Below are 114,009 nucleotides of genomic sequence, written 5' to 3' on the forward strand. Positions count from 1 at the left end.
GAAGTTGATGCGGTTTGTCTCGTAGTCGTTGGTCGACGTGCCGACATAGTTCAGCACGTCGGTTTCCTTGCCCGCGGGGTTGTAGTCCAGCTCCGAGGTTTCGCCGCCAGTCGCGACATTGAAGTTGATCTGGTCCGTCTCGTAGTTGTTGGTTGCTGTCCCCGAGAAGTACTGAATGTCGGACTTGTGGCCCGTGGCATCAAACTGAATATTCGACGTTTCTATTCCGGTATAGTTAAATAACTCGTCATTGGCTTCTAATCCACCCGAGTTATAAAATACCTCATCAGTCTTTACGCCATTCGTATAGTTCAGCGCATCGACTTCCTTGCCCGTCGAAACGTTAAACTGCTCGTCCTGTGTAATCTGCCCGTTCGACGCCAGAAGGTCGTAGTCAGTCTCCTGCCCCACCGTGTTGAACTTCTCGTCGTACGTTTCGACGCCCGCTGAACTAAATCCAAGATAATCTGTTTCGACACCAGCACCAAACAATTCATCGGCAGTCTTTATGCCCGCCTGTGTAAAGAATAGTTCTGAGCCTGACGTCATCGATATGCTGTCGGTTTGCGTACCATACACGGATATCGTATCGTTCAGACCACCATGTACCGTGTAGCCAGAGCCGCCAGAAAGAGTAAGGGTGTCGCCGCTTCCCGAAAGCTGAACGGTGTCGTTGCCGCCCGTGACTGTAGCACCAAGCCCGCTATTGACCGTAATCGTATCGCCAGATGCGGTGACACTATCGCCGGCGGCAAAGATGCCGATCACATTGCCGCTCCCGTTCACCGCTGTCGAGGAATTCGCGGTGTAGAGATCGAGCAGCGAACCGGTGTTGGGAACGAAGTTGACGATGTCGCCAGTACCATAGACTCCCGTGGTGTCGTTTGCAGTGGCGTTCACAGTGACTCCGTTGCCGTTAATTTCAGCACGGGAGTTGGCACTGAGATTGACCGTGCCGCTCACGCCGCTGGCGAAATTCACATGGTCGTCGTTGGCCGTGGTTGCGTTCTGGCCGTTGCCACCGATTGAAATCATGCTGCCAGAGCCGTTGACGTTCACCGTATCGGCACTACCGTCAATGGTTGCGCTTGCGTTTGCATTGAGGCCAATCTGGAAACCCGAGACATCGGATACGACACCTCGACCACTGATCGTCTCCGTATCTGTAGTCCCGTTCATCGCAAGCACTACGCTGCTTACCTGCGAACCGCTACTGTTTGTCTCAACATACTGGAAGGCATTCCCGCTTAATGGTGTTTCAGTCAGCGAATCACCACTTTGTCCAGGCATGATAATTTCCCAATTGCCACTGGAGTCGTTCAAGTTCAGCAGCATATCCTCATCTAACTGTTGCGGCGTATTCCCGATCCACTTATTGAATCCCGGCAGAAATGTGCTGTTGAACCAGTTTCCCATATCGACCGCTGTACCAACTGCCCCTACAGCCAAAGCGAAATCATTAGCATGCTCCGCGACTTCGCCCATCAAATCGGCGAGGCCGGCATTCTGCAATTGTGTGGCCCACGCACCGACGGTGGTAGCCGCAGTCCCAGCAATGCTGGCAGCGTCACCCGCGATTGAGGAAAGTGCTGCTGTTTGATCGTTGATCCGTCCTTGTTGGGCCGCGTTTTGGTACGCGCTCATCTGATTACGTATGTCGGCCACTCCTGCGATCCCGCTTATGGCAACGGCAAAATTTGGATTATTCCCAAGCGCACCAATCGCACCCGCTAGCGCCCCTGCACTCGCAATCAGCCCTTGCTTCGCAGCAGAATCGTTAGGATTCGCATTGTATTGCTGCGCAGAGTTAACATACGTCACCCACGAATTAAAGAAACCCGCAATGTCCTTTCCGGTTTGCACAACTTCAATTCCAGACATAAATTAATCTCCTTGGTTAGTGCTGAATGCTTCTGGCAATACGAAAACCAAAATTACTCACGCGAGCATCGGCGGGCATCCCACTCCGGCTCGCGGATCGGGCGCTAACAGGAATTCCAGACCAGCTTGTTCCTCTCAAAGTCCTCGACTTACAGGTAGCCTGGTTTATGGAAGTATTGGGAGGAAGGTAATATCCAAAGCTCACGCAATCCCCAACCCATTGCTCTGCATTGCCTAGCATGTCGAACAATCCCCATGGATTCGGCTTGAACGAACCAACCGGCGCGGTATAGATATACCCATCGGTGCAAAGCGCATGATCTATGGTCGGATCAAGAAACCTTGCCGACTCATCACGAGCATTTTCGTATTCACATTGATCTTGCGGGTTGTTGCCCCAGTACGCCGCCGTATCCGTGCCCGCCCTCGCTGCGTATTCCCATTCGGCCTCGGTAGGTAGCCTGTAGGCTATTCCCTTATTCTTTGTCAGCTGGGAATTGAGCCATGCAATATATTTCTGCACGTCATTCCACGACACGCAAACAACAGGATCATTATCTGTCTGCTTGAACCCGGGATTCTGCCAGTCCGCATTCGCATCAGTGATCCAGGTCTTTCCATCGAAAATCTCGCAACCTTTACCCCGAAATCCGGTCTCCCTTGCAAAAATAGCGAACTGCCTCCTGGTCACGTCAAATTCGGCGATAGCAAACGAATTTACGTACTCTTCGTGCCGTGGTATCTCGTCGTTATACATGAAAGAATATTTCTCCTGTCCCACGAATTCATCCTTGGTTGCGCCCATCATGTATTTTCCGGCGGGAAGCACAACCATCTCGGAGCAAACATCGCAGTCCCGGAAATGGCCGAGCCGCACAACTTGATCCGTGCGTCCATCAGCCATCGCGGTAATCGATACCCATGCAAGCGCAGTGAGTGCCAGCTGTTTTCGCATCGACACAACGAAAATACCTATGACTCGAATAAATGAATCTATGGGAGGAATATCACGAAATAGCCTCGCAACATATTTGCGCACACATGACCTCACAATTTTTATATTTGGCAGTTCGCCTCAAATTATCAAATTGCGCCAATATTTATTCTCTTCTTTTTCTCACATTAGCTCGCGCTTCGAATATAGGCGCCCGCCTCCCGAATTAGATGAAATTCCTCTCACCGAACCGTCAATATCATTCAAGCACCACCCCGAATCTATCGCATCGTAGAATTCGGAAGTACTTGCCCGAGATCAAGTAATAAATGGTAATGAAAGGTGCGTGAACATCGCGCCGACGGCGTCCACTGTCGTTTTGCCTTCTATTTTCTTTCGAATTTCAGCAGCAGGGCGCCGCTGTATATTGCCGGGCAGCGCAACATGTAGCCTTGCCCATGTTTCGCGAATCACATAGCCGGGACCATCAGGCCGTTTGTTCTTGCTGAGTTGCGACCCAGTTCTTTTCGAGAGTCATGGGACCAACCGTAGTTCGATGTCGAGTACGGCCACCGGTCGTTCTAGATCCCTGACCTGTCGACGACTTCGTACATTGCCGCACCCCGTGCCGCAAAAAATCGGTCATGCAGTCTTGCGACCTTCGGTGAACCCCGCAGGCTTTCAATCGGCGCGTTGATTCCAACAATCACTGCGACGGATCATCGACGATGCATATGCCGTACGCATTGACCTTGCCCTGAAAAAACCCATTGGGTACTGGCTTCTTCGGTCTCGATTCTCGCAGCGCTTCCTTCGGTCGTGATGTGCTTCGCACTGCAGAGGCACATCGCGGCCGGGCTAACGTTGGGCGCGACGAAAGGCTTAGGAGCGCGAATCAGATGCGTTGTGCGAGCGTCTCTAGAACCGACTGCATCGGTTCGAATGCGGGCGCGCATGCGGCCAGCGCTTCGCGCGGACACCACGGGTACGGAAGCGTTGAAACCCAATCGAGAATTTCCGCACTCCATTGCGCCGGCACCGTGTGCATCGCCTCGATCACGATATGCAGCGCAGCGACGCGCCCCGTATCGCCCACCGCGCGCCATTCGTAACGGCCAAAGCCCACGCGCGCCGCACCGCTGCCTTTCTCCGTCATGCACACGAGCCAGTCGCAGTCGAACGTGGAGCCCTGCTCAGGCGCTGCGCCCAGGCACAGCGTGTAGACATTCTCATAACGCTGCGCGAACTCGCTCACGAGCACGCGCGCGATGGCGTCCGCGCCCTCTGCCTGCGAAGGAAACGCAATTTCGCTGGTTTGAAGCGTCATGACGAGCGTAGCGTCGAGCGTGAAGGCGTCGGCGATCAAGTGCGGACGGTTGCCGTCCTTGGCGCGGATGTATGTTTCGATCGAGCGGGCAAGCGTGGCCATGCAAGGGTCCGTGGGCGGCGTAATGGGTGGGACGGCAGTGGAGACCAAAGGGCAGGACGCCCAGCGATATCCCTACGGGGAGCGTGTACTACCTCGCCGCAATCGTCACCGCCGCCCCCGCCATGGCGATCGCGCTGCTGCGATTCGCGGCACGCACCATGCGGCGGCTCGTGAGCAAGCGCCGCGCGCGCGTGGCGAACAGTGCCCAGACGAGATCGGTGGCGATGAGCACCGCGAGCATCGTGAGCACGAGCTCCGACCAGGCGAGCACGCCTACGCGCGAGAGATCGACCATCGTCGGCAGCAGGGCCATATAGAAAATCATGATCTTCGGGTTTCCAAGCGCGACGGAGAGCCCGGCGATAAACATGCGCACTGGCGAGCGCTTGCCCGGCAGACTGTCCGCCTGCAGCTCGGCGGGCGCAAACCACATCTTCCACGCGAGAAACATCAGATACGCGACGCCCAGAAACTTGAGCACGAGAAACCCAAGCGCAAAGGTATGCGCAAGCGCCGCGAGCCCCGCAACGGCGCAGGTCAGCCAGACCGCCTCGCCAATCCACATGGCAGCGAGGAATGGCAGCACATCGCGAAAGCCGCTGGTCAGCACGCGGGCCACCAGGGCCGCGACACTCGGGCCAGGCATGCCGGCCATCACAAGGAGTGCCAGCGCGAATGCGCTCAGACTGGAAAACGCCATGGAAATCTCCTCTTGCGCGAGCGGCAGCGCCCACACGGGAGAAACAGTTTAACCCGCGCCAATGATTCAGTCTGACGATTACCCGGCACGGCGGCCCGCCCCAATGGACCCGAAAAATCCTGAATCGCCCGCCCAGCCGCCCACGCACTGGCGCCTTCAGCGCAGATAAACCGCCGCCCGAGACGCAAAACCGCAAGCCACCCCGCGCCGCCGTGTAAACTGCTGCCTTTTTGACCTCTTGTGGTATGGTCCATCCCCCGCAACGCACGTCCCTAAGCGGTCCGGCCCTCGTTCGCTTGCTCGCACGCCTCGGCGAGACCGAGGTGCAGGCCTCGCCGCAGCCGCTCGCGGACCGGCTGAGCCAGTGGCTCGGCTGGACCGACGCGATCGCGCTATCGACGGTACTCGCCGCGCCGGCGCCCACCGTGGCGGGCGGCGCGCGCGCGAACGGCGACGACGAGGCGCAACGGTGCCTGAGCCTGCGCTCCGCGCTTTCGAAAGCGATCGCGCTGGACGGCGTGCTCGCGCCGGCGAAAGCACGCCGCGTCGGCGGCGGCTACGGTCACGCGCGCCCGTCGCAACAGCCAGCGCCGGTTCCGGAAGCGCCCGAAGCGGACACCGACTACGCGGTCTTTCGTCAGTGCTACATCGCGCTGCAGCAGAAGATGGAGACCGATATCGTCGACTTGCGCGGCCGTCTGCGCAGCCGGCTCGCGGCGGTGTCGCCCGCCATGGCGAAGCTCGCGACGCTAGACGCCGCCATGGAGCGCTCGCTGGCCGCGCGCGAGCGCAGTCTGCTCGGCACGGTCCCCGGCTTGCTGGGCGCGCATTTCGAGCGTCTGCGCAAGGCGGCCCGTGAAGCTGCGGCCCGCGAAGCGCAGGCTGCAGCCGATAGCGCGCCAGGCGCCGAAAGCGCCGGGCACGCCCAACAGGCCGATGACGCCGCAGCATCGGCCGCCGCGGTATCAGCTGCCGCGGTTGCCGCAACACCGGCCGCTGCGGCAATCGCCACCGTGGTGGCAGCGACCATCGCGCCAAAGGCACCGGCCAGCCTTACCAGCACGGCCGCGCCCGGCGCCTGGCTCGACATGTTCCGCAAAGATGTACAGAGCGTTTTGCTCGCCGAACTGGATGTTCGGTTTCAACCGGTAGAAGGGCTGCTCGCAGCGCTTCGTGCCCGCTAGCGCCTGCTAACCCAAACGCTATGTCCAGACTTCGTATCGATCTCGTTGTTTTCCTCGCCGGTCTTGCAGCAGTGTGCTGGATCGCCGCCGGCTATGCCGGCTCGAATCCGCTCGCGCTGGCCGTCACTGTGCTGATCGGCGCCTGCTATGTGGCCGGCGCGTTCGAGCTGTATCGCTACAACCAGGCCACCGCCACGCTCACGCGTGCCGTGGGCGCGACGCCCCGGCCCGCCGCTTCGCTCGGGGCCTGGCTCGACCCACTGCATCCGAGCCTGCGCAGCGCCGTGCGGGCGCGCGTCGAAGGCGAGCGCGTCGCGCTGCCCGGCCCGTCGCTCACACCGTATCTGGTCGGCCTGCTCGTGCTGCTCGGCATGCTGGGCACGCTGCTCGGCATGGTGACGACGCTGCGCGGCACCGGCGTGGCGCTCGACGGCGCCACCGATCTCGACGGCATCCGCGCCGCGCTCGCTGGTCCGATCCGCGGGCTCGGCTTCGCGTTCGGCACCTCGATCGCGGGCGTGGCCAGCTCGGCCATGCTCGGTTTGCTATCCGCGCTGTGCCGCCGCGAGCGCATCGAGGCCGCCCAGCGCCTCGACGCGCAGATCGGCACCACGCTGCGCCCGTTCTCACACGCACATCAGCGCGAGACGAGCTTCGCGCTGATGCAGCGTCAGGCCGAGGCGATGCCCCAACTGGTCGAGCGCCTCGGGGCGATGATGACGGCCATCGAGCGCCAGGGCGCCGCGCTCGGCGAGCGTCAGCTCGCGAGCCAGCAGGCCTTCCTCGACAGCGCCGAGGCGGCTTATGCTCGCCTCGCGTCGTCGGTGGGCGAATCGCTCAAAGCGAGCGCCGCCGAAAGCGCGCGCGCTGCCGGCGCGGCCTTCGCGCCCGTCGTGGAAGCGACGATGGCGGGCCTCGCGCGCGAAAGCGCGGCCCTGCACGGCACCCTCACGCAAGCCGTGGAGCGCCAGCTCGACGGCCTCGCCTCGGGCTTCGAGGCCAATACCACGCGCGTGGCCGGCATCTGGAACGAGGCCCTTGCGGACCAGCGCCGCTCGGGCGAAGCGCTAGCGCGCGACCTGCAAGGCGCGCTCGAGCGTTTCACCGCGACCTTCGAGGCACGCTCGGCCAATCTGGTCCAGGACGTCGACGCGCGTCTCGCGGCATCGGCTTCCGGTGTCTCGCAGGCGTGGCAGGAAGCGCTCGCGCGCCAGGAGCGCGCCGGCGAAAAGCTCGCGAGCGACAACCAGCAAGCGCTCTCCTCGGCCGCCGCGACTTTCGAGCAGCACTCGGCGGCGCTCCTGCGCGCCGTGAGCGATGCGCAGGCGAATCTGCAGACGCAACTCGTCGCGCGCGACGAGGCGCGCCTCGCGACGTGGAGCGAAACGCTCGGCGCGATGGGCACCACGCTGCGCGACGAATGGCGCACGACCAGCGCGCAGGCGGCGGAGCATCAGCAGGCGGTTTGCGCGACGCTCGCCCAAACCGCAGAAGCCATCGCCGCCCAGACCGAAACGCACGCGAACGGCATGCTCGCCGAAATCTCGCGCGCAGCCGTTTCGGCAACGGCTGCGTGGCAGACGGCAAGCACGCAGGCGGCAGAGCGTCAGCAGGCCGTGTGCGAGACGCTGGCCAAAACCGCGAGCGATATCGCCGCGCACGCCGGCACGCACACGAACAGCACGATCGCCGAAATCACACGCGTGGCCGAGGCCTCGTCGGCGGCATGGCAGGCGGCGAGCACACAGGCTGCCGAACGCCAGCAGATCATCTGCGATGCGCTTTCGAAGACGGCGAACGACATCGGCACGCAGACCGCGGCGCATGCGAGCGGCACCATTGCGGAAATTTCGCGTGCGGCAGAAGTCAATGCAGCGGCATGGCAGGCGGCGAGCACACAGGCTGCCGAACGCCAGCAGACGATCTGCGATGCGCTTGCGAAGACGGCGAACGACATCTCTGCGCAAACCGAGGCGCACGCGAGCGGCACCATCGCCGAAATCGCGCGCGCGGCGCAAGCCAATGCGTCGGCATGGCAAGCGGCAAGTGCACAAGCGGCTGAGCGCCAGCAGGCAATCTGCGATGCGCTCGCGAAGACGGCAAACGACATCGCTGCACAAACCGAAGCCCATGCGAGCGGCACGATCACCGAAATCGCGCGCGCGGCAGAAGCCAACGCAACGGCGTGGCAAGCGGCAAGCGCACAGGCGGCCGAACGTCAGCAGATCATTTGCGACGCGCTAGCGAAAACCGCGAACGACATCGCCACGCAAACCGAAGCGCATGCGAGTGGCACGATTGCTGAAATCGCGCGTGCGGCAGAGGCGAATGCAACGGCATGGCAAGCCGCAAGCACGCAGGCCGCCGAACGCCACCAGGCAACCTGCGACGCGCTCGAAAAAACTGCAAACATCATCGCCACGCAGACCGAAGCCCACGCCAACGGCACCATCGCCGAAATCGCGCGCCTCGTCGATGCCGCATCGGAAGCGCCGCGCGTGGCCGCGGAAGTCGTCGCCGAGCTGCGCCAGAAGCTCTCCGAGAGCATGGTCCAGGATACCGCGATGCTCGAGGAGCGCAGCCGTCTGCTCTCCACCGTCACCACGCTGCTCGACGCCGTGAATCACGCGAGCACGGAGCAGCGCACCGCCATCGACGCGCTCGTGCAGACCTCGGCGGGCCTCATGGAGCGCGTGGGCGCGCGCTTCGACAGCCAGGTCGAGGCCGGCGCGCACACGCTCGAAGGCGCGGCGGCCCAGGTCACGGGCAGCGCCGTCGAAATGGCGAGCCTGGGCGATGCGTTCGGCGCGGCCGTCCAGCACTTCGGCGAATCGAACGACAAGCTCCTGACGCAGCTGCAGCGCATCGAAACCGCGCTCGACAAGTCGCTTTCGCGCAGCGACGACCAGCTCGCCTACTACGTCGCCCAGGCCAAGGAAGTGATCGACCTGAGCCTGCTTTCGCAGAAGCAGATCGTCGAGAACCTGCAGCGTTTCAGCGCTCAAGCGGGAGCTGAGGCCGCATGAACGACGAAATCGACGGCGGCGTAGAGCCCACCGCGCCGGTCTGGGCCGCATTCGGCGACCTGATGGCGGCGCTCTTGGGCGCGTTCGTGCTGATCCTCGTCGGCGTGATCGGCATGCAGCTCGAAGCGTCCACGCGCCTCGCCAACGAGGTCAAGCAGCGGCAAATCGAAACGCAGCGGCGCAAGACGCTCGAGCAGGCGCTGGCCGGGCCGCTCGCGGCCGGCCGCGTGACGCTCGTGAACGGGCGCATCGGCATCAGCGGCAATGTGCTGTTCGCGCTGAACTCCGACCAGCTCCAGCCGCAGGGGCGCGAACTGCTCAAGAGCCTCGCGGGGCCGCTCAGCGCGTATCTGCGCGACCGCGACCAGATCCTGATGGTGAGCGGCTTCGCCGACGACCAGCAGGTCCACGCAGGCAACCGCCGTTTCGCCGACAACTGGGAGCTTTCCGCCGAGCGCGCGCTCACCGTGACGCGCGCGTTCATCGATGCGGGCGTGCCGGCGCAGTCGGTGTTCGCGGCGGCGTTCGGCTCGGAGCAGCCCGTGAGCTCGAACGCCGACGAGACCGGCCGCGCGAAGAATCGCCGCGTGGAAATCGCGGCGGTGCCGCGGCCCGCGAGCAGCGCGCGGGCGCAAACCGGGGCGCACGACGGCCATGAGTGACGGCGCAAGCAACGCGGCTGTGGAAGTGGCCAGTATCGACGACGCGGATGCCGTGCAAAGCGGCGTAGTCTGCGAGGCCGGGAATGCGCACGAGGATCGGCATGAAAGCGAGAACGGCAGCGACAGCGGCAGCGGGAACGACAACGGGAACCACAACGCGAGCGACGTCGGGAGCGACATCGGGAGCGACAGCGATCCCATCAGCGTGACCGTGAGCATGCGCGAGCACGAAGTCACGCGCGCCCGCGCCACGCTCGACGCCTGGCGCGCACAAGGCGCCGACCGGCTCGATCCCGTGCGCTTCGCGCTGATCGACGCATTGGACAAGCGCGCCGGCGCGCATGCCGGCGCGGCGCGGCGTGTGCTCGACGCGCGCATCGATGCGTTGCTCGCGGCCTATGCCAGCGGAGTCGAACGCGCCACGTCGAATGTGCAAACGCAGGCCGAAAGCGCGTCACAGCAAAACGCAAGCGCGCACGGCAGTCTCGCCGCGCAGATCGGCAACGCGGACCATCTCGCCCGCCGCGGACCGCCTGAGGAGCTGCTCGATTATTTCCGCGAAGTCTGGTCGAAGCTGAGCGCGGACCAGCAGGTGCAACAGTCGCTCGATCAAGTGCCGAAGAATGCGGGGCCGCTCAATTCGAGCAGTCTCGTGCACCGCGCGCTCCTGCTCATGCGCGAACTCTCGCCGGGTTATCTGCGCCAGTTCCTCGCGTATGCCGACGCGTTGTCGTGGCTGGAAGACCTGAACGCCGTCACTGCGCCGGCGCCAAAGGAAACGCCGCGCGCGGGCGCGGCGAAGGAAGGCGCGAAGAAGGCAACGCGCAAGCGCTCGCGCTAGAAGCGCCGCACACCCCAATCACGAGGCAGCGCGGGACCGCTTCACACCGCCCGCGCGCCGCGCACGATTTCAGCGATGCGCCTGGGCAAGCGACTCACGCCCGCCACCACCACCGGCCTTGCGCCCCAGCACCAGCGTCACCACGGCGGACACCGCGAGCGTCCCCGCCACCACATACAGGCCCGCGCCATAGCCCCCGGTCGTGTGCTTGAGCCAGCCGATCGCCGAAGGCCCGACGAAGCCGCCCAGGTTGCCGAGCGAGTTGATCATCGCGATCCCCGCGGCGGCGCCCGCGCCCGAGAGGAACGCACTGGGCATCGCCCACAGCGGCGCCTTGGCCGCGCTGATGCCCACATTGGCCAGCACGAGCGCCCCCACGATCGCGGCCGTGCCATTCGCGCCGGCCGCCAGCACGAACCCTGCGCAAGCCAGCAGGCACGGCACCACCACGTGCCACGTACGCTCCTGCGTACGGTCCGAATGGCGCGCCCACACCACCATCGCCACCACCGCCGCCACGCTCGGAATGCCCGTGAGCAGACCCGTCTGGAGCGGGCTGTAGCCGTACTGCCTGACGATCAGCGGCGCCCAGATGCCGAGCGTATAGAGACCCGCCGAGGTGCCGAAGTAGATCAGCGCCAGCGCAAGCACGCGCGGATTGCACAGTGCCGCGAGCACCGCGCCCGTATGGCCGTGCTGTGCACTGCGTGCGCTCGCCTCTTCGTCGAGCTTGGCCGTGAGCCAGGCCTTTTCGTCGTCGGCGAGCCATTTCGCCTTGGCCGGCGCATCGGTCAGAAAGCGCAGCACCGCGAAGCCCAGCACGACAGCCGGAATCGCTTCGAGCACGTAGAGCATCTGCCAGTCGGCGAGACCGAACATCGGCTTCATCTGCATGATCGCGCCCGAGAGCGGCGAGCCGATGGCCGTCGAGATGGGCGCCGCGGCCATGAACCACGCGGCGGCCACGGCGCGCTGGCGCGTGGGGAACCACTGGCTCAAATACAGGATGATGCCGGGAAAGAAGCCCGCTTCCGCCACGCCCAGCAAGAAGCGCAGCGCATAGAAACTCGCAGGACCGCTAACGAATGCCGAAGCCGCGCTCACGATGCCCCACGTGACCATCACGCGCGCGATCCAGACGCGCGCGCCCACGCGATGCAAGATTAAATTAGATGGCACTTCGAACAAAAAGTAGCCGATAAAGAACAGTCCGCCGCCAAGGCCAAACGCCGCCGACGAAAGACCGATGGCCTTGTTCATCGACATCGCGGCAAAGCCGACGTTGACGCGGTCGAGAAAGCTCACGAAATACAGCAGCATCACGAACGGGATGATGCGCCACATGAGTTGCTTCGATACCCGGGTTTCGAGTTCGGAATGCATGTGTCTCCTCCTTGGAGACCGTGCCGTGCGCATGGCGCGGGCCACGGTTTCAAAGCGGCGCGTGCGTGTGTCGTAGTGAATTCGTCTGTATATACACACGCGCCATCTGGTAGCAAATCAAGCAGCAAATCCAGCAGCAATGGCCGATGGCTCAGGCCGCCACGGCCACCTTTTCGATCAGCGCGCACACGGCATCGGTCACCTGCGCCGTGGTGGCCTTGCCGCCCAGGTCGCCCGTGTGCAGCGCCGGGTCGGCCGTCACGCGCTCGATGGCGGCCATCACCTGCTGCGCAGCGGCCTGCTCGCCCAGATGCTCGAGCATCATCACCACCGACCAGAACGTGCCCACGGGATTCGCGAGGCCCTTGCCCATGATGTCGAACGCCGAGCCGTGGATCGGCTCGAACATCGACGGATAGCGGCGCTCGGGGTCGATGTTGCCGGTGGGCGCGATGCCGAGGCTGCCCGCGAGCGCGGCGGCGAGATCGCTCAGGATGTCGGCGTGCAGGTTGGTCGCGACGATGGTGTCGAGCGTGGCGGGCCGGTTCACCATGCGCGCGGTCGCGGCATCCACAAGCTCCTTGTCCCATTTCACGTCCGGGAATTCGGCGGCGATCTGGTTGGCGATCTCGTCCCACATCACCATGGCGTGACGCTGCGCGTTGCTCTTCGTGATGACGGTGAGCAGCTTGCGCGGACGCGACTGCGCAAGACGAAACGCGAAGCGCATGATGCGCTCGACGCCGGCGCGCGTGAGGATCGAGACATCCGTGGCCGCCTCGATCGGGTGGCCCTGGTGCACGCGCCCGCCCACGCCCGCGTATTCGCCCTCGGAGTTTTCGCGCACGATCACCCAGTTCAGGTCGTCCGGGCCGCAGCGCTTGAGCGGCGCGTCGATGCCGGGCAGGATGCGCGTCGGGCGCACGTTCGCGTACTGGTCGAACCCCTGGCAGATCTTCAGGCGCAGGCCCCAAAGCGTGATGTGATCGGGCACGTCGGGGTCGCCCGCCGAGCCGAACAAAATCGCATCCTTGTCGCGGATCTGCGCGAGGCCGTCGGCGGGCATCATCACGCCGTTGGCGCGGTAGTAGTCGGCGCCCCAGTCGAAGTTCTCGAACTCGAAGGCGAACGAGCGGTTCGTGCGCGCGAGCGCCTCCAGCACGGCCTTGCCTGCCGGCACGACCTCCTTGCCGATGCCGTCGCCGGGAATGGTTGCGATGCGATACGTCTTCATGGTGTCCGTCTCCACGTCCTTCGATTGAGTGTGGGACCGACTTTACCGAACCTGAAGTGCCGTAACCGGTGCTAGACTCAAAGCATTCTTAACTTCAATTCACAAGTGCGGATCATGACGGACGCCGTGCATCCGGCCGATCTCTCGTTCTTCTCCACGCTTTCGGCGGCGGGCAGCCTGAGCGCGGCGGCGCGCGAGCTGGGCCTGAGCGCCGCCGCCGTGAGCAAGCGGCTCACGCAAATGGAGCAGCGCGCGGGCGTGCCGCTCGTGAACCGCACCACGCGGCGCATGATGCTCACGCCCGAGGGCGAGCTGTACCTCGAGCGCGCGCGGCGCATTCTCGACGAGATCGAGGAGCTGGCCGAGCTGCTCGGCAGTGCGAAGAAGAGCCCCAAGGGCCTATTGCGCGTGAACGCGACGCTAGGCTTCGGGCGCAGCCACGTGGGCCCGGCCATCTCGCGCTTCGTGGCCAGGTATCCGCAGGTCACCGTGCAATTGCAGCTCTCGGTGGCGCCGCCGCCCCTCACCGACGACAGCTTCGACGTCTGCATCCGCTTCGGCGAGCCGCCCGACACGCGCGTGGTGGCGCGCCGCCTCGCGGCCAACCGGCGCCTGCTGTGCGCGGCGCCCGCGTATCTCGCGCGGCACGGCCAGCCCGCGACGGCGCAGGAGCTTGCGCGGCACAACTGCATCGGCATACGGCAGGGCGACGAAGCCTATGGCGTCTGGCGCCTCACCTCGGGGCGCGGCGCCGCGCGCAAGACCGAGGCGGTGCGCATCAACGGCAATCTCACCACCAACGACGGCGAGATCGCCGTGCGCTGGGCGCTGGAGGGGCACGGCATCCTGATGCGCGCCGAGTGGGACATCGCCGACTATCTGGCCGACGGCCGGCTCGTGCAGGTGCTGCCCGAGTACGAGACGCCCAACGCGGATATCTACGCGGTGTATCTGCAGCGTCATCAGATGTCCACCCGCATTCGCGCGTTCGTCGATTTCCTCGCGCTCGAGCTCAAGGCGCGCAAGGCCTGAGCGGCCCGCCGCGCAGCCGGGCGCCTTTCTTCTGCCGCGCGCCCCGCATGCGCCAGCACTCGCCGGCGAGGCCCCCGCTTTCCGGCGCTGCCCGCCGCCGCGCCTGCCATGCCCATTACGCTCATCCCGCCCGCGGTGCCCGGGCGCGAAACCGCGCAAGCGTCACGCTCACGCGCCATACGGTGCACCCGGGGCGTAGGGCGCGTCGTGCGGATCGCGCATGCTGCGCGCGTACTGCTTGGGCGCCATGCCCGACCAGCGCCGGAACGCGCGAATGAACGCTTTCTCCGACGCATAGCCCACGCTCGTCGCAATCTCGATCAGCCGCCGCCGCGAATCGCGCAGCGCGCCGCTCGCGACATACATGCGGTACGCGGTGAGATGCCCGATCGGCGTTTCTTCGACGAGCTCGACGAAACGCGCGCTAAAGCGCGAGCGCGACATGCCCGCCGTGGCCGCCAGCGATTCGACGGTCCAGTCGCGCTCCGGGTGGCGGTGCAATTGCGCGATCGCACGGCCGATCTGCGGGTCCATCAGGCCGCGCAGCCAGCCCGTGTGGCTGATCGCCGAGGCGAGATGCGCGCGCAGCAACTGCACGAACAGCACGTCGGCAAGGCGCGCCGCCGCGACCGCCCAGCCCGGCTGGCATGCCATCGATTCGCGGATGAAGGCCATCAGCGTATCGGCGAGCCAGGGCCCGACCGCGGGATCGTTGGCGCGCACATGAATGAGCGGCGGCAGCACCGAGAACAGCGGATTGCGCACCGCCTCGCGGTAAAACACGATGCCCGTATAAAGGTCGCAGACCTCGCCGCCGCCGCCCGCCGTGAGCCGCAAGGGCGTGTCGAAGCTCGGGCGGATGCCCTCGCGCGCGACGAGATCGTCGAAGGGCACCGGCGCGACGCCGGGCGCCGAGGCGAGCACGTGCTCGTGCCCGTGCGGCAGCAGCACGAAGTCGCCCGCCTCGACGCGCAGCGGCTCCATGCCTTCCACCACGATGGTGTAAGGGCCGCCGAAAGCGGTCCTGAACGCCGCGCCCTCGACCGCCGGCTTCACGAACGCCCACGGCGCCGCGAGCGAGAAGTGCCCGGTCACCACGGCGTCGGCGCGCAGATCCGCCAGCGCGGCGCTCAACAGGTCTGTCGCCATCTGCTCCTCTCCGTTCCCCTTCGGGTGTTTCTATCCGCACGCGGCGTGCGGTGCTCAGCGCGCCCAGCGTCAGAAACGCTGCTGGATGCCCATCATCGCGCCAAACTGGTTCGCGCCGGGTGTGACCGTGCCGGCGGCGGCCACGGCATTCGCCGCGAGCGCGCTGTTCATCATGTAACCGAGCGAAGCATAAAGCGTCGTGCGCTTCGAGATGAAATAGTTTGCGCGCCCGACCAGCAGCGTCGAATTCGAATGATCGCGCAAGATGTAGCGCAACGCTTGCGCGTCGAGCGCGAACATGGGCGTCACGTAGTACTCCGCGCCGAGGAAGAAGATGTCCGACTGGGCGTGTTCCGCCGCCGCGGTGTTGCGGCGAATCCAGCCGCCGCCCACTTTGGCCGCGCCGAATTTCACATAGGCGTCGACGATCGCGCGCTTGTCGGTGTCGGCGCTGCTCACGAGCGGCGCCGAGGCGCCCGGCCCGCCATACATCACGTCGTACGAGGCCGCCGCGCCGCCCCATGCGTTGTCGTAGGCGAGCATCATCGTGTACTGGCGGCAGGCTACGGCGTCGCCGGGAAGCTGCCCGGCGCAGTTGGTTGCCGAAGGCCCGGCCGGGCCCGCCGCATCGCGCCCGAAGCTATAGGTGCCGCCAACCGTCACGCCGTGGAATTTGCCGAGGTAGCCCACGGCGTTGTCGCTGCGCGCGTTCGGCAGATAGCTGTCGAAGCTCGCCATCGAATGAATCGACGGGCCGATCACGTCCGCGTTGAACAGCACGTACATCGACATGTTCATCTGGCGGCCGAGCGTGAGCGTGCCGTAGTCGCTCGTCACGCCCATGTTCGCCTGGCGCCCGAACAGGCGGCCGCCGTAATTGAGCGCGCCGCTATTGGGCGCGAAGCCGTTTTCCAGCACGAAGAAGGCCTTGTAGCCGCCGCCCAGATCCTCCTGGCCACGCAGGCCGAAGCGCGACGGCACCTCGCCCGTGAGCGAGGGCATGCCCACGAACGAGCCGCCCTTCGCCGCGTTGTTGTAGTACTCGATGCCCGTGTCGACGATGCCATAGAGCGCGACGCTGCTTTGTCCCCAGGCGAGCGCCGACGTGCCGGCGAGCAATACTGCTGCAATCCTCTTTTTCATGACGTGTCTCCTATATTTATCAGTAATGCTTATTGGTATGTGTGCGTGCCTGGCCACTTGCGCGGCCCGGCTTCAGCGGCGCGCGGCCGCTCCCGTCATTCGGTCCTGGTGCCCGCAAGAATCCATTGCACGACGGCTTGCGCGTCGCCCGGGCTGATTGCGTTGGGCGGCATCGGCACGGCGCCCCACGTGCCCGAGCTGCCGTTCTGGATATGCGCAACAAGCGTGGCCGCGGCACCCGGCTGGCCCGCGTAGCGCGCGGCCACGTCGCGCCAGGCCGGGCCCACGAGTTTCTTGTCCACCGCGTGACAACCGAAGCACGCGTGCTGCGTGGCGATCTGGCGGGCGCGGGCCGCATCGACTGGCGGCTCCGCGCGTGCACTGGCGGCAAGCAACGCACTCGCGAGTGAGATGATTAAATAAGGAATCCGTATCATGATGGAAGGTGTTTTGTGATGAAAATTCAGTTCGATGCTCAAGCCAGCGCTTGTTCGAGCGGCATGGTCCGCAGACGCGTGCCGCTCGCCTCGAACAACGCGGCGGCCACGGCGGGCGCCACGGGCGGCAGCACCACCTCGCCGCAGCCTTGCGGCGTGCGGTCGCTCTCGACGATCTCGACTTCGATCTTCGGCATCTGCGAGAGGTACAGAAGCGGGTAGTCGGAGAAGTTCTCCTGCACCACCGCGCCGTCCTTGAAGGTGATTTCGCTCTTGAAGGTATTGGTGAGGGCAAAGCCAATGCCGCCCTCCACCATCTCGCGGACCAGCATGGGGTTGATCGCCTGGCCGCAGTCGATGCCGCACACCACACGTTCGAGCTTCGCCTTGCCGCCCACCATGCGCAGCTCGGCCACGATCGCGACATAAGTCGTGAATGCGCCGCCGCGGCCCGTGTAGAGACTGTATGCGAGCCCGCGATACACACCCGGCGCGGGCCTGCGCGCCCAGTTCGCCCTGGCCGCCGTGCGCTCGAGCACGCGCAGCGCGAGCGGGTCGTCGCGCAGCAGCGTGCGCCGATACTCGAGCGGATCGATACGCGCGGCGTGCGCGAGCTCGTTCACGAAGCTCTCGAGGAAGAAAATGCTGGACGTGCTCCCCACACTGCGCATGAAGCTCACGGGAATATGCTGGTCGACGCTCACCGAATCGACGAGCAAATTCGGCACCGCATAGCCAAGGTCGTACAGACCGTCGAGCATGGTCTCGTCCCAGCCGCCCGCCTTTTCGAAGTAGTCGCGCTTGATCGACCAGTACAACGACTGCCCCACCACGCGCAAATGCATCGCGCTCGGGTAGCCGTCGGCGCCGAGCACGGCGCGCATGCGCGCGGAAGCGCCGGGACGGTAGAAGCCGTGGCGGATATCGTCCTCGCGCGAGCGGATCACCTTCACCGGGCGGCCCACGGCCTTCGAGGCAACGGCCGCGTGAATCACGAAATCGGGCACGTACTTGCGTCCGAAGCTGCCTCCCAGAAAGGTTGTATTCACAATCACTTTCTCTGGCGGCAGTTTGAAGATGGCGCCGAGCGTCCAGCGCACCTTGTCCTGGCCTTGAATCGGGCCCCACACCTCGATCTCGTGTTCGCGCACGTGCACGGTCGCGTTCACGGGCTCCATCGTCGCGTGGACAATGTACGGCGTGTGGTAGTCGGCTTCGATCACCTTTGCGCCGGTGGGCGCGTCGTGCGTGCGCTGCGAGCCCGGCCCGCTACCGTCGGCGGCTTCGAACTGCGCCGGCGCGTCGCCGATGCGCGTGGCCGCCACCGCATGTACCGCCATCAGCGCGGCCTTGCGTTGCGCGAGAATCGCTGCGCTGTCCGCCGGGGGGCCGCTGTCTTCCCATTGCACGTCGAGCGCGTCGCACGCCTGCTTCGCCTGCCACCAGGTGTTCGCCACCACGATCACGGCGTCTTTTGCCGGCACCACCTCGACCACGCCCGGCAATGCACGCACCGTGTCGCGGTTGCGCACGGCCACGGGCTTGCCGTTGAGCGTGGGCGCCATTTTCACGGCGCCCGCGAGCATGCCGGGCACCTTCACGTCGATGCCGAACACGGCGCTGCCATTCACCTTCGCGGGCGCGTCGAGCTTGTGCAGCGGCTGGCCGATGAGCGTGCGCGCCGACTGCGCCTTCAGGCGCGGCTGCGGATCGAGCGGCAATTGCGCCGCGTCCGCGAGCAGTTCGCCATATCCCAGCGAGCGCCCCGTTTGCAGATGGATCACGCGGCCGCTCTTTGTCGCGCACTGTGTGGGCCGCACGCCCAGGCGCCGCGCGCCGGCCGCGAGAAACGCCTCGCGCGCCTGCGCGCCCGCAATGCGCAGGCGCTGCTGGAACATGGTGACCGACATCGAAGCGCCGACGAATTGCTGCGGATGCTCGTTCGCCGCCGCAATGCGATAGGCGTCGCGCCCCGTGACGAATTCCACGCTCACGCGGCGCCAGTCGGCGTCCATCTCGTCGGCCAGCAATTGCGGCAGGCCGGTGTAGACGCCCTGACCGACTTCGGCCTGCGAAAGACCGATGATCGTGCGGCCATCGGGATCGACGCGGACCCAGTCGTTGATCTCGCGAAAGCGCGTGCCGTCCTCGGCGGCCTCCACGTAGTCGCTGAACGCGAGCGGCAGCACGAGGCTGCCCGCGATCGCGAGACCGGTCTTGAGGAAGGCGCGGCGGCTCTCGCGTTGCGGTGCGCGCGCGTTTGCACCACGCGCACCTTGCACACCATATGCGCCATCGGCGTGGCGCATGCGCTCAGGCGTTCGCTGCGACATGGATGGCCTCGCGAATACGGTGATAGGTCGCGCAGCGGCACAGGTTCGTTACGCCCTGGTCGATTTGCGCGTCGGTGGGGTGCGGGTGCTGCTTGAGCAGCGCGGCCACGGCCATCACCATGCCCGACTGGCAATAGCCGCATTGCGGCACGTCCTGCCGGATCCACGCCTGCTGCACCGGATGCGATGCATCGGGCGCGAGCCCTTCGATGGTGGTGATGGTGCGCCCCGCGACCGCCGAGACCGGCAGCACGCACGAGCGCGTGGCCTCGCCTTCGAGGTGCACGGTACAGGCGCCGCACGCGCCGATGCCGCAGCCGTACTTGGTGCCGCTCAGTCCCGCGGCTTCGCGGATCACCCACAGCAGCGGCGTGTCCGGATCGCCGTCGAACTCGAATGGCTGGCCGTTCAGTGTGAATTGCATGCGCTTGTCTCCCCAGAAGTCGCCGTTTGCTGCCGCCTGTAAAGCGGTTGGCGATGAGTGAGATTCTTGGGGCGGACAAAATGTCCGGCAATGGCGCGACGGCCCAATAAAGTTGCCGATCGTCTCTTTCGATCAGCTTCGAGCGCGATGCCCGAAAATTACAGGTTTCCCCCAATGTCCTTGAATATCGGGCCATTTCACCTTTTTATGTGGATGAATCGCCGCGCCACAGGATTCAAATGCGAGTTGGCGTTTCATCCATGGAATATCGGCGGGATATTCGGCGACTTTCAATGGCAGCCACTGCTCGCGTTATCTGCGGTCACTGCTAGCGGAAACCGCGACCGTCAACAACCGCTCCACCAGAAAGTCGACGAAAGCGCGCACGCGCGACGTCAGATAGCGCGCATGCGGGTAGAGCAGGATGAACGGCCGCGTGCGGCGCCCCGCATCTTGCAACACCTCAACGAGCCTGCCTTCGCGCAGGTCGCCCTCCACCACGAAGCGATACGTCTGAAAAAGGCCCGCGCCGGCTCGCGCGAGCGTGACGCCGGCCAGCGCGTCGCCGGATGTCCCGTAACTGCCGTTCGTCAGCACGTCGCCATTTTCTGGCGAGCCCTCGAAGGTCCATGCGAGATTGCGCCCACTGCTCGGCAGTTCGAACTGTATGCATTCGTGGGCCTGCAGGTCCGCCACGGTCTTGGGCACGCCCGCTCGCTTGAGGTAGCCAGGCGTCGCCACGACCACCAGCTCCGCATCTTCGAGCTTGCGCGCTACCAGACTGGAGTCGGCCGGCGCTCGCCCGCGTATCGCGAGATCGAAACCTTCGTCGGCAAAGTCGATGTTGCGGTTGCTCAGATGCGCCTCGACCTGGACCTGCGCATAGCGCTCGCGAAACGCGGGCAGCAGCGGCAGCACGCGATAGTGTCCATACGGAGTCGGCATGCTGATACGCAGCACGCCGGCGGGCGTGCTCTGCTCGCCCGTCACTTCGCGTTCGGCATCCACGAGCTGCGACAGGGCCTGGCGGCATTGCTCGAAGTAGCGCCGCCCGGGATCGGTGAGCCGAATCTGGCGCGTCGTGCGCACGAAGAGCCGTACGCCGAGCCGCTCTTCGAGCCGCGCCACGGAACGGCTCACCGCGGCGGGCGTCACACTCGCCGCGTTGGCCGCCAGCGTGAAGCTGCCCAGCTCCGCTGCGAGGCAGAACAGTTCAATGCTGCCTAGCAACAGATCGTCGAATTTGCGTTGCATGCTCGTTTGCCCGCGTTTTCCAGTCCCGCGCTTCTAACCTGCCAGCCACGGTTTCGCGAGGTGATGAAACATCGGCCTGCGCCTGAGCCGCGCGGGCCGATGTTCATGTGCCCGCTCAGCCCCAGACGGATTGCAAGGACTGCAAGCGTTCGATGCTCTCACGCGTCTCGCGCTCCAGTTGCGCCATCAGTTCTGCGGCAGGCAGCGACCGCGCGAGCGGCGCAGCCTGGCCCGCCCATTGTGCGCCGTAGCCGAACTCGCCCGCGGCCTTCGCGGCCGCATTGAGCGCCTTGCCCGCGTCGTAGGTGATTGGATAGGACGGCGTGCGCGGTGCCTGCGGGTCCTCGCCGAGCGTGGTGAAGCGATTGACGATGCTGCGTGCGGGGCGCCCCGAAATGGCCGAGGTGAACGTCGTATGGCGCGCCGCATCGCTGAGCAACGCGCGGCGATAGCCCTCGTCGATCGAAGTTTCGGGGCAGGCGACGAACGCTGTGCCCAGTTGCGCCGCCTGTGCGCCGAGCGCGAGCGCCGCCGCAATGCCCGCGCCATCCATGATGCCGCCAGCCGCGATCACGGGCACGTCGAATTCGCTCACCAGCACTCGCGTGAGGGCGAACGTGCCCAGGCGCTCGTCGCGCGCTGCCGTGTCGAACACGCCGCGATGGCCGCCCGCCTCGACGCCCTGAGCGACGATGGCATCCACACCCGCCTTGACGGCCGCAGCCGCTTCCTCGCGATTCGTTGCGCTCGCAACCAAACGGATGCCCGCGTGCTTGAGGCCGGCGATCACCGCGTCGGGAGGCAAGCCGAAATGGAAGCTGACCACGGCGGGCTTCTCTTCCAGCAGCATGGCCTGCATTGCCTTGTCCACGACGAAGCTCGTGTAAATCTCCGAGAGCGACTGCGGCGGCGTCGCGCCGTATTGCCGGAAGACCGGCTCGAGCCAGTCGAGCCACGCGCGCTCGACGGCCGCGTCGGACGTGGCCGGGCGGTGGCAGAACACATTGACGTTGAACGGCCTCGCCGTGAGCTCGCGCGTCTGGTGGATCGCCTTGCGTGCGTTCTCCGCGTTCATCGCCGCAATACCAAGCGAACCGAGCCCGCCCGCGTTCGAAACGGCGGCGGCCAGCGCCGGCGTCGTGACGCCCGCCATGGGCGCCTGAATGATCGGTTTCTGTATGCCGAGCGCGCGCAGCAACGTCCGCTCGCCTGCTTGAGTGCTCATGGTGCTTTACCTCCAGATGCGTTCCAGTTTCCGTGTGCCGCCCAGCGTATCAGGCCTGAGCGCGGCCGCGCGCCCAGTGCGCGAGCCCCCCGCAGACGATCAGCAGCGCGCCGGTCACGAAGAACACCGCATGCAGGCCGAAGTGCACGCCGATCACGCCGCCGATCACCGGCCCCACCACCTGGCCGCTGAATTGCGCCGATTGCAGATAGCCGAGCATGCTGCCCGTGCTGCTTTCCTCTACCGATTGCCGCGCGAGCTTGCCGATGGAGGGCAAGAGGCCCGCGAGCGTCATGCCCATCACCACGCGCAGCGCCGCGAGCTGCCACCAGTGCGCGACGAACGCTTGCGGCACCATCGCCAGCCCCGTGAGCACGAGACAGGCCACGATCACGCGCCAACCGCCGAAGCGGTCGGCCAGTGCGCCCAGGCGCGCCGCCGTGAGCGTGCTGCCGAGCGCCGAGCATGCCATGACCACGCCCGCCACACGTGTGAGGTGAGCCGCGCTCACGCCAAGGCCGCCAATATAGACCGTGATGATGGGCTCGATCGACATGTTGGCGAGCAGTACCATCATCGCGGTCACGAGCAACGCCGCCAGCACCGCGTAGTCGGGGCGGCGCACGCTCGCGGCGGGCGCACCACGTGCGCGGGCACGTGCGTCGCTCGCCGGATGAAACTCCTCCTTGACCACGACGATCGTCAAGAGTGCCGCCACCGCAATCATCGCGCCGCCCGCGAAGAACGTGCCACGTATGCCGATCCAGTCGGGCAGCACCCCGCCCACGAGCGGCCCGACGAGATTGCCGGCCAGTGCGCCCGTGGAAAGCATGCCAAGCGCCCAGCCCGCGCGCTCGCGCGGCGCCTGGGTGCCGACCATCACCGTAGATGCCGAGGCGTAGCCGCCCACGAGCCCGGCGATCAGTCGTAACGCGACGAGTTCGTACACATTGTGCGCGACGCCGATCAACGACATCACCACGGCCATGCCAATCGCCGCGCGCACGAGCATGGGCTTGCGGCCAAAGCGGTCGGCAAGGCGCCCCCAGAGCGGCGCGGTGAGCGCCGTGCCGAGGAACGTCGCGCCAAACGCAACGCCCGACCACTGGATCACGGCCGACTGCGAGGTCACGCCGAGCTGCCGCACATAGAGCGGCAGGAACGGCAGCAGCATGCTGAGACTGACGAGCGTCGTAAACGAGCCGAACACGCAGACGACGAGATTGCGCCGCCAGTACCGGACGTTACGCTCGGCGTAGCCGCGCGGTTGCGGCTCCGCGAAGGCGCACGGCGAAGAGGAAACCGTAGCGTTCATTTAACCCTCAGCGCGGAGAAAAGATCGAGGAAAAATGCGAGCACCTCGCTCCCACGACCGAGTGTTGCAGACGGCCGGCGCGACCGGACTCGAAACCGCTTGTTGCATGACTGTCTCCCGCAACCGGTGCTTTGAAGCACCCAATGAACATGGAGGCCAGTCTAGATCAGGTCATGCTGCGAGAGAATCGCCACCACGCGGAAGTCATTCTTCCGTGTGGCGGTCGAGTGAAGGCTCAATCCGCATCGGTGATCCGCCGCGCCTGCTCAAAGTACTCGCGCAGCCGCGGCGCGGCGAAGTCGACGAAGCTGCGCACCTTGGGCACCGAAAGCCGCCCGCGCGGCATCACGAGATTCGCGGGCAGCGGCGCGTGCTCGTTGTCGCGCAAGACGATCTTGAGCGCACCGGCCCTCACCTGCTCCGCCACGTGATAGGAAAAGAGCCGCGTGACGCCGTGCCCCGCCACCGCGGAGGCCAGCGCCGCGCGGACCGTATTCACGGTGAAGCGCGGCGAGAACTGCACGACCTGTGGCAGCGCCGTCTGCCGCGCCGCCGGAAAGCTCCACGAGTCGAGCCCGAAATGCGTCATCGAAATGATCGTGTGGCTGGCGAGATCGGCGGGCGCCTCGACAGGCGGATGCGCCGCAAGATACTCAGGCGAGGCGACCACCACGCGCCGCACCTGGCCCGCCGGTATGGCGACCAGCGTCGAGTCCTGTAGATGCGCGATGCGCAGCGCCACATCGATACCTTCGTCGATCAGGTTCACGGGCCGGTCGAGCAGGTGCAGGCGGATCGACACCTCGGGGTTGCGTTCGAGAAACGTGTCGATCAACTGGCGCAGCACGTCTTCGCCTACGGCTACCGCCGCCGTCACGCCGAGCAGGCCGCGCGGCATGGAACGCTCATCGGCGGCGAGCAGGTCCGCCTCCTCGAGATCGGCGAGAATGCGCCGGCACGCCAGCGCATAGCGCTCGCCCGCCTCGCTCAGCCGGATCGTGCGCGTGGTGCGGTACAGCAGCGGCGTGCCGGTGTGCTCCTCCAGAAACGCGATGGCCCGGCTCACCGCGGCGGGCGAGCGGCCAAGCCGGCGGCCTGCGCCCGCCAGACTCCCCTCGTCCAGCGTGGCGACGAATACCTTCATGGCGTCGATACGGTCCATTGCGCGTGTGGCGGTGCAGTCGCCTCAGTCTGTGAATTCCGCGTCGATCTTAGCGGAATTCACAGACGGGGACGGCGCACGTGCAGACCACGGCCGGGTGTTCTTCATCGCTTTGCCACCTCGTACTTCGGCCGCCATTTGTTCTTGCGACGCAAGTCTCTTTGTCCATGGCGTGTGTTCGAATTCGAGACGGATGCGCCTACAGTCCTCCTCCATCGGATCCGTCGATTCGAACGGCCAGCAGGCCGGGTCATCCATACTTTGAGACACACAAATGAGCACTTCCAAGGTCGTCATCGTCACCGGCGCATCGCAAGGCATCGGTGCTGAAACCGTCAAAGCCTTCCGCGCGCAGGGCTATCGCGTCGTTGCCACCGCGCGTTCCATCACACCGGCCGCCGAGGCCGACTATGTTGCCGTGGCCGGCGACATCGGCGACGCCGCAACCGCGCGCCGGGTGGTCGACGCCGCCATCGAGCACTTCGGACGCGTCGATACGCTCGTCAACAACGCGGGCATTTTCATCGCCAAGCCCTTCACCCAGTACACGGCGCACGAGTATGCAGCCATCCTGAACGTCAACCTGAACGGCTTTTTCCACATTACGCAGTACGCGATCGAAGCGATGCAGAAGCATGGCAGTGGACATGTGGTCAGCATCACCACCACGCTCGCCGAACAGGCGAACAGCAACGTCCCCTCGGTGCTCGCTTCGCTCACCAAGGGCGGCCTGAACGCGGCGACGAAATCGCTCGCCATCGAGTATGCGCGCGCTGGCATCCGCGCCAACGCCGTTTCGCCGGGGGTGATCAAGTCACCGATGCATCCCGCCGAAACACATGCGACGCTTGCGGCGCTGCATCCTGTCGGGCGCATGGGCGAAATGAGCGACATCGTCAATGCGATTCTCTATCTGGACTCGGCATCGTTCGTGACGGGCGAGATCCTGCATGTGGACGGTGGCCAGAGCGCCGGTCATTGAAGCAACGCGGGGCGCCGGTCGCCGGCGCTCCTTCCAGTCACCATTACCGAGGATAAGCAACATGCCGATCGTCACAATTCAGGTCACACGCGAAGGTACACGGCCCGGAGCGGATTGCGTCACGCCGGAAGAAAAGGCCCAGCTCATCAAGGGTGTGAGCCAACTATTGCTCGACGTACTGAACAAACCGTTGGAAGCGACCTTCGTGGTCATCGAAGAGGTGCCAACGGAAAACTGGGGATGGGGTGGCTTGCCTACCGACGTCTATCGGAAACAGAAGGGACTCAAGTAAGCAGCTATTGCGAGAGACCGGACTCGGATGCCTGCGCCTGGGACAGCCAGCCACTGGGCCATCCGGAGGCGAGGCGCAGCGTGGCCTGGCTCGCAATCCCGGGTGTGCAGTCACGCCCTCACTCGAGACGGGCTCCGCGCGTTGGCCCTGTTTCGCGCAGATCGCGCCGAAACGCGCCCGGGCTCGCGCCAGTCCATTTGCGAAAGGCGCGATGAAACGCGCTCGGCTCCGTGAAGCCCAGTTCGATGGCAATCCCGGCCACGCTGAGGTCGCTTTCGCGCAGCAACGACTGGGCTTGCGCGCTTCGCATCTCGTCCTTGATGGAGGCAAAGCTCTGTCCCTCGCTGCGCAGGCGGCGCCGCAACGTCGCTGGCGTCGTGCAGAGCTGCCGGGCCAGTGTGTCGAAGTCCGGCCAGCTCGCGGCAGGCACGGTCTTCAACTGGGCGCGGATTTTCGTCACCCATCCGGCGTCGTGACGATAGCGCACGAGCAAATTGCCGGGCGTCCCGCGCAGAAAGACCTTCAGTGCCTGTTCAGAGCGAATCGTGGGCAGATCTAGCCAGGCGGCATCGAACGCGATGCGGCACTGCGGCTGGTCGAAATGGACCGGCACGCCAAAGAACTGCTGGTAATCGGCGCGCTGGTCGGGGCACGGGCAGGCGAAATCGACGCGTTGCAGCGGGATGCGCCGGCCGGTCAACCAGCAGGCCAAGCCCAGCACAATCAGCCAGTAGGTCCGGTACGCGAAGGCCGGGTAAAAAGCGGACGCGCCGGCGAGCACGATCTGCGCCTGGCCGTCGGCGACGATCAGTTCGCCATGCGGCTCGTCCAGCACCACGCGCAGGAATTGCAATGCGCGCCGCAACGCCTTGGCGAGCGTGCCCGCATGCAGCACTGCGTGACACAGCAGCGCGAAACTGCCGTGCCGCATCGGGTGCGCGGACAAGCCGAAGAATTCGTCGTCGGTCGCTTGGGCGATCGCAAGCCAGAGTCGACCGTACTCCTGCGCGGTCACGCTCTCGCCCACCGCGGCGGGCAGCCCTGACGCCCGCAATACCGGCTCCGGCGCGAACCCTTGCCGGCGCAGGCAGGCCAGCGCGTCCTCGACAAAACCCGGCGAAATTGTCTGCCGCTCCACGTGAGCGCCTCCACATATGGCAAAACCAATCAAAATTCTAGATTCCCTTTGTCATTGATTGCAATGTTTGAGCTGCCTACCATCGAGGACAAATCCGCCGCGCCCATTCGAATGCAGGCGGACATGCCAACGAGGAGACAGCCATGCCAGCCGGAGCCATCACCCGGTCGATACCGGCTTACGAAGAGGCCATCGCCCGGTTCCGCATCGAAACGGAAGCCGCCCATTTGCACGGCGATCTCGAGCGCGGGCTGAACGCGTGCGTCGAATGCTGCGACCGCCATGCCGCCGACGGCGCCACGGCGCTCGACTGGATCGACGTCAACGGCCAGCATCACCGCTTCAGCTTCGCGCAGATGCAAGCGCTTTCGGCGCGCGTCGCCAACCTGCTGGTCGCGCAAGGGGTCAAGCCCGGCGACGTGGTGGCCGGCCTGCTGCCGCGCACGCCCGAGCTCGTCGCGACGATTCTCGGCACCTGGCGCGCGGGAGCGGTCTATCAACCGCTGTTCACCGCATTCGGCCCCAAGGCGATCGAGCATCGGCTGCGCATGAGCGAGGCGAAGCTCGTCGTTACCAACAGCGCCAACCGCGGCAAGCTCGACGAGGTCGCCGGCTGCCCGCCGGTCGCAACGGTGCGCGGGCCCGGCGAGCCGCTGCCCGACGGCGACATCGACTGGCACGCCGCGCTCGACGCGCAGCCCGATGCGTTCGAGCCGGTCATGCGCCAGGGCACGGACCTGTTCATGATGATGTCCACCTCGGGCACGACGGGGCTGCCCAAGGGCGTGCCGGTGCCGCTGCGGGCCTTGCTGGCGTTCGGCGCCTACATGCGCGACGCCGTCGATCTGCGCCCCGAAGACCGCTTCTGGAACATCGCCGATCCGGGCTGGGCCTATGGGCTCTACTACGCGATCACCGGGCCGCTGCTGCTCGGCCACGCCACCACGCTCTACGAAGGCAGCTTCAGCGTCGAAAGCACCTACGACTTGATCGAGCGCTTCGGCATCACCAGCCTCGCCGGCTCGCCCACCGCGTACCGGCTGCTGATGGCGGCCGGCACGGACACCGCCGCGCGCATCAAGGGCAAGCTGCGCGTCGTCAGCAGCGCGGGCGAGCCGCTGAATCCCGAGGTCGTCCGCTGGTTCGACGCCGCGCTCGCCGCGCCGATCCGCGACCAGTACGGCCAGACCGAGCTCGGCATGGTGGTGAACAACCATCACGGCCTCGCGCATCCGGTCCAGCCCGGTTCGGCGGGCTTTGCCCTGCCCGGCTACCGCGTCGCGGTGCTCGACGAGGCTGACCACGAGCTCGCCGCGAACCAGCCCGGCCAGCTCGCGATCGACATCGCCCGCTCGCCGCTGCTCTGGTTCACCGGCTATTGGCGTCAGGACACACCGGCCATCGCGGGCGGCTACTACCGCACGGGCGACAACGTCGAGCTGGAGCCGGACGGCAGCATCAGCTTCATCGGCCGCGCGGACGACGTCATCACCTCATCGGGCTACCGCATCGGCCCGTTCGACGTGGAAAGCGCGCTGATCGAGCATCCGGCCGTTTGCGAGGCGGCGGTCGTGGGCGTGCCCGACCCCGAGCGCACCGAGATCGTCAAGGCTTTCGTGGTGCTCTCGCAAGCCAGCGAAGGCAGCCCCGCGCTGGCCGAGGAACTGTGCCAGCACGTCAAGCGGCGGCTCTCCGCGCACGCTTATCCGCGCGCGATCGAGTTCGTCGATGCATTGCCGAAGACGCCGAGCGGCAAGATCCAGCGCTTCATGCTGCGCAAGATGGAAGCCGAAAAGGCGTCGCATACGTCGCATATGTCGAATACGTCGAATACGTCGAATACTTAACCGGGTACAGCGAATGAATATCACCAATCGAGTCTTTGTCATCACTGGCGCCGGTTCGGGCCTCGGCGCCGCCGTGGCGCGCATGGTCGTGGCGCAGCAAGGCAAGGCTGTGCTGCTCGACGTCAACGCCGAAGCGGGCGCGGCGCTGGCGCACGAGCTGGGCGCCTCGGCCCGCTTCCAGGCCGCCGACGTCACCAGCGAAACCGATGGCCAAGCCGCCATCGCCGCCGCGCTCGACGCGTTCGGGCGCATCGACGGCCTCGTCAACTGCGCGGGCGTCGCACCGGGCGAGAAAGTGATCGGCCGCGAAGGACCACATCGTCTGGCGAGCTTCGCGCGCGCGGTCTCGATCAACCTGGTCGGCACCTTCAACATGATCCGGCTCGCGGCCGAAGCCATGTCGAAGCAGGACGCCGATGCCGAGGGCGAGCGCGGCGTGATCGTCAACACCGCGTCTGTCGCGGCGTTCGATGGGCAGATCGGCCAGGCCGCGTACGCGGCTTCGAAGAGCGGCGTGGTCGGGCTCACGCTGCCGGTGGCGCGCGAGCTTGCGCGCTTTGGCATCCGGGTGGTGACCATCGCGCCGGGCATCTTCGCCACGCCGATGATGTCGGCGATGCCGCAGGACGTGCAGGATTCGCTCGGCAAGAGCGTGCCGTTTCCCTCGCGTCTCGGGCGGCCCGAGGAATTCGCGGCGCTGGTGCGCCATATCGCCGAGAACACGATGCTGAACGGCGAAGTGATTCGTCTCGATGGCGCGTTGCGCATGGCGCCGCGTTGAGCGCGCCTGCTCAGCGGAAACCGCAGAAACAGGAGGAACAGGAACCATGACGACATACGATCCGATAGTCATCGTTGGGGCGGCGCGCACGCCGATGGGCGGCTTTCAGGGCGACCTGGCCGCGGTGAGCGCGAGCGAGCTCGGCGCCGTCTCGATTCGCGCCGCACTCGAGCGTGCCGGCGTAGCGGCCGAGCAGATCGACGAGATCATTTTCGGCTGCGTGCTGCCGGCGGGCCAGGGTCAGGCGCCGGCGCGGCAAGCGGCGCTGAAGGCGGGGCTGCCGTTCTCGGCGGGCGCCACGACGATCAACAAGATGTGCGGCTCGGGCATGAAGGCCGCGATGCTGGCGCACGATCTGCTGCTCGCGGGCGCGGCGAACGTGATGGTCGCAGGCGGCATGGAGAGCATGACGCAGGCCCCGTATCTGCTGCCCAAGGCGCGCGGCGGCTACCGGATGGGCCACGGACAGGTGCTCGACCACATGTTCCTCGACGGGCTCGAGGATGCGTACGACAAAGGCCGGCTGATGGGCACCTTCGCCGAGGATTGCGCGCAGGCTTTCCAGTTCTCGCGCGAGGCCCAGGACGCGTTCGCGATCGCTTCGCTCACGCGCGCGCAACACGCGATTGCGAGCGGCGGCTTCAAGGAGGAGATCGCGCCTGTCACCGTGCGCGCGGGCAAGAGCGAAACGCTGGCCGCGGTCGACGAACAGCCTGGCAAAGCCAGGCTCGACAAGATCGCGACGCTCAAGCCGGCGTTCCGCGAGGGCGGCACGGTCACGGCGGCGAATTCGTCGTCGATTTCGGACGGTGCAGCGGCGCTCGTGCTGATGCGCCGTTCGGAGGCCGAGCGGCGCGGCCTGAAGCCGATGGCCGTGATCGTCGGGCACGCGACCCATGCCGACAAGCCGGGCCTCTTTCCCACGGCCCCGATCGGCGCGATGCGCAAGCTCGCGGAGAAGACCGGCTGGGCCCTGCGCGACGTCGACCTGTTCGAGATCAACGAAGCGTTCGCGGTGGTCGCGATGGCGGCCATGCGCGAGCTCGACCTGCCGCACGACAAGGTCAACGTGAATGGCGGCGCATGCGCGCTCGGCCACCCGATCGGCGCATCGGGCGCGCGCATCGTCGTGACGCTGATTCACGCATTGCACGCGCGCGGGCTCAAACGCGGCATGGCGAGTCTGTGTATCGGCGGTGGTGAAGCGACTGCGCTCGCAATCGAAGCGGTCTGAACAGGGCCATCTCGTGAAGCCGGGCACGCCCTGAACTCCGTTGCGCGGACCGGCTTGCTCTCGCTGTCGGCACGCGGCGGCGAGCCGCCGATCGTGCCGCCCATGGCTTGATCAATGGCGCGGCCGGTCGTTCATGGCGCAGAGATGCGGCAATTCACCACATGTTCGATTCGACATTCCGACCGAACAAGGGGTAGACACGCGTCTTACACTATGTGCTTGACGCTTGCCGCCCGGAACACCGCCGTGCCCATCCACTATCTCCGCAGCTTCACTTCGATCGAACGCACCGAGAGAGCCAACCTCCGGCTCGGGCGCGCGCTGACGCTCATCGCCGGAGCCGCAAATGCGGGGGGCTTCCTCGCAGTCGGTCAATATACGTCGCACATGTCGGGCGTCGTCTCGTCGTTCGCCGACAACGTCGCGCTTGGCGAATCCAGTCTCGCGCTTGGCGCAGTCAGCTCGGTCCTTGCCTTTGCCAGTGGCGCCGCGACTTCGGCCATCCTGATCAACTGGGGACGCCGCCGCTCGGCGCACAGCGTCTACGCCTTGCCGCTGTTGCTCGAAGCGACCCTGCTCCTGTGCTTCGCCTCGCTCGGCGGGAATCTCGAGCACCATCACGTGTTGGCCGTGCCCGTGACGGTCGCGCTGCTCTGCTACGTCATGGGTGTGCAAAACGCCATGATCACGAAGATCTCGCGAGCCGAAATACGCACGACGCACATGACCGGCATCGTGACCGATCTGGGCATCGAACTCGGCAAGGCGCTGTACTGGAACCGGGGTGTGCCGCCCGATGCCTCGCGGCACGTAGCGGCGGACAAGCAGCGGGTTCGCGTGCTGGCCTCGTTGCTCGGGATGTTCTTGCTTGGCGGAACGCTGGGCGCGATAGCCTTCCGCCATTTTGGTTTTGCGTCGGCGGTGGCGTTGTCGCTGCTGCTCGTCATGCTTGCCGCCGTCCCGCTCACGGACGACCTGCGTGGCCGCCCTGGGCGAGACCTCGTTTGAGCAGGCGAGCAGTCTGCGCCCACAGGGTCTGGACAAGCTCGACCACGATTCCCCTGAAATTTCGTCTTCCTCTGGGTCGCGTAGAGACTCGACCCAGAGGAAGGAAAAACAATCGCGACAAACACCGGCATCAGCGCATGAGCTTGACCAGTTCCAGCGCGATACCCGGCACGAGAATCACGATGACGAGCGCGACGATATTCGCGCAGAGAAACGGCAGCGTGCCCCGAAAAATAGTGCGAATCGACAAATCGGGCAGCATGGTCTTCACCATGAACACGTTCATGCCCACGGGCGGATGAATCATGCCGATCTCCATCATCATCGCCACGTAGATGCCGAACCAGATCATGTCCGCGCCAAGCGGCTGCACGACCGCGGCGAACACGGGAATGGTGAGCAGCATCATCGCGAGCGCTTCCATGAGCGAGCCGAGCACGATATAGATGCAGGTGATGACGGCGATGACCCCGAGCAGCGGCAAATGCAGCGCGTGTATCCAGGCGACCAGTGTGGCGGTGAGGCCCGAGAGCGTGATGAAATTTGCGAAGACCATGCCGCCGAAGGCGATGGCGAAGATCATCGCGGTGGTCTTGCCCGCTTCCACGAGCGACTCGAACAGCAGCGCCCAGCTCAGCTTGCGGCGCAGCCCCGCGAACACGAGCGCGCCGGTCGCGCCGACGCTCGACGCCTCCGTGGCCGTAAAAATGCCGCCGTACAGGCCGCCCACCACGATCAGGAACAGCGCGAGCACCCCCCAGATCTTGCCGAGCTTGACGAAGCGCGTGGGCCAGTCCACACGCTCGCCTCGCGGGCCTTTGGCCGGATCGCGGCGCACGGTCCACCAGATCGAGAGCAGGAACAGCGCGCCCAGCAGGAGGCCTGGACCAATGCCCGCGATGAAGAGCTTGCCGATATCCTGATCGGTCAGGACACCGTAGATGAGCAGCGGAAAGCTCGGCGGAATCAGCGCGCCCAGCGTGCCGCCCGAACTCACACAGCCGGCGGCGAGACTGTCCGCATAGCGATGTCGGCGCATGGGCGGCATCGCGACCTTGGTCATGGTGGCGGCCGTGGCGATCGAGCTGCCCGACATGGACGCGAAGCCCGCGCAGGCCAGCACCGTGGCGTGCGCGAGTCCGCCCTTGAAGTGGCCGATCCACGCATTGGCCGCGTCGTAGAGCTCTTCGGCAAGATCCGCTTTGTAGATGAACGTGCCCATCAGGATGAACATGGGCAGCACCGAGAGGTTCTCGTTGGCCGCGAGGTCGGCGATCGTCATGCCAGCCATGGCGAGCGCGGGCTCCCAGCCGCGGATCAGCGCGAAGCTGCCCACGCCGATGCTGAGCATCGCAAAGCCGAGCGGCACGCCCACGAACGCGAACAGCAAGACAGCGGCAAAGCCGGAAAGGGCGAGTGTCATGGCGATTCCTTGCGGCCGAGCGCGGCGAGATGGTCGAACGTGAGCGCGAGCAGCACGAGCAGCGTGACGCCGGAGAGTGCGCTCATGCAGTAGCTGAGCGGCGCGAGCGGCCATTCGAGCACGGTCGTGGTGATGCGGTTGCGCGCGAGGTCGGCGCCGTCGCTGGCGAGCTGCCAGGTCATGATGCCGACCGCCGCGAGGCTCACGAGCAGCACGAACAGGTGTTGCAGCCAGCTGCCCAGGCGCCCGAAGCGCCCTTGCAGCAGATTCACCGTGATGTGCTGCTGGCCCTGCGTGACGAGCGGAAACGCCGAGAAAATGAGAATCGCCATGCCGAAGCGCACGATCTCGGATGCGCCGCGTATCGGCGCGGCGAACCAGTAGCGCATGAACACGTCGCAGAACGTGAGGCCCATGATCGCGAGCAGCACGAGCGCCACGACCGCACCGAGCGCGCGCCGCAGCCAGCGTGAGGCAAGGCGCTCGCGGCGGCCGCTCGCGACATCGGCGAGCAACCCAGGCGGATGCAATGCCGCGGAAGGATTCGCGTGGCTCATCTTGCCTCCTGCTTTGCTTCGTCACGGTAGTAAGCGAGGGCTGCCGCGCCGTCCACGTGCAACTGGTCCGCCTGGGCGATCCATTGCGCGTCCATCGGTTGCGCCAGCGTACGCAGCTGAGCGACAAACGCGGGCGGCGGATCGATCAGCTTGAGCCCGTTCGCCACGGCTTGTTTTCGCGCCTGCTGGTTCGCCGCGTCGATCACGGCCATCCGGTGCGCGAACGCTTCGCCCGAGAGCACCGTGATGGCCGCACGGTCGGCTGGCGCAATCGACTCCCACACCTGCTTGTTCACGAAGAGCGAGAAGCTCGGCGCGGTGATGCCGCCGGGTACGCTCGTCTCGAAGCGCGCATAGCGGACCACGTTGAAGCGCGCGGCGTCCATCTCCGGAATGCCGGCGAAGCCGTCCACGGTGCCTCCCGCCACCAGCTCGCTCATCTTCGCGGCGGGCGTCGCGACCACGCCCGCGCCGCCACGATCCATCAGCGTCGAAGCAACGCCTGGCAGTGCCCAATACTTCACGCCGCGTATCGCCTGGAGCGACGTGACGGGCGCTTTGAGGCTGTAGATCTCGCCCGCCGGAAACACGACGAGCGCGAGCAGATGGACGTCGCGATACTGCCCGGCCTTGGCGAAGTACTTCTCGTTGGTGCGCCACAGCGCGACCGACATGCCCTCGGAGGAAGAGGAGCCAAGCGGGAGATGCGCGAGCTGCACGAGGCTCGCCTTGTTCTGGATGAGGCCGTTGAAGATATATGCGCCGTCCACGATGCGCTTGCGCACGACGTCCCACTGCTGCTGCGGCGAGCCTATGCTGGTGGGCGGAAAGACGATCTTGACGCGCCCTTGCGTGACGCGCTCGACGTCCTCGGCCCACGGCTTCATGACCTCGACGTTGAAGATGTGCTGCGGCGGCAGAAAGGCGTTGACGACCAGCGTCGTGGCGGCGTGCGCCAAGGCCGGTAACGCCATCGCCAGCGCCACGAGAGGGGCTGCGATGAGGCGGTACATGGTGTCTCCTGCTTATAAGAATTGATTTGCCGGCCTGAGCGCTGCGGGGGCCGGCGCCCCTTCGTGCCGCTTTGCGCCGCTACCAGTCGCCGAGCACAATGCCGCCCTTCTCCGAGACTTCGGTCCAGCGCTCGACGAAGCGCGCGGGCGCCGTCTGCCGCAAGGTACGGTGGCGCAGCCAGTCGAACAGGCGCTCGTGCAGTGCGTCGCGCACGCTCGCGTGTTGTGCGTCGCGGCCCAGGTCGTTCAGCTCGTCGGGGTCGGCCACGAGATCGAACAGTTGCGGCGCGAAGCCATCGTAGTGAATGTATTTCCAGCGGCCGTCGAACACCATGAAGCAACGGCAACCGTCCAGACCGCGGCCAAGCAGCGTGCGCGTGCGCGAACGGAACGAATAATCGAACTCGCTGAAGACGGCATCGCGCCACGGCACGTCACGCGCGCCATGCAGCAACGGCTGCAGCGAGCGCCCTTCCACGATATGGCCGGGGACCTCTACACCAGCCGCTTCGAGAAACGTGGGCAGCAGGTCGATCGCCTCGACCAGCCGCCGCTCGACCGTTCCGCGCGTGGCGTCGGCTTCAGGGCGCGGGTCGAAGACGATGAGCGGCACGCGCGACGATGCATCGTGAAAGAGCTCCTTCTCGCCGAGCCAGTGGTCGCCCAGGTAGTCGCCGTGGTCGCTCGTGAACACGATCATCGTGTCCTGCTCGCGGCCGGTTTCGCGCAGGAACGCGAACAGGCGGCCGAGATGATCGTCGATCTGCTTCACGAGCCCCATGTAGGTGGGAATGACCGTCTCGCGCACTTCGTCGCGCGTGAAGCTCACGCTTTCGTCGTGCTTCATGAACGCGCCGAAGACCGGATGCGGGCGCTCGCGCTCGTCGAGCGTACGCACGGCGGGCTTGACGTCCTGGGGACCGTACATGTCGTTGTAGGGTGCCGGCGCCATGTACGGCCAGTGTGGCTTGATCAGACTCAGGTGCAGGCACCAGGGCACGTCGCCCTGCTCGCGGATGAACGCCATCGCGCGGTCGATCATGTACGGCGTTTCCGAATGCTCCTCGCTGATGCGCGCGGGCTTTGCCGCATGGCGCATCTTCCAGCCGCTCAGGATCTCCCCGTTCTCGCCTTCGGCTGAATTTGCGTAGTCATGCCAGGGATTGTCGCCCTCGTAGCCCTTGCTGCGCAGGTAGTCGCAATACGGCGTCTCCACGCGCGCGCCGAAGAGGCCCGGATGGATGCCGTCGTCGCGATCGAACGGCTCGAAGCCGCACTCCTCCACCAGCACCGCGCCCGGCGACTCCGGGTTCATGCCGAGGCGCTGCATGCCCGCCTTGTCGGCGACCATGTGCGTCTTGCCCGCCAGCGCGACGCGCATGCCGCGCGTGCGCAGGTAGTCGCCGAGCGTCAGTTCGCCAACGGGCAGCGGCACGAAGTTCCAGTACGCACGGTGGCTCGCCACGTAGCGGCCCGTGTAGTACGACATGCGCGACGGCCCGCAAACGGGGCTTTGCACGTACGCGCGCTCAAAGCGCACACCGCGCCGCGCGAGTGCATCGATATGAGGCGTTTGCAACGTCGGGTGGCCGTAGCAGGACAGATAGTCCCAACGCAACTGGTCGCACATGACGAACAAGATATTCTTGACTGTCTCCATCGCTCATCTCCTTTTGATGAAGGCAAGCGTAGAACAGCCCAGGTGCGCGACCCAGCGATTTCTGAGAAGATTTCACTCAGTGAAACGCAACGGATTCGGCTATGTGGTCCCCCAAAGTCAAGACCATCGACGCCCTCGAACGGGGCCTCGTCACGCTCAAGACCCTGCAGGAGCTTCAGGCGGCGAGCCTGCACGACCTGCATATGCACACAGGCATTCCGAAGGCCAGCTTGCTGCGCATTCTTCTGACGTTAGAGCGCCAGGGGCTGATCTGGCAGCGCCTGGCCGATGGGCTGTTTCGCCCGAGCTACACGCTGCAGGCGCGCGCGCGGCGCCTCGATCGAGTGGACCATCTGATCGAATGCGCGGCCACGGAGCTCGACCAGTTGCAGGGCCGCATTCTCTGGCCATCGGACCTCGCCGTGCGTCGCGGCACGACGATGGCGCTGTGCGAGTCGAACCGCACGCGCTCGTACTTTGTCGTCAACCGCGACAAGCTCGGCTATGAGATCAACATGCTGCGCTCGGCTGTCGGGCGCGCGTATCTCTCGTTCTGCCCCGACGAGGAACGCGAGTCCTTGCTCGAAGCCCTGCGTCTGGGCCAGCGTCCCGGCGACGAGCGTGCGCACGATCGGCGCTACGTGCGGCAATTGCTCAATGAAACGCGCCGCCTCGGCTACGGTTCGCGCGAACGCAACTTTGGCGGCTCGTACGACCAGTCACGCACGCAGTACAACGACGGCTTGTCCGCGCTCGCCGTGCCCATTGCGGCGCCCGATGGCTCCGTTGCCGGGTGCGTGAACATCGTATGGTTCGAGCGGCTCTTCAAGGTGGAAGAGATGGCCGCGCGCCATCTGGAGGATCTTCGCGCCGCCGCTGCCCGGATCGGGGCGCGCTTGAGCATCGATTGAGCACAGCGCTCGCGCCGTTCGCCCGAGTACGTGTGCACGTCAATCGCGTGCAGGCACAAACGAACCGCTCAGCACGCGCGAACGCTCACGCAGCCGGCGCGCGGCGCACAAACACACGCCGCGTCAGATCGAATGCGACGAGGTTGCCGCAGAGCACCAGCAACAGGCCCACCACAGTCAGCCATGACCAGCGGTAGCCCTCGAAGACCGTCGATACCGCGAGCGCCACGATCGGGAACAGGACTGTGCAATAGGCGGCCCGCTCGGGACCGATGCGCCCAACCAGCATCAAATACGCCGTGAAGCCCACCACCGATCCCGCCACCGCGAGCCAGGCCAGCGCCCCGAGGTAGCGCGCATCCATCTCGATCCTGAACGGCAAGCCGGCTAGCGCGCTGCCGGCCAGCAGCACCACGGTGCCGATCAGCATGGCCCAGCCATTCGTGACCAATGGGTGCAGCCCCATCGATTGCATGCGGCTCGACAGCAGATTGCCGACCGAGAAACACTGCGTGCCGAGAAACGCCACGGCAAGCCCGAGCCAGACGGTCTGGTCGCCGATATGGCCGGCCATCTGCTGGAGGAACAGGCAAACGATGCCAATGAGGCCCAGCACGGCCCCGCCCACCGCCGTGCCCTGCAACGGCCGGCCCATGAAGAGACGCCCGTTGATCGCGTTGAGCAGCGGCGCGGTCGAGAACACCACGGCAACGAGCCCGCTCGGCACGATGTTCTCGGCGTAGTAGAAGCACAGGAAATTGAGGCAGAAAAGCGCCAGCCCCTGGGCCACGAGGTAGCGCCATGCCGCGCGCGGCGGCCAGAGGGGCCGGCGCATGACGCTCAGCAGCGCGAACATCAGGAGCGCCGCGATCCCGAAGCGCCAGGCGATGGAAACCGGCGCGGGCACGACGCCGAGCTGCCACTCGATAGCAATCCAGGTGGTGCCCCAGATCAGCACGGTGAGCGCGTAAAGAAAGAGATTCATGGCTGGAGATGGCCGATATTCGATGCTCCCACTATGGCGCGCGGCGGCGGCACGCACTTGTCCAGGATTGCGCATTTCTTGCCGGCGGACGCGCGAGCCGGGGTCACAGCGTATACTGTGATCGCCCCGCTTCCACTACCCATCACCGCCCCACTGCCCGCTCTGCGAACCATGGACGCCCTGGAGTCTCCCGCCGCGCTCGACCTTGCCAATACGCCGTTCGGGCTGCATTCGGTGTGCCGCACGCTGAGCGCCGCCAACGCGACGCTGGAACGGTTTGCCTGGCTCGGCGATCAACTCGCGGCGGCCGTCTGGACGCGCGAAACGCGCGAGGCCGAGACCATCTACGAGCAGCCCGGTCATCACACGCTGTCGTGCTATATCGACGGCGGCTACCGAACGGAGCGGCAGAAGCTGCCGGGAATTTACGGCGCGCCAAGCCGGCTCTGCGCGCTGCCCGGCGATCATGAATCGCGCTGGTGGGTGCGCGGGCACATGCATTTCATGCACCTCTATTTCCTGCCCGGCCACTTCACGCAACGCGCCGTGCGCGAGCTCGACCAGGAACCGCGCGGGCTCACGCTGGCCGACCGCACGTATTTCGAGGACGAGCGCATCGCCGCGCTTTGCCAGACGCTCGCCAACGAGGACTGGGCCAATCCTGAAGGCCTGCTGCGCAGCAACGAGACCGCCCACGAAGTGCTGAGCCTGCTGCTGCGCAGCCAGGGCGTGCGCCGTCCCGGCGCGGCCCTCAAGGGCGGCCTATCGGTGGCCACGCGACGGCGCCTGCGCGACTACATCGACGCCCATCTTGGCGAGCCATTGACGCTGGGTGCGCTGGCCGAGGTCGCCTGCCTCTCCGAGTACCACCTCGCGCGCATGTTCCGCACGTCGTTCGGACAGCCGCCGCACGCCTGGATTGCCGCCCAGCGGCTCGACCGCGCGCGCATGCTGTTGCGCACCAGCGCCCTGCCGCTCGCGCACATTGCGGCGGCGTGCGGCTATGCGAATGCAAGCCACTTCAGCCATCGCTTTCGCGATGCGTTCGGCGCCGCGCCCAATACGTATCGGCAAGCGCTCCAGAACCGGGGCATGGCCGTTCAAGCCTGAGGCCGCCCCCACATCTAGCGCAATTGCGGCCCGATCGCGCTTCTCCATATCGTAAAGGGTCCTAAGCTCTCACCCCACGTGTGCACGACCCGATCAATGCACGATGCGCGCAATGCCCGCTTGCGCGCCGTTACGGCGCTATCTCACTCAATTTGCGCGGCAGCCCGAGCCGCTCGAAACGCTCGACCAGAAAGTCGGTGAACGCGCGGATCTTCGCCGGCTGATGGCGGCGGCACTGGTACGCGATATTGATCGTGAGCGCCGGCAGCAGCCACTCGGACAGAACGGGGACAAGCCTGCCCGCCACGATGTCGTCATGAATGATGTAGAGCGGCTGGATCAGGATGCCGAGGCCGCCGAGCGCCGCCGCGCGAATCACTTGCCCCTCGTTCGCGTCGAGCAGGCTTTTGATGGCGACTGATTGCGTCTTTTCCCCGCGCCGGAAATGGAGCATGTACGGATCGTTGGCGAGGTTGTACACGAGCAGATCGTGCTCGCAGAGCGCCTCCGGCGTCGCGGGCGTGCCGCGCCTGGCCAGGTAGCCCGGCGAGGCCGCCAGCACCCGCCGCGTCTCGGCGAGCTTGCGCACCGTGATGCTGGAATCCGCCTCGTACTCGCGGGTGCGGATCGCCACGTCGATGCCGGCCTCGATGAAATCGGGGTAGCGGTTCGCCGCCACGATCTGCACCGTGAGGTTCGGATAGCGCTTGTGAAATTCGGGCAGTGCGGGGGCAATGTAAATCGACGCGAACGACACCGAGGCCGTCACCCTCAACGTGCCGGTCGGATTGACTGACGCTTCATTGACGGCGGCGTCCGCCTCGGCCATCTCGCCCATGATGGCGACGCAACGCCGGTGATATTCGTGGCCGGCGTCGGTCAGCCACAGGCGCCGCGTGGTGCGCTCCACGAGCCGGGCGCACAGGCGGTCCTCCAGGGCATTGAGGCAGCGGCTAGCCGCAGCGCTGGACATGCCGAGGCGCTCAGCGGCTTTCGAGAGGCTGCCGAGCTCGGCCACCTGAATGAAAAACTCGATCTGGGTCCACTTGTCCATAAACTCGATTTCTCCGCTCAGCGGAGAACAAAACTCCAGAAACGCGTCTTTTTTCCGACGGAAGACGGAATTAATCTTACCGCAACCACCCACGAAACAACACCCGGAGACAACCGATATGCGTAACCTCAACGAGGACACCATCACCCAGGCGGTGATCGCGTCGCTGGGCGGATGTGGCGACACACGGCTGCGGACCGTGATGACGAGCCTCGTGCAGCACCTCCATTCGTTCGCCCGCGAGACCAGGCTGACCGAAGCCGAATGGCAGGCAGCGATCGCGTTTCTGACCGCTGTGGGCCACATCACCGACGACAAGCGCCAGGAGTTCATCCTGCTCTCGGACGTGCTGGGCCTGTCCACGCTGGTCACCGCGCAGAACCACGCGAAGCCGGCGGGCTGCACCGAAGCGACGGTATTCGGCCCTTTCTATGTAGAAGGCAGCCCGGAGTACGCCCAGTTCGACGACATCGCGAACGGTGCGAGCGGCGAGCCTTGTTTTGTCGGCGGATACGTGCGCGCGCTCGATGGCCAGGCCATCGCCAACGCCCAGCTCGAAGTCTGGCAAGCCGATGAAGACGGCCACTACGACGTGCAGTTGGCGCCCGAAGACGACGGCACCCACGCGCATCGCGCACGCGGCAAGCTGCGCACCGACGCCAACGGACGCTTCGCGTTCCGCTCGATACTTGCCGAGCCGTATCCGATTCCGCACGACGGCCCAGTCGGCGCGCTGCTGGACGCGCTCGGCCGGCATCCGTGGCGGCCCGCGCATCTGCATTTCATGATCGAGGCGCCGGGCTACGAAACGCTGATCACCCACGTGTTCCGCGACGGCGACCGCTATCTCGACTCCGATGCGGTATTCGGCGTACGTTCGACGCTGGTGGCGCAGTGGGTCCAGCATCCCCCGGGCACGGCACCCGATGGCTCGCAGATGGACGTGCCGTTTTACACGCTCGATTACGACTTCGTGCTGAACCCGAAGGGGCCGGGGCGATGATCCGCCACATCGTCATGCGGAAGGTATCGGGCAAGAAAGTCGTGGCGTAAGGGAGAAGTGATGCAAGCCAGTCTGGAATTCGTTTACAAGGCGCGCCCCGCACGCGTGATCTTCGGAGCGGGCAGCCTGCGCCATCTCGAGCGCGAAGTCCTCGAGCTCGGCGCACAGCGTGCGCTGGTGCTCAGCACACCGGAACAACGCGCACTCGCGCAAACCATCGCCGAGCGTCTCGGGGCCCGCGCCGCCGCGATCTACGATCGTGCCACGATGCACGTGCCGGTCGAGGTGGCGCGCGACGCGCTCGAGTTCGCGAAAAGCTGCGGCGCCGATTGCGCGATTGCCGTGGGCGGCGGTTCCACGGTCGGGCTCGGCAAGGCCATCGCGCTCGAAAGCAGCCTGCCCATTCTTGCGATCCCCACTACCTATGCCGGCAGCGAAATGACGCCGATCTACGGCATCACCGAAGCGGGCCTCAAGCGCACGGGCGCCGACGCGCGCGTATTGCCGAAGACGGTGATCTACGATCCCGAGCTGACGCTCACGCTGCCCGTCGATTTGTCGGTGACGAGCGGCATCAATGCCATCGCCCACGCGGCCGAGGGGCTCTACGCGAACGACGCCAACCCGGTGATGAGCCTGATTGCCGAAGAAGGCATACGCGCGCTTGCACAGGGCTTGCCGGGCGTGCGCCGCGACCGGGCGGATCTCGCCGCGCGCAGCGACGCCTTGTATGGCGCCTGGCTGTGCGGCATGGTCCTCGGCAACGTCGGCATGGCGCTGCATCACAAGCTGTGCCACACGCTCGGCGGAAGCTTCAACCTTCCGCACGCGCAAACGCACACCGTCGTGCTGCCGCACGCGCTCGCCTACAACGCCGCCCACGCACCCGATGCGATGCAGCGCATCGCCCGCGCAATCGGCGCGGATGACGCCGCGCGCGGCCTCTATGAGCTCGCGCGCGAGAACGGTGCCCCGCTCGCGCTGAAGACACTCGGCATGAGCGAAACCGACCTCGACCGCGCCGCCGACCTCGCCGCCGCGAATCCGTACTGGAATCCGAGGCCGATCGAGCGGCAGGCACTGCGCGCGCTGCTGCAGGACGCGTTCGACGGCGTGCCGCCTTCCACGCGCTGAAAATACGTTGAACTGAGCATCCGGCGCGCGGGCTCGCCTTTCTCGAGCAGCTCGGCTGCCGTTTCGCGGTACTCTCGGACGACGCGGCCGCCCGCGACGCCATCGTCGAACGTGACATGCGCGAAGCGCACGGACGCGAAACGCCACCGGTGACGCCGCTACAATAGCGTTCGTGCGATGCGCTTGCCGACCGGTCCGGTTGCGCTCGCACGGAGCGCCCGCCGCGGTGCCCCGCTTCGCGGCGGCGGCTGACACCGCGCCCGCGCTGCAGCGCAGAGCCGACCCAATCGCCAGACCGGACATACCCGTCGAGCCGGGGTGACCGGCACTGGAGGGATCTATGCTCGACAAGGCGCTGCGTTTCGAGGGCGGGCCGGACTGGCATCACTTCCACGTCTACACCGACAGCACGCTGGTTGCGGTTCTGCTCGTCGCCGCCCTCCTGCTCGCGTTACTGTTGGCGAGCACGATCTGCTACTTCGCCACGCGCGCGATCATGCTGACGATCGTCGGCCGTCTCGCGCGCCACGAGCAACGCAAGTGGCTGCGCGCCGCCGAGCGCCACAGGGTGTTCCACCGGCTCGCGCCGCTCGTGCCCGCGATCATCGTCTACGCGGCCGCCCCGCTGCTGACCGGCCTCACGTTTCCGCTGATTTCGGCGCTCGGCCATCCGCTGGCCCTGCTCGCGGCCTGCTACATGGTGTACACGCTCCTGCGCGCCGCGCTCGCGCTCCTCGACAGCGTCGGCGAGCGCTACAGCCACTTCCCCTCCGCCAGCGAGCGGCCGATCAAGAGCTTCCTGCAGATCGCCACCATCGTGCTCTATGTGATCGCGCTGATTGCGGTGATCTCCGTGCTGCTGGAACGCTCGCCCGCCTACTTCCTCACCGGCCTCAGTGCGATGACGGCGCTGCTGATCATCATCTTCCGCGACTCTCTGCTCGGCTTCGTCGCCAGCATTCAGCTCACCGTCTACGACATGGTGCGGGTAGGCGACTGGATCGAAGTGCCAGGCTTCATCGCCGACGGCACCGTGATCGACATTGCGCTGAACACGATCAAGGTGCAGAACTTCGACAACTCGATCATCATGCTGCCCACCTACGTTCTGCTAACGAATAGCGTGAAGAACTGGCGCGGCATGACCGAGTCGGGCAGCCGGCGCGTCAAGCACGCGATTCATTTCGACGCCGACACCGTGCGCTTTCCCGACGAAGCACTGCTCGTGCGGCTGCGCAACGAAATGCACCGGCCGCTCGAGGCATTTGCACCCGAGGACACGCAGCGGCGCACGAACCTCGGCCTCTACCGCCTCTATCTGACTGCGCATTTGCGCGACCATCCAGCGGTCCGCCGCGACATGCCGCTCGTGATCCGCCAAGTGCAGTCGCGCCAACCCGTAATTGCGCTGGAGATCTTTCTCTACCTGGATGAAACGCGCTGGGAGCCCTACGAAAAGCTTCAATCGGACATGCTCGATCATGCGTATGGCATCGCTCCGCTGTTCGGCTTGCGCTGTTGGCAGGAGCGCTGGCCGGGATTCCGTCACTGAGGACTGAGGACCATAAACGTCGCGCTGGGCACATACTGGCGCTTCGAGACCTGATTCACCCTCATCCTATTTCTTTGCGTAGCTCACTTCCATGCCGGCCCGAACGTCCTGCTGGATCCCGTACTGCGCAAACGGATACCGAAGGCCGTTCTTCGCCAGCGCCTCCATGCCCGCGATGGCTTGTGCCAGCGTCGCGGGGGGAAGTGCCATCAGCATCTCGTCGTCGAGCACGCCGCCATATCGGCGCTCCGCAAAGCAGGGAATCGACAGGCTCGGCTGACCGGTCTTCAGCGCCCTGCCCCACGAATCCGCACAGGACGACTCTCCCACCACGCTCCAGTCGAAACGCTTGTATCCTGACCATTGCAAGCCGTTGATGAAGTACATCATGGCGCCAGGCGTGGCGTAGAACAGCGCGATGGTCGGGTCGATGCGGCCGGCCGCAAGCGGCGACACCACCAGCGCCTCGTACTTTCCGTCGGGCACGCAGTCCATGGCCGCTTGATGGGCGCGGGAATCTTCGAGCGTGGCGTACCAGACGCCCGCCATTTGCTGGCCCGAGCGCCATTCGGCATCCTTGGCGTTGCCGAGACCCACGACCGACCGGCATTGCGATCCGACCAGATCTTCGGCCGTTACGCCGATCGTGAAACCGAGGCGGGCAGCTTGCCCGACGATCTGGTCGAGCGTATGGATCGCCTTCGGGCGGCGAATGCGATGAATCGCCTCCATGTCCTCGCGCCGTTCGCACAGCATCATCCCGAACGGCAGGCTGCGCAGCTTGAGCAGGCGTTCGAGGTCCGCTGCCAATTTTCCAAGATCGTCTTTCATCGAGGTCGCCTCCAAGAATCTATTCGGGATCCTGCATAAATAATTTTATCCTGATGCTTCGTCTCTTTGCGCTCTTGCGCCATTCCCGCGCGATAAATCTGGGGCGCCACTCCATGCCACCGCTTGAACGCCTGCGAGAAACTCGACAAGTCGCTGTAGCCCAGCCGGTCCGCAATCTCCGTGAGCGTCAACTGCGCGCCGCTCAATAGCGTTTCGGCCATCGCGATACACGATTCGTCGAGCAAGGCCCGGAACGTCGCGCCCTCGTCCTGCAGCCTGCGCTTGAGCGTGCGGGCGCTCGAATGTGAGGCAATTCGAACGCGCCCCGTAAGCCGGCTCGACACCGAGCAGATGCTGAACGTCGATGTCGGTTTGGCCCAAATACTAAAACAATCGCCCCGTCCCAGCATTGGTGTTTTCCCATGCAGCACGCACTATCCGTGTCAATCAGTCGTCGTTCGAACGACTCCATCGAAAGCACGGAGGAGACCTATGCAAGTGAGCCCCAACGCGTCGGCTGAACCCCGATTTTCCTGAGGCAATGCCATGAGCGAAGTTATTGACTACATCGTGGTGGGTGGCGGCTCGGGCGACTGCGTGATCGCGGGGCGCATGAGTGAAGACCCGAACCTCGCCGTCTGCGTGCTCGAGGCCGGCGGGCGCGGGACACTACCCGTTGGAGCAGCCCGGGCTAAACAGATGGCGACGGCCATCCATGACTTTAGCGTCGACGTGGCGCTCGAAGGCGCTACGCCGAGCCACAGCAAGACCAGCGCCAACCTTGGTATATGATCGCGTTTTAATCTGCTGGAATTGCTTTCATGCAAGTGCTGGTCGACGCCGACGCGTGTCCTGTCGTCATCAAGGACATCTTGTTTCGGGCCGCCAAGCGCGCCGAAATCACGGTGACGCTGGTGGCCAATCAATATTTGCGCACGCCGCCGTCACCCTTTATCAAGTCGATCCAGGTGCCGGCCGGCTTCGACGCGGCCGATGCCCGCGTCGTCGAGCTCGTCGCGTCAGGCGATCTGGTGATTACCGCGGACATACCGCTCGCCGCCGCGGTACTGGAGCGGGGCGCTCATGCGCTCGATCCGCGTGGAAACTGGTTCACGCGCGAAAATATCCAGGAGCGCCTGACGATGCGCGACGTCATGGATCAACTGCGCAATGCCGGCATTGATACCGGTGGCCCTGCGCCTTTCAGCGCGCGCGACAGCAAGGCGTTTGCGGGCCAACTCGACCGGTTCCTCGCACGGCACAAAACGCCGCCTCGCGGGACCGATTGAGCCTGGGGTCCCGGCAGCTCAACGGCGGCGCATAGCCGGTCGCGGCTGCCCAGTAGGCGCACGCTCGTCTTTGTGGCGGAAGTTGATCCGCCCTTTCGTCAAATCGTAGACCGACAATTCCAGCGTGACCCGGTCACCGGCAAGAATGCGAATGTGATTCTTGCGCATGCGGCCCGATGCATAGGCGTTCACGATCACACCATTTTCGAGCGTGACGCGGTATTTGCTGTCCGGCAGCACTTCGTCGACGACTCCGTCTAGTTCCAGCAGTTCTTCTTTTGCCAAATCGATGCCTCCAGAGAGCGTGGTGTCGCGTCAAATGCAAAACGTCGGCGAGCGTCGCCGATTACTGCATCGCTTACGCGTGTGTTTGTGTTGAGAGTTGTCCGGCGCATTTCGCACCCACGCCGGAGAAGGATCTGTGCGAACCTGGACCAGCCAAGCAACGGCGCTCAGGGCGTCGAAACCTGACGATCTGCCAGGTCTCCAGACTTCCCGAAGATTGCGCTTGAGCGACGCTGTCGATGAGGACATTGGATTCGCAGCCGGTTGGCGGGAACCTGATATCGAGCAGCAAGCGCGAAGACTGGGCGAGCTATAGACACCACACCTTCAAGCTACAGGCGCGGCGGGAACAGGAATGCAAGAAAAGATCGCTGGCATGCGTGGCAAACGAGCGCCACGCAAGGCGAGAGAATCGCGCCAACCCAAACGGGCGGGCGCGATCCGATAGCGTTACTGCGGCGTGATGTTCGAAGCCTGCAGACCCTTCGGGCCGCGCTTCGTTTCGTAGCTGACCTTCTGGCCTTCAGCAAGCGTCTTGAAGCCCGTGCCACGCACTTCCGAGAAGTGTGCGAACAGGTCGTCACCACCCTTGTCCGGGGTAATGAAGCCAAAGCCCTTGGTATCGTTGAACCACTTGACAGTACCGGTTTCCACTAGTAATTCCTTAAACAGACGAATAAAGTTGCACGCCCTCATGAAAAGGGCGAACTAAAAGATCAAAAAGAGGAGAGGTCAACGAGAGCCGCGGATAGCGGCAAAGGATGAGCAATCGAGCATTTTGGAGACTTTGGTGCACGAAGGTACGCGGTAGTCGGCGCTTCGTCAAGCGGTTTCTTGCACAAAGGGGGCAGACTTGCCGCCATAAGACGGCGCGACAAGGCTTCATTTGAGTTCGGTGAGTGCATTTCGCCCACGCGATTGTATGGGCCAGGGCCAGCCCGGGGGCGGCTGGACCAGAGGCGCAACGTCGGCTAATGCGGGACCGATCTGTTACGCGAAGCCGATCCGTTACCTGGCGTTCAGATCTTTCCAGCGCTGATAAACCTTGATTGCGCCTTCGTCCTTTTGCTGAATCATGGGCAGACGGCGCTCACCGATCGGCTTGGCGAATTCGGCATAGAAGGTGTCCAGCTCGAAGTACTTGCGGTCGTCCTTGTAAAACGGCGCATAGTCTTCGCGCGTCGTGATGTAGATGACCCGCCTCGGGCTGCAGTAGTAGAGCGAACCGAGACACATCGGGCGGGGGCTGGCCAGAATATAGATGTCGCAATCGGTCAGATGCTCGGTGCCGAGTTTCTTGCAGGCCTCGCGCACAGCGAGGATTTCCGCGTGCGCGGTCGGATCGCTCGTTTGTGCAACCCTGTTCGGGCTTTCCGCAATGATCTCGCCGTCGCGAGCAATGACAGTGGCAAAGGGACGGCCCCCTTCTTCCACATTCTTCATGGCGAGTTCAATCGTGCGCTTCACAAAATCCATGGGAATACCTCATTGATACGGTTTGAGCCAAGGCGTGGCAGACCGGCAAGTCGAGGTTACCTCCGGCCTGAAATAAGGTAAAAGACTCATTTCTGATGCGGCGCATAAGCTGGGCTTATCCGCGAACGCCACAACCGGACGCCCAGCGCCGCGCACGCCGTGGCCGTTGCAAGCGCGGTGACGGCAGGCCAGCCCCACTGGGAGAAGAGCAGGCCGCCGAGCCCGGCGCCCGCTGCCATGCCGATGAACATGCCGACAAACAACACGGCGTTCAGGCGGCTTCGCGCGGCCGGATCCAGGCCATAAACGATGGTTTGATGCGCGACCAGGGTGACCTGCACGCCAAGATCGAATCCCATTGCGCAGAGCGCCAGCGCGCGTGCCCGAACATGCGGCCGAGCTCGCCACCCTCCCCCTGGCTCGCCTTGCGCACTTACTACCGCAATGAAGTGAGGTTGATGCACGACGTCACCGGGGAAAAAGTGCGTTTCCCGATCCGCCCGCGCCTGAGCACCGACAATCTGTACGCACTGAGCAGCGCGGCGTCGCTCGGGGTCGGCGCCTGCATAGGTTCGACGTGGCTCCTCTCGGAAAGCCTTGCAAGCGGGCGTCTGTTGAGGCTCGCACCGCATTGGCATGCGTCGCCGCTGCCCATTTACCTGATCTATCCCCACGCACAGTTTTACCCAACGAGACTGACGCGCTTTGTCGAGATGATGCGCGAAGTCGTGCCGGCCATTATCGGGAACCAGGCGTAGCAACACGCCGAGCGCCGCATGCCTGTTCGGGTTCGAGCCGGCAAGGTTACGCACGCACAGATATAAGCCGAAGGCATTGCTTGTGATATTTTCCATAGGCGAATCTTATGGAGAACCCCATGCTTTTGCGGCACATCACCTACTTCCTGGCCGTGGCCGAGCACAGCAGCTTCACGCGCGCCGCCGTTGCCTTGCATGTCTCTCAACCCGCGTTGTCACAGCAGATCAAGCAGCTCGAGGAAACGCTCGGCACGCAACTGTTCGATCGCACCGGCCGCACGACGCGATTGACGGATACGGGCGAGGTGTATTTCCAATATGCCAGGCGCGCCCTGCAGGACCTGGAGGAAGGCAAGCGCGCGATCCACGATGTCAGCGACCTGAGCCGCGGGTCGTTCCGCGTGGCCGTCACGCCAACCTTCACGAACTATCTCGTCGGGCCGCTGGTCGAGGCCTACCACGCGCTGCACCCCAACGTCACGCTGACGCTTCGGGAAATGACGCAGGAACGCATGGAAGAGCTTCTCGTCGATGGAGAGCTCGACGTCGGCATTGCGTTCGAGGACGTGCGATCGCCGGACATCGAATCGCAGCGGCTGTTGGTGGAAACGCTGGCACTCGTAGTCGGTGCCGGCCATCCGCTCGCCAGGCGGCGAAAGATCGGCCTGCGAGCGCTGAACGACGAATCCCTGATTCTGCTCACGTCCGAGTTCGCAACCCGCGATCAGATCGACCTCTATTGCCGCCAGCACGAAATTCGCCCCCGGGTGCTGATGGAGGCGAATTCGCTGAGCACCGTCGTTGAAATCATTCGACGAACCCCGCTCTCCACGCTGCTGCCCGCGAAGATTGCGAGCGCCCAGCAGGGTCTCGTCGCGATCGCGTTGGACCCCATGCTGTTACAGCGCACCGCGGTCATCATGCAACGAAAAGGCGCATATCAGACGGCGGCCGCCCGCGCTTTCATCGCGCAGGCATTGCAGCAAGGCGCATCCAGATCCGTGTGATCAGGCAATCGAGGGAATCGCGCTATCTCGAATGGCGAATTGATTATCGCCGGGCTGATCTGGAAGCGCGCTTCGCGCCAGTGATTGATTAGCGATCCTCAATGCCAGGGGAAGCCACCGGCTGGACCGGTTGAACGGCCCTGGCACCTGTTGAACGTGCACCCTTGCGCGAAGCCTTCGACTCGCTTCCCAGACTCACACCCGTCGCTCAACTGTCAGGTGGGCGCGCCGGCACCTTCTGCCAGCCGCCGGGGCAAGACCGGACGTAGGGATAGTAGCCCTGCGGCCTCGCGCAGTAGTACCAGAAGGCGAGTTGCGGTGCGCCGCCGCCCTGGTCTTCCATATCGGCATCACCCGCCTGTCCCTGAGCCTGCCCCTGAGCCTGTCCCTGCTCGACGTATTCGCTGGGTTGCAACAGGTCGCCGGAGACGTACGGGTAGTAGACGCTGCCGTAGTACGGCGGGTAGTAGTACGGATAGAACGGATAGCCGTAGACGAAGCCCGGACCGAAGTAGAAGCCGATGCTCACGGACCCGCAACAGCCGTACCAGCCGTGGTAGTAGCCCCCGTGGTAATAGCCCCCGTGGTAATAGCCCCCGTGGTAATAGCCCCCATGGTAATAGCTGCCGTGATACCAGCCGCTACCGTGATATCCGCCGTTCCAGTTACCGCCGTTCGAACCCCCACCGCTCCAGCTGCTGCCATGGTTCACGCCACCGTAGCCCCCACCGCTCCAGCTGCTGCCGTGGTTCACGCCTCCGTAGCCACCACCGCTCCAGCTGCTGCCGTGGCTCACGCCTCCGTAGCCACCACCAGAGCCGCCGCCGCGATACCAGCCGCCGCCTCTACCGGCGCTAGCCGCGGCGCTCATGGACAGCGCCACCAGTACGAACAGCAGCCGGCACAATCCGTGCCTTGTCATGATGTTCACCTCGATCGCTCGCGCAGGGTCCGGCACGACACCGTGTTCGCATCCGCCGGCTCCGGATGGACCACCGCCCCAGCAGCGTCAGTCCCATAGATCAGTTTAGGCGGCAGGACGGCATTTTTCCTGCATGACGATGGATCACGCGCATGCCGTCGAGGCGTCGATCAAACGCCGATTGAAAATGCGGCGCCTGACTGTTAGTTGCAACACCCTTCGACCAGGCCGCGCGAGGCACGGGCTTCCGCCCAAGCCCGTGCCAGAGCGCACGGATGCGGACTTATCCCGTCGCCGCCGCGCTCCCGCCGAGATACGCGGCACGCACGCGGCTGTCCTGCGCCAGCTCCTGGGACGCGCCCGCGAGCGCCACGTTGCCGCTCTCCAGCACGTAGGCCCGATGCGCGATGCGCAGCGCCTGCCGCACATTCTGCTCGACGAGGAGCACCGCCGTGCCTTCGGTGCAGATGGCCGCGATCATGCCGAAGATCGCGCGCACGAGTTTCGGCGCGAGCCCCATCGACGGTTCGTCGAGCAGCACGAGCCGCGGCTTGAGCATCAGCGCGCGCGCGATGGCCAGCATCTGCTGCTCGCCGCCGCTGAGCGTTCCGGCCAGTTGTGCGCGGCGCTCGCCAAGGCGTGGGAAGGTCTCATAGAGGGCTGCGATCCGGCGCTCGAGCGCGGCGGCGTCGCGCCGCATCAGATAGCCACCGAGCCGCAGGTTCTCCTCGACCGTCAGCACACCGAACATTCTGCGCCCCTCGGGCACGTGCCCAATGCCGAGCGCGACGATCCGATGGGCCGGCAGCCCGGTCAGCGCTTGTCCGTCGAGCGCGATATGGCCGCCGCGCGGGCGCAGCAGGCCCGAGATGGTCCTGAGCGTGGTGGTCTTGCCCGCGCCGTTGGCGCCGAGCAACGCAACGATCTCGCCCGGCCCGACGTCGAGCGAAATACCGTGCAGCACTTCAATGTTGCCGTAACTCACGCGCAGATCGCGGACCTCTAGGAGCCCCACAGCGATTCCTCCCCGTCGGCGGCATTGCTGGCGTCGTCGTCTTCGTCGGCCGTGCCCAGATAAGCGTCGATCACACGCACATCGCTCTGGATCTGCGCGGGCGGCCCTTCGGCGATCATGACGCCATGATCCATCACGATGATCCGGTCCGATACGCCCATCACCAGCGTCATATCGTGCTCGATCAGCAGCACCGTGACGCCCAGCGCACGAATGCGCCGGATCAGCTCCATCAGCGCCTGCTTCTCGGTCGGATTCATCCCGGCGGCCGGCTCGTCCAGCAGGATGAGGCGCGGGTTGCTGGCGAGCGCGCGGGCGATCTCCAGCCGGCGCTGGTCGCCGTACGGCAGATCGGCCGCATACTCGCTCGCCCGCCCGCCCAGTCCGACCATGTCGAGCCAGCGCATGCCTTGCGCTTCATGCTCGGCCGCTTCGGCGCGCGCGGAGGGCGTGCCCGCCAGCTCGGCGAGCAGCGGTGTATGCAGGCGGTGGTCCATGCCCGTCAACACGTTCTCGAATGCGCTCATATGCCCGAAGAGGCGAATGCCCTGAAACGTGCGGGCGATGCCTCGATGCACGTTGCGGTGCGGCGCGCCGCCACTCAGTGGAGTGCCGCACCAGAGCATGCGCCCCCCGCTCGCGCGGGTCACACCCGTGAGGCAGTTGAACACCGTGGTCTTGCCCGCGCCGTTCGGGCCGATCAGCGCAAGAATCTCGCCGCTGCGCACCTCGAAGCTGATGCCGCCGATCGCCATCACGCCGCCGAAGCGGCGCATGAGGTCGCGCACCTCGAGCAGCGTCTCGCCCGCGGCGGCGGCACCAGGCGGCGCTGGCGCAGCGGCAGCAACCGGCGGCACGGCGGAGAGATCCGCCCGCGGCATGGCGCGCCTCGCGCGCACCGGCCACAAGCCTTGCGGGCGCAGCAGCATCAGCACCACGAGCGCCACGGCGAATCCGAAGATGCGCCAAAGGTTCAGAAAGCGCAGCATCTCCGGCACGCCAGCAACGATGATCGCGCCCAGAATCACGCCGGGAATGCTGCCGCGCCCGCCGAGCACGACCACGATGAGGATCGTTACGGACTGCAGATAAGTAAATCCGGTGGGATCGATGGTGCCGAAACGCGCGGCAAAGAGGCTCCCTGCGATCCCGCCGATCAGCGCGCCCATCACGTACGCCAGCAGCTTCACGCGCAGCGTTGCGACGCCGACCGCCTCGGCGGCGGCTTCGTCCTCGCGGATGCTCGTCCACGCGCGCCCGAGGCGTGAGCGGCCGAGCCGCACGGCGAACAGCAGCACGACGATCAGGAACGCCATGCCCAGCTCGTAGACCGCGCGCGGCGAGCTGATCTCATAGCCGAACAAGCCCGGGCTGGCAATGCCGTAGATGCCGTTCGGGCCGCCGGTAATTTCGAGGTTGGTCGCGACGATGCGGGTGATTTCGCCAAAGCCCAGCGTCACGATCGCGAGATAGTCGCTGCGCAGGCGCAAGGTCGGATAGCCGATGACGATCCCCGACAGGCCGGCGAACCCGAGACTGAACGGCAGCGTCTCCCAGAACGAGAAGCCCAGCAGCGTTTCGAGCAGCGCCGTCGTATATGCGCCGATGGCGAAAAAGGCCGCATAGCCGAGATCGAGCAGCCCTGCGTAGCCGACGACGATATTCAGCCCGAGCCCGAGAATCGAGTAAGTGACGATGGTCAGCGCGACGTCGATCACGTAGTTGCTGGAGAACGCGGGCAGCGCGATGGCCACCGCAAGCAGCGCGGCAGTGGCAAGCGTGGGCCGCGCGGCCATCGAAACCGGTGCGCGCATGGGCTACATCCTCTCCACGACGCGTTCGCCGAACAGGCCCGTGGGTTTGACCACCAGCACGGCGATCAGGACGCCGAACACGAACACATCGGTCCAGCGCGAGGACACATAGCCCGCGCCGAACGCCTCGAGCAGCCCGATCAGGAAGCCGCCAGCCATGGCGCCCGGAATGTTGCCGATGCCGCCGAGCACCGCCGCCGTGAACGCACGCAGGCCGAGCACGAAGCCCATGAAGAAGTTGATCTGCGTGTAGTACAGGCCCTCCATCACGCCGGCCACGGCGGCGAGCACCGAGCCAATGAAGAAGGTGAGATGGATCATCCGCTCGACATCGATGCCCATCAGGCGCGCCGCATCCTGGTCGATGGCGAGCGCGCGCATCGCGGTGCCCAAAAACGTATGGTGTACGAAGAAGTAGAGCGCGAGCATCAGCGCAAAACTGGCGGCCACGATGCCGATCTGCGCATACGTGATGCGCACGTCGTGCAGATTCAGGCCCGCCTGGGCCAACAGGTGCGGATAGGTCCTGAAGCCGGCGCCATACATCAGCAGCACGGCGTTTTCGAGCAGCAGCGAAACGCCCAGCGCCGTGATGAGGATCGAGAGCCGCGGCGCGCGCAGCAAGGGCTGATAGGCAACCCGCGCGATGACGACGCCGAGCCCGCCGGTAGCCGCCATCGACGCCGCGAAGGCGGCCAGCAGCGCGAGCGCGAGCGGCAGGTGCGCGCTCGCGAGCGTTGCGAGCGAGGTCCAGCCGATGAACGCGCCGACCATGAACAGGTCGCCATGCGCAAAGTTGATCAGGCGGATGATGCCGTACACCATCGTATAGCCGAGGGCCACGAGCGCGTAGAACGAGCCGATCGTCAGCCCTTCGACGACGAACTGGAAAAAGGCGCTCATGGCCGCAACGAGGGCGCTGCCGCGCTCACTTCATGGTCACCCACTTGCCCGATGCGTCCTGCCGCTGGTAGGCCGCGAATTCGTCGTTGCGCACGATGATCGTGATGTAGACCGCCACGGCGCGGTCGCCCTTCGGATTGAACCCGATGGTCCCGGTCACGCCCGGATAGTCCTTGATCTTGTGCAGCGCGGCGATGATCGCGGCGGGGCTCGCCGACTTCGCATCGGCGATGGCTCTCGCGGTCACGCCCACGGCATCGTATTCATAGACCGAATACGGACCGGGGCCGTGGCCATAGGCCTTGGTGTAGTCGTCCACGAACCCGTGCGCGCCCGAAAGGAATTGCGCGAGCGGCGAGGTGGTGATGATCATGCCGTCGGCCGCCGGGCCCGCGGTTTTCATGAGCGTCGGGTCGTTGGTGCCGTCACCGCCCATGAGGGTCATCTTCAGCCCCAGTTGCCGCGCCTCCTTCACGATCAGTCCGGCCTCGGAGAAGTAGCCCGTGTAGTAGATCACGTCAGGGTGCAGCGACGCGACCTTGGTGAGCGTCGGCGAATAGTCCATCTGGCCCGGCGTGATCGAGTCGGCGTACACGACGTCGACGCCGTCTTTCTTGAGCGCCTCGACCGTGTTCTGCGCGAGCCCCTTGGCATAGGTGGTGTTGTCGTCGATCACGGCGGCGCGCTTCGCGTGCAGCGAGTTCTTGATGAAGCTTGCCGCGAACGGGCCCTGTTCGTCATCGCGCCCGATGGTCCGGAACACGTTGTCGTAACCCATTTCCGTGAGCTTCGGGTTCGTCGACGCGTCCAGCACATAGGGAATGCCCGCGCGATGAAACGTCGACAACTCGGGCAGCGCGGCGCTCGAGCAATAACCGCCCGCCACGGCGGCCACGCCCGCGTCCACGAGCTTCTGCGCGGCCTGAACGGCCGTTTGCGCATCGCAGGCGTCGTCCTCGGGCACGAGCTCGATCTGCTTGCCGAGCACGCCGCCGGCCGCGTTGATCCTTGCGGCAGCGAGCTTGGCGCCGTCGACGATATCGGTGCCGGCATTGGCATTGCTGCCCGAGAGGGGCACCGGCACGCCAATCTTGATGGTCTGGCTGTGCACCGCGCCTGGAGCAAACGCGGCGAGCACTGCCAGCCCGAGGATCGTGGTGCCGAAGGTCTGCCGCAAAACGCGCGCGGCGCCGGGCAGGCCATTGTTCTGAATATTCATGTTCGTGACTCCTGTCGACCGCACGCGGCGCCTCAGGCCTCGCGCGGTCCCATGCAACGCTGCCAGTGAGTCCGGCCGGCCTTGCGCGAAGCGGCCAGGCCAGCGGTCAGTTAGCGCAACGTAATGATTCGTGACGCGTCGAGCGCCGCGTGTGTGGATAGAGCGTCGTGGTGAGGCGCAAGGACGCCCTCTTCATGATAGGTCTCGAAGACCGCCTGGCCGGTATAGGGTATGCGCGAATAAAGCCCACGCAAAAGCGCTGGCAGGCCTATATTTCGTGGAGGATGGCAGGGGGGCGCGCATGGAGACCATCGTGCTGGGCGCAGGCATTGCAGGAGTCACGACGGCATACTGGCTCGCGCAGGACGGCCGCGCCGTGACCGTGGTCGATCGGCGCGAAGGCGTTGCGCTCGAAACCAGCTTCGCCAACGCCGGGCTCGTCGCGCCGGGCCACTCTTACACCTGGGCCTCGCCGCGCGCGCCCGCAATCCTGCTCAAATCGCTGTACTCCGGGGGGCAGGCGCTGCAACTGCGGCTGAGCGCCGATCCGCACATGTGGGCGTGGTGCGCGCGGTTCCTGCGCAACTGCACCGCCGCCCGCTCGCGCGAGAACACGGCGCGCAAAGTCCGCCTGTGCCGTTACGCGCAGGAGCAGTTGCAGCAATTGACCGCGAAGGAGCAGCTGCAATACGACCGGATCAGCCGCGGCCTCCTCTATCTCTATCGCGATGCAGCGTCGTTCGCACGCGGCTGCTCGCACATGTCGATCCTCACGGAAAACGGCTTGCAGCTCGAAACGCTGGACGCGGCTCAGGTGCTCGCGCGCGAGCCGGCACTCGAGCACGCGCGCGAGACGATCGCCGGCGCAATCTATTGCCCCACCGACGAAAGCGGCGACGCGCGCCAGTTCACCCGCGAGCTGCAGAAGGTATGCGAGCGGCTTGGCGTGAGTTTCGTGTTCGATACTCCGATTAGCCGCATCGAAGCGTCGGGCGACCGGGTCACCGGCGTGCGTACGCCGCAAGGGCTGATCGAAGGGGACGACTTCGTGCTCGCACTCGGCTCGTATTCGCCGATCCTCGCGCGAGCGCTCGGCTACAGGCTGGCGATCTATCCCGTCAAGGGCTATTCGGCGACATTTCCGGCCGGGCCCGAACACCGCCCCCCGCATATCGGCGGCGTGGATGAAGACCATCTCGTCGCGTGGGCGCGCTTCGGCGAACGGCTGCGCTTTACCGCGACGGCCGAGTTCGCGGGCTACGACACGCGCCACGAGCCCGCGGACTTCGCGCCGATGCTGCGTGCGGCGCGCGAGCTCTTCCCCAACGGCGCCGACTACACGAAGCCGAGCTACTGGGCGGGACTGCGTCCGATGACGCCCGAGGGCACGCCCTTGATCGGCCGCACGCGCCACCGCAACCTGTTCCTGAACACGGGTCATGGCCACATGGGCTGGACGATGTCTTGCGGCACCGCACAACTGCTTGCCGACATCATGGCGGGGCGCACGACCGAGCTCGATCTCGCAGGGATGACCATCACATGAACCCCACGCCCCTGCAGCGCGATGCCTACACGAAGCTCGATTTCGCACTCGACGCGGGAATCGCGCAGCGCGCGGCGATCGGCCTTGTCGTGCTGGCGACCGACCACACGATCGAACACGAATGGCGTCAACTGCTGCGGCAGCCCGGCGTGGCCTTCTACGAAAGCCGGCTCGCGAACTCGCCCGATATCACGCCGGCGCGGCTTGCCGAGATCGAGTCGCGCATCGCGCCTGCGGCCGCCCTGCTGTTGCCCGGCGAGCCGCTCGACGTGGTGGCGTTCGGCTGCACCTCGGCGTCCATGGTGATCGGCGAGGAGCGCGTGTTCGAGCGCATCCGCGAGGCGCGTCCCGGCATTGCGTGCACGACGCCGATCACGGCCGCGGTAGCGGCTCTCAAGGCGCTGCAGGCATCGCGCATCGCGCTCTTGACGCCCTATATCCGCTCGATCAACGATTTCATGCGCGACTATATTGAAGCGCGCGGCATTGCCGTGACGCGTATGGCGTCGTTCGAACTCGCGGACGACAACGAGGTCGCCCGCATCGACGCCCCTTCGCTTTGCGCGGCCCTCGAGCCGCTCGCGCGAGAGGCCGACGTGGACGCCGTGTTCGTCTCCTGCACGAGCCTGCGTGTCGCGAGCCTCGTGCCGCAGCTCGAAGCGGCGAGTGGCAAGCCCGTGCTGTCGAGCAACTACGCGATGGCGTGGCACGCATTGCGTCTTGCCGGCGTGGGCGATAGCGAGCCGCAGCTCGGGCGATTGTTTGCGACATAGTCCGGGATCGCCCCGTATTTCTGTTCCATCACCTTCCCCGGGGGAACCACGGCATGTCGAACTATCCCGCCGCCTATCAAGTCACCAAAGGCTCCGTCCTGAACGTCGACAAGTCCTTTTATTCCGCGATCGCGCAACGCCACGACGCGCGGCAGCGCATCGAATCGTACGTCGTGCCGATCCGCAGCGGCTTCGCGTGGACGGTGCCGGCGGGCCACGTGTTCCGCATCGTTACGCTGGAGGGCCCGCAGGTTGCCGACTTCAACATGTGGCACCAGCACAATCCACGTGAGCGCATGTGGGCGTCGCGCACGCGCCAGTTGCAGGCCGCGCACGTGACGACGTTCGACCGCATCTGGTCGACGCTGCCCTACTTGCGCCCGATGGTCACGATCACCGACGACACGCTCGCCGGCTACGGCGTCGACGGCGACGGCGGCCGCGTGCACGACCTGCTCGGCACGCGCTGCGACCCCTACGTGAACAAGCTGCTGACCGGCGAGGATTTCCATTTCCATTGCCACTCGAACCTAGTTCGCGCGATCGCGCCGTACGGGCTCACCGAATTCGACGTGCACGACGTGCTCAACGTGTTCCAGTGCACGGGCCTGAACGACGACGACAAATACTTCATGAAGGCCTGCCCCGCGAAGCCTGGCGACTATCTCGAGTTCTTCGCCGAGATCGACCTGCTGTGCGCGATGTCCACATGCCCCGGCGGCGACCTCTCGGTGCCGATGTGGGGCCCCGATGCGCGCGACCCTATCGACGTTTGCCGGCCGCTCGGGGTCGAGGTGTACAGGCTCGAGGCGAGTCTGCTCAAAGGCTGGTCGTCGCCACCGGTCGCGCCGTACAAAGGCCAGCACGGAATGCAGCCGCCGCAGGCAGACTGGCAGCACGGCAAGAAGGTCTGATCCAGGCCCAGGCACGGTGCAACGCTGCGTGCATTTATCATCAGGAAACCGAATCATCGCTTGCGGCCTGCCCTTCTTCGAGCCGTGCCCCTCCTTCAGCCGAGCTTGATTGCCGCCATGCTCGCGGAGCGTTTGAACGGCGGCGAGGCGCGCGGCTCGTGAAATCACCATGCCCGGCCATTCGACATTACCCGCTGAATCGTCGAGAATCGGTGCAGCGCGTTGGCTCGGGTCAGCTATCAAGCTGCCCGGCATCGCGTCCCGCGTTCACGTGAATCAAGAGGGGGAAAGCTCAGTGGCAATCGTTGGAGTAATGGGTTCGGGCAAGGTCGAATGGGAAGCGCTGTCGACGCCGCTTGGCAAATGGATCGCTGAGCAAGGCTTCGATTTGCTGACTGGCGCGGGGTTTGGCGTCATGCTTTCGACTGCGCGTGCATTCTCGACTACGCACGGCCGCAAGGGGCGATCCATCGGGATCATGCCCAGCGAGCCCCATCCTGTGCGCGGTTTTGCGCCTCTGCAGGGCTACCCCAATCCGTATATCGACTTGCCGATCCTCACGCCACTGCCGCGCAAGCTGGCCGAGGCGCCAGACGACGCGTTGAACCGGAACTACGTGAACGTGCTCACGAGCGACGTAGTCGTGGCGCTGCCCGGGAACCAGGGAACCCTCGACGAAATCCGGCTGGCGACGCGCTTTGCAAAACCCCTGATTTGCATCGGCCCGATCGACGCCTTCGATGGCGTGCCGCCGGGTACGCGAATCGTCTCCGCGCTCGAGGACGTCTATCAGTTCGTGCTTGCCACAACAGGCTCGATCGACGAAACAGCACCACGCCCATCCTGATCCTCAGGCCAGCGAGACAGTCTCGCTGGCCGCCTGCCGGCTAGCGCAGCGCCCGTGCCGCACGATCCGCTGCACGGCCCATGCCGCTACCGCGCGCAATCGGCCAGCAGATTCGCCAGCACCGATGCGCCTTGCGCGAGGTGCACCGGGTCGGCGTCCTCCGCCTCGTTGTGGCTGAGCCCGGCCCTGCACGGCACAAACACCATCGCGGTCGGCGCGACGTACGAGAGATTCGCGGCGTCGTGGCCCGCGCCGCTGCACATCTCCAGGTACGGATAGCCGGCGGCGGCCGCCGCCTGCCGCACGCGCGCCACACACTGCGCATCGAACACCACCGGCTCATACTCGGCCACCTTCTGCACCCCCACGCTCGCGCCACGCAACGCGGTGCGTTGCAGACAGATGGCTTCGATGTCGGCAACGAGCCGTTGCAGCGCCGGCTGCGAAGGATGGCGCACGTCGACGCTGAACCTGACCTTGCCGGGTATCGTGCTCGGCGAGTTCGGCTGGCACGCGACATGGCCTACGGTCACGCGCGCATCGGCATCGAAGCCATGACCGTGCTCCACGATCGCGGCGATCATTGCGGCCGCCGCGCCCATCGCGTCCCGACGCACACTCATCGGCGTCGTGCCCGCATGCGATTCGAAGCCTGTCACCGTGACGTCGAGTTCGTAGATGCCTTGCACACCGGTCACGACACCGATCGGCATGCCGGCATTCTCCAGCACCGGGCCTTGCTCGATATGCGCCTCGAAATAGGCTTTCGGCATCTGCCGCTCGCGCTCGGGGCCGGCAAAGCCGGTGCGCTCGAGCTCCTGCCCGAGCGGCACGCCCGTGTGCATGCACGGCCGCTCGCGAGCGTAGTCGAGATCGAGCTTGCCGGCATACACCGCGGAGCCCATCATGCCGGGCGTGAAGCGCGAGCCCTCTTCATTGGTCCATGCCACGACCTCGACCGGATGGCGGGTGGCGATGCCGAGTTCATTGAGCGTACGAATGGCCTCGAGGCCGGCGAGCACGCCGTAGACGCCGTCGAAGCGGCCGCCGAGCGGCTGCGTGTCGAGATGGCTGCCGCACATCACGGCAGGCGCGCCGGGCAGTGTGCCCGGCCGGCGCGCGAACACGTTGCCGATCGGATCGATGCGGATTTCGCAGCCGGCCTCCTCGCACCAGCGGATGAAAAGGCGCCGGCCCTGCGCGTCCTCGTCGGTCAACGCGAGCCTGCAGTTGCCGCCGTGCGCGGTCGCCCCTATCGTCGCCATCTCCATCAGCGAATCCCAGAGCCGTTGCTGATTAACGAGGATCATCGTGGTCGCTCCTGAAAAGTACCGAGCATATATACTTGGCACGATAAGGAAAATTCAAAAATTTTTTACGCACGATAAATTTCTCTTTTCATGCAGCATTCCCCCGCGATCCCGCCCTCCTGCACCGCCAGCGGCTCATGAAGCTCAAGCAACTCCATGCATTTCTCGCCGTGGCCGAGCACCGGACCATTCGTGGTGCGGCGAGAGCGCTCGGCGTCACGCAGCCGGCGGTCAGCAGCATCGTGCGCGAGCTCGAACTCGATCTGGGTGCGCCGCTCGTCACGCGCAGCGTCAAGGGGATTGCGCTGACCGAGTACGGCAGTGCGTTTGCCATTCGTGCGCGGCTGATCGTCGAGGAGATGCAGCGCACGCGCGACGAAATCGAGCAATTGCGGCTGGGCACGACCGGATCGGTGTCGCTTGCGGTCAGCCCGACCGTTGCGCTGACGATCCTGCCTCGCGCGTTCGATGCGTTCACGCGCAGCCTGCCCGGCGCGACCGTGAGCTTCGACGACGCGCTGAGCGCAACCGATCTCGCCCGGCTGCGCGACGGCACGCTCGATTTCATCGTCACGCATCGGCTGCCGGACGCGCTGCCCGACACTGGGGAATTTTCGAGCATTCCGTTGTTCCGCACGGTGTTCGTGGTCGTGGCGAGAAGCCGGCACCGGCTTGCGCGCGCCCGATCGCTGCGCGAGCTAGGCGACGCCCAATGGTGCGTGCCGCAATACGGAGAAGACGGCAAGGACCTGATCCGCTCGATCTTCATTCCGCTGGGGATCGATGTGCCGAAGCGGGTGATCCATTGCCCCTCGTTTTCCGCAACGCTCGGGCTCGTCTCGCAGACCGACGTGCTCGGCGTGTTCGCCCGGCCGCTCGTCGACGTCGAGCACCGGCCGCGCGGGATCATGGCGTTGAATCTCGTCGAGCCGCTGCCGCAATTGACGGTCGCCATTGTGATGCGGCGGCACGCGTTGCTGACGCCGGCCGCGCTGCGTTTCATCGAATGCCTGAAGGCCGCGTCGGCGGTCGTCGCGGGCCAAGGCGATAGCCAATGAGAGAAGCCACGGCGGACCCCGCCGGATATTTGAATTGCAAGAACCTTCAATACAAGGAAAAGGAGCACGTATGAAGCTTTCGAAATGCCTGTTGCTGATGGCGTTGTCGCTGTCCGCTACGGGTTACGCGCAAACCTCGCAGACCTATCACCTCGGCGAAGGCCAGACCGGCTTTGGCGAAGGCCAGAGCACGCCGTCACGCGGGCATGCGAGTTCTACCCCGCCCCCTGCGGCAGCGAAATCCAAATCGAAGCCAAAGCACAAGCAGCATCATCGGCGCCAAACGCAGGCCCGTTCGCCACTTCAGGACCCGTACTCGCGGAGCTGAGCGAGAGACCATGAAACTGGCGCATCGCCGGATTCGCATCCGCGATCCGCGCGTTCGTAATCGAGCGCATCGCGATGCGTGGCCGAAAATGAAAAATCCCTGCGCGGCGTAATCCGCCAGGCAGGGATCTTGCCGGGCGCAAGCCCAGCGGTACACGCGGCCTGAGACTCAGCTCATATGAAGTCCGCCGTTAAGCGAAAAGTCAGCGCCTGTCGAAAATCCCGCTTCGGCCGAAGCCAGCCATGCGCATATGGAGGCGATCTCGTGCGGTTCGCCCAGACGCCGCACCGGAATGCTTGCGACGATTTTCTCCAGCACTTCCGGTTTCACGGCGCGCACCATGTCTGTGCCAATGTATCCAGGCGAAACGGTATTGACCGTTACCCCCTTGGTAGCAACTTCCTGGGCTAGCGCCATCGTGAAGCCGTGAATGCCCGCTTTGGCGGTCGAGTAATTCGTCTGACCAAACTGGCCCTTCTGGCCGTTGACCGACGAGATGTTGATGATGCGCCCCCATCCGCGATTCACCATTCCGTCAATGACTTGCTTGGTCACGTTGAAGAGACTGGTGAGATTGGTGTCGATCACGGCGACCCATTCTTCGTGGGTCATCTTGCGAAATACGACGTCTCGCGTAATTCCCGCATTGTTGACGAGCACGTCAACTTCGCCGACCTCCGACTTCACCTTCTCGAAGGCCTTGGCTGTAGATTCCCAGTCGGCGACATTACCCTCGGAAGCGACAAAATTGAAACCAAGTGCTTTTTGATCCTCGATCCATTTTGCGCGGCGTGGTGAATTCGGGCCGCAACCGGCGACGACCGTAAAGCCGTCACTGTGCAGCCGCTGGCAGATTGCGGTTCCAATGCCACCCATTCCACCAGTTACATAGGCAATGCGCTGTGCCATAACTCCTCCAAACATTTCTGGGTTGTATAACGAACGGCTTCTACGGGAGGATAAAAGCTAGTTTGCATCAGCATACGATGTAGCGGCGATGGGCACTATCCCTTATGGAAATACCGGGCTGCGCACGCGCATAAATAGCGCTTTGTCTTTTTCCGCAACAGCTATCGTGGCCGAGACGATAATTTGACGCCGATCAAATAAAAAATCGAGAAAATGCATGGCGAATATTTTTCGCTCTTGAGCGGCCATGCGAAATGACGGTTCGACTCCGATAGAAAATCATTGGAACGCCAATGAATTGAGGGACGGAAACGGGCGGCAAGGCTATTGTCAGCGTCATTCCTTGCGCGTCTTCGGCTGCGGGATTGGCCGGGGCGGCTCAGATCCGCGCGGCGTCGGCTCTCTCGTGCATGCGTCCGGGGGCATGACACTGGGCACGTCGTCGCGGCAGCACGCATAGACCGGAAACCCGTACGCATTCGTGCCGATGATGGTCGTTGGCCCGTGCAGCGGGCATACCGCTTTCATGACGCCTCCCAAAATTCGCAAAAAACACGTCCTATGTTACGCGCAGATTGTCGGCGTGACACCGCCCACCGCGCCATAAACGCGAGCCCGCCGAGCGCATCGAACATCGATCGATCTGGATAGCACTACTGCGTAACGCTCCAAATTTACCGGCAGTGATCCGACTCCCTGGGCGCGATAAGTTGTATAGACATATTGCGATGACCCCCTATCGGTGTAAACCCTGGAAACGGCCCGCATCCGCCTGCCAGGGCAAATACCTAAGTTTGGGTTTCCCGATTCATTTTCAAGATAATTTCCCCTAATTCAAGCCATTTCACGCCGATCACGGCGGCTTCCTGAACGCCCGAGCGCGCACTCCGCGGAACCTCCCGAACTCATCTCACCGTTCTCGCTTGCACGCGTCAAGGCAGGTGGTCTAGACTGCGTGACAGTTTCATCGAGGGCGCGAAGCCGCTCGCACAATAAAGGCGCCAATTACTGCAGTTCATCCAATCGGCCGCGCGGAGCTTGCCCGTCGCGCCGACCAATTCAGGGGAACAAGTCATGAACCGGATCGTCAAGTTTCTCGTAGTCTCGCTTGCCGCAGCACCGCTCGTTTCGTTTGCTGAGGATACCTCAACGATCCGCTGGGGCGTCGACCCCACCTATCCGCCGTTCGAGGCGAAGCAGCCTGACGGTTCGATCGCCGGCTTCGACATCGATCTGCGCAACGCGATCTGCGCGCAGCTCCACGCGAAATGCGTGTGGGTCGAGCAGGGTTTCGACGGCATGATTCCCGCACTGCATGCAAAGAAGTTTGACGTGATCATGTCGGCCATGACCGCCACCGACGATCGTCTGAAGCAGATCGACTTTTCAAACAAGCTCTATTCGTCGCCGGGTGCGCTCGTCGCGCCGGTGGGGTCCAAGCTGCAGCCGACTGTCGCGTCGCTGGTCGGCAAGCGTATCGGCATCGACCAGGGCACGACCCAGGAAGTCTACGCGAAGGCCGAATGGGCGCCCAAGGGCGTCACGATCGTGACGTACCAGAACCAGGATCAGGTCTACGCCGACCTCGTCAACGGCCGCCTCGACGCCACCTTCCAGGACAAGACGCAGGCCGGTTATGCGTTCCTCGACACGCCGCGCGGCAAGGGTTACGCATTCGCCGGCGGTGACGTCACCGATGCGCGCATCACCGGCTATGGCGTCGCAATGGGGCTGCGCAAAGGCGATACCGACCTGAAGAGCCGTCTGAACGGCGCAATCGCCGCGATTCGTGCGAACGGCACCTATCAAAAGATTGCGGCGAAATATTTCGACTTCGACATCTACGGCGCAACGCAATGAATTCAATCACCGGGAGGGCAACTATGGCCATGAATATTCGTGAACGTGTCGAGAAGGCGGTCACGCCCGAGCTCATCAATGCGTTCCGCACGGAAGGCGCCGTGTGCATCAAGGGCATTTTTTCGGCGGACGAAATCGAGGCGCTCAAGGCAGGCATCGACAGCAATCTCGCGTATCCGAGCGCACGCTCGAAGGTTGCGAGCCGGCCCGAAGATCCGGGCTGGTTCTTCGAAGACTTCTGCAACTGGGAGCACAACGCCGCGTATCGCGAGTTCATTGCGCGCTCGCCCGCACCTTCGGTTGCGGCCGCGTTGATGGGCGTCGATACGGTCCGTCTGCATCATGACCACCTTCTCGTGAAGGAGCCGGGCACGCAGCAGCGCACGCCATGGCATCAGGACCAGCCCTACTACAACATCGAGGGCGACGACAACGTCAGCATGTGGATTCCGGTCGACCCGGCCCCGCTCGAATCGACGCTCGAATTCGTCGCGGGCTCGCATCGCGGCCCGTGGCTAATGCCGCGCACCTTCATGGACAAGGAGGCGAAGTGGTTCCCCGAAGGCAGCCTCGCCGATCTTCCGGACATCGAAGCAAATCGCGATGCCTTCCCGATCCGGCACTGGGCGCTGGAGCCGGGCGACATGGTGTGCTTCCGGATGCTGACGCTGCATGCGTCGGGCGGCACGCGCAACCGGCGGCGCGCGTTCTCGATCCGCTTCGTCGGCGATGACATCCGCCATGCGCCGCGCCGCTGGACAACGTCGCCCGATTTCCCCGGGCTCGCCGAAGCGCTGCCAGAGGGCGCGCCGCTCGAGCATCCGCTGTTTCCGGTCCTGTGGTCGAAGAGCGATGGGCAGGTGAACGCGCTCTGAAAACGCGGCACAACGGGCGGGCGGCGGACCAATGGGCCGCCGCCCGCTTTCTTGCTAGCGGCAAAGCCGTTACGAATCAGATCTGATGACGCGTTGCACCGGGCTTGAAGCGCGAGCCGAGCCGATAGCGGTTGCCCGGGTGCACGAAGCGCACGAACGTGACGGGCAGCCCGTTGGTCCATGTCCGGCGCGTGAGCGTCAGGCACGGTTCGTCAGCGCGCATGTCGAGCAGTTTGGCCTGCTCGGCAGTCGGCATCGTCGCATCGACGACATGCTCGATCTCGAGCTCGTAATGCGAGACGTTGTTGTACAGATACTCGGACGGGGGCTCGGCCTGGAAGTCCTGATCGATGAAATTCGGCGCGGCGGCCGGATTCACGTACCGTTCCTCGAGCTGAATCGGCCGGCCGTTCTCCTCATGCACGCAAACCACATGGAACACGGGTGCATTGACCGGCAGGCCAAACGCAGCCGCGACCTCGGACGACGCGAGCCCGCGCGCCTGGCTGATGACGTGGCAGCGATATTGATGCCCGCGCGCGTGGATCTCGTCGCGCACGTGCGCGATCATCAACAGATTCGATTGCGGCTTTTCCTCGGCGACGAAGGTCCCGACGCCAAGGATGCGCTGCAACGCGCCTTCGTCGGTCAACTCGCGCAGCGCCCGATTCACGGTCATGCGTGCGACGCCAAGCTCAGCGGCGAGATCGAGTTCCGAGGGAATCCGCTCCCCGATCTTCCAGTCGCCGGTTTGAATGCGCTTGCGAACGAGTGCTTTGATCTGCTGAAACGGCGCGTCGACCTTTTTGATCATCGAGGGTCCTGCCAGGCGGGCGGCGAAAAGGGAGATTCTAGCGCCTGCGCGCTCGCCAACAAAATGGCCAGCGTCGTATCAGCGATGCTGGCCAGGCTGCAATGTCTTCGAACCTTCGAGTATTGACGACATTGGCGGGCGTTGCGAATCGCCTAAGCGCCCGAAAGCGCTCCAGCAAGCTCCCGCAGCAACTTCGCGCCATCCCCGCGCCATGCGCTGCCGTGCATGCACGCAAGCGTGGACGGCGCGGTGGCAATCAGTTTATCGAGCAGCGCTCCGGCATGCCGGGTGTGCGAGTAGTAGTCCATCTCGTGCCGGAATGCCTCGCTGGGGCCCAGAATGTCCGACTCCGTGAGTGCCGGCAGGTCCGCTCCAGGCTGGGTAAGGAGATCGCTGCACAGCAATGTGCGGGTGCGCTCTTCAAAAAGGACCCCGCATTCCCAGGCATGCGGAAGGTGTGGCGTATCGAGCCAGCGGATGCTATGCGATCCTAACGAAATTAGCTCGCCGTCAGCGAGTGCCCTGGGCGCCCTGTCTGCGAGGTCCTCGATCGATACGAGGGCGGCCACCGTGCCGCACAGCGGCGAAGACTGCGGCGCGGCCGCCAGCCATTCGTTGAGCGAGCCGCACTCGTCGGCCTCGACATGGGAAAAGGCGATGTAGCGCAGCTTCTCGATCGGCAATACGCTTGCGGCCGCTTCACGCACCAGCGGGAACATCCTGCGCGGGCCCGTGTGGAACAGCAGCGGTTGATCGTCGAGAATGAGGTATTGGTTAAACGAGAAACCCTGCGCGCCCACGATCTGAACGGGTGTGTTGATGCGATAAATCCCGTCCGCCACCTCGTGAACGTTCGTTCCCGATTGCCGATTCGTAACGGTCATGGAGCACTCCAAGCCATACGTAAGGAAGACACCCATTAAACATTGCATGGCTTCGGGCGTCAACGTCCGTGCCAGGGCCTGTTCACGCCAATAACAGGCCCTCAAGCCGCAGCGCGGCAGGCGATGCTTACGAAAGCCTTCCGCCCGGCCATGAAATAACCCAGCATGGCATCGCGCGCGACACAATATTTTCCTTCCCGGATCGTCAACACGGGTATGGAACCGCCGCCCACCCCAAAACCGCTGACCGCGCAGGATCGCGAAATCGCCGACGCCGTCGCCCGCGAGCGCCCGAGGCTGCGCAATTTCATTCGCCGCCGGGTCATCGATCAAGACGAAGCCGAGGACATTCTCCAGGACGTTTTCGAGGAGCTGGTCGAGGCGTGGCGCCTGCCGGACCCTATCGAGCAGGTTGGCGCGTGGCTGTTTCGTGTCGCGAGAAACCGCATCATCGACCGCTTCCGCAAGAGGAAGGAAACACCGCTGCCGGACGCCGCGCAGGAGGACGACGAATACCGGCTGGATCTCGCACTGCCCTCAGCCGATGGCGGACCCGAGGCTGCTTACGCTCGCGCGGCGCTACTCGACACCCTGCGCGCCGCACTCGACGAACTGCCCGCAAACCAGCGTGAGGTCTTTATCGCCCACGAACTGGATGGGCGCAGCTTCAAGGAGATGGCGGCCGCGACCGGCGTTGGCGTCAACACGCTGCTGGCGCGCAAGCGATACGCGGTGCTGCATTTGCGCGAGCGCCTGCGCTCGTCGTACGACGGCCTGGAAATTTGAACCGAAGGAGAACTGAATGATGTTTCGCCGAAAATTTTTTGCCAAAGCCCTGCTGATCTTGCTGAGCATCGCGCTATTGGGCTGGATCGTCATGGGGCTGTGGAACTGGATCCTCCCTGCTCTCATTGTCAATGCCCATGCGATCGACTATCCGCGTGCGATCGGTCTGCTGGTTCTCTGCCGCATCCTGTTCGGCGGATTCCGCGGGCATGGCGGCTGGCACAAGCACAGGCAATGGCAGCAGTGGCAGGCCATGACGCAGCAGGAGCGCGAGCAGTTTCGCAATGGCTCGGCCTCGGCTTCAAGCCAGAGCGGGGGGAGCGGCAAATGACCCGACACGCCAGCGTGCCCCGCCAACCGCCGTTCCACATGGAGCCTGAAAAATGAACATGCTGAGCCCACATGAACTGGCCACACTGATGGTGGTCCATAGCGCACCCGATCAGATCGACATGACGCGTGTCGAACTCGATACCCTGCTGGATTGCCAGCTCATTTCACTGGAGCCGCGCGCGGGCGCCTGGCGCCGTCCGCTACTCACGCCCGCCGGTGCACATCTGCTGGAGGCGGCCGCGCGGCTGGAAGGCAAGCGATCGCGCAATGGCGTACCGTCGGAGGACGATAATCTGCTCTAGCGCTCGACAGACTGATGGACCACCGCCGACGCGCGGACTGAGATAATCACCCTTCTTCGATTCGCCCGGAACACCCCATGCCCGATGCCGCCGCCCGCTCGTCACGCGTCGCCCCACTCTTCGCCCTGCTTCCTTTCCTGCGCCCCTATGCGGGGCGCTGGGCGCTCGCGTTGCTCGCGCTCGTGACCTCCGCGAGCGCGACACTCGCGCTGCCGGTCGCGTTCAAGTACCTGATCGACCGTGGCTTCGCCAGCGGCGAGCGCACGCACATCGACCGCTATTTCATCGCGCTATTCGTCGTTTCGCTGATCCTCGCCGGCGCCACGGCGCTGCGCTTCTATTGGGTTTCGTGGCTCGGCGAGCGGGTGACGGCCGATTTGCGGCGCGCCGTCTACGACCACGTGATGCAGATGAGCCCCCAGTTCTTCGAAACCACGCAGACAGGCGAGGTGCTCTCCCGAATCACCACCGACACGACGCTGATCCAGGCCGTGGTCGGCACGAGCCTGTCGCTCGGATTGCGCAATGCGCTGCTGATGGTGGGAGGCGTGGCGATGCTGGTCACCACGAGCCCGGTGCTGTCCGGCTACATCATCGCGACGCTCGTGGTGGTGGTCGCGCCCATCGTCATCTTCGGAAGACGCGTGCGGCGGCTCTCGCGTGCGAGCCAGGACAAGGTCGCGAACGCAAGCGCACTCGCCGGCGAAGTGCTCAACGCGATGCCCACCGTGCAGTCGTACACGCAAGAGGTCTTCGAGACGCGGCGCTTCGGCGGCGCCGTGGAAGCGGCCTTTGAGACAGCGCTCACGCGCATCCGCGCACGCGCCGCGTTGACGGCCGTGGTGATCGTGTTCGTGTTCGCCGCCATCGTGTTCGTGCTCTGGCTCGGCGCGCAGGCGGTGCTGGCCGGCCACATGACGGCGGGCCAACTGTCCCAGTTCATTCTCTATGCGGTATTTACGGCGGGCGCCGTGGGCGCCGTCGCCGAAGTGTGGGGCGATTTGCAGCGCGCCGCCGGCGCCACCGAGCGGATTCTGCAACTGCTGGCCGCGCGCTCACCCGTGGCCGAGGCTCAAACGAGCGTGCCGCTGCCGGCTCGCGGCGAGGGCATCCGCTTTGAGAACGTCAGCTTCTCGTATCCGTCGCGGCCTGGCATCGCCACGCTCTCGGGGTTTTCGCTCGATGTGCGCCCCGGAGAGCATGTCGCGCTGGTCGGGCCATCCGGCGCAGGCAAGACCACATTGTTTCAGCTGCTGCTGCGCTTTTACGATCCGCAGTCCGGCAGCATTCTGATCAATGGTGTCCCGACGCGGGATGTCTCGTTCGCGGCGTTGCGTCAGGCCATCGGCGTCGTGCTGCAGGAGTCGGTGATCTTCTCGGGCAGCGTACTCGAGAACATCCGCTACGGCCTGCCCGACGCCACCCTTGCACAAGTGCAACGCGCCGCCGAAATGGCCGCCGCGGCCGGCTTTATCGAGGCATTGCCGCAAGGCTATGACACGTTTCTGGGCGAACGCGGCGTGCGGCTCTCGGGTGGCCAGCGTCAACGCATTGCGATCGCGCGCGCGATTCTCAAGGACCCGCCCATCCTGCTGCTCGACGAGGCCACCAGCGCGCTCGACGCGGCAAGCGAGCGGCTCGTGCAAACCGCGCTGGACAACGCCGCGCAGAACCGCACTACCCTGGTCATCGCGCATCGCCTTGCAACCGTGCAGCAAGCCGACCGCATTGTCGTTCTGGACCAGGGCCGCATTGTCGCGCAAGGTCGTCATACGGAGCTGCTGCAGAGCTCGCCGCTTTATGCCCAGCTCGCGGCACTGCAGTTTGGCGGGCTGCCCGCGGCGACGGTGGCAGACGACACCGTGCGCGCGAACGTCGGCTCTCAGTGAGGCCTTCAAGTGAGGCCTTCAGGATTGCGACCGCGCCTCGAGATATCCGACCCGCACGGGCGGCACGAACCACGCGAGACACAGGCCGGCCAGCGCAGCCACGGCAGCCACGGCGAGGCCGATGTGGATCGAATCCACGAGCGCGCTGCGCGCCGAATTCATCATCGCGTCGCCGGCATGGCCGGCGCTCACGAGGCGAGAGATCAGCGCGGCCTGGTCGGCGCGATCCACGAGCAGTTCAGGACTCGCAAACGACTTGAACCACTGCGTCGCCTGGTACGAGTCCAGCGAGCGATTCACGCCCATCGTGTAAAGGTGCCCGAGCAGCGCGCCTGTCATCGCCGTGCCCAGCATGCCGCCGAACGTGCGCAGCGAATGCAGTAGCGCCGTGGCAGCGCCGAGATGGTCTCGCGAGACGATCTGCTGCGAGCAGACCGTGAGGCTCGTGCCCACGAGGCCCAGCCCCAGGCCGCTCGCGCCCATGCATGCCATCCACACGAGATACGGCTCGTTACCGCGCAGGACGACCACCGCGAGGCACGCGAAAGCGGACAACGCGAAGCCTGCGTAGAGGATCGCGTTGGCTCTTCGCACGCGCGTGACCACGCGGTTGTTGACGACGCTTCCAACCGTCGTGCCGAGCAGGAGCGGCGTGATCAGCATGCCCGAGGCACGCGGCGACATCGCATAGCCGCCCTGGAACAGCAGCGGCACATAGAAAACGAGCGAGAACAACGCGAATCCGCCGAGCACCGACATCGCAAAGAGCGCACGAAGCTTGCGGTCGAGCAGCATGTCCACGGGGATGATCGGATAGCCCATGCGCTTTTCCCAGAAAAAGAGCGTCAGCGAACAGGCCAGCACGAGCACAGCCAGCACGATCGTCGATGTGCTCCATCCTTGCCTCGGCAAGAGCTCGATCGCTAGCTGCAGCGCGCCGAACGTGACGGCGACGACGAAAGCGCCGAGCCAGTCCAGACGCAGCCGCGCGCCATTGCGGGCATGACGCAGATGCGGCAGGAAGCAGTGCACGAAGACGAGCGCCACCACGCCCACCGGCACATTGACGAAGAACACGAGCCTCCAGCCCCCATGCTGGGTCAGCATGCCCCCGAGGGTTGGCCCGACCATGTTCGCAAGGCCAAACGCCGAGGTGACGAACACCAGCCAACGCAGGCGCAGCCTCGGATCGGGGAACAGGTCAGCGACGGTCGCGAACACCGTCCCCATCATGATGCCGCCACCGATGCCCTGCAGGCCGCGCGCTAGCACGAGAAACAACATGTTGGTCGCCATCCCGCAGAGCACCGATGCGAAGGTGAAGACAAGGATGGCTGCCAGCATGAAGGGCTTGCGACCGAACAGGTCACCCAGTCGCCCGAAGATCGGAATCGTGATGACCGACGCAAGCATGTAGGCCGTCGCGACCCATGCATAAAGCTCGAAGCCCTTGAGCTCCGCAACGATGCGCGGCATCGCGGTGCCAACGATGGTCTGGTCGAGCGCGATCAGCATCGAAACCGACGCGACTCCGAGCATCGCCAATACCGACTCGCGAAACGGCAGCAGTTGCCGACCTTGATCGTGAAGCCCAATGCCCGTGGCCATGGAGCGCTCCTTGCTGCTGATTTGCCAGGCGCGCCAGCGGGGTGCTGCGCTCGCACGCATGACTTGCCATTGTGGCCGCCAATATTGCTCTTCCCCAAGAGCGGTGGTGCGCTTCCCCGCAGACGAGCGCGACCGCTTGTGGCACCAGGCTGACGCCATGGCTCCGGGCTCGCCACACGTCACATCATTCCGCTGCCGCTGCCGCTGCCGGTACCGTTAGTGCCGGAAGACGGTGCGGACGTCACCGTGAGAGGATGAGCGAGACCCGCCGAGGACAGCAGCGAGACGGCAGCCGGATCGGGCATGCCATTGGCGTCGATAGCCCCTGCTGCCGCTAGCGCGCCCAGATCGCTGTCGACACCCGGTTGGCCAGCCGTAAAGGATGTCGTTAGAAACGCCGGTGCCGTCAGCGTGACCGAATAGTGCTGCTGTAGATTCGTGACGACTGCCGATTGCGCGGCCTGCACTTCGGCCTCGCTTGCCAGCACTTGCTGGAACTGCGGATTGGTCGGAAAACCCGCTATCAGAGCGCTCTCGCTCGTGCCGAGCTGCGAAGCGATGTAGACAAGCATCAGTTCGGTCTCTGGCGTCGTATTGAAGGTGCCACCGGCAAACGCCAGCGAATGCAGGCTTATGCCGCCAGAGGTCACAGTGAGGATGCAGGGAGGCGTGGCATTGAACGTGATCGTGTAGTGTCCGCCGCCGTCGGACAGGGTGGAGCCCGAACCCTGCACACAACTGAAGGCGACGGTCGCGCTGGCGAGCGCACGACCGGTCGCTGCCGTGCCGGATATGGCGACGCTTGGCGTCACGTTCGCGCCACCGCAACTGTCGAAGCCGATGCAGGTGTTGCCGCCACACGCGGCGAGCGTTGCGAAGGAGGCCACGCCAATTGCAGCCCGTGCCGGACGAACGAAACACGCGTAGTGAGTGTTCATGGTTGCCCGCCGTTGATCGATCTGGATAGTGCAATCGGTTCGATGGAACCGATCGACGCTACATACAATATAGCGCCCCATGCGTTGAGACCGTTCTACACTTCAATCACATTCGCCGGTGATATCCACTGACTAAAGGGCCTGTCGGCTCGTCCACTGGCGATGGTCGACCCATTGCCGCCGGTTGCCCCAGTGCAACCGCGCCGACGGCTTTCAGGGTGTAGCGGCCTGCGGACATCGCTCTCGCTCGGTGCGTTTCCAGTTTTTTGCGGCTTTCCCGTGCACGTCATGCGGACAGGTCAACACGTTTCAAAACATTCAATCCTCCATTGCGCCGCCAGTTGAGCGACACGACGGATAAGAATGCGCGCTTCGCGTTCTATGTCACACTCTCGTCTGACTATTTTGACAACGCACGGTTCGAGTGCACCGGAGTGTCGCCGGCCAATCACGGTTGCATAGGTCCAAGGTCCTATGACAAGCCTCCCGTGTGGTGCTAGGCTGCGAGAAAATACGCTCCACGTTCCGGACCGGCGCAGAACCGTGACACCTGATTGCACCAAGGGGACTCCTATGCTCTTTCTGTCGAATCCATCTATTTCGGTTGCGCGCCGCTGCGCGCTGGTCGTCGCGGTCATCGGCTTGTCCGCAGGCTGGGTGCCCACGTCCCGCGCGGACGACTCGAACACCCCGGCGACAGGACAGGCCGTGCCAAGCGGTGCGTCGGTCGACACGGAAAGCGGCACCATCAGCCTGATCGACCAGAAGAACGCACTCATCGTCGTGACAGTGCCGGGCCACGATGATCTGAGCTTCAGCGCAAAGGATCACCGCGACGTACTTAATGCAGTCAAGGTTGGCGACAAGCTCACAGCAAGCTATATGGAGCCGTACGTCACCGGATTGACGCCCGTTGGAGGCGCGGCGCTCACACGGCTGAACCACACTGCAAAGGTGACCCAGCATTCGCCCGGCGCCGACCAGGAAAGCTTCCAGGTGCTCCGGGTCTTCAGTGGCGTAGCGGAAGTCACCGGCGTCGACCGCAAGCTCAACCTCCTGACTGTAGAGGACAAGTCGGGCACAGCCCGTTCTGTGCGGGTAAGCCGCCCTGACCTCGTCGAGGTGATGCTGACGCTCAAACACCATAGCCGCGTGCGGATCACCTACGAATCGGAGATGACGGTAAACACCTCTCGTTAGCGGCCAAGTTTGCGCTTGAATTGAATGGTTGTTTGTTGGCCCGAGCGGTCATGGGGGCGGGCTGGAATCCGGGTCAGCAATGTGGCAGATCGCTGACATTCGCGGCCATTCGCAAACTGGTGTCGACGAATGGCAGCTCTCATCGCTACCGAGGCGAAGAAAGGTGATATCGGCTTTGCGACGTCACTGTCACTTGAATGGCAGCGTACTGGAAAATTCATCCATTTCCATCGCGCGCGCAGCCAGCCGGGCGAGCTTGGGGAACGCACTCGCGTAAACGACGTCAGGCATCAGTGCCAACGAGGCGGACTGATACGTGATAACCACCATCACGTCGGCTTGGGAAAGCGCATCGCCCACCAGCCAGCCGTTACCCGCTCTCGACTCGAGCATCTGGAATCCCGCCAAAGCCTGCTGTCGCTGCGATTCGACGATCGAGGCAATCCGATGCTCGGGCGGCCGGAGCGACTCGTCATAGATGCCACTCAGCTTTCCGTAGATCGCGGAGGCTATACCGATGAACTGCAACGCATCACGCCGCTTTGCGCCGCCGGGCGCCAGCAATGCACGTTCGGGGCCGACCTCTTCGTGCAGGTATTCGATGATGTTGCTGCTGTCGTAGAGAATCGTGCCGTCGTCGAGCACGAGGGCCGGTACTTTTACCATCGGGCTGTAGGGGCGGATGAGTTCTTTCTGCTCGTAGGCGTGATAAGGCAGATGCTCAAACGGGATGCCGAGCAGTTTCAACGTAATGCCGACCCGGCGGGTATAGCCGGAAAACCATGGACCGATAAGCTTCATTGTTGATTCCTCGAAATTGACCGTGTTGAGATTCGCGACCGTTGTTCAGAACGCTTCCTTGAAAGGACGGAGATCGAGTTCGTGCGTCCACGCCGAACGGTGCTGACGATGAAGCGCCCAGAACGCATCGGCGATGGCGTCGATATCGAGCAGTCCGTCCGGGCCCTTGTGCTTGACGTGTTCTGCGAAGCGCGTATGCACCCGTTCTCCGTCGATGCCCCCGTCGATCACGACATGCGCAACGTGCAGGCCGAGCGGACCGAATTCGCGCGCCATGCTTTGAGCGAGCATCCGCAACCCGGCCTTGCTCGACGCGAAGTGGGCGAAGTTCGGCATGCCTCGAAGCGCACCCGTCGCCCCGCTGAAAAGAATCGAACCCCGGCCGAGGGGCGCAAAGCGCCGCGCGGCCTCGCGACCCACGAGGAAGCCGCCAAAGCAGTTCAGTCGCCAGAACGATTCGAAGACGTCCGCTTCCATCGTGCGCAGGTCGAGAGGCTGGTTGTTTCCCGCGTTGTATGCGACGAGGTCGGCGCTGCGGCCATTTTCGTCTGCCAGCATTGCGACGTCGAACAACCGGATCACATCCGCTTCGCGCGTGACGTCCATGACGACGGTGGTCGCCGAGCCGCCAGCCTTGACAATGCTTTGGCGCACGCGTTCGATCTTCGCTTCGGTGCGCCCTGCGACGATGACGTGACGACCCTCTGCTGCGAATCGGCGAGACAGACCGGCGCCTAGCCCCTGCTCCGGCCCCACTCCGATGACTACCGCCTTCGGGCGGTCCGCGACCGGCGTTTCTGCAGCAAAAGACATGGTTATTTCCTCTCCAAAATGAACATCGGCGCTGCCGTGCAAGCGGCAAGCGAGACCTTCCTGGTCCGACAGAAGCACCGTTTATGTTCGTCAACGATTGCGATGGGTGAACGATACCGGGCGCGCAGAATGGGATAAACAGCTGCTACGATTCCACATTGTTTCTGGAGTGAAACAATACAGGCAGGCATGAGTCAGCAAGCAAGGAGTCGGACCGTGGACAAGTTTCAGGCGATGCAGGCATTCATTCGGGTAGTCGAAAGCGGGACCTTCACCAAGGCTGCGCAGATGCTCGATTTGCCCAAGACGGCGGTCAGCCGCCTGATCATGTCGCTCGAAGCGGAGTTGGGCACGAAGCTGCTCAACCGCACGACGCGCAGGGTGTCGACGACGGCGGACGGCGGTGCGTACTACGAGCGCGCGTTGCAAGTCATGAGCGATCTCGCGGAACTCGAAGGTTCGATGTCCCATGCGAAAAGCAATCCTCGCGGACGCCTGCGTGTCGATCTGCCCGTGCCGTTGGGTCTGTCCGTGATCCTTCCCGCGCTACCGGCATTCGTCGAGCGTTATCCGGACATCGAGTTCCATTTTGGACTCAGTGACCGCCCGGTCGACCTCATCGCGGAGAACGTCGATTGCGTCGTACGTGCGGGGGAAATCTTCGATCAATCGCTGGTAGCGCGACAGATCGGGTCGGTCAGGCAGATTCTGTGTGCGACGCCGGCATACTGGGACAGGCACGGGCGGCCTTCGCATCCGTCGGACCTTGAGCATGATCATGTCGTCATCCGAACCATCGCTTCGCGAACCAACCGACCCTTTCCGATTGTCGTGGTAAAAGATGGTGAGCGCGTCGAAGTGCAGAATCGGCGCGGACTCACCTCGAACGACATCATGGCGTGTCTGACGATGAGCCTGGCCGGTCTCGGTGTCGTACACGCGTTGACCTTTTCGGCCACCACCCACTTTCGAAGCGGTGCACTCGAAGCCGTCCTGCATGACTGGGTATCGGATCCCGTTCCAGTGTTCGTCGCGTATCAGCCGAACCGGCACCTGAGCACGAAAGTTCGTGTGTTCATCGACTGGCTCGCTGCACTGTTTGCGGGAAATGAATCGACAGCAACGAGCGAGCGCGGCGCGAAGACATAAGAGAGGCTAACGTCAGCATTTGCCACCGGGCACAGTTGATCGGTCTCAACGGCACCACCGTGACGGGCCCGCCAATCCTGGAACCGACGGCGTGCTAATTCAGCGACGTTTCTGCATTGGAGAGCAGTTGTCCCTGAACCGCCTTTCGAGTCAGTGCGATGTCAACGGCCGCTTCCAAGTGAGGACCGGACTCGCGAATGTCGGTGTGACGGTCCGGGCGGATGACCCTTCATGGCCGACTCCTGTCTCACGCGGTCGGTAGCAGCCGACCCACACCGGACCTTGGACTCAGCGTGACCCAAGCGGCGGCTTCTTGGTGTCAAGCGGTCGCTCACGATGGCGTGGCGAAGGGGAAGCGCCCGAGCAAAGCGGCAACGTCCCACCACTGGATTGCCCTGCCACGCGCGCGTCGCGGATCAGCTGCGCGTCTGTTGCGCCTGCCCGCCCCCTCCAACGTTGATTGGACCCCTCGAACAATTGCTTGTCGGTTTTCTTCCCGCGGGGGTGTTTTCAACGATAAAGTTCTAGCAATGAGGCGGTTTATCGGGTCGGCAGGAATCTCTCGGGGGCGGTCATGGGAGACAAGAATGCTCTGGATGCGGTGGTTGTGGGTGCGGGATGGGCGGGTCTCGGCGTTAGTTATGCGCTCGCTCGGGCTAATATGCGGCACTGCGTTCTGGAGCGTGGCAGAATCGGCGAAACTTGGCGCACCCAGCGTTGGGATTCTTTCCACTTCAATCTTCCCAACATCTACAGTGTAATGCCTGGCGATAGTTACAACGGCGCTGAGCCGGAAGGATTCATGACGCACACGGCGTTCGTGACGCTGCTCGAAAACTACGCGCGACGCAACCAACTCCCAGTTCACACCGGCGTCGCGGTCTCAAAACTGGATTCAAGTAACGGGCTCTTTCGCGTTGTGACGCCGCAACAGACGTGGTGGGCTAAAAGCATTGTCGTCGCAAGCGGCAGCCTGAACCGGCCGCACCGGCTGGCTGCAGCCTCCGCATTGGTGAACGGCCCGATGCAAATCGATGCCTCGGACTACCGCAATGCAAGCGCCTTGCCCGCAGGGGCCGTCCTCGTCGTGGGCAGTGCACAGTCTGGCTGCCAAATCGCCGAAGATCTGATTCTGGCAAGCAGAGAGACCTATCTCGCGACGAGCCATATTGGCCGTATGCCGCGACGATATCGCGGACACGACATTGTCGTGTGGATGGTGAAGACCGGGATGTTCGACGTGCCACGCAAGGATTTCGTCGATGCGTCCGGCCGCGTGGCTGCTCGGCCCATGCTTGGCGCGTTGCACACAATAAGCCTGCAGTCTCTGAGCGCACAAGGCGTCGTGCTCCTAGGGCGATTAATCGGCGTGGAGGATGATCGCCTCGTCTTCGCCGACGACCTTGTCGAAAATCTTCGGTTCGGCGACCAGATTTCCGCGCAACTCAAAAGCCGTATTGATGAATTTATCGAGCTTGGCGGCCTTCCTGCGCCCGCGGCCGCTGAGGACGAGGCGGAGACGGTTGCTCCACGCCTACCCGAGCGACCTATCCTGCTGCTCGATCTCATCGAGCGGAACATTTCAACGATTGTTTGGTGCACAGGCTTTGGGGGTGACTTTGATTGGATCGACATACCAGGTGTTCTCGATGAGCGACGCCAACCGGTTCACGAAGACGGCATTGCTCCGATCCCCGGAGTCTATTTCGCCGGACTCGATTTTGCGTCCACACGCCGGTCGGGCACAGTGATGGCGATTGAAGGCGAGGCGCGGCGGTTCGTCGCCCATATCGCGGCACGCTGCACAAACTGACCGGATTCGATTTGAGTTTAGGTCCGCATACCCTTGATACTCCTGACCCGCCGCAGGTCAGCATCATGCGCGGGGAGCCGAGCGACTGCTTATCGTTGCAGATCAGCCGTCGGAACGTCCAGGCAAAGCGTCGGGCAAATGGCTGTTCATGGCCGGTCTCACCCGCTGAGCCATGACGCCACATAACTGCCGCTGGCGCCCCGAAATATTTTTGAATGGCGGCTAACGGCGGAGTCGGCGAGCGCACGGAGTCGGCCAGGAGCGGCCGTTCGCCATGACGTTCACACTGTCATTCGGGAGACGGCTTCGCTTTGGAGCAGCCCTTCGGCGGGACCCTGGCCCAAAGGACGAACCCGGCTGGCGCGTGGGCGTGGCATTGCTCTTGAAACCACGACGCCAACCGATCGGTTCGACGCATACAACGCCTGTTGTCCCGCATCCCGATCCGATAATCCGCGCAGCCACTGGATGGGAGCATCAGCGGGATGGCTGTGCTGCTTAGAAGCGGGTCAGCATGCCGACGGCGCCCATCACCTGATTGCTCGTCGCGGAGTTACCGCCGGCGTTGTACATCACTGCGGTGTTCTTGTTACCGATCGCGTGCTGGTACATTGCTTCAGCGTACAGTTCCGTGCGCTTGGACAGCGAGTAGCGCGCAATCGCGTTGACCTGGTTCCACTTCGGATCGGAGCCGATGTTCGACTTGCTCACACCGTTCAGATGACCGTCCGTGAACGTATCCATGAGGCCGAGAGAGAGCGCCGGCGTCAATGCGTACTTGACGTTCAGTTCATAGTTGTCGAAGTGAACCGAGCCGTTCGACGCCGTCAGGCCGAATGCAGACGTATCCTGGTACTGGCTGTGCGTGTAGACGAAGTTGACCGATGCCGGGCCGAACGTATAGCCGATTCCTGCACCGACCGTGCGCTGCACGTCCGCTGTCAGGTTGCCGCCGCCCGCGGTCGACTTGAACTCGCTGGGGTCAGCCGCAACGTTCTGATTGACTGCGCCTGCAGGGGTACTCGCCGCCGCCGAGCCGTTGATCTGGAGGTAAGCCGCGGCCAGTCGCAGCGGGCCATTGTTGTAGCTCGCGCCGGCACTATACGCACGATCGACCGCGAAACTGGTGCTGTTGCTGAACGCGTACACCCCGCCGAACTTGAAGCCGGCGTAGTCGTTACTCGTGAACTTTACCGAGTTGCTCAAGCGGACAGTATGTTGCAGGTTGTCGTTGTCGTACACGTGCGCGAAGCCTGCGTCGCCAAACGAGCCGGCCGTGCCGGACAGCGGCGCGACGTAGTCGACCATCGAGTCGTACTGGCGGCCCATCGTGAGAGTGCCGTATTGATCGGTGCTCAGGCCGACATACGCTTGACGGCCGAACATGCGGCCACCCTGGCCAAGCGCACCGTTGTTGACGTTGAAGCCGTTTTCGAGCACGAAGACCGCATGCAGACCGCCGCCCAAGTCCTCGCTGCCGCGCAGGCCGAAGCGGCTGCCGCTGATATTGCCGCTTGCGAGTGCGACGCGCGAGCTACCATGGCTGGGGGCACCGTTCTGAACGTTGTTCGTATACGCGATGCCGGCATCGATCAGGCCGTACAGCGTGACCGAACTCTGTGCGTTGGCAGCGGACGCCGCGAAAGCTGCGCAGCCTGCGACAGCAATGGAAATTTTTCTCATTGAATCACTCCAGGTCTTTGAAACGAAGAAAAAACGGCGTGAGTATAAAAAGCTGCGCCCGACAAACGCGCCACATCCGCCGGGTATCTATTTTTCTTGCTCTTTAACGAAAGTGAAGCAATCAAGCTGCGATGCGCTACTGCAGCGTGGGGCGAACCGGAGTGCAGCCCCGATGTGTTTCGATTGCAAGTAGCGCTGTCGCGACGGCTATCGGTCGCGACGTTGATGCACCCCACCGAAGGTGGTCGAGTTTCAGTCGCGACAGTCTACGATCGGTAAATTTCAGGAGCCAGACGTTCGCGAAATAATGATGGCCGGGAATATTTACAGACCTCGTCACATTCCCGTCAAAATGTAGTAACAACGCGGTTTTCAGATGGGTGAAGGATGGGTCGCACGCCGCTGCCTATCCTATTTACACACGCTTTGGCGTTGCGACGATGCGACAGACAGTTGGCCGGCGGCGCACTCCAGAGGTCCGCCTTCAAAAAGGGCGCGGTACGAGGCCATGACCGGGATGACGGGAGTGCCGGGATTGGAGATCGGCGCGGCAGGTTGAGATCTAATCCTTGGCAGCGGAATTTTGTCTGGTGGTCGGATCCTCCCAACCCCAATACGTACCGTAATAGATTGAGTCGGCACGCGCCAGTGATCCGTCCTTTTGCGCCTGAACGAGCTGGTTGTATACGTCATGCCGCGACAATGGCCGCTGTGTCTGCGCGGTGCCGACAGCGGGATTGGTCTGGGTATTCTGCGCGTAAGTGCCCGCGCTCCAAAATGAAGTTGCGAGTGCACTGGCGATGAATATCGAGCGATAAGAGAGTTTGTACATAAGGTTCCTTGATCGAATGAATGGGCACGAAATCCTTCGCCCATGGCGATCGCAAGTCCCGTGAGGGCGGGTTGCTCGAAATGTTCCATGCCACCACACACTTCGTCACGTACGACAAGCCATCTAAAGCGAAATCTATTCGCTGATGCCTATCGAAACATCCGCCTAAAAATGAAGAAATGGTTAATCAAAGCGAAGGACTCTTGAGTACCGATAGCCGAACGGCCGTTTCCCCGACCGGGCCGGATCAAGCAGGTCATCAATATGCTCAGGCTTCACGCTGGAACGCGTTGTGCTTGCCAAGCCAGATGCCCCTTCAATCTTTGCGCTCGGGAGACCTGTCATGCAAACCGGACTCGCCACTGACTTTTCGCACGTCAAGCCGCAGGACACGTCATTCAAGGGCGGTGGGCTGCGCGACTTCTTTGTCTATCGCGATCTGGGGATCGCCAGGGCCACGCAAGGCAAGGTGCTCGCGCAGCTTGTCAGGGCAAATCTTGCGCCGGAGTTGGGCACGGGCTGGCACCGGCATGAGGCGGATTTCCATATCGTCTTCATGCTCAAGGGCTGGGCGCGCTTCATGTATGGCGACAAGGAAACCCTCGTCGAGGCAGGCGACTGCGTGCATCAGGCGCCGGGCATCGCCCATTATCTTTTCGATTACTCGCCTGACATGGAGTACCTCGAAATCGTGAGCCCCGCCGATTTCAAGTCGATTGACGTGGAAGCGCCGTGCGCCGTGCCGGCGCCAACGCCCTGGCAAGCGAGCCCCTGGAGGTGAAGCAGGCGCGCCGCTGGCGTTAAAGCAGGCGCGCCGTTGCGCAGCCACGGCGCGCAAGCCGCTCGCTCGCCTATTTGGGCTGCGTTGCGGCGGCGCGGCTGATCACCGTTGCCGCATGCGCATCGGCTTCGAGCAGCGCGCGCAGGGTCACCTGATCGCCGCAAACGGCCTCCGGCGCCGCGGTACGCCGCGCGCGCGGCTCATGGTCGTGAATGGTCGAGCGCACCAGCGGATAGATCTGCGCGTCCCAGCGGTGGCCATTGAAGACACCGTAATGGCCCACGCCCGTCTGCACATGATGCGTCTTCATATAAGGGCGCAGCCCCGAGCACAGGTCATGGGCGGCTACCGTCTGGCCAACCGAGCAGATATCGTCCTTCTCGCCTTCGATGGTGAGCAGCGCGGTGTGACGGATCGCGTGCGGCTCCACGAGGCGCTCGCCCACCTTGAGCTTGCCGAGTGGCAGCTCGTATTGCTGAAACACCGATCTGACCGTCTCCAGATAGAACTCCGCCGTGAGATCGGACGTGGCGAAGTACTCGCGATAGAACATGTAGAGTGCATCGGCCCGGGTGGGATCGCCCTTCGACCGCTCGTGGCGCATCTCCGCGAGCGAGGCGACATGACGCTCGAGGTTCATCGACATGAATGCACTGAGCTGCACGAAGCCTGGATAAACGCGACGCTGCGCGCCGGGAAATCCGCCTGGCACCGCGCTGATGAGATTGCGCTCGAACCATTCGATTGGCTGACTGTTGGCGAGATCGTTGACCTTGGTGGGATTCACCCGGCAATCGATCGGCCCTGCCATCAGCGTCATGCTCGCGGGCTGCGCGGGCTCGTTGTCGGCGGCCATCAACGAGACGGCCGCGAGCGCCGCAACGGTCGGCTGGCAGATGGCCACCAGATGCGCGTCGGGGCCAATCCGCCGAATGAACGACATGACGTGCTCGACGTATTCCTCGAAGCCGAAACGGCCCGCCGACAAGGGCACGTCGCGCGGGTTGTGCCAGTCGGTGATATAGACGTCGTGATCGGCGAGCATGGTGCGCACGGTGCCGCGCAGCAGCGTCGCGAAGTGTCCCGACATGGGCGCGACGAGCAGCACGCGCGGCTGGGGCGCTGCGAGGTCCTTGCGAAAGTGAAGCAGCGAGGCAAAAGGCGTGCGCTTGACGACGTCTTCGGTCACCGGAGTGCGCACGCCGTCCACCTCCACAAAGTCGATGCCGAACGGCGGCCGCGCATGCGAGAGCCCGGCAAGCTCGATCTGCTCCCACCAGGCATCGAGATAGCGCGTGTCGAATCCGCACGCGAGTGCGGGCCATGTGGCGACCGCCACGCGGGAGAAAGACGCGGCGCCACGCCAGGGCTTCATCAGGTCCGCGAGCGCCTGGTAGGTGGAATAGGCAAGCAGGTTCATGGGTCCAGCTCCCGATTCTCGTGAACGCGAAGAGTCACAGGCAATAGATATGCCAGAGCCGTCCACTGGCACAGTGTTTGCACGTTTTCGGCATGGCGTTGCATGCGCGCGCGAGCGCTCGCGCCCAGGCCGTCGCGGCACGCCACGGCAGCATGGCGCGAGCGCTTCGTGCAACGCGCCGGCTCCGCCGTCCTGCGTGTCGCAAAACGGTGCAGCCCGCGGCGCGAGAGGTGCATGCAGGCGCCATGCGCGGGTTCGGTGCACGCAGGCGCGACTGCGCATCGCTTCCGCGAGCATTGCATCGCATCGCTTCCGTGTCCTTATCGTTCTGGAGCCTCTCATGAGTCAGACGAATACGACCCTGACGATCAGCAGCCGAAACTATTCGTCGTGGTCCATGCGCGGCTGGCTGCTTGCCAGACTCGCCGGACTCGAATTCGACACGGTGACGGTGCCGCTCGACGACGCGGCCACGCGCGCCGAGCTGCTGCTGCTCTCGCCTTCGATTCTCGTTCCCTGCCTGCGCCACGAGGGCATCGTGGTCTGGGACACGCTCGCGATCTGCGAATACCTCAACGAGATCCGGCCGCAGGCGCAACTGTTGCCCGCGGAACGCACGGCGCGCGCGCACTGCCGCTCGGTCTGCGGGGAAATGCATTCGGGTTTCAGCGCATTGCGCTCCGCACTGCCAATGAACCTGCGCGGCCACTTTCCAAACTTTCGCGTCTGGTCGCGCGCGCAGGACGACATCGAGCGCATCGTGACCATCTGGCGCGAATGCCTGCAGAAGTATGGCGGCCCCTGGCTCTTCGGCGAGATCGGCGCGGCCGACGCCATGTATGCGCCTGTCGTCACGCGCCTGCTCACCTATGATGTGCCAATCGACCCCGACATCGGAGACTACTGCATGCGCGTGCTCAAGCAGCCTTACGTGGCCGATTGGATCGCGGCGGCGAAGTCGGAAACCGACGACATCGACGAGCTCGACATGGAATTCTGAGCGCCGCAGCGCACCAATATCGCGCGCGACACCGTGGCCGCCGCTGTCGCCGTAGTTGTTACCGTAGTTGTTACCGTAGTTGTTACCGTAGTTGTTACCGTAGCTGTCACCGCAGTTGTCACATCCGGCACTCACGCCGTCTGCAACATATGCTCGTTGTGCCGAGCGCCTTTTCCGCCGTTCCATCCACGTCGATCGAGGAGTCGGGTGTGTCCATCCGTGTCGCGTTAAACCATGTCACGCAGTATCGCTATGACCGGCTCGTGCGCCTCGCGCCGCACGTGGTGCGCCTGCGGCCCGCGCCGCACTGCCGCACGCCCATCCTCTCGTATTCGCTGCGCGTGGAGCCCGCCGATCATTTCGTCAACTGGCAGCAGGACCCGTTCGCCAACTATCAGGCGCGGCTCGCGTTTCCCGAGCCCACGCGCGAGTTCCGCGTCACGATCGATCTGGTCGCGGAAATGGCGGTCTACAACCCGTTCGACTTTTTTCTCGAACCAGGCGCCGAGCGCTTTCCGTTCACCTACGCGCCCGAACTGGCCGTCGAGCTCGCTCCGTATCTGGCGCGCAGCGAGCCGACGCCGCGCTTCGCCGCGTTCGTCGAGTCGATCGACCGCACACCGCGCGTGACCATCGACTTCCTCGTCGATCTGAACCAGCGCCTGCAACACGAGATTGACTACCTGATCCGCATGGAGCCGGGCGTGCAGACGCCTGAGGAAACGCTGGAAAAGGGCTCCGGCTCCTGTCGCGACACGGGCTGGCTCCTCGTGCAGACGCTGCGCCAGCTCGGGCTTGCCGCGCGCTTCGTCTCGGGCTACCTGCTGCAGCTCACCCCCGACGTCAAGGCGATCGACGGCCCGCGCGGCGCCGAGGCCGATTTCACCGACCTGCACGCCTGGTGCGAGGTCTACCTGCCGGGCGCGGGCTGGATCGGCCTAGATCCAACCTCGGGGCTGCTCGCGGGCGAAGGCCATATTCCGGTGGCCTGCACGCCGGAGCCCAACAGCGCCGCGCCGATCTCGGGCGCGCTCGACGAATGCGAGGTCGAGTTCTCGCATTCGATGTCGATTTCGCGCGTGCTGGAGACGCCGCGCGTGACGAAGCCCTACACCGAGGCGCAATGGGCCGGCATGCACGCGATGGGGGCCCAGGTCGACGCCGCGCTCGCCGGCCAGGACGTGCGCCTCACGATGGGCGGCGAGCCGACCTTCGTGGCGGCGGGCGACCGCGACGCGCCCGAATGGAACACCGATGCACTCGGCCCGACCAAGCGCCGCTACGCCATCGCGCTGATGGACAAGCTGCGCGCGCATTATGGCGCGCTGGGCTTTCTGCATATCGGCCAGGGCAAGTGGTATCCGGGCGAGCAGTTGCCGCGCTGGGCGCTATCGCTCTACTGGCGCGCCGACGGCGAGCCGTGCTGGCGCGAACCCGCGCTCTTCGCGGACGAGCGCTCGCCCGCTCACCACACCGCCGAAGACGCGCGGCGCTTCATCGAGCACCTCGTTGCGAAGCTCGCGGTCGATCCACAGCATGTGCGGCCTGCCTACGAGGACACGTGGTATTACCTGTGGCGCGAGCGCCGCCTGCCCGTGAACGTCGATCCGTTAGACTCGCGCCTCGACGACGAGCTCGAGCGCATGCGGCTGCGCCGTCTGTTCGACACGGGTCTCGACAGCGTGACCGGCTACGTCCTGCCGCTCGCGTGCGAGCGCGCCGACGCACCCGATGCACCCGATGCGGCGCGCGATGCCCCATCCCAGCCCGCCTTGCAGGGCCCGCGCTGGGTGAGCAGCCCGTGGTTCTTCCGCGACGATCGCCTGTACCTGATTCCCGGCGACTCGCCGATGGGCTACCGGCTGCCGCTCGATTCGCTGCCGTGGGTGGCGGCGGGCGACTACCCCTGGCAGCACACGCGCGATCCGTTCGCCGCGCCGGTGCCGCTGCGCAGCGCGGCCGAGCTGCGCATGCAGTACGAGAACGGCTTTGACGCAGCCGCCCAATCGCAGCACGGCGAGCGCGCAAGCCTGGCCGCCGGTGCCGAAGGCGCGGGAAGCGGCAGAAACGGCAGAAACGGCAACTCGACCGACGTCAACCGCTACCCCGAGCGCGGAGAATCCGCCGACTGGATCCACCGCACGGCACTGTGCGTCGAAGCGCGCGACCCCGCGCGCGCCGCGGGGCCGAAAGCCGAAGCCGCATCGTTTGGCCGCGCGCAAGGCCAGTTGCACGTTTTCATGCCGCCGCTCGCCGAGCTCGACGATTACCTCGGCCTGCTCGCCGCCGTCGAAGCCACGGCCGCCGAACTCGCGCTGCCTGTGGTGATCGAGGGCTATCCGCCGCCGCGCGACCCGCGCCTGAAAATGCTCCAGGTCACGCCCGACCCCGGCGTGATCGAGGTGAACATCCACCCCTCGTCGAACTGGGACGAACTGGTCGAGCGCACCGAATTCCTCTACCAGGCCGCGCACGAAACCGCGCTGTCCACCGAGAAGTTCATGCTCGACGGGCGCCACACCGGCACCGGCGGCGGCAATCACCTCGTGCTCGGCGGCGCCACGCCCGCCGACAGCCCGTTCCTGCGCCGCCCCGACCTGCTCGCCAGCCTGCTCGCGTACTGGCACAACCATCCATCGCTTTCATACCTGTTTTCGGGCCTGTTCATCGGCCCGACGAGCCAGGCGCCACGCGTGGACGAGGCGCGCAACGATCAGGTCTACGAACTGGAAATCGCCTTTGCGGAGATACAGCGCAAGGTCGACCTGCTGCATGGCTACGCCGAGGCCGCTGGCGGCGGCGAGCGCGTGCCGCCGTGGCTCATCGACCGCGCGTTGCGCAACATCCTCATCGATGTGACCGGCAACACGCACCGCGCCGAGTTCTGCATCGACAAGCTCTACTCGCCCGACGGCCCGACCGGCCGCCTCGGCCTGCTGGAGCTGCGCGGCTTCGAAATGCCGCCGCACGCGCGCATGAGCCTCGCGCAGCAACTGCTGCTGCGCGCGCTCGTCGCGCGCTTCTGGCAGACGCCGTACACGCAGCGCCTCACGCGCTGGGGCACCGAGCTGCACGACCGCTTCATGCTCTCGACCTTCGTGCAGATGGATTTCGACGACGTGCTCGCCGAAACGGCCGCGGCCGGCTTCGCGCTCGACCCCGCCTGGTTCGCCCCGCACTTCGAATTCCGCTTCCCGCTGGTGGGCGAGTTGCAGACTAGCGGCATCGCACTCACGGTGCGCCACGCGCTCGAACCGTGGCACGTCATGGGCGAGGAAGGCGGGGCCGGCGGCACGGTGCGCTTTGTCGATTCGTCGGTGGAGCGGCTCGAAGTGCGCGTGCTCGGCCTCAACGAGAGCCGCCATGTCGTCAGCGTGAACGGCCGCGCGCTGCCGCTCCAGCCCACCGGGCGCGTGAGCGAGAGCGTGGCGGGCGTGCGTTTTCGCGCGTGGCAGCAGGCGTCCGCGCTGCATCCCACCATCGGCGTGCACGCGCCGCTCACGATCGATATCGTCGATACCTGGAGCGCTCGCGCGATCGGCGGATGCCAGTATCATGTTGCGCACCCGGGCGGCCGCCAATATCAGACGTTTCCGGTCAATGCCTACGAGGCCGAAAGCCGGCGGCGCGCGCGCTTCTTCACGACCGGGCACACGCCAGGGCCGGTGGAAGTGGCGCCCCCCGAGCGCAGCCTCGAATTTCCGTTCACACTGGATCTGCGCCGCGGCTGATTGCGGCCGATAATCCGTCAATAGCGCTAACCGAAGGCGCGTCTCGCGAACGCGGCGCGCCGCCACGACCCACGATCTTGCCGACTCAATCGACCCTGCCGTTCGATTCCGCCGCCAGCGACGCGCTGGCTCTCGAGCCGCTGCGAACGCTGCCGGTGCGCGCCGGACACTGGGACGAGCTGCGCACGGCGGACGGCGAGCTGCGCGAGCCGTGGCGGCAGTTTTTCGGGCTGCTCGGCGAGCCTGGCGTGGCGGGCTTCGACGCCGCCGCGGTATCGGTCGCGCGCCAGGTGCGGGAAAACGACATCACCTACAACGTCTACGCGGACCCAGGCGGCCCTCGCCCGTGGGCGCTCGACGTGCTGCCGCTCATCATCGAGGAAAGCGAATGGGCGCAGATCGAGCGGGGCGTGGCCCAGCGTGCGCGCCTGCTCAACGAGATCGTCGCCGATATCTACGGACCGCAGACGCTGCTCGCGCGCGGCCTGCTGCCGCCCGCGCTGGTGTTCGGCCATCCCGGCTATCTGCGCGCCGTGAAAGGCTTCGTGCCGCCCGGCCGCCAGTACCTGCAGATCGTCGCCCTCGATCTCGCGCGCTCGCCCGAGGGCCAGTGGACCGTCGTTTCGCATCGCACGGAAGCGCCTTCGGGGCTCGGCTATCTGCTCGAAAACCGGCTCATCGTCTCGAGCCTGTTCGCCGAGCCGTTTCGCAGCATGCGGGTGCGCCGCGTCGCCCCCACCTATTCGCAGCTCATCGCCACGCTCGCCGCTGCCGCGCGCGCAATCATGAGCGCGGACGAGCGTGGCGTGAGCGGCGCGTCCCCGCATATCGTGCTGCTCACGCCGGGGCCGTTCAGCGAGACCTATTTCGAGCACGTGTTCCTCGCGCGTTACCTCGGCCTCACGCTCGTCGAGGGCAAGGACCTCACGGTGCGCGAGGACATGCTGTACCTGAAAACACTGGGCGGGCTCGAGCGCGTGCACGCCGTGCTGCGCCGCCTCGACGATACCTTCTGCGACCCGGTCGAACTGCGCGCCGATTCGACCATCGGCGTGCCAGGGCTGCTGCAGGTCATGCGGGCCGGCAACGTCATGGTCTCGAACGTGCCCGGCGCGGGGTTCGTGGAATCACCCGCGCTGCACGGCTTCATGCCCGGCATTGCGCAGGCGCTGCTCGGCGAGCCGCTCGCGTTGCCCGGCGTCGCCACCTGGTGGTGCGGCGAAGACGCGGCCTGGCGCGACGCGCTCGCGCAGATCCCCGAGGCCCTGCTCGTGCCGACCTGGCCCGGCGGCGTGCGCGCATCGTCCGCGCCGCCGGGGCTTGCCGCCGGCGTGCAGACGCTCGCCGACTGGCGCGAGCGTATCGAGCCATTGCCCGACGCCTTCACGATCCAGCAGCCGCTGCGCCACAGCTACACGCCGCGCTACGAAAATGGCGCCGGCATGCTCGGCTCGCGGCCCGCCGTGCTGCGTGTCTACGCCATCGCCGATCAGGAATGCGGCTGGCGCGTGCTGCCTGGCGGTTTCACGCGGCTGGCCGCGGAACATCAGGAATCCATATCGATGCAGATGGGTGGCAGCAGCGTCGATACCTGGGTGCTGTCGAGCCAGCCGGGCTCACCCTTCACCCTCCTGCCGAGCCCGATGCAGCCCGGCGACCTGCGCCGCGAACGTCGCCGCGTGCCGAGCCGCGCCGCGGAAAACCTGTTCTGGGCGGGACGTTACGGCGAGCGCGCCGAAAACGGCGTGCGCCTGTGCCGGCTGATTCTCGGCTCGCTCGAAGGCAGCGACGCTGAAGAGCTGTTCGGCACCTTCGTCGAACTGGCCGTCGCGCATGGCCTCGTGCCGTCCACGGGCAATGAAGCGCGGCGCGGCCTCGACGACTTCGAGCGCGCCCTCGTGGCCAATTTGCACGAACATGCGGGCGCAACGGGAATCGGCCGGACGCTCGCGAGCCAGGCCTACGCGTGCGGCGAGATTCGCGGCCGGCTTTCGAGCGACCATTGGCGCACGGTGCTGGCCTCGCGCAACGATTTCCGCGACGCGCTAGAGGCGCTTTCGCTCGTGCCGGCGCCGCCGCGTCGGGGCGTGGCCATTGAATTCAGGCGCCCCACGCCGTACGACCGCATGGCGCTGATGGACGCGCTCGACGCGCTCGCCACGCAGCTGAGCGCCATCAGCGGCTGCCAGGGCGACCGCATGACTCGCGATCAGGCGTGGCGTCTGCTGTTCGCGGGACGCCATATCGAACGCGTGTCGGCGATGGCGACGATGCTGCGTATCGCCGCGCACGAACGCACGCTCGCGACGCCTGCGGGCTTCGACGTGCTGCTGCAACTGTTCGACAGCACGCTCACCTATCGCTCGCTGTATCCGGGGCGCCTCGAGGTGCCCGCCCTGCTCGACCTGATCGTGACCGACCCGACCAATCCACGCGGCCTCTATGGCGTCTACGCGCGGCTGCGCGCGCGGCTCGACGAAATCGCCCAGGCCGCGGGGGGACCTAAGCGCGAGCCGTTCGCCTCACAACTCGCGCCCATCGAGGCGCTGCCCATGCTGGAGACGCTGTGCGAGCCCGGCGACGACGGCCGCTACCCCGCGCTCACCGCACTGTGCGACAGTCTCGCCGAGCGCATGGCCGCAATGTCGAACGAGATCAGCGCGCGCTGGTTCAGCCACGCCGTGCCGCTCGCTGCGCAGGTCTGGTCATGAGCGGCACGCGCCTCACGGTCACGCATCGCACGACTTATCGCTATTCGACGCTGGTCGAGACCGCGCAGCATCTCGCTACGATCCGACCGCTCGCGCTGCCCTGGCAGCGCGTGCTCGAACACCGCGAACACATCGAACCCGCGCCGTCGTATCAAACGAGCCGCTGCGACGCGTTCGGCAACGAGGTCCTCTACTTCTCTTTCGACGCGCCGCACGACTACCTGCAAATGACCAGCGAGACGAGCGTGCTGCTCGCGCCGCGCTACGCTTCGCTCGATATCGCGGCGACGCCGGCCTGGGAAGACGTCACGCGGGTGCTGCGCTACACGATTGGGGGTGACTTTCATGCGGAGTCCGAATTCTGCTTCGCCTCGCCGAATATCGCCTTGCTGCCCGAATTGCGCGCCTACGCGCTCGCGAGCTTCGCGCCCGGCACCCCGGTTCTGGCGGGCGCGATCGACCTGATGCATCGCATCCACGCCGATTTCGCTTACCGTCCCTCGGCAACGGCGTTCGACACCCCAGCCGCGCGCGCATTCGAACTGCGCCACGGCGTGTGCCAGGACTTCGCCCAGGTGATGATCGGCTGCCTGCGCTCGATTGGGCTCGCCGCGCGTTATGTGAGCGGCTATTTGCGCAACGATCCGCCCGAAGGCGCGCTGCCGATGATCGGCGCGGACGCCTCGCATGCGTGGGTGTCGCTCTATGTGCCTTCGGAAGCTTCTGCTGGCTGGTTCGATCTCGATCCGACCAACGACGTGCTCGCCGACCAGGGCCACGCGACACTCGCCATCGGCCGCGACTACAGCGACGTGTCGCTGCTTCGCGGCGTGATACTGGGAGGCGGCGCGCATCAGGTGGAGGTGGCGGTCAAAGTGAGTGCGGATTGATTCCGGGCGACGAACAGAATGCGGAGTCGCTCCGTTGAGTTCATTCGCGTGCAACACCCCACCGCTCAGTGCGCAGGCCCCTCACTCGCATCCACAACGCGTGCGGCGCCGACAATTGCACCATCATCGGCTTCGAGAAGGACCGCCAGATGCTCGCCGGCGCCCGCGTCGGCACGCAACGTCAGCGCAGCGCCGGACCACTGGCCGATGGTTGCCAGGCTGCGCACGACGTTCGATTCAGTGAGCGTATGTCCCGCGTTCTCGCCGCGCCCGATTGCCGTGACGTGACGCGCGTCGTAGCTGACCAGCAGCACGCGCGCGCTTCCGCTGCCCGGCCCGATGGACACCGAAACGCTGCCGCCTTCGCGTGTGGCGCTCACAGTAGCGGCCGTCACGCCCATGGACTTCGCATGGACGATGGCGGCGCTGGCCGCGGTGCGATTCGAGCCCACCATCTCCGCTTTGCCGTCGATCACCATCTCCGGCGTGTACGCGAAGTCGCGAAACCGCTGGGCGTACTGAGCCTGACGCGCATCGGCGCCATCGAACGAAAACGGATCTTTCCAGCCGAGCTGGTTCCAGTAGGTGACGTGAAACGCCAGCGGCAGAACGTCGGTGCGTGTGTCGCTCAGCTCGGACAGAAAGCGATCGGCCGGCGGGCACGAGGAACAGCCCTCCGATGTAAACAATTCGACGACGACCGGACGCGGCGCGGCGGCGAACGCATGTGAGGCGAGCAGCGCCGCAGCGCTGGCGCAGAGGGCAGTGAGAGAACGGGCCAGCATGTCCTGACTCCAGATGACGACGTTCTCTCTAATTCGCTCGCCGGCGCTGGCCGGTTACAGTTGAAGCGCTTCCGAATAGAAAGTACACCGGGCAAGGTGTTCGCCAACACGATGCCACGCGTCACCGCTGAACTGGGCGCCAATCATGACGCCCGTTCAGTGATGCGGCTGCTCGTCAGGAGGCGTTCGGCGCGGTTGCCGAACTGCGATAGGTTGCATTCAGGTAAAACAGAACCCCCTGAGCGTTCTTGCTCCTCAACTGCACGATTCGATACGCTGCATCGGATGCGTTGTTGATCGCGAGGAAGGCATTGGCAACCGGGCTTGCGCCGCAAGTTCCGGTTCCGGACGCCGTCACCGTCACAGAGGTCGCCCCGGGAGCTACCGGCACAGTCTGCTGATATCCGCAGCCATTCTGATCTTCGGACTGCACGCTAACGCCGGTCATGGTCAGTTGAGTCAGGTTGGCGGCCACCGCAGGGGGCGGCGTGAAATCCACGCTGACCGAGGTTTGCGCGGCAGCCTGTGAGCCGCCCGCCGACAGGAAGTTTGTGATCACGTCGCTGCCCAGGGTCGGCCACGACCCTTGCTTGTACGTATTCAACGCCAGCGTGGCGTCCGCGAAGCGGTTCGGATTCGTGACGCTATATGTCCCGATCGCACTGCCGCTCGCGTTGTACAGCGTAAATTGGTAAACGGCAGTCGGCGGCAGCGAAGCGACGTCCAGTTGGCTGGTGGCCCAGAAACCCCGGGTTGGCGGGGTGAATGTCGCGCCGGATTGCGTCGCCCAGTCCCATCGATATTCGCTCGTGTTGCTGCTGGTCGCGGGCGTGCCACTCGGTTGCGACGACGGCTGCTTGCTTGCGATCGACAGGTAATTCGTGCCGCCGACGGTTGAGGGTTCGAGCCACAGTCCGGCTGCCGGCAGGCCGGGGCCGGCGACGTGCGCATAAGCGATCGGACTGCTGCTGTTCCAGGCAATATTAAGCGTGACGCCCGCGTCGAAGAAGCTTGTGTCGTTGCTGCCATTGCTGTTGGCGAACTGATCGTAAAAGTCTCGATATGTCGTGCGCGTCGCCACTGACAGGTTGTAAGGAAGCTGATTGCCGAGAATGTCCCACGTGCCGGACGGGGTCTGCTGCACCGTCGTATAGAGCGTGTATTGTCCGGAGCTGCCGTTTGCGCTGGACAAGCCATAAGGAACGCCAATCAGCGCGGTGGTTCCAGCAGCGTTCGCCGATACGACATAGGGTACCGAACCGCTGAGGTTGAGGCTGGACGAAGCCAGATCGGGATCGTACTGGGTGACGTTTTTAAAGCCGTTGTCCTCATAACTGGCATCGATCAGGCTGCTGCATGCCGATCCCGTTCCGCCCGCTGCGCCGCACGATTTCAGCGCGGCAGGAAGCGTGCCGAGGTACGTTTCCAGCGAATTGAGGTTGGTGATTGCAGCGGTGCTGACCGCCGGCGCGACCGGTGTGTTCGCCGGCGTCGATGAGCTATTGAGCGTCAGATACGCAGCGCTCTGCGAAGCGGCGCTACTCGGCGTCTTGTAGACGAGATAGGTCGCCGCACCTTCGGGCACGATCGACACGACATCGATCAGCGCATCTGCACCGGTATGGTTCGCCGTGAACGTGGTGCCAATGGGGTCGTAGTTCGCCGGCAACCCGACTGCGCCAAGCAGGTTCGACAGATAGGTGTCGAGCGTAGTCGTGGCACTCTGCACGCTCGCTTTCGTCACGCCGCTGCTCAATGTCGTTGCGGCGCCCGCCGTCACAAAATCCATCGGGTTGCCGTCCGGCGTCAGCAGCGCTGTCAATGCCGTGGTCAACGTCGTGACATTGGCGGTCGAGCTTGCCCCTGCCGCCGGCAGGCTGGCGAGCACGGAGATCATCGTATTGGCCTGGCCGCTCGGATCCGCGGCAACCACGGCAATCGGGGCAGTCAGTCCGCTCGTGACGAGCGTGTAATTGCCATTGCTGTCGGCGGTGGCCGTGGCGGTTTTGCCGTTGACATCGGTAGCCGTGATGGCGGCGTTCGCGACCGGATTGCCGCTCGCGACGGTCCCCTGGATTTGCGCCGCCGCGACTGGCGGCGTTGAGGAATTGCCCCCGCCGCCACACGCCGTCAAAAACGACAGCGCAATTGCGCTGGCAATCAACGTTGGCTTCAAGTCGAATTGCCGAGCTCTGATCTTTTCATTGTTCATGGTTGCATCCCCCGCGGGACTTCGAATTGGGCGAACCCAAAAGTCCCTTCGTTAGCGATATGTCATGTTTATTACAAATTAACTCGTGCGAGGCGGTCTCCCCAATGCGCAGCCTCGCGAGAAAGGCTATTCGGAGCGCAATGGGCCGGCAATACCGCAATTGAAGTATGGCGTTTTCGAACCTGATAAATCAGGCATTGTCTGAACGTCTACCGTTCGGGCACCCGCCGTGCGAAGATGCATTTCGACAGCAAACCGCATTAAACAAAAAGAGGTTTTCGGATGGATCTGTCGAGTGAGCGCTACGAAGAAATTATTCATTTGCTGTATGAAGCCGTTGCAGAACCCGCTGGTTGGCCGGCCCTCTTTACGTCTCTCGGCGAGGCTATCGACGCGAACGTCATCCACATGCTCGCCCTCGACAAAAAGCACGGATCGCTTTCCTATAGCGATGGCTTCAATCTCCCCGTTGAAGGCGAACTGGCTTACATCCAGAAATACGGCAGCATCGATCCTCGATTAGCTTTAATGCTGCAGAAGCAGCCGGGCGATTGGATCCATTGCCACGAAGTGTTTAATGAAGAGTTTGTCTCGCGCGATCCGTTCTACCAGGACTTTTTGATTCCCATTGGCCGGCGCTATGTCTCGGGCTGCAAGCTGGTGGACGACGAGAACGTCTGCGTGATTTTTTCGGTGCTTCGGGGCGTTGGAGAAAATCCTTTAGGCGCGCCGGAAATACGCTTTCTCGACAAGCTCCTTGCCCACTTGACTCGCGCCGTGCGCATGCAGATCCAGAACTACACGTTCTCTACCAAGGCCCTGGTAGGCCACGCGCTCGTCAACAAGCTCAGGCAGCCCGTGATGCTTTTGACGACCGACAGTAGCGTGGTCCTTGCCAACGAAGCCGCAACACGCTTGCTCACAGCTACGTCGCTCGCCAGCATCGCCGAGGGAAAGCTGCGCCTGCCGGCGGAGTATCAGGCGCAGTTTCTGGATGAGTGCGCGCGACTGGAGGGTCTTGCGCGAGGTGAGATCGAGACCCCGGAAGAAGTCTCGAGCTATCGATCGATTGCGATGACTACCCGCAGCAGAAACGGCCAGGCCGTTGAGTCGCTCTACGCATTCTTCACGTTGCTGGTCCCGCCAAAAGTCAGCGGTGCTTTCGGCTTGCGGCCCCTCGTCATGCTGCTGTTCTACCACCCCGACTCAGCACTGCCGGTCGACTCGGAACTGCTCAGTGCGGCATTCAATCTGACGCCCGCCGAAATCCGCGTTTGCCGCTTGCTCGCTGAAGGACTTTCGCCCAAGGAAATCGCTTTCCGGATCGGCACCCAGTATGAAACCGTGCGCAAGCAGTTGCAGTCCATTTATCGTAAGACGAATACAGATCGGCAATCTGAACTGATGCGCCTGATGCTTCATTTACCGCTGAACGCATTTGTTTGAGCCCGGGACTGCTTTGGATGCACCGCCCCATCGAAAGCCCGCCCGTGCATGGCGGCATGTCGAATGGGGCGGACTATTCTCTCAGCTCTCGCCGAGCTGTCCTTCGATGCCGGCCAGCTCGCGCTCGCGCGCGGCCGTTGGCTTGCCGATCGGCGGCCCGCCGAAGCTCTTGCGCACGCCAGCGCCGTACCAGATCGCCAGCAGCACGGCGAGCAAGCCCACGATCACGTAGACAACCTTCTGGTTCGGCGGCTGGATGCCCACGTAGGCGAGCACCAGTGCGCCGAACACGGCCGCCACCGCGAACGGTTTGGACAGCAGGCCAAGCTGGAACGGCCCCTTCTCGGTCCAGCTGCGCCCTTCGGCGAAGATGCCGGCCGCAGTTGGCATCGCGTACGAAATGAACAGGAATACCGCGCTGCCCGCGCTCAGCACGGAGAACGCGTCGCCGTAGAGCGTGATCGCAATCGCGAGCACCGCCGAGACCCAGATCGCGTATCCCGGTGTGCGATGCGTGGCGTTGACCTTGCGCAGCCACTTCGATCCAGGCAGACCGCCGTCGCGTGCGAACGCGTACATCATCCGCGAAGTCGACGTCACCGCCGCGAGGCCGCACACGTAGTTAATGAAGAACATCAGCAATTCGATCACGATGCGCAGCGGCGCGGGAATGGGCGCGAGGATCGCTTCGAAGAACCCGGTGCCCTGCTTCACCCCGGCAGTGAGATCCGGCATCACGAGCACGAACGCGCAGACCATCACATAGCCGAAGGTCGTCGACCAGAACACCGAGCCGATGATGCCGCGCGGCACGTTGCGCGCCGCCTGATGGGTCTCCTCCGAGGTGTGCGCCGACGCATCGAACCCTGTAATGGTGTACGCCGTCAGCAAGAGGCCGGACAGGAATGCCATCGCCATCGTCTGCTTCGGCCACTGGCCGCCGTCGACGCCGGTGAAGTTGGTGAAGGAGTAGAGCCGAGACAGATCGATTTTGACCGGCGAATACACGAGCAGCGACACGACCAGCACGACGGTGACCACGAAGATCAGATAGCCCGACAAGTCGGTGATCCGGCTCGTGATGCGGATGCCGCGATGATTGAGGAATGCTTGCGACGCGGTGATCGCTGCGAGAAAAATGGTCTGATCCCACCAGCCGAGCGAGTCCGGCTTCACGCCGAACATCGGCGCGATGAGCGTCCGGAAGAACGGATCATACGTGCCGTAGTTGATCGCCGCGACGACGAACACAAGGCCGAGCAGATTGAACCACGCAGTGAGCCAGCCCCACGTCTTGCCGCCGAGAATCGAGCTCCAGTGATAAAGGCCGCCGGCCGTTGGAAAGGATGATGCGATCTGCGCCATCGCCGCGGCGACAACGAGCGCGAACAGCGACCCGAGCGGCCAGCCGATGCCGATCGATGCGCCGCCCGCCGCTGAGAGCCCCAACTGGAACGACGTAATGCCGCCCGACAGGATGCAGATCAGCGAGAACGACACGGCGAAATTCGAGAATGCCCCCATGCGGCGTGAGAGCTCCTGCGCATAGCCCATCTTGTGTAGCAGCTTGACGTCGCTGTCGATGGGCTCCCGCGACGGCGCGGCCGAGTCGATGTCCATGAGACGATCCTCTTTCAGAGTTGTGGCGTTGCGGAAATATCGTGTGACGGCTCGACGGGAGACGCGGCTCACGCAGCCGTGAAGCAGTTGTCGACGTACAGATGTGCGCCGTTCACGAAGCTGGCGTCGTCGCTCGCAAGAAAGAGCGCGGCCTTCGCCACTTCATCGGGCTGGCACAGGCGTCCTTGCTGCACCGACAAGGCCGCTTCGCTCGCGTCGAAGCCATGCTTCGCGAGCGCGGCGATTTCGCGCCGTCCATGCGGCGTATCGATGAATCCCGGGCACACCGCATTGCAGCGAATCCCGCGATCGCGGTACTCGACGGCGATCGCGCGCGCGAACATCGCGCATGCGCCCTTCGTCGTGCAGTACAGCACCTCGAGCGGCGTCGCCGCGACCGATGAGATCGACGCCGTGCATACGATCGAGCCGCCGCCCGCTTCGAGCATGTACGGCAGCACCGCGCGCGTCATCATGAACATGCTCTTGACGTTCACGTTCATCAGCCAGTCGTAATCTTCGTCCGTGGTGTCGACGAACCGCTTCACGACGATGCTGCCCGCATGATTGAAAAGCACGTCGATACGGCCGAAGCGCCCGGCGATGCCCGCCACGGCGGCATCGACCGCGTCACGCTTCGAGACGTCGGCCGCGAACAGTTCGGCCTCGCCACCCGCTGCGCGGATCCGGTGGACCACCTCTTCGCCCGCGTCCGCATTGATGTCGACCACGGCAACCCGCGCGCCTTCTCGCGCGAACAGCAGCGAGGCCGCACCGCCTGCGCCTGTCGCGCCACCCGACACGATTGCGATCTTGCCCTCCAGCTTGCCTGCCGCCGACTTGCTCATGCGTCACCTCGTGTGTGTTTCCGGTGTGCCTAAGCTAGGGCGTGCGGGTGCCATCGACTATCCAAAATTGGCAAAAAATAAAAATCCCGTAAACGCCCTTCCCTGACGAACGCATTACACACCCGGAAATCCGGCGTTTTTGACGAAACAGCGTCACACCACGGTCACAATTTATTTCGCTTACACTGCACGGCACGCGGCTTTCGGGGCGCGCAACCTGAACCGGAGGACGCTATGCAGCCGCACTTTCAGACCCGCGCCGCCGTCGAAATCCGCCGCTGCAGAAACATCGACGAGCAGGCGATGCTGCTCGATGCCTGGAATCAAAGCTATTGCCAGATTTCGCGGGGCGCATTCGACGGCTCGGTCAGCTCGATCGCGGCGGGCGGTGTGCGCGTGCTGGTCGAGCGCCTGAACCGCACCGTGTATCAGCGCGGCCATGTCGCGCAGTCGAAGCTCGCCATCGGCATTCCGTTCCAGCTCGAAGGCCACGCGCTGCTGTGCGGACAGACCAGCCATCGCGACGGCGTGCATGTCTTCTCCGGCGACGGCGGCTTCGAATTTCTTTCGCCCGACAAGCACGTGATCGTCAATCTCGAGATCGACCCTCAAGCGGTCACGAGCAGTCTGGTCCGTTCGCAACTGGACGAACTGGCGCCGTTCGTCGGCACGAGGCCCGGCGTGCTGAACGTCGATCCCGGCAGGCTGGACGAGCTTCGTGCGGTGCTCAGACAGATGCTCGATACGGTGGCGGCAACGCCCACGCTGCTTGACGACCCCGGCGTGGTGGCGGCGTTCGAGAAGTCGGCGATCTTCGGGGTGGCGGAAGTGCTGCAGGGCATGCCCAACGCCGAGGCGCAGGGCACGCCCGACGCGCGCATCGTGCGCCACTGGCAGCTCGTGCGAACCGTGCGCGAGCTCGTTGAAGCGTCGCCCGATTGTCCACTGTCCGTTGCCGAGCTTTGTGCGCGTTTGCGTGCAAGCCGCCGCACGCTGCAATACGCATTCGAAGACACGCTCGGTGTGAATCCGTCGGCATACGTGCGCGCGGTGCGCCTCGATCACGTGCGCCGCGAACTGCGCAACGCTTCATCGGTGAGTGAGGCGGCCACGCGGTGGGGCTTCTGGCACTTTGGGAATTTCTCGAACGAGTACCGCGAGCAGTTCGGCGAGTTGCCATCGGAAACGTTCCGGCGTGCGAAGCATCGTGGTTTTTGAGCGCATCGTTTCCGCACGGCACCCATGCGCTCAACTGCGGTTCATTCGAGCAACGGCTGCTTTCGATTAAAGCCGGCCATATCATGAGGGCGACGAGGCTGTACGCGAGAGGTCCGTATCGGGTGAGGTCTCACGCCTCCAGTTTCCTCTCGCACATCCATTTGACGATTCCCGGATCTTGATGCGAGAAGAAGCTGCTTTCCCTCGCATCGAGTCCGACAATCAGGGGCGACATTGCATCAGGCTGTACCCGGTAGAGTCGAGCTGTGGCGCGGTAGCGCCAGGTTCGGTTTGTCTGTTTCCCCCTTGCGTCTGGCGGTGCCCGAATATCCGCCGGCTTCAACCGTTTCGTTACCTCCACAATTGCGCCGGTTGCTTCCGGCTGGACTAGCGGTGTTGCCAGACCTTGAGTGCCGAGACCACGAGTATTGCCGCGAGCGCTGGCAACAGGACAGCACTCGAGATCGCGCCAACCAGGCGAGCACCAATGAAGGTTCCAACGATGGAGCCGAGCGCCATGAAGATCAGAAACGCGCGGTGGTATCGCAGGACGGCAAAACTGCTGTCCCGACTGTAGCGCGCAAAGCCCATCAACATCGTTGGAAGGCTCACCGCGAGACTCAGGCTGCCAGCAAGCTTTATGTCGATGCCATATAGCAGCAGCAATGTCGGTATCAGCAACTCGCCGCCGGCAACGCCCATTAGTGCGGCGACCATACCGATTCCAAATCCAGCGAAGACACCCAGTACGACTCGCGCAATTCCTGTTACGTGCAAGGCGTCGCGGTGTGCTGCGCTGTGCCCAAATAGCAGGACCACGGCAATCGCCACCAGCAGGGCGGCCAGTACCCGGTAGAGCGTGCGAGGGTGCGTGCGCGTCGCCCAGCTCGCGCCCACCCATGCGCCTGCCAGGCTGCCGGCCAACAGGTTCAGGATGACCTGCCAGTGGCCGAGCACCTCATTCCAGGGAACCGCTTGCGCGCGAAAGGGTAGCGCAGTGGAGACGACGACCAGACTCATCGCCTTATTCAGGATCACCGCTTCCAGCGCGCCGAACCGGAACGCGCCGATCAGAAGCGGCAGACGAAACTCTGCGCCGCCAAGCCCGATCAACCCGCCCAGCGCACCAATGATTGCGCCGCCTCCGAAGGCTGCTGTGCGGTTACGAGGCGTCGCCTCCGTCACGGCCGCATCTTGCGTTGTCATGTTCTGGCGTGCTCAAAGGTTGCTGCAGCTGGACGGGCCTGGTTTCTGGAGGGACGCGAGCCGATAGCGATGTACCAAAGATAGCATGCAGAGAAAAACGGGTTCGGAGCCAGCTCCGAACCCGTTCCAGAAAGGCGCCAGACGCGCGCTGCCCGATTCGTTCAGTCGCCCTCAATGAATGGCCATCTGCACGACCTTCACGATGACGAGACCCACTGCGACAACGAGATAGCCTCGCAGCACGCCCATCCACACCCGGGTCGAAAGCGTCATGTGCTGCGGCGCCGGCAGGTCTTCGAGCGGCGGCATGCGCCACGTGTCGCGCAGCGCCTTGCGGGCCGCCTTGTTCAGCGCCGACGCGTCATTGGCGGCAGCCGCGCCACGCGCCTTGCGCGAGAGCTCCACCGCGGCATAGACCGCCACGGCAAGGCCGCAACCGCCCACGAGAATCTCGACGATCGTCGCGCCGCTGATATCCGGCCACACGGTGGCGGCAGTCAGGATGATCGACAGGACGACGAGGACGGCAATGACGGCACCCGTAAACACGTTCAGCTTCTTCGAGTTCACCCACGGACCCAGCACAGCCTTGTCGTTGCACAGCAGCAGCAGGAACACGGTTGCGCTCGGCAGCAGCACGCCAGCGAGCGTCTGCACGGCTTCGGTCAGGAGGCCGAGCGGGCTGCCCGGCATCAGCACGAGGGCGGCAGCCAGCGCGATGATGCCGAAGTACACGAGATAGAAGCCCTTCGCATCGAGCACGCTACGGTGCAGCGAGTGCTTGACGTTGAACACGTCACCGATCGCGTAGGCCGTCGAAAGCGAAACGGCAGCGGCGCCAATGATCGATGCATCGAGCAGCGCGACGGCGAAGATCGTCGCCGAGGTCTGGCCGACGTACTTGTGCAGGCCCGTGATGACGCCGCCCGCATCGGTGAAGTTGCCGAACTCGGGACGGCCCGCGAACAGCGCGGCGCAGAAGGCCATCATTGCCACGGCGCCAATGATCACGAAGGCGATGCCGATCCAGAGGTCGGCCTTTTCGTACTTCATGAAGCGCGGCGTGATGCGCTTGTCGATCACATAGCTCTGCTGGAAGAACAGCTGCCACGGTGCAACGGTCGTGCCGACGATGCCGATCACGAGCAGCATCACATCGGAGAGCTTCGAATCCTTCGGCCAGTTCGGCACGAAGAAGTCGCGCGCGATGACGTGGACCGGCGGGTGGATCGAGACGAGCACCGGGATCAGCAAGAGGCTCAGCAGGCACAGGATGATCGCGAAGCGTTCGAAGCGCCGGAAGTTGCCGGTACTGACCGCGGCCATCGTCAGGACTGCGGCGATGCAGACGCCGAGAACCTTCGAAACGCCGAGGAAATCGAGCGCAAACGTAATGCCGATGAACTCGGTGACGATCGTGAGCGCATTGAGCAGGAACAGGTCGATGACGCTGAAGGCACCCCAGAATTTGCCGAAGCGTTCGAAGATGAGGCGTGCATGGCCAACGCCGGTCACGGCGCCGAGGCGCAGCACCATTTCCTGATTCACATAGAGCACCGGGATCAGGAGGGCGAGCGTCCAGAGCAGCGTCGTGCCGTAGTTCTGGCCGGCCTGCGTGTAGGTGCCGAAAGCGCCGGCATCGTTATCCCCGACCATGACGATGAGGCCGGGACCGAGGATCGCAAGCAGCGTGCGCAGGCGCGCCATCCAGTTGCTGCGCGGGGCGGTGTCGTGGTGGGCGATCGTGCCGAAGGCGCCCTTGATATCGCCTACGTGGGCATCGTCGAGCACGGCGGTGCGGCGCGACCCGATGTTTGCAGGGGTGGCAGACATAATTTTTCCTTATGGGTAATGCTTGAAGGTGCAGCTTGAGAAGCTGGCGCAGCGTTGCCGTTCACGGGCGTGCGGCGGGCACTCCGGTGAGCGGCAACGCCAGTCGATGTCAGTGAGCGAGCTTGCTCAGGACCATCCGGATGGCGGCGACCACGCGGGCCGAAGCGTGCGGACGGGCGTCGAGCGCGAGCAGGCCGTTGTAGTGCGGGCGAGCTTCCTCGACGTGCGGGAGTTGCGAAACGAGCAGAGCGAAGCGCATGGGGATTCCTCCAGGAGCTTGAAACGGGGTGCCTTCGACCAGGCCTGCCTTCGTTTCAGTTCACACGGGCCGAGGCGCTCGGGCGTGTGGGAGGAACGTGCGCAGCGAGGGTGTCAGGCGAAGCGAGTGGCGTTCAGCGAGAACGCGTGGCGTGTCGTACAAGAACAAGGCTCAGGGTCGGGCATCGTGTGCTCCTTTGTCGTTTGCGTCCGATCAGCGTTTGACGGACGTGTTTAACCGCACGCCGGGCTCGCGCGGCAATGAGCGCGCGAAAACGGCGTGAACGAGCGGCGCGATGAGCCAATGGCTCGACGCGCCAGGTCGTCTGGACGAATGCGCGAAACCACGCACGCGTCACGGACGGCGGCCAATCAAAGAGATGCGCGAGGGAGGAACTGCGGAATTTACTGCGGCGCGCACCGTCTGCCTGCTGGCAGGACGGCGGCTAAGGAAGAATCAAAGCGGGCGTCGGGCCGGTCAGGCAGAAAAACTTCTCGAAGATCGACTACTGCAACTGTCCAAGGCATATGCCCCTTTCGTGAAAACAGGCGAATTCTAGTGACGATTAGCAAGCCGAGTCAACGACAATTTCGAAGATTTTTCTTTCGAATTCATTACTGGAAATGGCGGCGAATACCGGTCGTCACCCCAGGCATTTCAGGGGCGATGACTGGGGCTCGCGCGCAAACGCCAGGCACCTGACGCCCTGCTTTCCTTTGACGCGCGACGGACTAGACTGGAAGTGCCCCAGCAAACCATGGAGGCAGACATGACGACCGTCTACGTCGTGAAGACCGGTGCCCAGTTCCTCTGCACCGCCGAGGACGGTGACATCGGCATGGCCCCGGCGATTGAAGAAGCCACGTCGTTTCTTTCGTATGAGGAAGCGGAAAAAGTGGCGAATCAACACGCCGACCCCGGATACGAAATCGTGGTCTTCGAACTGATCCGACACTGATCCGGCCCGCGCAGGCGTCAGCGCCGCGTGCTACGCGCTTGCTGCACGCGGCGTTTGCGTTTGCCCGCCTCTCGCGTGCTGTTCGCGTCGGCATATTCGCGGATCATTTCAATCAATGCGCGCAGCCCGGCTGGAATATAGCGGCGGCCCGGATAATAGAGGCAGAGTCCGTCGAACGACGGCGTCCAGTCTTCAAGCACCCGCACCAGCGTGCCGGCCTTCAGATCTTCGCTAACATCCCATTCGCTCAGGTACGTGAGGCCGAGGCCCGCTCGCGCCGCGGCCAGCATCAGGCTGGCGTCGTTGAGCGTTATCGCACCGCTGCCGTCGACACGCATCGATTCGCCATACCGTTCGAACTCCCACTGGTAGATCGACCCACTTGGCATCCGGCTGCGGATGCACTGGTGGGCGGTGAGGTCCGCAGGCGTGCGCGGCGGCTTGTGCCGCTCGAAATATGTTGGACTCCCAACGACAGCAAACCGCTGCCGGTCGCCGAACGGCACGGCAATCATGTCCTGCGGCACGGTTTCCATCAGGCGGATGCCTGCGTCGAACCCTTCGACCACGATGTCGATCAGGCGCCCCTCAGTGACGATGTCGAGCTTCATCTCGGGATAGCGCTGCAGATACGCGATGAAGACCGGCATTGCCTGATGCGCCGCGCCCACCGAGGTGTTGATGCGCAAGGTGCCCGACGGCGTGTCGCGGAAGCTGCCGGCCTGATCGAGCGCGGCATGAATGGTCGAGAGCGCGGGCGCGACCGTGCTCACGAACTGGGCCCCCGCTTCCGAGAGCGACACGCTGCGGGTCGTTCGATTGAAGAGCCGCACACCGATGCGCGCCTCGAGGGCGCCAACCGCATGACTGAGCGCGGACTTCGACACGCTCAACTCGTTTGCCGCGGCGCGGAAGCTGCGATGGCGCGCGACGGCCAGAACGGCTTCCAGCTCGGCCAGGCCCGATGTCTTCATTGTCCCGAATCCCTGAACAGGTCATCCTCGATTGTACGGCTAGTCAGTTCAATGGTGGAGGTCTATCTTGCGTATCAACACATCACGTTTTGGGACAGACCATGCAGAACATCGACCAGATCTACATCGACGGCGCCTTCGTCACGCCGCACGGCACCGAAAGCTTCGAGCTTTTCAATCCGTCGACCGAGCAGGTGATTGGGCGCGTGCGCCTTGCCGACGCGCGCGACGCACGCGATGCCATCGCGGCGGCGCGGCGGGCGTTTCCGGCCTTCTCGCGCACCACGAAAGCCGAGCGCGTCGAGATGCTGATGCGTATGCACGCGGCCGTGGTCGCGAGAGAGGACACGCTTTTCGAAGCCATCGTCGAGGAATACGGCGCACCTGTATCGCGCGGCCGCTGGATGGCGAGCCACGCTAGCGACGTGCTGCTGCAAACGGCGCAGACGCTCGAGCACTACGCGTTCGTGCGCCGCGCCGGATCGGCCGAGGTGGTGATGCAGCCGCTCGGCGTGGCCGGACTGATTACGCCCTGGAACAGCAACGCAGGCTTTATCTGCGGCAAGCTTGCGGCGGCGCTCGCCGCGGGCTGCACGGCCGTGATCAAACCCAGCGAGATGAGCGCGATCCAGACGCGCGTCATCACTGAGGCCTTGCATGAGGCGGGGCTCCCGGCGGGGGTGTTCAACATCGTCACGGGACGCGGCGATACCGTGGGTGCGGAAATCAGTTCGCACTCCGATATTGCCAAGCTCTCGTTCACAGGATCGACGGCCGTTGGCAAGACGATCCTGCGCACGGCCGCGGAAACGCTCAAGCGGGTGACGCTCGAACTGGGTGGCAAGTCCCCCATGGTCGTGCTCGACGACGCCAACTTCGACGAAGCCGTCCCGCTCGCGCTTCAGGCGGGCTTCATGAACAGCGGGCAAGCGTGCATCGCCGGCACGCGGATCCTGGTGCCGCAAGCAAGGCTCAAGGAATTCGAGGAAAAGATCGTCGCCGCAGTGGCGAATATTCAGTCCGGCAACCCGCGCGATCCGCGCACGAGTATCGGCCCGATGGTGAGCCAGAAGCAGTGGGAACGCGTGCAACGCTATATCCGCATCGGCATCGAAGAAGGCGCGCGCCTGATTGCGGGTGGCGAGGGGCGTCCGGAAGGCATCGACGCAGGCTGGTTCGTGCGGCCGACCCTCTTCAGCGATGTCCGCAACGACATGACCATCGCGCGCGAAGAAATCTTCGGCCCGGTGCTGTCGATCATCGCCTACCGCGACGAGGAGGACGCGATCGCGATTGCCAACGACACACCCTACGGGCTGCAGGCCTACGTGGCATCGTCCAATGCCGGGCGCGCGAGCGCGGTGGCGTCGCGGCTCGAAGCGGGTCGCGTGCTGGTCAACACGCTCGCGCACGAACCAGCGGCGCCGTTCGGCGGGTTCAAGCAATCGGGTATCGGCCGCGAATACGGGACGTTCGGTCTCGAGGCGTTCCTCGAACCGAAGTCGTTGCTGGGCACCATGTGAAGCGAGCCCGTTGCAAGCTGCGCGACGCGGGGCTAAGGCTCCCGCGCGCGCAGCTTGCCTGACGCCCTTCAACTGCGCGGCTATGTGCGGTAGCCGCCCGGGCCGATGCCCGTTGCACGCTCGACCTTGAAAGCGGCGATCAGCATATTGAGCGAACGGGCGCGCTCGGCGAGCGAAGCCGCCGCCGCCGCCGCCGCGCTCTCCCCCACGAACGCCGCATTCTGCTGCGTGACCACGTCCATTTGCGCGAGCGCGAGTCCCACTTGCCCGATAGGCCGTTTGCCGAGAATACGGCCCGAATCGGGGAAACAAAAAATGAATATCAAGAGGATCGGGATGCTGTCCCTTGCCTCATTGGCTCTGACGGCCTGCATGACCGTCGGTCAACGCGTGAAGATAATCCGCCAACGAGAAAGAGAACAACAAGACGGCTGAGAAAAACGCCTGCACCATCCGTCGCGGCTTCTTTGGTGGCATCAAAGTAACTTTCACGGTTGGTCCGACGTGACAAGCACATTCGTGCGATCGAAACCTTGATGTGCTGTTGACGCTGTGGAATTCCGCCGCGAGCGTTCGCGCATGACTGACGGTGTGGGTCGCGCACCGGAGTCAGTTGTAATCCCTCACAGACTCGATCCGGCGCGCAGCTTGCGTTCACCAGTGGTGCCGATGGCGATGTCCGCAGCCAGCCCCTGTTCAACCAAGTTGATGTCGCACTGATTACACGAACAACAAAAAAATCATATTTTGTCAACTAATGCAAGGATTTGTTGCAAATTTTGGGCCTTACTTTATAGTTGCGGCGGAATAAGTGGCCAAATAAAAAGTAAATGGATAATACAAAACAACCTGGCGTCTCGCACCAGACCAGCGAGACAGCCTTGGGGGCCGTGCCCCCTGCCTTGCCCGCCAAAAAGCGATCGCGGTGGTATCTGCCGGTGAAAATCAAGTTCGCATTGGCGGTTGGTTTCTCTCTGCTATGGGGTGTGCTCTCCTTTTATCTGGCCCGGCGGTGGCTCGCGGACATGGGCGCGGTGTTTGGGGCGGTTTGGGCTTACCTGATTCTGTTCGGCATCGCGATTCTGCCGGGCTTCATGAATGCGTTCATGATGTCGAGCCTGCTGATGGACCGTCGGCCGGCGTTTCACCCGGCTGCCGGGCCACTACCCGGTATCAGTATCCTGGTGGCGGCGTATAACGAAGAAGACAACATCGCGCAGACTGTCGAAAGCATCGCGAAGCAGGCCTACCCCGGTGCGCTGCAGGTCATTGTCGTCAATGACGGATCCTCGGACGGCACCGCGGCCGTGCTCGATGGTCTTGAGTATCCGTGGCTCGAGGTCCTGCATCTGCCGCAGAACATGGGCAAGGCGCGTGCGCTTACCGAGGGCTTGACGCATGTGCACCACAGCCTGACGGTTACGGTGGACGGCGACTCCTACCTCTATCGCCGCGCGCTGGAGAATCTCGTGTATCGCTACCTGAGCGACCCGCCAAGCACAAGGGCGGTGGCAGGCGCCGTTCTGGTGCGCAACTCGCGCACCAACCTGGTCACGCGGATTCAGGAGTGGGACTACTTCCACGGCATCGCTGCCACGAAGCGGATACAGAGCCTCTATCAGGGCACCCTTGTCGCGCAAGGCGCCTTCTCCGTTTACGACACCGGCGTGCTCCGCCAGGTCGGCGGCTGGCCCCACTCGGTCGGTGAGGACATCGTGCTCACATGGGCCATCCTGAAGTCGGGGTATCGCGTTGGCTTCGCGGAGAACGCCTGCCTGTTCACCAATGCGCCGACCACGTGGCGGCAGTTCATCCGTCAACGCCAGCGGTGGTCCCGCGGGCTGATAGAGGCGTTTAAGGCGCATTGGCAACTGCTCTTCAAGCCGCGTATGACGACGCTCTTCATCTGGTGGAATCTGCTGTTTCCATACATGGATCTGGTCTACACATTCGCATTCCTGCCGGGATTGGTGCTGGCACTGTTCGGCATCCGCTGGATCGCCGGGCCGATGACGCTCCTGGTTCTCCCGATGGCCATGCTCATCAACGTACTGATGTACCGGATCCAGAACCGCATGTTCACCGAGCAGGGCCTTAAGGTGCGCCGCAACAGGCTCGGCTTCGTCTGCTACAGCCTGCTCTACGGACTCGTTCTGCAGCCCGCCTGTGTGGTCGGGTATGCGCAGGAGTTCGTGACCCGCAGCAAGCGCTGGGGTACCAAATAACCCTACACGCAGTAAAAAAGAAAGGGATTCTCTCTATGCAGGTAATTCGTTGCGCAAACGCGCCCATGTTCCGGCGCGCGTTTGTTGCCGCGTGTGCGTTCGCAATTAGTGCGCTCGCGCCCGTACACGCTCAATCTCAGGATGGACCGGGTGCGCACGGCGCACTGATCGGGGATTTCCTCTACAGCGACGACAGCGATCGTTTCCAGGAAGAACGGTTCAACGCCGGCTATCTGTTCAGCAACAACTGGGGGTTCGGCACAAGCTTCACGCATTACAGTTCTCCCGGCTGGTCTGCATTTGGGTATGGCGCGTACGGCTTATATCGCGAGCGCGGCACGCAGCAGACCGTGGACGCGCGATTGGGCGTGATGGACACACATGGCTATACGACGGCGGTCGGCACACTAGACTACATGCGGCACATTACCGCCGACACCGGGATCGGCGTGAGTGCCGAGCGCGATGTGGTTGACTCGATAGTCGGTCTTGAGCGGGGGCTGACCTACACCAGCCTCGTGCTCGTGCTAGATCATCAGTTCACGCCACGTTTCAGCATGGGGGCGGTGGCTGGGGCACTCTGGTTTTCGGATAACAATACGCGTCCGCTGTTGCGTACGCGATGGAACTACGAGTTGATAGCGAATAGCGGCCTGAATGCGTACATCAAGACCCGGACCTATTCCGACAGCAACCCGTACCTGGGCGATTACTATTCGCCGCGCTGGCTTAACGAGTATTCGGGCGGTCTCTCCTGGCGGACCGCCATCAACGACAAGGTTCTCTTTTTCGTGAGTGCCGATGCGGGGCGACAGAATACGTCGGATGGCGCCAACAACATCTGGAGTGCGCGCACTGGCCTCGAGAACCACCGCAGTCGGGCTAGCCACGTGCAGTGGCAGATCGCCGTTGAAACGACCAACAACAGCTCATTCGGTTTCATGAGCGGCGGCGGTGCGGGGTATCGCTATACCAGCGTGATGGGGCGATTGTTTATTCCGCTTAACTGAACATCACAGGTGCCACGGGACTTCGGCAACGTAGCATGAACTGTCGGGCCCCGCACCGTGCAATTCTCGTGAAAGACGAGCAGCCTCTTCGAGACATTGCGCCAGTGGCATGACCGCTTCCCGCCTGGGTCGAACCTGCAGAATATTCTCTCCGCGGCGCGCGACTCGATCAATCGTGAAGCCACTGTCCGTCGGTCAAATCGCCATCCCAACGTAGTCCGACTGCCGTCAAATCTAGAGCTCCCTCCGGATGCGCTTCGAGCAAGCCATCCCGCAAAGATTGAGCAATCGCCATTCTCGCCAGATCTTCGGCGTCAGCATCGGCTATTCCTTTGTCGGATCCCCTCGGGACGAGCAGGAAAAATGGCTTCATCGTCGATCGTATTCGTATAAACGTCACGCTGATGCCGTCAACCACGATGACGCTGTACCTTACGGCCTCGTCTCCACATCCCCACGCGCGAAACCTGAATTCTGTTGTTCTCATTATCGAGTTCGAGCCTCACCCGAAAGTGCCTGTGTTACAGAGCCGACCCGCAAACAGGCGCCGTTTGGCTGAAAAGACTATGCCGCGAGTTAAAAACTTGCAATCTTCGGAAGGCGATCCATTCTTCAGCTCGATTTATGCCTGCACGTTCTGCAATTGCGTATTCTCAGAATATCGTGCATTCACAATTGAAAACGTTTGCGTATCAGCTACTTCGCGTTTCGTCTGACTATGTGAATGTCTCACGTGCGCTCGGCCTCGTCCGCGACCACGCATCGCGCCCCTGTCGATGATCCGAATGCGTTACTGCCCCGGCGGGGAAACGAACTCGCAAACGTTTTCCGGACGAGGCTTCCGAAATTGCTTTCCGTGCACGGTATCAGACTGAAATGGTTGCGGCGCATCGAACTGCCGGCAGGCGTTGGTCAAAGCGTACCGGCCACGTGTCTGGTGGCGCGTGAGTTTGATGCGCCAAGCGGCGTCAAGCCGATCGAATGGCTCGAGCGCGCGCTGGCGCTGTTTCTGGTCGTGGCTTGGGGAATCGTGCATCTGATGAACATGGGCCGCAATTGCCACGATCTGGATGCCGAACTATTCTTCGATGTCGATGAAATTCGTGGCGCGTATTTGATAACGGGTTTGGTTTGGCTCCTGGTGGTGTTGGCGTGGCTCCTGGCGGTGTTGGCCTTTCCTTGGTTTCATGTAGGTATATTTGTGTTGCCCCTGTGCGGGGCGGCACCTACTTTTCTTTGCAGCCGCAAAGAAAAGTAGGCAAAAGAAAGCGGCTCAAACCGCCAGTGTGACGCAGTCCACCACTGCCATTCCAATCGGAGCGGCTCCGGGGCATCCGTCTCCTCGCACACTCCGCCCTAGTGACAAGGGGCTCATTCTTCCCGCCACGCGCTACGCGCGGGCGGAAGGGTATGCAAGGAAAACCGGGCGTGCTGCCGGCGAATGCGCGGGAGTACCACCGAGAAAATACGCGGGATTCCTACGAAAATGCATGAACCCCACCGGTTTTGGTTATGCCCTACGGTGCGCGTAGCGCCGCCGGATGGATGAGCCCTTAGTCACTCCGGCGTGTAGCAAGTGATGGCAGACGCCCCGGAGCCACTCCGATATAAGGTTAGTGGTCCACTGCGTCACACTAGCGGTTTGAGCGGCTTTCTTTTGCCTACTTTTCTTTGCCGCTGCAAAGAAAAGTAGGTGCCGCCCCGCACAGGGGTAACACTAATAGACCGACACGAAAACAAGGAAAGGCCAAAAAAACCAAGCTAACCGATCCGCAGGCATCGTCTCGCCCACGAATACGACCATCGCACCAACGCCCCCAAACCAGCGACTCCCATCCCAACAGCCAACTCAAAACCACTCACCCCGACTTTCCAAACGGACTCTCAGATAGAAGCAGCAGACGACACCTCCCCTTGCGCCTGACCGTGCGGCCGCGTGCGCACGAACGCCCCGGCCAGCGCAGCGGCCACAACCGCCGCAATCGCCCCCAGCAAGAAAGCCAGATGGTATCCCCCATTGAGCGCGGTAACAGCATCGGCGCCCGCTGCACCCAACCCATCGGTGCGCGCAGCCGCCAGGCTCGCGAGAATAGCGAGACCCAGCGCGCCGCCCATCATGAACGACGTGTTTACCACCCCCGAGGCCAACCCCGACTCATCGGGCGCCACGTCGCTCATCGCGGCCAGCAGCACCGGGTTGAACGCCAGCCCCGCCCCAAGGCCCATCAGCACCATGCCCGGCAGCACATCCACCACGAAGCTGCCCCCAGCGGGTGCACGCGCAAACAACAGCAGCCCGAGCGCCGCCAGCAGCAAGCCCAGCGAGAGCGGCGCGCGAATCCCGAAGCGCATCACCAGCCTGGCCGAGAGCCCCAACGAGAACGCCGCCATGATGATGTTGGCCGGCAAAAACGCCAGTCCCACCTGCATCGCGCTGTAGTGGAGCAAGCGCTGCAAGTAAAGCGCCGAGATGAAGAACCACGCGAACAGCGCGGCCGCCCACAACACGCCCACCACATTGGCCGTAGCCAGGTTGCGCAGCGCGAACATATGCAGCGGCATGAGCGGATGCGGCACGCGCGACTCGATAACGAGGAACGCCATCATCAGCGCGATAGCCATGCCCAGCAGCGCAAGGGTTTGCGCGGACATCCAGCCGGCTTCGTTGCCGTGCACGACGGCATACACCGCCAGCATCAGCGATGCGGTCACGGTGATGGCACCCGCCACATCCAGTTTGGCGCGCTGCGCCTGCGGCTTCGCCATCGGCAGCAGCGCCACGCAACCGCCATACACCGCCACGCCAATCGGCAAGTTGACGAGAAAGATCCAGTGCCAGCTCAATGTGCTGGTCAATAGCCCGCCCAGCAGCACGCCGATACTGCCGCCGCCCCCGCCCACGAACCCGTAGACGCCCATTGCCTTCGCGCGGTCGTCCGGCGAGGTGAACAGGTTCATGATCAGTGACAGCGACACGGCCGACACCACGGCGCCGCCCAGCCCCTGAACGGCGCGCGCCGCAATCAGCAATCCTTGCGAATTTGCCAGCCCACAGGCCAACGAGGCCAGCGTAAATAACGTAATGCCCAGCAGGAACAGCCTGCGATGACCAAACAGGTCGCCGAGCCGCCCGCCCAGCAGCA

General features: G+C 64.2%; 100 protein-coding genes and 5 pseudogenes (1 of these 105 only partly in view). 49 read left to right on the plus strand and 56 right to left on the minus strand.

Translation table 11 applies throughout. The features are described 5' to 3' along the window. A partial coding sequence (locus tag EYW47_RS29070; protein WP_133198296.1) for a hypothetical protein occupies positions 1–1,881 on the minus strand: 1,881 nt, incomplete at its 3' end. A 16-nt stretch (positions 1,882–1,897) separates the two neighbouring features. Then, positions 1,898–2,836 carry a formylglycine-generating enzyme family protein gene (locus EYW47_RS29075; RefSeq protein WP_133198297.1) on the minus strand — a complete coding sequence of 313 codons (939 nt, stop codon included), beginning with the start codon at positions 2,834–2,836 and terminating at the stop codon, positions 1,898–1,900. Positions 2,837–3,580: 744 nt separating this feature from the next. Here EYW47_RS29075 and EYW47_RS42140 point away from each other — a divergent pair. Next, positions 3,581–3,697: pseudogene (locus tag EYW47_RS42140) on the plus strand (carbohydrate ABC transporter permease); the annotation flags it as partial. Positions 3,698–3,710: 13 nt separating this feature from the next. On the opposite strand, the gene EYW47_RS29080 reads toward EYW47_RS42140, so the two are convergent. Both EYW47_RS29080 and EYW47_RS29085 read right to left on the minus strand, forming a co-directional pair. Continuing rightward, positions 3,711–4,244 carry a hypothetical protein gene (locus EYW47_RS29080; protein WP_133198298.1) on the minus strand — a complete coding sequence of 178 codons (534 nt, stop codon included), beginning with the start codon at positions 4,242–4,244 and terminating at the stop codon, positions 3,711–3,713. 88 nt (positions 4,245–4,332) lie between these two features. Continuing rightward, complete coding sequence (locus EYW47_RS29085; RefSeq protein ID WP_133198299.1) at positions 4,333–4,944, minus strand: LysE family translocator; 612 nt, start codon at positions 4,942–4,944, stop codon at positions 4,333–4,335. Between the two features lie 245 nt (positions 4,945–5,189). Between EYW47_RS29085 and EYW47_RS29090 the strand changes: the two genes are divergently transcribed. The 4 genes from EYW47_RS29090 to EYW47_RS29105 all read left to right on the plus strand — a co-directional run bounded on the left by EYW47_RS29090 (position 5,190) and on the right by EYW47_RS29105 (position 10,657). Next, on the plus strand, positions 5,190–6,128 hold the full coding sequence (locus EYW47_RS29090; protein WP_133198300.1) for a DUF3348 domain-containing protein: 939 nt from the start codon (positions 5,190–5,192) through the stop codon (positions 6,126–6,128). Positions 6,129–6,148: 20 nt separating this feature from the next. Next, positions 6,149–9,154, plus strand: coding sequence for a DUF802 domain-containing protein (locus tag EYW47_RS29095; RefSeq protein WP_133198301.1), 3,006 nt, complete (start codon positions 6,149–6,151; stop codon positions 9,152–9,154). After that, positions 9,151–9,816: an OmpA family protein gene (locus EYW47_RS29100; protein ID WP_133198302.1), complete on the plus strand. Its 666-nt coding sequence runs from the start codon at positions 9,151–9,153 to the stop codon at positions 9,814–9,816. Before EYW47_RS29095 ends, EYW47_RS29100 begins: the two co-directional genes overlap by 4 nt. 217 nt (positions 9,817–10,033) lie before the next feature. After that, complete coding sequence (locus EYW47_RS29105) at positions 10,034–10,657, plus strand: DUF2894 domain-containing protein (protein ID WP_133198410.1); 624 nt, start codon at positions 10,034–10,036, stop codon at positions 10,655–10,657. Between the two features lie 69 nt (positions 10,658–10,726). Here EYW47_RS29105 and EYW47_RS29110 read toward each other — a convergent pair whose 3' ends face one another. Together EYW47_RS29110 and EYW47_RS29115 are read right to left on the minus strand one after the other, a co-directional pair. Beyond that, positions 10,727–12,040, minus strand: a complete 1,314-nt coding sequence (locus EYW47_RS29110; protein ID WP_133198303.1) for an MFS transporter — start codon at positions 12,038–12,040, stop codon at positions 10,727–10,729. 151 nt (positions 12,041–12,191) lie between these two features. Then, on the minus strand, positions 12,192–13,274 hold the full coding sequence (locus EYW47_RS29115) for a tartrate dehydrogenase (RefSeq protein ID WP_133198304.1): 1,083 nt from the start codon (positions 13,272–13,274) through the stop codon (positions 12,192–12,194). 114 nt (positions 13,275–13,388) lie between these two features. Here EYW47_RS29115 and EYW47_RS29120 point away from each other — a divergent pair, with 114 nt between their 5' ends. After that, a complete protein-coding gene (locus EYW47_RS29120) occupies positions 13,389–14,306 on the plus strand; it encodes a LysR substrate-binding domain-containing protein (protein WP_133198305.1) in 918 nt (305 codons plus the stop codon). 168 nt (positions 14,307–14,474) lie between these two features. On the opposite strand, the gene EYW47_RS29125 is transcribed toward EYW47_RS29120, so the two are convergent. The 9 genes from EYW47_RS29125 to EYW47_RS29165 all read right to left on the minus strand — a co-directional run bounded on the left by EYW47_RS29125 (position 14,475) and on the right by EYW47_RS29165 (position 24,748). Next, complete coding sequence (locus tag EYW47_RS29125; RefSeq protein WP_133198306.1) at positions 14,475–15,455, minus strand: AraC family transcriptional regulator; 981 nt, start codon at positions 15,453–15,455, stop codon at positions 14,475–14,477. A 69-nt stretch (positions 15,456–15,524) separates the two neighbouring features. Continuing rightward, the gene (locus EYW47_RS29130; protein ID WP_133198307.1) at positions 15,525–16,598 is read right to left on the minus strand and encodes a porin; all 1,074 of its coding nucleotides are present in this window, start codon (positions 16,596–16,598) and stop codon (positions 15,525–15,527) included. A 95-nt stretch (positions 16,599–16,693) separates the two neighbouring features. Further along, a complete protein-coding gene (locus EYW47_RS29135) occupies positions 16,694–17,035 on the minus strand; it encodes a c-type cytochrome (RefSeq protein ID WP_133198411.1) in 342 nt (113 codons plus the stop codon). Between the two features lie 38 nt (positions 17,036–17,073). Next, positions 17,074–19,368, minus strand: a complete 2,295-nt coding sequence (locus EYW47_RS29140) for a xanthine dehydrogenase family protein molybdopterin-binding subunit (protein ID WP_133198308.1) — start codon at positions 19,366–19,368, stop codon at positions 17,074–17,076. Beyond that, the gene (locus EYW47_RS29145; protein ID WP_133198309.1) at positions 19,349–19,792 is read right to left on the minus strand and encodes a (2Fe-2S)-binding protein; all 444 of its coding nucleotides are present in this window, start codon (positions 19,790–19,792) and stop codon (positions 19,349–19,351) included. The genes EYW47_RS29140 and EYW47_RS29145 overlap by 20 nt, the downstream gene beginning before the upstream one ends. A gap of 312 nt (positions 19,793–20,104) precedes the next feature. Further along, a complete protein-coding gene (locus tag EYW47_RS29150; protein ID WP_133198310.1) occupies positions 20,105–21,046 on the minus strand; it encodes a LysR family transcriptional regulator in 942 nt (313 codons plus the stop codon). A gap of 115 nt (positions 21,047–21,161) precedes the next feature. Then, positions 21,162–22,271 (minus strand): NAD(P)H-dependent flavin oxidoreductase, encoded by a 1,110-nt coding sequence (locus EYW47_RS29155; RefSeq protein WP_133198311.1) that lies wholly within the window; start codon positions 22,269–22,271, stop codon positions 21,162–21,164. A gap of 49 nt (positions 22,272–22,320) precedes the next feature. After that, entirely contained in the window at positions 22,321–23,586 is a 1,266-nt protein-coding gene (locus EYW47_RS29160; protein WP_133198312.1) for an MFS transporter, read from the minus strand. Between the two features lie 235 nt (positions 23,587–23,821). Continuing rightward, entirely contained in the window at positions 23,822–24,748 is a 927-nt protein-coding gene (locus EYW47_RS29165) for a LysR family transcriptional regulator (RefSeq protein ID WP_133198313.1), read from the minus strand. 274 nt (positions 24,749–25,022) lie between these two features. Here EYW47_RS29165 and EYW47_RS29170 point away from each other — a divergent pair, with 274 nt between their 5' ends. Both EYW47_RS29170 and EYW47_RS29175 read left to right on the plus strand, forming a co-directional pair. After that, positions 25,023–25,730, plus strand: coding sequence for an SDR family NAD(P)-dependent oxidoreductase (locus tag EYW47_RS29170; RefSeq protein WP_133198314.1), 708 nt, complete (start codon positions 25,023–25,025; stop codon positions 25,728–25,730). A gap of 61 nt (positions 25,731–25,791) precedes the next feature. Then, on the plus strand, positions 25,792–26,022 hold the full coding sequence (locus EYW47_RS29175) for a tautomerase family protein (RefSeq protein WP_133198315.1): 231 nt from the start codon (positions 25,792–25,794) through the stop codon (positions 26,020–26,022). Positions 26,023–26,140: 118 nt separating this feature from the next. Here the strand turns inward: EYW47_RS29175 and EYW47_RS29180 are convergent, their stop codons facing one another. Beyond that, positions 26,141–27,160, minus strand: a complete 1,020-nt coding sequence (locus EYW47_RS29180) for an AraC family transcriptional regulator (RefSeq protein ID WP_133198316.1) — start codon at positions 27,158–27,160, stop codon at positions 26,141–26,143. 143 nt (positions 27,161–27,303) lie between these two features. On the opposite strand from EYW47_RS29180, the gene EYW47_RS29190 reads away from it, so the two are divergent. From EYW47_RS29190 to EYW47_RS29205, 4 genes are all read left to right on the plus strand, one after another. Next, positions 27,304–29,007, plus strand: coding sequence for an acyl-CoA synthetase (locus EYW47_RS29190; protein ID WP_133198318.1), 1,704 nt, complete (start codon positions 27,304–27,306; stop codon positions 29,005–29,007). 13 nt (positions 29,008–29,020) lie between these two features. Continuing rightward, entirely contained in the window at positions 29,021–29,788 is a 768-nt protein-coding gene (locus EYW47_RS29195; RefSeq protein WP_133198319.1) for a 3-hydroxyacyl-CoA dehydrogenase, read from the plus strand. Between the two features lie 46 nt (positions 29,789–29,834). After that, positions 29,835–31,022 carry an acetyl-CoA C-acyltransferase gene (locus tag EYW47_RS29200; protein WP_133198320.1) on the plus strand — a complete coding sequence of 396 codons (1,188 nt, stop codon included), beginning with the start codon at positions 29,835–29,837 and terminating at the stop codon, positions 31,020–31,022. 246 nt (positions 31,023–31,268) lie between these two features. Next, positions 31,269–32,030: a YoaK family protein gene (locus EYW47_RS29205; RefSeq protein WP_133198321.1), complete on the plus strand. Its 762-nt coding sequence runs from the start codon at positions 31,269–31,271 to the stop codon at positions 32,028–32,030. A gap of 130 nt (positions 32,031–32,160) precedes the next feature. On the opposite strand, the gene EYW47_RS29210 is transcribed toward EYW47_RS29205, so the two are convergent. The 4 genes from EYW47_RS29210 to EYW47_RS29225 all read right to left on the minus strand — a co-directional run bounded on the left by EYW47_RS29210 (position 32,161) and on the right by EYW47_RS29225 (position 36,683). Then, complete coding sequence (locus EYW47_RS29210; protein WP_133198322.1) at positions 32,161–33,453, minus strand: TRAP transporter large permease; 1,293 nt, start codon at positions 33,451–33,453, stop codon at positions 32,161–32,163. Next, positions 33,450–34,010 (minus strand): TRAP transporter small permease, encoded by a 561-nt coding sequence (locus tag EYW47_RS29215; protein ID WP_133198323.1) that lies wholly within the window; start codon positions 34,008–34,010, stop codon positions 33,450–33,452. Before EYW47_RS29215 ends, EYW47_RS29210 begins: the two co-directional genes overlap by 4 nt. Further along, a complete protein-coding gene (dctP, locus tag EYW47_RS29220; RefSeq protein WP_133198324.1) occupies positions 34,007–35,023 on the minus strand; it encodes a TRAP transporter substrate-binding protein DctP in 1,017 nt (338 codons plus the stop codon). The genes EYW47_RS29215 and dctP overlap by 4 nt, the downstream gene beginning before the upstream one ends. Before the next feature lie 79 nt (positions 35,024–35,102). Continuing rightward, on the minus strand, positions 35,103–36,683 hold the full coding sequence (locus EYW47_RS29225; protein ID WP_133198325.1) for an alkaline phosphatase family protein: 1,581 nt from the start codon (positions 36,681–36,683) through the stop codon (positions 35,103–35,105). Positions 36,684–36,784: 101 nt separating this feature from the next. On the opposite strand from EYW47_RS29225, the gene EYW47_RS29230 reads away from it, so the two are divergent. After that, on the plus strand, positions 36,785–37,594 hold the full coding sequence (locus EYW47_RS29230; RefSeq protein ID WP_133198326.1) for an IclR family transcriptional regulator domain-containing protein: 810 nt from the start codon (positions 36,785–36,787) through the stop codon (positions 37,592–37,594). An 85-nt stretch (positions 37,595–37,679) separates the two neighbouring features. Here the strand turns inward: EYW47_RS29230 and EYW47_RS29235 are convergent, their stop codons facing one another. After that, a complete protein-coding gene (locus EYW47_RS29235; RefSeq protein ID WP_133198327.1) occupies positions 37,680–38,579 on the minus strand; it encodes a DMT family transporter in 900 nt (299 codons plus the stop codon). Between the two features lie 171 nt (positions 38,580–38,750). On the opposite strand from EYW47_RS29235, the gene EYW47_RS29240 reads away from it, so the two are divergent. Beyond that, entirely contained in the window at positions 38,751–39,689 is a 939-nt protein-coding gene (locus EYW47_RS29240; RefSeq protein WP_133198328.1) for a helix-turn-helix domain-containing protein, read from the plus strand. A 130-nt stretch (positions 39,690–39,819) separates the two neighbouring features. Here the strand turns inward: EYW47_RS29240 and EYW47_RS29245 are convergent, their stop codons facing one another. After that, positions 39,820–40,743, minus strand: a complete 924-nt coding sequence (locus tag EYW47_RS29245; protein WP_133198329.1) for a LysR family transcriptional regulator — start codon at positions 40,741–40,743, stop codon at positions 39,820–39,822. Between the two features lie 118 nt (positions 40,744–40,861). Here EYW47_RS29245 and EYW47_RS29250 point away from each other — a divergent pair, with 118 nt between their 5' ends. The 3 genes from EYW47_RS29250 (at position 40,862) to EYW47_RS29265 (ending at position 44,432) form a co-directional block, all read left to right on the plus strand. Further along, entirely contained in the window at positions 40,862–41,746 is an 885-nt protein-coding gene (locus EYW47_RS29250) for an intradiol ring-cleavage dioxygenase (protein ID WP_133198330.1), read from the plus strand. Between the two features lie 60 nt (positions 41,747–41,806). Further along, complete coding sequence (locus EYW47_RS29255; protein ID WP_133198331.1) at positions 41,807–42,880, plus strand: maleylacetate reductase; 1,074 nt, start codon at positions 41,807–41,809, stop codon at positions 42,878–42,880. A gap of 340 nt (positions 42,881–43,220) precedes the next feature. Further along, on the plus strand, positions 43,221–44,432 hold the full coding sequence (locus tag EYW47_RS29265) for a mechanosensitive ion channel family protein (protein WP_133198332.1): 1,212 nt from the start codon (positions 43,221–43,223) through the stop codon (positions 44,430–44,432). Between the two features lie 66 nt (positions 44,433–44,498). Here the strand turns inward: EYW47_RS29265 and EYW47_RS29270 are convergent, their stop codons facing one another. After that, a complete protein-coding gene (locus EYW47_RS29270) occupies positions 44,499–45,263 on the minus strand; it encodes a DUF169 domain-containing protein (protein WP_133198333.1) in 765 nt (254 codons plus the stop codon). Continuing rightward, a pseudogene (locus EYW47_RS29275) lies at positions 45,260–45,568 on the minus strand (helix-turn-helix transcriptional regulator); the annotation flags it as partial. The gene EYW47_RS29270 and the pseudogene EYW47_RS29275, both read right to left, overlap by 4 nt. A gap of 241 nt (positions 45,569–45,809) precedes the next feature. Here EYW47_RS29275 and EYW47_RS42510 point away from each other — a divergent pair. Together EYW47_RS42510 and EYW47_RS29285 are read left to right on the plus strand one after the other, a co-directional pair. Further along, positions 45,810–46,055, plus strand: a complete 246-nt coding sequence (locus EYW47_RS42510; protein WP_133198334.1) for a GMC family oxidoreductase N-terminal domain-containing protein — start codon at positions 45,810–45,812, stop codon at positions 46,053–46,055. Between the two features lie 29 nt (positions 46,056–46,084). Then, positions 46,085–46,552 carry a YaiI/YqxD family protein gene (locus EYW47_RS29285; RefSeq protein WP_133198335.1) on the plus strand — a complete coding sequence of 156 codons (468 nt, stop codon included), beginning with the start codon at positions 46,085–46,087 and terminating at the stop codon, positions 46,550–46,552. Between the two features lie 18 nt (positions 46,553–46,570). Here EYW47_RS29285 and infA read toward each other — a convergent pair whose 3' ends face one another. From infA to EYW47_RS29305, 4 genes and pseudogenes are all read right to left on the minus strand, one after another. Continuing rightward, positions 46,571–46,837, minus strand: coding sequence for a translation initiation factor IF-1 (gene infA / locus EYW47_RS29290; protein WP_028216505.1), 267 nt, complete (start codon positions 46,835–46,837; stop codon positions 46,571–46,573). Positions 46,838–47,287: 450 nt separating this feature from the next. Next, entirely contained in the window at positions 47,288–47,491 is a 204-nt protein-coding gene (locus EYW47_RS29295) for a cold-shock protein (RefSeq protein ID WP_028216504.1), read from the minus strand. Positions 47,492–47,845: 354 nt separating this feature from the next. Further along, on the minus strand, positions 47,846–48,313 hold the full coding sequence (locus EYW47_RS29300) for a nucleoside deaminase (protein WP_133198336.1): 468 nt from the start codon (positions 48,311–48,313) through the stop codon (positions 47,846–47,848). A gap of 86 nt (positions 48,314–48,399) precedes the next feature. Further along, positions 48,400–48,678, minus strand: a pseudogene (locus tag EYW47_RS29305) (MFS transporter); the annotation flags it as partial. A 48-nt stretch (positions 48,679–48,726) separates the two neighbouring features. Between EYW47_RS29305 and EYW47_RS29310 the strand changes: the two are divergent. Then, positions 48,727–49,071: pseudogene (locus EYW47_RS29310) on the plus strand (LysR substrate-binding domain-containing protein); the annotation flags it as partial. A gap of 119 nt (positions 49,072–49,190) precedes the next feature. Next, complete coding sequence (cynR, locus tag EYW47_RS29315; protein ID WP_133198412.1) at positions 49,191–50,078, plus strand: transcriptional regulator CynR; 888 nt, start codon at positions 49,191–49,193, stop codon at positions 50,076–50,078. A gap of 208 nt (positions 50,079–50,286) precedes the next feature. On the opposite strand, the gene EYW47_RS41055 is transcribed toward cynR, so the two are convergent. The 5 genes from EYW47_RS41055 to EYW47_RS29340 form a co-directional block, all read right to left on the minus strand. Further along, on the minus strand, positions 50,287–51,000 hold the full coding sequence (locus tag EYW47_RS41055; RefSeq protein WP_165976707.1) for a hypothetical protein: 714 nt from the start codon (positions 50,998–51,000) through the stop codon (positions 50,287–50,289). A gap of 283 nt (positions 51,001–51,283) precedes the next feature. Next, positions 51,284–52,015: an ABC transporter ATP-binding protein gene (locus tag EYW47_RS29325; protein ID WP_133198338.1), complete on the minus strand. Its 732-nt coding sequence runs from the start codon at positions 52,013–52,015 to the stop codon at positions 51,284–51,286. Continuing rightward, positions 52,003–53,829, minus strand: a complete 1,827-nt coding sequence (locus tag EYW47_RS29330) for a branched-chain amino acid ABC transporter ATP-binding protein/permease (RefSeq protein WP_133198339.1) — start codon at positions 53,827–53,829, stop codon at positions 52,003–52,005. Before EYW47_RS29330 ends, EYW47_RS29325 begins: the two co-directional genes overlap by 13 nt. Positions 53,830–53,832: 3 nt before the next feature. After that, entirely contained in the window at positions 53,833–54,732 is a 900-nt protein-coding gene (locus EYW47_RS29335; RefSeq protein WP_133198340.1) for a branched-chain amino acid ABC transporter permease, read from the minus strand. Between the two features lie 25 nt (positions 54,733–54,757). Next, positions 54,758–55,951 carry a branched-chain amino acid ABC transporter substrate-binding protein gene (locus tag EYW47_RS29340; RefSeq protein WP_133198341.1) on the minus strand — a complete coding sequence of 398 codons (1,194 nt, stop codon included), beginning with the start codon at positions 55,949–55,951 and terminating at the stop codon, positions 54,758–54,760. 301 nt (positions 55,952–56,252) lie between these two features. On the opposite strand from EYW47_RS29340, the gene EYW47_RS29345 reads away from it, so the two are divergent. The 4 genes from EYW47_RS29345 (at position 56,253) to EYW47_RS29360 (ending at position 60,031) form a co-directional block, all read left to right on the plus strand. After that, a complete protein-coding gene (locus tag EYW47_RS29345) occupies positions 56,253–57,497 on the plus strand; it encodes a D-amino acid dehydrogenase (RefSeq protein ID WP_133198342.1) in 1,245 nt (414 codons plus the stop codon). Then, positions 57,494–58,270, plus strand: coding sequence for a maleate cis-trans isomerase family protein (locus tag EYW47_RS29350; RefSeq protein WP_133198343.1), 777 nt, complete (start codon positions 57,494–57,496; stop codon positions 58,268–58,270). The genes EYW47_RS29345 and EYW47_RS29350 overlap by 4 nt, the downstream gene beginning before the upstream one ends. Before the next feature lie 53 nt (positions 58,271–58,323). Next, on the plus strand, positions 58,324–59,184 hold the full coding sequence (locus EYW47_RS29355; RefSeq protein WP_133198344.1) for an urea carboxylase-associated family protein: 861 nt from the start codon (positions 58,324–58,326) through the stop codon (positions 59,182–59,184). Positions 59,185–59,479: 295 nt separating this feature from the next. Further along, entirely contained in the window at positions 59,480–60,031 is a 552-nt protein-coding gene (locus EYW47_RS29360; protein ID WP_133198345.1) for an SLOG cluster 4 domain-containing protein, read from the plus strand. A gap of 86 nt (positions 60,032–60,117) precedes the next feature. Here the strand turns inward: EYW47_RS29360 and EYW47_RS29365 are convergent, their stop codons facing one another. Further along, positions 60,118–61,341 carry a Zn-dependent hydrolase gene (locus tag EYW47_RS29365; RefSeq protein WP_133198346.1) on the minus strand — a complete coding sequence of 408 codons (1,224 nt, stop codon included), beginning with the start codon at positions 61,339–61,341 and terminating at the stop codon, positions 60,118–60,120. Positions 61,342–61,478: 137 nt separating this feature from the next. On the opposite strand from EYW47_RS29365, the gene EYW47_RS29370 reads away from it, so the two are divergent. Both EYW47_RS29370 and EYW47_RS29375 read left to right on the plus strand, forming a co-directional pair. Further along, on the plus strand, positions 61,479–62,399 hold the full coding sequence (locus EYW47_RS29370; RefSeq protein WP_133198347.1) for a LysR family transcriptional regulator: 921 nt from the start codon (positions 61,479–61,481) through the stop codon (positions 62,397–62,399). A 70-nt stretch (positions 62,400–62,469) separates the two neighbouring features. Continuing rightward, the gene (locus EYW47_RS29375) at positions 62,470–62,727 is read left to right on the plus strand and encodes a hypothetical protein (RefSeq protein WP_133198348.1); all 258 of its coding nucleotides are present in this window, start codon (positions 62,470–62,472) and stop codon (positions 62,725–62,727) included. 168 nt (positions 62,728–62,895) lie between these two features. On the opposite strand, the gene EYW47_RS29380 is transcribed toward EYW47_RS29375, so the two are convergent. Continuing rightward, positions 62,896–63,636, minus strand: coding sequence for a 3-ketoacyl-ACP reductase (locus EYW47_RS29380; RefSeq protein ID WP_028216493.1), 741 nt, complete (start codon positions 63,634–63,636; stop codon positions 62,896–62,898). 102 nt (positions 63,637–63,738) lie between these two features. Further along, complete coding sequence (locus EYW47_RS41060; protein ID WP_165976708.1) at positions 63,739–63,885, minus strand: hypothetical protein; 147 nt, start codon at positions 63,883–63,885, stop codon at positions 63,739–63,741. An 825-nt stretch (positions 63,886–64,710) separates the two neighbouring features. Here EYW47_RS41060 and EYW47_RS29390 point away from each other — a divergent pair. Together EYW47_RS29390 and EYW47_RS29395 are read left to right on the plus strand one after the other, a co-directional pair. Next, positions 64,711–65,496 carry an ABC transporter substrate-binding protein gene (locus EYW47_RS29390; RefSeq protein WP_133198350.1) on the plus strand — a complete coding sequence of 262 codons (786 nt, stop codon included), beginning with the start codon at positions 64,711–64,713 and terminating at the stop codon, positions 65,494–65,496. Positions 65,497–65,519: 23 nt separating this feature from the next. Further along, positions 65,520–66,371, plus strand: a complete 852-nt coding sequence (locus tag EYW47_RS29395; RefSeq protein ID WP_133198351.1) for a phytanoyl-CoA dioxygenase family protein — start codon at positions 65,520–65,522, stop codon at positions 66,369–66,371. 76 nt (positions 66,372–66,447) lie between these two features. On the opposite strand, the gene hutC is transcribed toward EYW47_RS29395, so the two are convergent. Beyond that, the gene (hutC, locus tag EYW47_RS29400) at positions 66,448–67,185 is read right to left on the minus strand and encodes a histidine utilization repressor (protein ID WP_133198352.1); all 738 of its coding nucleotides are present in this window, start codon (positions 67,183–67,185) and stop codon (positions 66,448–66,450) included. 152 nt (positions 67,186–67,337) lie between these two features. Then, positions 67,338–68,069, minus strand: a complete 732-nt coding sequence (locus tag EYW47_RS29405) for an oxygen-binding di-iron domain-containing protein (protein ID WP_133198413.1) — start codon at positions 68,067–68,069, stop codon at positions 67,338–67,340. Between the two features lie 216 nt (positions 68,070–68,285). On the opposite strand from EYW47_RS29405, the gene EYW47_RS29410 reads away from it, so the two are divergent. From EYW47_RS29410 to EYW47_RS29425, 4 genes are all read left to right on the plus strand, one after another. After that, a complete protein-coding gene (locus tag EYW47_RS29410; protein WP_133198414.1) occupies positions 68,286–68,855 on the plus strand; it encodes an RNA polymerase sigma factor in 570 nt (189 codons plus the stop codon). 16 nt (positions 68,856–68,871) lie between these two features. Continuing rightward, complete coding sequence (locus tag EYW47_RS29415) at positions 68,872–69,186, plus strand: hypothetical protein (RefSeq protein WP_133198353.1); 315 nt, start codon at positions 68,872–68,874, stop codon at positions 69,184–69,186. A gap of 52 nt (positions 69,187–69,238) precedes the next feature. After that, positions 69,239–69,490 carry a hypothetical protein gene (locus tag EYW47_RS29420; protein ID WP_240763979.1) on the plus strand — a complete coding sequence of 84 codons (252 nt, stop codon included), beginning with the start codon at positions 69,239–69,241 and terminating at the stop codon, positions 69,488–69,490. 77 nt (positions 69,491–69,567) lie between these two features. Further along, positions 69,568–71,379 carry an ABC transporter transmembrane domain-containing protein gene (locus EYW47_RS29425; RefSeq protein ID WP_133198354.1) on the plus strand — a complete coding sequence of 604 codons (1,812 nt, stop codon included), beginning with the start codon at positions 69,568–69,570 and terminating at the stop codon, positions 71,377–71,379. An 18-nt stretch (positions 71,380–71,397) separates the two neighbouring features. Here EYW47_RS29425 and EYW47_RS29430 read toward each other — a convergent pair whose 3' ends face one another. Then, positions 71,398–72,987 (minus strand): MFS transporter, encoded by a 1,590-nt coding sequence (locus EYW47_RS29430; protein ID WP_133198355.1) that lies wholly within the window; start codon positions 72,985–72,987, stop codon positions 71,398–71,400. Positions 72,988–73,166: 179 nt separating this feature from the next. Further along, entirely contained in the window at positions 73,167–73,925 is a 759-nt protein-coding gene (locus EYW47_RS29435) for a hypothetical protein (protein ID WP_133198356.1), read from the minus strand. Between the two features lie 573 nt (positions 73,926–74,498). Here EYW47_RS29435 and EYW47_RS29440 point away from each other — a divergent pair. Next, entirely contained in the window at positions 74,499–75,125 is a 627-nt protein-coding gene (locus EYW47_RS29440; protein WP_133198357.1) for a hypothetical protein, read from the plus strand. A 189-nt stretch (positions 75,126–75,314) separates the two neighbouring features. On the opposite strand, the gene EYW47_RS29445 is transcribed toward EYW47_RS29440, so the two are convergent. Both EYW47_RS29445 and EYW47_RS29450 read right to left on the minus strand, forming a co-directional pair. Further along, positions 75,315–75,926, minus strand: a complete 612-nt coding sequence (locus EYW47_RS29445) for a glutathione S-transferase family protein (protein WP_133198358.1) — start codon at positions 75,924–75,926, stop codon at positions 75,315–75,317. A gap of 45 nt (positions 75,927–75,971) precedes the next feature. Beyond that, complete coding sequence (locus EYW47_RS29450) at positions 75,972–76,739, minus strand: SDR family NAD(P)-dependent oxidoreductase (RefSeq protein ID WP_133198416.1); 768 nt, start codon at positions 76,737–76,739, stop codon at positions 75,972–75,974. 216 nt (positions 76,740–76,955) lie between these two features. Here EYW47_RS29450 and EYW47_RS29455 point away from each other — a divergent pair, with 216 nt between their 5' ends. Both EYW47_RS29455 and EYW47_RS29460 read left to right on the plus strand, forming a co-directional pair. Beyond that, positions 76,956–77,888: a LysR family transcriptional regulator gene (locus tag EYW47_RS29455; protein ID WP_133198359.1), complete on the plus strand. Its 933-nt coding sequence runs from the start codon at positions 76,956–76,958 to the stop codon at positions 77,886–77,888. 574 nt (positions 77,889–78,462) lie between these two features. After that, on the plus strand, positions 78,463–79,701 hold the full coding sequence (locus EYW47_RS29460) for a flavin-containing monooxygenase (RefSeq protein WP_133198360.1): 1,239 nt from the start codon (positions 78,463–78,465) through the stop codon (positions 79,699–79,701). Between the two features lie 498 nt (positions 79,702–80,199). Here EYW47_RS29460 and EYW47_RS29465 read toward each other — a convergent pair whose 3' ends face one another. Continuing rightward, entirely contained in the window at positions 80,200–81,384 is a 1,185-nt protein-coding gene (locus EYW47_RS29465) for a porin (protein WP_133198361.1), read from the minus strand. A gap of 562 nt (positions 81,385–81,946) precedes the next feature. Continuing rightward, positions 81,947–82,216, minus strand: coding sequence for a DUF4148 domain-containing protein (locus tag EYW47_RS29470; protein WP_133198362.1), 270 nt, complete (start codon positions 82,214–82,216; stop codon positions 81,947–81,949). A gap of 343 nt (positions 82,217–82,559) precedes the next feature. Here EYW47_RS29470 and EYW47_RS29475 point away from each other — a divergent pair, with 343 nt between their 5' ends. Beyond that, a complete protein-coding gene (locus tag EYW47_RS29475) occupies positions 82,560–82,997 on the plus strand; it encodes a cupin domain-containing protein (RefSeq protein ID WP_133198363.1) in 438 nt (145 codons plus the stop codon). A 70-nt stretch (positions 82,998–83,067) separates the two neighbouring features. Here the strand turns inward: EYW47_RS29475 and EYW47_RS29480 are convergent, their stop codons facing one another. After that, the gene (locus EYW47_RS29480) at positions 83,068–84,417 is read right to left on the minus strand and encodes a polyhydroxyalkanoate depolymerase (RefSeq protein ID WP_133198364.1); all 1,350 of its coding nucleotides are present in this window, start codon (positions 84,415–84,417) and stop codon (positions 83,068–83,070) included. A 340-nt stretch (positions 84,418–84,757) separates the two neighbouring features. Between EYW47_RS29480 and EYW47_RS29485 the strand changes: the two genes are divergently transcribed. The 4 genes from EYW47_RS29485 (at position 84,758) to EYW47_RS29505 (ending at position 92,749) form a co-directional block, all read left to right on the plus strand. Then, on the plus strand, positions 84,758–85,417 hold the full coding sequence (locus EYW47_RS29485; protein ID WP_133198365.1) for a glutathione S-transferase family protein: 660 nt from the start codon (positions 84,758–84,760) through the stop codon (positions 85,415–85,417). Between the two features lie 209 nt (positions 85,418–85,626). After that, complete coding sequence (locus EYW47_RS29495) at positions 85,627–89,148, plus strand: transglutaminase family protein (RefSeq protein ID WP_133198367.1); 3,522 nt, start codon at positions 85,627–85,629, stop codon at positions 89,146–89,148. Between the two features lie 77 nt (positions 89,149–89,225). Further along, entirely contained in the window at positions 89,226–91,859 is a 2,634-nt protein-coding gene (locus tag EYW47_RS29500; RefSeq protein WP_133198368.1) for a circularly permuted type 2 ATP-grasp protein, read from the plus strand. Continuing rightward, positions 91,856–92,749, plus strand: coding sequence for a transglutaminase family protein (locus tag EYW47_RS29505; protein WP_133198369.1), 894 nt, complete (start codon positions 91,856–91,858; stop codon positions 92,747–92,749). Before EYW47_RS29500 ends, EYW47_RS29505 begins: the two co-directional genes overlap by 4 nt. A gap of 65 nt (positions 92,750–92,814) precedes the next feature. Here EYW47_RS29505 and EYW47_RS29510 read toward each other — a convergent pair whose 3' ends face one another. Both EYW47_RS29510 and EYW47_RS29515 read right to left on the minus strand, forming a co-directional pair. Continuing rightward, entirely contained in the window at positions 92,815–93,534 is a 720-nt protein-coding gene (locus EYW47_RS29510) for a DUF1223 domain-containing protein (RefSeq protein ID WP_133198370.1), read from the minus strand. Between the two features lie 175 nt (positions 93,535–93,709). Beyond that, a complete protein-coding gene (locus EYW47_RS29515) occupies positions 93,710–95,746 on the minus strand; it encodes a carboxypeptidase-like regulatory domain-containing protein (protein WP_133198371.1) in 2,037 nt (678 codons plus the stop codon). Between the two features lie 282 nt (positions 95,747–96,028). On the opposite strand from EYW47_RS29515, the gene EYW47_RS29520 reads away from it, so the two are divergent. Continuing rightward, positions 96,029–97,192 carry a helix-turn-helix transcriptional regulator gene (locus EYW47_RS29520; RefSeq protein WP_133198372.1) on the plus strand — a complete coding sequence of 388 codons (1,164 nt, stop codon included), beginning with the start codon at positions 96,029–96,031 and terminating at the stop codon, positions 97,190–97,192. Positions 97,193–97,273: 81 nt separating this feature from the next. Here EYW47_RS29520 and EYW47_RS29525 read toward each other — a convergent pair whose 3' ends face one another. Both EYW47_RS29525 and EYW47_RS29530 read right to left on the minus strand, forming a co-directional pair. Then, positions 97,274–98,812 (minus strand): amino acid permease, encoded by a 1,539-nt coding sequence (locus tag EYW47_RS29525; protein ID WP_133198373.1) that lies wholly within the window; start codon positions 98,810–98,812, stop codon positions 97,274–97,276. A gap of 68 nt (positions 98,813–98,880) precedes the next feature. Next, entirely contained in the window at positions 98,881–99,660 is a 780-nt protein-coding gene (locus tag EYW47_RS29530) for an SDR family NAD(P)-dependent oxidoreductase (protein WP_133198374.1), read from the minus strand. 234 nt (positions 99,661–99,894) lie between these two features. On the opposite strand from EYW47_RS29530, the gene EYW47_RS29535 reads away from it, so the two are divergent. Next, entirely contained in the window at positions 99,895–100,878 is a 984-nt protein-coding gene (locus EYW47_RS29535; protein WP_133198375.1) for a helix-turn-helix domain-containing protein, read from the plus strand. Positions 100,879–101,265: 387 nt separating this feature from the next. Here the strand turns inward: EYW47_RS29535 and EYW47_RS29540 are convergent, their stop codons facing one another. From EYW47_RS29540 to EYW47_RS41065, 3 genes are all read right to left on the minus strand, one after another. Continuing rightward, positions 101,266–102,084 carry a sulfite exporter TauE/SafE family protein gene (locus EYW47_RS29540; RefSeq protein ID WP_133198376.1) on the minus strand — a complete coding sequence of 273 codons (819 nt, stop codon included), beginning with the start codon at positions 102,082–102,084 and terminating at the stop codon, positions 101,266–101,268. 171 nt (positions 102,085–102,255) lie between these two features. Beyond that, positions 102,256–103,917 carry an Nramp family divalent metal transporter gene (locus EYW47_RS29545; protein WP_133198377.1) on the minus strand — a complete coding sequence of 554 codons (1,662 nt, stop codon included), beginning with the start codon at positions 103,915–103,917 and terminating at the stop codon, positions 102,256–102,258. Between the two features lie 109 nt (positions 103,918–104,026). Beyond that, entirely contained in the window at positions 104,027–104,176 is a 150-nt protein-coding gene (locus tag EYW47_RS41065; RefSeq protein WP_165976709.1) for a hypothetical protein, read from the minus strand. 295 nt (positions 104,177–104,471) lie between these two features. Between EYW47_RS41065 and EYW47_RS29550 the strand changes: the two genes are divergently transcribed. After that, positions 104,472–104,735, plus strand: coding sequence for a hypothetical protein (locus EYW47_RS29550; RefSeq protein WP_133198378.1), 264 nt, complete (start codon positions 104,472–104,474; stop codon positions 104,733–104,735). 210 nt (positions 104,736–104,945) lie between these two features. Then, positions 104,946–105,134, plus strand: a complete 189-nt coding sequence (locus EYW47_RS29555) for a hypothetical protein (RefSeq protein ID WP_133198379.1) — start codon at positions 104,946–104,948, stop codon at positions 105,132–105,134. 17 nt (positions 105,135–105,151) lie between these two features. Here EYW47_RS29555 and EYW47_RS29560 read toward each other — a convergent pair whose 3' ends face one another. Continuing rightward, positions 105,152–106,108 (minus strand): LysR family transcriptional regulator, encoded by a 957-nt coding sequence (locus tag EYW47_RS29560; RefSeq protein WP_133198380.1) that lies wholly within the window; start codon positions 106,106–106,108, stop codon positions 105,152–105,154. Positions 106,109–106,209: 101 nt separating this feature from the next. Here EYW47_RS29560 and EYW47_RS29565 point away from each other — a divergent pair, with 101 nt between their 5' ends. Beyond that, the gene (locus EYW47_RS29565) at positions 106,210–107,631 is read left to right on the plus strand and encodes an aldehyde dehydrogenase family protein (RefSeq protein ID WP_133198381.1); all 1,422 of its coding nucleotides are present in this window, start codon (positions 106,210–106,212) and stop codon (positions 107,629–107,631) included. Between the two features lie 80 nt (positions 107,632–107,711). On the opposite strand, the gene EYW47_RS41070 is transcribed toward EYW47_RS29565, so the two are convergent. Beyond that, positions 107,712–107,894, minus strand: coding sequence for a hypothetical protein (locus tag EYW47_RS41070; RefSeq protein ID WP_165976710.1), 183 nt, complete (start codon positions 107,892–107,894; stop codon positions 107,712–107,714). Positions 107,895–108,461: 567 nt separating this feature from the next. Here EYW47_RS41070 and EYW47_RS29575 point away from each other — a divergent pair. Continuing rightward, positions 108,462–109,856 (plus strand): glycosyltransferase family 2 protein, encoded by a 1,395-nt coding sequence (locus EYW47_RS29575; RefSeq protein WP_133198383.1) that lies wholly within the window; start codon positions 108,462–108,464, stop codon positions 109,854–109,856. A 35-nt stretch (positions 109,857–109,891) separates the two neighbouring features. Continuing rightward, positions 109,892–110,866, plus strand: coding sequence for a hypothetical protein (locus EYW47_RS29580; RefSeq protein ID WP_133198384.1), 975 nt, complete (start codon positions 109,892–109,894; stop codon positions 110,864–110,866). A 169-nt stretch (positions 110,867–111,035) separates the two neighbouring features. On the opposite strand, the gene EYW47_RS41430 is transcribed toward EYW47_RS29580, so the two are convergent. Continuing rightward, positions 111,036–111,239 (minus strand): hypothetical protein, encoded by a 204-nt coding sequence (locus EYW47_RS41430; protein ID WP_133198385.1) that lies wholly within the window; start codon positions 111,237–111,239, stop codon positions 111,036–111,038. 504 nt (positions 111,240–111,743) lie between these two features. On the opposite strand from EYW47_RS41430, the pseudogene EYW47_RS42145 reads away from it, so the two are divergent. Further along, positions 111,744–111,989: pseudogene (locus EYW47_RS42145) on the plus strand (IS4 family transposase); the annotation flags it as partial. A 761-nt stretch (positions 111,990–112,750) separates the two neighbouring features. Here the strand turns inward: EYW47_RS42145 and EYW47_RS29595 are convergent. Beyond that, positions 112,751–114,009 carry the 3' portion of a DHA2 family efflux MFS transporter permease subunit gene (locus EYW47_RS29595; RefSeq protein WP_133198386.1) on the minus strand. The gene runs 190 nt beyond the window's last position, so only the last 1,259 of its 1,449 coding nucleotides appear in the window; the start codon falls outside the window, past its right edge; it ends in the stop codon at positions 112,751–112,753.

Source organism: Paraburkholderia silviterrae (assembly GCF_004353915.1).
Classification (GTDB): Bacteria; Pseudomonadota; Gammaproteobacteria; order Burkholderiales; family Burkholderiaceae; genus Paraburkholderia; species Paraburkholderia silviterrae.

What these genes read in the sequence shown, in the direction of transcription:
- EYW47_RS29450 (WP_133198416.1), bottom strand. Translation starts at nt 76,739, where the DNA reads ATGTCTTTTGCTGCAGAAACGCCGGTCGCGGACCGCCCGAAGGCGGTA.
- EYW47_RS29135 (WP_133198411.1), bottom strand. Translation starts at nt 17,035, where the DNA reads ATGATACGGATTCCTTATTTAATCATCTCACTCGCGAGTGCGTTGCTT.
- EYW47_RS29510 (WP_133198370.1), bottom strand. Translation starts at nt 93,534, where the DNA reads ATGCTGGCCCGTTCTCTCACTGCCCTCTGCGCCAGCGCTGCGGCGCTG.
- EYW47_RS29230 (WP_133198326.1), top strand. Translation starts at nt 36,785, where the DNA reads ATGTGGTCCCCCAAAGTCAAGACCATCGACGCCCTCGAACGGGGCCTC.
- EYW47_RS29265 (WP_133198332.1), top strand. Translation starts at nt 43,221, where the DNA reads ATGCTCGACAAGGCGCTGCGTTTCGAGGGCGGGCCGGACTGGCATCAC.
- EYW47_RS29535 (WP_133198375.1), top strand. Translation starts at nt 99,895, where the DNA reads ATGCAGCCGCACTTTCAGACCCGCGCCGCCGTCGAAATCCGCCGCTGC.
- EYW47_RS29505 (WP_133198369.1), top strand. Translation starts at nt 91,856, where the DNA reads ATGAGCGGCACGCGCCTCACGGTCACGCATCGCACGACTTATCGCTAT.
- EYW47_RS29480 (WP_133198364.1), bottom strand. Translation starts at nt 84,417, where the DNA reads ATGAACCTGCTTGCCTATTCCACCTACCAGGCGCTCGCGGACCTGATG.
- EYW47_RS29425 (WP_133198354.1), top strand. Translation starts at nt 69,568, where the DNA reads ATGCCCGATGCCGCCGCCCGCTCGTCACGCGTCGCCCCACTCTTCGCC.
- EYW47_RS29245 (WP_133198329.1), bottom strand. Translation starts at nt 40,743, where the DNA reads ATGGACAAGTGGACCCAGATCGAGTTTTTCATTCAGGTGGCCGAGCTC.
- EYW47_RS29380 (WP_028216493.1), bottom strand. Translation starts at nt 63,636, where the DNA reads ATGGCACAGCGCATTGCCTATGTAACTGGTGGAATGGGTGGCATTGGA.
- EYW47_RS29345 (WP_133198342.1), top strand. Translation starts at nt 56,253, where the DNA reads ATGGAGACCATCGTGCTGGGCGCAGGCATTGCAGGAGTCACGACGGCA.
- EYW47_RS29120 (WP_133198305.1), top strand. Translation starts at nt 13,389, where the DNA reads ATGACGGACGCCGTGCATCCGGCCGATCTCTCGTTCTTCTCCACGCTT.
- EYW47_RS29575 (WP_133198383.1), top strand. Translation starts at nt 108,462, where the DNA reads ATGGATAATACAAAACAACCTGGCGTCTCGCACCAGACCAGCGAGACA.
- EYW47_RS29110 (WP_133198303.1), bottom strand. Translation starts at nt 12,040, where the DNA reads ATGCATTCCGAACTCGAAACCCGGGTATCGAAGCAACTCATGTGGCGC.
- EYW47_RS29175 (WP_133198315.1), top strand. Translation starts at nt 25,792, where the DNA reads ATGCCGATCGTCACAATTCAGGTCACACGCGAAGGTACACGGCCCGGA.
- EYW47_RS29545 (WP_133198377.1), bottom strand. Translation starts at nt 103,917, where the DNA reads ATGTCTGCCACCCCTGCAAACATCGGGTCGCGCCGCACCGCCGTGCTC.
- EYW47_RS42510 (WP_133198334.1), top strand. Translation starts at nt 45,810, where the DNA reads ATGAGCGAAGTTATTGACTACATCGTGGTGGGTGGCGGCTCGGGCGAC.
- EYW47_RS29150 (WP_133198310.1), bottom strand. Translation starts at nt 21,046, where the DNA reads ATGCAACGCAAATTCGACGATCTGTTGCTAGGCAGCATTGAACTGTTC.
- EYW47_RS41065 (WP_165976709.1), bottom strand. Translation starts at nt 104,176, where the DNA reads ATGCGCTTCGCTCTGCTCGTTTCGCAACTCCCGCACGTCGAGGAAGCT.
- EYW47_RS29540 (WP_133198376.1), bottom strand. Translation starts at nt 102,084, where the DNA reads ATGACAACGCAAGATGCGGCCGTGACGGAGGCGACGCCTCGTAACCGC.
- EYW47_RS29550 (WP_133198378.1), top strand. Translation starts at nt 104,472, where the DNA reads ATGAGCCAATGGCTCGACGCGCCAGGTCGTCTGGACGAATGCGCGAAA.
- EYW47_RS29125 (WP_133198306.1), bottom strand. Translation starts at nt 15,455, where the DNA reads ATGGCGACAGACCTGTTGAGCGCCGCGCTGGCGGATCTGCGCGCCGAC.
- EYW47_RS29255 (WP_133198331.1), top strand. Translation starts at nt 41,807, where the DNA reads ATGCAAGCCAGTCTGGAATTCGTTTACAAGGCGCGCCCCGCACGCGTG.
- EYW47_RS29370 (WP_133198347.1), top strand. Translation starts at nt 61,479, where the DNA reads ATGAAGCTCAAGCAACTCCATGCATTTCTCGCCGTGGCCGAGCACCGG.
- EYW47_RS29240 (WP_133198328.1), top strand. Translation starts at nt 38,751, where the DNA reads ATGGACGCCCTGGAGTCTCCCGCCGCGCTCGACCTTGCCAATACGCCG.
- EYW47_RS29430 (WP_133198355.1), bottom strand. Translation starts at nt 72,987, where the DNA reads ATGGCCACGGGCATTGGGCTTCACGATCAAGGTCGGCAACTGCTGCCG.
- EYW47_RS29365 (WP_133198346.1), bottom strand. Translation starts at nt 61,341, where the DNA reads ATGATCCTCGTTAATCAGCAACGGCTCTGGGATTCGCTGATGGAGATG.
- EYW47_RS41060 (WP_165976708.1), bottom strand. Translation starts at nt 63,885, where the DNA reads ATGGCCGCTCAAGAGCGAAAAATATTCGCCATGCATTTTCTCGATTTT.
- EYW47_RS41430 (WP_133198385.1), bottom strand. Translation starts at nt 111,239, where the DNA reads ATGAAGCCATTTTTCCTGCTCGTCCCGAGGGGATCCGACAAAGGAATA.
- EYW47_RS29300 (WP_133198336.1), bottom strand. Translation starts at nt 48,313, where the DNA reads ATGGATTTTGTGAAGCGCACGATTGAACTCGCCATGAAGAATGTGGAA.
- EYW47_RS29155 (WP_133198311.1), bottom strand. Translation starts at nt 22,271, where the DNA reads ATGAGCACTCAAGCAGGCGAGCGGACGTTGCTGCGCGCGCTCGGCATA.
- EYW47_RS29415 (WP_133198353.1), top strand. Translation starts at nt 68,872, where the DNA reads ATGATGTTTCGCCGAAAATTTTTTGCCAAAGCCCTGCTGATCTTGCTG.
- EYW47_RS29170 (WP_133198314.1), top strand. Translation starts at nt 25,023, where the DNA reads ATGAGCACTTCCAAGGTCGTCATCGTCACCGGCGCATCGCAAGGCATC.
- EYW47_RS29565 (WP_133198381.1), top strand. Translation starts at nt 106,210, where the DNA reads ATGCAGAACATCGACCAGATCTACATCGACGGCGCCTTCGTCACGCCG.
- EYW47_RS29445 (WP_133198358.1), bottom strand. Translation starts at nt 75,926, where the DNA reads ATGAAGCTTATCGGTCCATGGTTTTCCGGCTATACCCGCCGGGTCGGC.
- EYW47_RS29340 (WP_133198341.1), bottom strand. Translation starts at nt 55,951, where the DNA reads ATGAATATTCAGAACAATGGCCTGCCCGGCGCCGCGCGCGTTTTGCGG.
- EYW47_RS29530 (WP_133198374.1), bottom strand. Translation starts at nt 99,660, where the DNA reads ATGAGCAAGTCGGCGGCAGGCAAGCTGGAGGGCAAGATCGCAATCGTG.
- EYW47_RS29285 (WP_133198335.1), top strand. Translation starts at nt 46,085, where the DNA reads ATGCAAGTGCTGGTCGACGCCGACGCGTGTCCTGTCGTCATCAAGGAC.
- EYW47_RS29520 (WP_133198372.1), top strand. Translation starts at nt 96,029, where the DNA reads ATGGATCTGTCGAGTGAGCGCTACGAAGAAATTATTCATTTGCTGTAT.
- EYW47_RS29235 (WP_133198327.1), bottom strand. Translation starts at nt 38,579, where the DNA reads ATGAATCTCTTTCTTTACGCGCTCACCGTGCTGATCTGGGGCACCACC.
- EYW47_RS29115 (WP_133198304.1), bottom strand. Translation starts at nt 13,274, where the DNA reads ATGAAGACGTATCGCATCGCAACCATTCCCGGCGACGGCATCGGCAAG.
- EYW47_RS29105 (WP_133198410.1), top strand. Translation starts at nt 10,034, where the DNA reads ATGCGCGAGCACGAAGTCACGCGCGCCCGCGCCACGCTCGACGCCTGG.
- EYW47_RS29190 (WP_133198318.1), top strand. Translation starts at nt 27,304, where the DNA reads ATGCCAGCCGGAGCCATCACCCGGTCGATACCGGCTTACGAAGAGGCC.
- EYW47_RS29145 (WP_133198309.1), bottom strand. Translation starts at nt 19,792, where the DNA reads ATGCAATTCACACTGAACGGCCAGCCATTCGAGTTCGACGGCGATCCG.
- EYW47_RS29075 (WP_133198297.1), bottom strand. Translation starts at nt 2,836, where the DNA reads ATGCGAAAACAGCTGGCACTCACTGCGCTTGCATGGGTATCGATTACC.
- EYW47_RS29475 (WP_133198363.1), top strand. Translation starts at nt 82,560, where the DNA reads ATGCAAACCGGACTCGCCACTGACTTTTCGCACGTCAAGCCGCAGGAC.
- EYW47_RS29515 (WP_133198371.1), bottom strand. Translation starts at nt 95,746, where the DNA reads ATGAACAATGAAAAGATCAGAGCTCGGCAATTCGACTTGAAGCCAACG.
- EYW47_RS29395 (WP_133198351.1), top strand. Translation starts at nt 65,520, where the DNA reads ATGGCCATGAATATTCGTGAACGTGTCGAGAAGGCGGTCACGCCCGAG.
- EYW47_RS29250 (WP_133198330.1), top strand. Translation starts at nt 40,862, where the DNA reads ATGCGTAACCTCAACGAGGACACCATCACCCAGGCGGTGATCGCGTCG.
- EYW47_RS29330 (WP_133198339.1), bottom strand. Translation starts at nt 53,829, where the DNA reads ATGCGCGCACCGGTTTCGATGGCCGCGCGGCCCACGCTTGCCACTGCC.
- EYW47_RS29090 (WP_133198300.1), top strand. Translation starts at nt 5,190, where the DNA reads ATGGTCCATCCCCCGCAACGCACGTCCCTAAGCGGTCCGGCCCTCGTT.
- EYW47_RS29165 (WP_133198313.1), bottom strand. Translation starts at nt 24,748, where the DNA reads ATGGACCGTATCGACGCCATGAAGGTATTCGTCGCCACGCTGGACGAG.
- EYW47_RS29410 (WP_133198414.1), top strand. Translation starts at nt 68,286, where the DNA reads ATGGAACCGCCGCCCACCCCAAAACCGCTGACCGCGCAGGATCGCGAA.
- EYW47_RS29100 (WP_133198302.1), top strand. Translation starts at nt 9,151, where the DNA reads ATGAACGACGAAATCGACGGCGGCGTAGAGCCCACCGCGCCGGTCTGG.
- EYW47_RS29085 (WP_133198299.1), bottom strand. Translation starts at nt 4,944, where the DNA reads ATGGCGTTTTCCAGTCTGAGCGCATTCGCGCTGGCACTCCTTGTGATG.
- dctP (WP_133198324.1), bottom strand. Translation starts at nt 35,023, where the DNA reads ATGTACCGCCTCATCGCAGCCCCTCTCGTGGCGCTGGCGATGGCGTTA.
- EYW47_RS29210 (WP_133198322.1), bottom strand. Translation starts at nt 33,453, where the DNA reads ATGACACTCGCCCTTTCCGGCTTTGCCGCTGTCTTGCTGTTCGCGTTC.
- EYW47_RS29140 (WP_133198308.1), bottom strand. Translation starts at nt 19,368, where the DNA reads ATGTCGCAGCGAACGCCTGAGCGCATGCGCCACGCCGATGGCGCATAT.
- EYW47_RS29420 (WP_240763979.1), top strand. Translation starts at nt 69,239, where the DNA reads ATGAACATGCTGAGCCCACATGAACTGGCCACACTGATGGTGGTCCAT.
- EYW47_RS29555 (WP_133198379.1), top strand. Translation starts at nt 104,946, where the DNA reads ATGACGACCGTCTACGTCGTGAAGACCGGTGCCCAGTTCCTCTGCACC.
- EYW47_RS29095 (WP_133198301.1), top strand. Translation starts at nt 6,149, where the DNA reads ATGTCCAGACTTCGTATCGATCTCGTTGTTTTCCTCGCCGGTCTTGCA.
- EYW47_RS29200 (WP_133198320.1), top strand. Translation starts at nt 29,835, where the DNA reads ATGACGACATACGATCCGATAGTCATCGTTGGGGCGGCGCGCACGCCG.
- EYW47_RS29375 (WP_133198348.1), top strand. Translation starts at nt 62,470, where the DNA reads ATGAAGCTTTCGAAATGCCTGTTGCTGATGGCGTTGTCGCTGTCCGCT.
- EYW47_RS29465 (WP_133198361.1), bottom strand. Translation starts at nt 81,384, where the DNA reads ATGAGAAAAATTTCCATTGCTGTCGCAGGCTGCGCAGCTTTCGCGGCG.
- cynR (WP_133198412.1), top strand. Translation starts at nt 49,191, where the DNA reads ATGCTTTTGCGGCACATCACCTACTTCCTGGCCGTGGCCGAGCACAGC.
- EYW47_RS29405 (WP_133198413.1), bottom strand. Translation starts at nt 68,069, where the DNA reads ATGACCGTTACGAATCGGCAATCGGGAACGAACGTTCACGAGGTGGCG.
- EYW47_RS29080 (WP_133198298.1), bottom strand. Translation starts at nt 4,244, where the DNA reads ATGGCCACGCTTGCCCGCTCGATCGAAACATACATCCGCGCCAAGGAC.
- EYW47_RS29355 (WP_133198344.1), top strand. Translation starts at nt 58,324, where the DNA reads ATGTCGAACTATCCCGCCGCCTATCAAGTCACCAAAGGCTCCGTCCTG.
- EYW47_RS29440 (WP_133198357.1), top strand. Translation starts at nt 74,499, where the DNA reads ATGCTCTTTCTGTCGAATCCATCTATTTCGGTTGCGCGCCGCTGCGCG.
- EYW47_RS29350 (WP_133198343.1), top strand. Translation starts at nt 57,494, where the DNA reads ATGAACCCCACGCCCCTGCAGCGCGATGCCTACACGAAGCTCGATTTC.
- EYW47_RS29215 (WP_133198323.1), bottom strand. Translation starts at nt 34,010, where the DNA reads ATGAGCCACGCGAATCCTTCCGCGGCATTGCATCCGCCTGGGTTGCTC.
- EYW47_RS29160 (WP_133198312.1), bottom strand. Translation starts at nt 23,586, where the DNA reads ATGAACGCTACGGTTTCCTCTTCGCCGTGCGCCTTCGCGGAGCCGCAA.
- EYW47_RS29470 (WP_133198362.1), bottom strand. Translation starts at nt 82,216, where the DNA reads ATGTACAAACTCTCTTATCGCTCGATATTCATCGCCAGTGCACTCGCA.
- EYW47_RS41055 (WP_165976707.1), bottom strand. Translation starts at nt 51,000, where the DNA reads ATGACAAGGCACGGATTGTGCCGGCTGCTGTTCGTACTGGTGGCGCTG.
- EYW47_RS29525 (WP_133198373.1), bottom strand. Translation starts at nt 98,812, where the DNA reads ATGGACATCGACTCGGCCGCGCCGTCGCGGGAGCCCATCGACAGCGAC.
- EYW47_RS29270 (WP_133198333.1), bottom strand. Translation starts at nt 45,263, where the DNA reads ATGAAAGACGATCTTGGAAAATTGGCAGCGGACCTCGAACGCCTGCTC.
- EYW47_RS29130 (WP_133198307.1), bottom strand. Translation starts at nt 16,598, where the DNA reads ATGAAAAAGAGGATTGCAGCAGTATTGCTCGCCGGCACGTCGGCGCTC.
- hutC (WP_133198352.1), bottom strand. Translation starts at nt 67,185, where the DNA reads ATGATCAAAAAGGTCGACGCGCCGTTTCAGCAGATCAAAGCACTCGTT.
- EYW47_RS29335 (WP_133198340.1), bottom strand. Translation starts at nt 54,732, where the DNA reads ATGAGCGCCTTTTTCCAGTTCGTCGTCGAAGGGCTGACGATCGGCTCG.
- EYW47_RS29225 (WP_133198325.1), bottom strand. Translation starts at nt 36,683, where the DNA reads ATGGAGACAGTCAAGAATATCTTGTTCGTCATGTGCGACCAGTTGCGT.
- EYW47_RS29460 (WP_133198360.1), top strand. Translation starts at nt 78,463, where the DNA reads ATGGGAGACAAGAATGCTCTGGATGCGGTGGTTGTGGGTGCGGGATGG.
- EYW47_RS29195 (WP_133198319.1), top strand. Translation starts at nt 29,021, where the DNA reads ATGAATATCACCAATCGAGTCTTTGTCATCACTGGCGCCGGTTCGGGC.
- EYW47_RS29485 (WP_133198365.1), top strand. Translation starts at nt 84,758, where the DNA reads ATGAGTCAGACGAATACGACCCTGACGATCAGCAGCCGAAACTATTCG.
- EYW47_RS29435 (WP_133198356.1), bottom strand. Translation starts at nt 73,925, where the DNA reads ATGAACACTCACTACGCGTGTTTCGTTCGTCCGGCACGGGCTGCAATT.
- EYW47_RS29390 (WP_133198350.1), top strand. Translation starts at nt 64,711, where the DNA reads ATGAACCGGATCGTCAAGTTTCTCGTAGTCTCGCTTGCCGCAGCACCG.
- EYW47_RS29580 (WP_133198384.1), top strand. Translation starts at nt 109,892, where the DNA reads ATGCAGGTAATTCGTTGCGCAAACGCGCCCATGTTCCGGCGCGCGTTT.
- EYW47_RS29560 (WP_133198380.1), bottom strand. Translation starts at nt 106,108, where the DNA reads ATGAAGACATCGGGCCTGGCCGAGCTGGAAGCCGTTCTGGCCGTCGCG.